Genomic DNA, 115,343 nt, shown 5'->3' with positions numbered 1-115,343 from the left:
ACGGCACCACCGGCCGTCACGAGGATCGCGAGCACGGCGAGGACCACCGTCAGGCGGCGCCCCTTCCTCGCCCGACGGCGCGAGGAGGGCTCGGCCGGGGCATCGCCTCCGGGCCGCGGAGGCAGGGGCGCCGGGGCCGGGGTCGGGGGCGGAGCCGGGGCTGGGGTCGGGGCCGCGAGAGTGGGCTGAGCGTGGACGGGCGCCGGGCGTGCCGCCCGCCCCGCCACCTCGCTGCTGATCGACTGGGGCAGCCAGCCCTCGGCGAACTCCGGGCGGGGTCCGACCAGGGGATGGGCGTGGACGGCGGCGATCAGGTCCGCCGTCGTGGGGCGGTCCTCCGGTCGTTTGGCCAGACACCAGGCCAGCAGATCGCGCAGGTCGTGCGGCACACGGGCGAGGTCGGGCTGCTCGTGGACCACCCGGTACAGGGCGGCCGACTCCGGCCCCGCCCCGAAGGGAGCCTCGCCGCTCGCCACGTACGCGATGAGCGCGCCGAGCGCGAACACGTCGGTGGCCGCGGACACCGGTCGCCCCAGCGCCTGCTCGGGGGCCATGAACGCCGCCGTGCCGATGCTCAGGCCGGTCCCGGTCAACGCGACGGCGTCGGCCGCGCGCGCGATGCCGAAGTCGATGACGCGAGGCCCGTCCTCCGCGATCAGTACGTTGGCGGGCTTGAGGTCGCGATGGACGACGCCGGCACGGTGGATCGCCTGAAGGGCCTCGGCGACGCCCGCCATGAGCATCAGCACCGTTCGCACCGGGAGCGGGCCGTGGCGCTGGACCACCTGATGCAGGGACGGGCCGGGAATGTAGGCGGTGGCGAGCCACGGGGTCGGGGCGTCCACGCCCGAGGCGACCACCTGCGCGGTGAACAGCCCGTGGATGCGCTCGGCGCTGGCCACCTCCTGGGCGAAGCGCAGGCGGAACTCGGGATCCCCCGCGAACTCCTCCCTCACCGCCTTCAACGCGATCGGACGGCCGCCGGGGGTGTGCGCCAGGTACACCACGCCCATGCCGCCCGCTCCCAGCCGGGCCTGGAGGCGGTAGCCGCCGATCTCTCGCGGGTCGTCGGCCGTCAGCGCCGCGTGAGCAGGCTGTGCACCAGGAAGCTGAGCGGACATGCGGTGGCTCTTTCGACGATGTGGAACGAACGACGTGTCGGCTGATGCGACTGACGCATACTGGCTCTAACTAAAGATTCAGTCAATATGCGACACTGCTGGTTCAGACCACCGAGGAGGAGATCACGTGGCGACGGATCGCCGAGGGGCCATCTTGGAAGGTGCCGCCCGAGTCATAGCGCGGCGGGGAGTGCGCGGGCTGCGCATGGAGGAACTGGCGACCGAGGCCGGGGTATCCACCGCGCTGATCTACTACCACTTCAAGGACCGGGCCGGCGTCCTCCGCCACACCCTGGAGTTCATCAGCGACCGGGCCGACCGGTACACGTCCGACGAGGACGGCGCCACCGGACCGTACGACGCCCGGCAGGAACTGGAGCAGTCCCTGCTGCTGGAGTTCCAGAACCTCCCGGAGGTCCGCGAGAACAGCACGGCCTGGGGGGAGCTGCGCGCTAGCGCGATCTTCGAGCACGAGTTGCGCGGAGATCTCGCCAGGGCCACGCTGACCTGGATCCACGATGTCGCGGATCTGCTGGGCCGCATCCGGCCGTCGGCTCCCGCGCCGGCCCTCACGGCGGCCGCGGAGAGGCTCACCGGCCTCCTGGAGGGTCTCAGCACCCGCTGGCTCAGCGGCGCACTTCCTCTGGACCACGCTCGCGAACTGGTGAAGGAGGCGGTCTCCATCGAGGTCGAACGGCTGGACCGCTGACAGCGGACGCACGGGGAGGGTCCCACAGAGGGGCGGCCCGCCACGCGGGACACCCATCCAAGCTTGACTGAATTTTCAGTCAATGCCAGAGTGGGGGCACACTGTATCCGGCCAGGCGTCACCGACCGCCCAGAGGGCCGCGCTCGCCACCTGCGGACGGGTGGCGGGTCCGCTGTCCACGCCCTCGCCTCCCATGGCGCCCGCCGTCGACCCCCGGCCCCGCGTGCCTTTCACGATCGGAGACCCCGATGTCAGACCTCCGCCCCTCCCGCCGCTCCGCTCTGCGCCTGCTCGCCGGAATCGGCGCGCTCACCCTCGGCGCCTCGGCCTGCGGCCCCGGCGACCCGGGCCCGTCGGGAGCCACGGGCACGACCGGCCCGGGCGTGGGGGCCGACGGGGAGCGGCGCCTGGGCGCCGAGTGGGAGAGCCACGCCCGCACCTTCATGGCATGGCCCGCGCTGGAGTCCGTCTGGGAGGACGACCTCCCTTACGTGCGTCAGGACATCGCACGCATCGCCCGCGCCGTCTCGGAGTACGAGTACGTCGTGATGATGGCCCGACCGGACCAGCTGGCCGCCGCTCAGAAGGCCTGCGGCAAGGGGGTCGAGGTCATCCCCCTCGCCGTCGACGACCTGTGGGCCCGTGACACCGTGCCCGTCTTCGTCGAGGAGGGCGGCGAGGTCGCCGGCGTCGACTTCAACTTCAGCGGCTGGGGCAACAAGCAGGTCCACGACAACGACGCCCAGGTCGGACGGAAGCTGCTGTCGAAGTACGGGATTCCCCGCATCCAGACGTCGATCGTCGCCGAGGGAGGCTCCTTCGAGACGGACGGCGAGGGCACGCTCCTGATCACCGAGAGCTCGATCGTCAACGACAACCGCAACCCGGGCAAGTCCCGTGCCCAGATCGAGGCCGAACTCAAGGAACTCCTCGGCATGGAGAAGGTGATCTGGCTGAAGGGCGTACGCGGCGAGGACATCACCGACGCCCACGTCGACAGCCTCGTCCGCTTCACCGCACCCGGGGTGATCCTCCTGGACCGCGCCTTCCCGGGCATGCCGGCCGACTCCTGGTCACGCTCCTCCGACCAGGCCAAGTCCGTGCTCGGCGAGGCGACCGACGCGCAGGGCCGGAGCTTCGAGGTCATCGACCTCCCGCAGCCGGACCCCGACCGGATCTCGGGCTACAGCGACGACTTCCTGTCGACCTACGCCAACTTCTACATCGGCAACGACGCGGTGTACATGCCGAAGTTCGGCGACAGGAAGGCCGACGACCGCGCCCGGGGCATCCTCCAGGAGCACTTCCCCAAGCGCGACATCGTGCAGGTGAACATCGACACCATCGCCACCGGAGGCGGCGGGATCCACTGCTCCACCCACGACCAGCCCGGCAAGCCGGTCGAGTGACCACGGTTCACGGGAGCGTCCATGTCCACCACCCGACGTCACGAGCCGAGCCGCGGCGGACTCTTCCCCGCCGTGGCGGCCTGCCTCCTGATCGCGGCGGCCGTCGCCCTGGGCGCATGGCTCCAGTTCGGCGAACGACAGGCCCTGGACCGGGTGTACGACGCGGGCGGTTCGGCCCCTGACCGCGTGGACGTCGAGGCCTCGATCCAACGCGTCGACGCCGCCGGACGGGAACTGACCCTGCGGGTGAACGTCACCCCGCGCGGAGAACTGGCCGAGGCCGGCGGCGTCTCGCCCACCGAGGACCTGACGCTCCAGACGTCGGCCTCCACCCGGGGCGATCTGTCCTTCAAGGCGCACGGCCGCATCGCGACCACGGACCTGCCCGTCACCCTGACGGGCGGTTCGATCACGGACTACCCCTTCGACGCCTACGACGCCTCGATCGAGTTCACCGCCGTCCAAGGCGGCCAGAAGGTCCCCGTCCACATGACGCTGTCCAACGGCGACGCACTCTTCTCGGCGACGGTGGACGACGCTTCGGACGACGGGACCGCGGCCTTCGACGTCGGCCTGGGACGCTCCAACAGCGTGCTCGTCTTCACCGCCTTCATGATGGCCGCCATGTGGGGCCTCGCCCTCTCGGTGCTCACCGGGGCGTGGTTCCTCGTCACCCGGCGAAAGGGCCTCACCTGGCCCGCTCTCGGCTGGATGGCCGCCACGCTCTTCGCCCTGGCGGCCTTCCGCAACACTGCCCCGGGCACGCCGCCGATCGGCTGCCTCATGGACTACATCGCCTTCCTCTGGGCCGAGACCGTCATCGCCTTCTGTCTCGTCACCGTGGTCGTCACGGGTTTCGGCGCCGAACGCCGGACGTCGGACGTCGAGTAGTCCCCGGCAGGCCCACCGTCCGACCGGACCTGCCGGCCGTGCCGATGGTCGGGGTGCGGTGGAGCGGGTGGCGACGCCCCTGCCCGACACCGGCCTCGCCGTCGCCCATGGCGTCCGATCGGTTCATGATCGACGGCCTGGCACATCGGACCGTACGCCCCTTCCCGCGGACCGACCCGCCGGGCCCCGACTGCGGCAGCGTTCCGACCTTCATACGCCAACCACCTTATTTAGCCCAAGAGTTGACTCTACGAGATTGAGGACGTGCCGATCTCGTCAGAGACGACCGAGCACGCACCCCGATGATCGGGAACCGTTCGCCCCTCCCCTGCCCGGCGATTCGACTCCTGCGCCGAACCGGCGGAACAAGACACACAAGAGCACCTCGGACAGTCTTGACTGAATTTTCAGTCGGGGCCAGGATGGGCGCCACAACCTCGCCCCCCCTCACCAAAGGACCCCCATGGCCACGCCCCTCACCTCCCGACGCCGGCTCCTCCAACTCGGCGCGACCGCCGTGCCCCTCGCCGCCCTCGGGTCCGCACTGCCCACGACCGCCGTCGCGGCCACCGCCGGATCGGGTGCCACGCTGCGGATGCCCGCGGAGACCGACCCCCACGTCCGTACCTTCATGGCCTGGCCGGCGCTTTCGTCGGTCTGGTCCACGCAGCTCGACGGCGTCCGCAACGACATCGCCCGCGTGGCCTACGCCATCTCCCGGTTCGAGCCAGTCGTCGTCCTGGCGCGTCCCTCGCAGGCCGCCGATGCCCGTTACATCTGCGGTCCCGGTGCGTACCACGGCATCGAGGTCGTCGAGATAGCCAACGACGACCTGTGGATCCGGGACTTCGGCCCCACCTTCGTGGTCGCGCCCGGTGCCATCGCCGGTGTGGACACCAACTTCAACGGCTGGGGCAAGACCGGCACGAGCTACTACCAGCCCTATGCCAACGACGCCGCCGCGGCCACGACATTGCTGGGCCGGTACGGGGTCAACAGGATCCAGGCTCCGTTCGTCGGCGAGGGCGGTTCTCTGGAGACCGACGGCCAGGGCACCCTGATGGCGACGGTCAGCTCCCTGGTGAACAGCAACCGGAACCCGGGCATGACCCAGGATCAGGTGGAGCAGTCGATGAAGTGGGCCCTCGGTGCCGACAAGGTGATCTGGGTCCCCGGTCTGGCCGGGCAGGACATCACGGACTGCCACATCGACTGCCTCGCGCGCTTCGTCGCGCCCGGCAAGGTGATCCTCGACCAGCCCGGCCCCGGCACCAGCAGCAAGTGGGTCGCCGTCTACAACGAGACCAAGAAAGTCCTGCAGAGCGCCACCGACGCCCAGGGACGCCGACTGGACATCACCGAACTCCCCGGACCCGACCGGCGGTACATCCGGGGAAGGGGAACGGACTTCCTGTCCAGCTACACCAACTACTACACCGCCAACGGCGCCGTTCTCGTCCCCCAGTTCGGCGACAGCTACGCCGACGGTGTGGCCTACGACATCCTGCGGGCCTCGTACCCCGGCCGGACCGTCGTCCAGGTCAAGATCGACAACATCGCCGGCGGCGGTGGCGGCATCCACTGCGCCACCCAGTCCCAGCCCGTCGTACCGGCAACGGCCTGACCCACGGCCACGGGGCGCTGACCGGCCCGGCATCGCGCTGTTCGGGCCAGCACTCCGCCGTCCTTCTCCTCGCCGACGCGGCCGCGTCACCGGCGAGAGCGCAGAGACAGGTCACGGCGGGACCGCACCCGAGGCCGAACAGCCCCGAACGCGTCGCCCCCGACGTGACGGCGCCCAAGCCGGGACCGTTTGCGGGCCGTCGCATTTCGAGAAGACTCAAAGCCCACCTGTTCCACTGGTGAAGTGCAGTGCGAAGTAGTGCCGGAAGCCGTACATCCCCACCCCCTCCTCCGGCGGCAGGTCCGCGAAGAGCTTCCTCACCCGGCGCCGCTCCATGCCCTCGGTGAAGTCGGGGCGTCGGGGACGGCGTCCAGGCGGCGGGACTTGCCGTACAAGACGACGGCCTTCGTGCGCTCGGCGAGCGCGCTGCCGTTCTCAGACGGGGTTGGACGGTTCGGCCTTCTCGGCAGCCCGGCGGTACTGCTCGTTGAGGCGCTGTGCTTCTTCGAGCTGGTCCTCGAGGACGATGATGCGACAGGCGGCCTCGAGGGCGGTGCCCTGGTCGACGAGTTCGCGGGCGCGGGCGGCGATGCGCAGCTGGTAGCGGGAGTAGCGGCGGTGGCCGCCTTCGGAGCGCAGCGGGGTGATCAGGCGGTGTTCGCCCAGGGCACGCAGGAAGGCGGGGGTGGTGCCGATCATTTCGGCGGCCCGGCCCATCGTGTAGGCGGGGTAGTCGTCGTCGTCGAGTCGGTCGTAGGAGTCGTCTGCTGTCATCGGCACCTCTCTCTGGGACATGTCGAGGGGCCCTGGTGCCGTACGGCACCAGGGCCCCGAAGGAACTACTACACCATCTGCCGGCCCTGATACTGCGCCGGCCTTCTGTGTCCGCCGCCCCGACACGGCTGCTGTCGGGGGTGCGGGGATCGCGGTTGCCTGACCGGAGACCACCTCACTATCGATGTCCTGCGGTACCCGGACTGAGAATTTCCGTCCGGGCGATCCTGATGGCGCTTCGCTCCTCCGTTCTTTCCTCGGTGATCATTTACTTACCACTGGGGGTACTGCCACTGACTTCACTGCTGGGTACTGCACTCGCGGGTGCCGCATCCGCCATGACCGCGGTCCCGCCGCGGCGGCCCCTGATCACTGCGGGCCGCCCGGTCCGGCCGTCAGTTCCGTCGCCGTCCTGCAATCACCCTGGCTTCGAAACTCCACCGCCGTACCGTCCTGCAACTACGTGTACTGCTTGCCGGCAGTTCCTCTCTGCCAGGCCCAACCGTCTCTCTGTGCTACGAGAGAAAATATAGCTACGACATCCAGCGATGTCTACAGCAGCGAGTACAGATTTCCATGTTCCCACCCATGAGGTAATTGACCTCGAGCAGAGCAGAGCGGAGACGCATGCAGGGAGCACGGCAGCCGTGCCAGGGTCAGGCCGTGTGAGAAACCGCCGGAGGCACGCACCGAAGAGGACGGCTGGCCGCCGGCGAGTGTCGAGGGCCTGTGGGCTGTCGACCTCGGGCAGGCAACCGGATGATGGTGGTGTTCTTGGGGCCGGAGAAACGCTGCGGCCTTCGCAGAACTGCACCATCCGGCTCAACGTGCTGAAGGACCCCGGCTCAGCGGCGGTGCGGATCCTCGACCTGACGCGCATCGAGAAGGACGGAGACGCAACGTGTCCGCGACGAAGCCTTCCGCCGTCGGCAGCCAGGCGCCGTCATGGACCGCGCTGCCCAGCACAAGCGCGTCGCCCGGCAAGGGCCCCTGTCCCTCGGAGGGCGCGCGCAGCTCCCGGGTCTCCACAGGGTGCCTTCTCCGGCGCAACCGCTCACCGATCCGGTCGGCGATCTCCTGCGTGGAGCGATGCTCGGACGCGTAGAGGACCCGGACGGAGACCATGGCAACTCACCGCTCCGCGCCAGGAGGCCGGTACCGGACGCGCCCCGCTCTGCCCAGGGCATCCAGGGTGTCATCGACGGTCAGGAGAACGGTCGTCTCGAAAGAGCTGAGCGCGCCGCCCCCACTGATCGCCAACGCGACCGCGGCCATGGACACGTCGTCCGGGGCTTCCCACAGGTTGTAGCCGTCATGCGTACCGAAGGCGTACCAGAAGCCGTGGAGCCTCCCACCGACGGACTCGATGTACGACCGAGCGGCCTCCGAGCGGTCCTCGGGGTTCCCGATCAGCCTCGCCCAGGTCTCCGGCGTGTAGCTGAACCTCGACAGATAAAGCGGCATCGGGTCTCTCCTTCGTTTCTCCCACGGATGCCCTCGCGGGGATGGAGAGTCGCCGGACAGGCCGGCAGATCCCCCGAACAGCGGGCACGACGACCGGTACAGCCCACGGTTGACGGCGAGTGTGCGGCCTGCGTCGGCGCGTCCCTCCCGAGCGCCCTCGGGCCGGCCCTCGACAGCATGTGGCTGCCGGCGACCCGGGAACCCGCCGCGCCCCGGTCGGCGACGCCCTGCGGAGCCCGACGGCCGGACCCGGCACCTGAGCCCGCTCGGCAAGGGCTTGCGAAGGGGCATGGGGCCGGACCCGGCCTGCGTGAAAGGCCGGGTCCGATCTCGTGCCAAGGGTCAGCGGTCTCCGGCCATGGGGCGCCGGCCCATGCGGGAGCCGCGCCGGGTGTCGGTGCGGTCACGTGCCGCGGAGGCCGCTGCGAGAGCCAGGAGCGTGGCGATGGCTCCCGTGATGAGGTTGCTGGTGATGGAGCGGGTGTGGGCGACATCGCCCGCGACGACCCACGGGGCGACGCAGGTCCAGATGCCGATGACGGCCGCGGCCCAGGCCATGGAGTGGGTGCGTTCGTACGAGGTGCCGAGGCCGCCGAGGAGCAGCATGTAGGCGAGCCCGGCGATGAGGTTGGTGACGGCCAGCGTGGTGAAGCCGTTGAAGCCCACGATCCAGGGGGACGCGGCCAGGAAGAGGCCGGTGATCAGGGCGAGGGCCTCGATCATCTGCGCTCGTGGGGTGGCGGCGGCCCTGTCGTGCCGGGCGCGCAGTTCCATCAGGTCGGGGTGTTCTTCGATCGGTGCGCGATGAGTTGACGCCATGATGACCTCCGAAAGACGTTCCCCCACCCCTTACCCATAAATTCCACATAAATGGACCATACGGGTGAATATTGCATTGCGATGCGCGGTCGCCTCGTGGTGGTCCGGGGGTGACGGTCGAGCCTCCCGCCGGCCGCCTGCCAGCAGCCGGCACGACCCACCGGACTCGACGCCTCCTCAAGGGGCGCGGCGGACGCGGGCGAGGACCAGGACCGCGTCGTCGGCCGGCTGGGCGGGCAGCAGGCTCGCGAGGATGCGGTCCGCCATCGCTTCCAGCGGGCCCGTCGCCCTGCCCAGTTCGGCGCGCAAGGCCTTCAGGCCGGCCTCGAGGTCCGCGCCACGTGTCTCGATGAGGCCGTCGGTGTACAGGGCGAGACTCGCGTTCCCGGGGAGTTCGATCTCGATCGTCCGGAAAGGACAGCCGCCGACGCCGAGAGGGACTCCCAGGACGTCGTCGATGGTCTCCACCGTGCCGTCCGGCCGGAGTACCAGGGGCGGGGGGTGGCCGGCGCTGGCGATGCGGGCGCCTCCGCTCCTCGGGTCGTAGACGATGTACAGGCACGTCGCCAGCTCGATGCCGGCCTCCTGGGCGCATGCGTCGAGCTCGGTGAGGAGGTCGTCAGGCTCACTGTCGTGCCTGGCCAGGGCCTTGGCGGTGATACGAAGGCGGCCCATGGCGGCGGCGGCCGACACACCGTGCCCCATCACGTCGCCCACCACCAGCGCGACCCGGCCGTCGGGCAGGCTGATCACGTCGTACCAGTCGCCGCCGACCTCGGTGATCCGACTGCCGGGTACGTACCGGTGGGCCACGTCCACGTACGGGCTGGTCGCCAACGCGCTGGGCAACAACGCCCGCTGCAGGGTGAGGGCGATGTCCTGGACGCGGCTGTACAGACGGGCGTTGTCCAGGCAGATCGCAGCCCGTGAGGCGAGCTCGCCGGCCAGGCTGACATCGTCCCGGGTGAAGGCCGGCCGGCCCGTGGACCGGCCGAACATGGCGATTCCCTGGACCGTACCCCTGGCGATGAGCGGGGCGACGAGGACACAGGCCAACCCGCTCTCGGCGAAGAGCCGTGCGCGTGACTCGATGTGGACGGTCCGTGCCAGGAACTCCTCGTTCACCACGGCGGAGATGGCGCGACCGGACCTCAGCATGTCGTGGATGACGGAGCCGGGCGGATACCGCACCTTCTCCACCCCGCTCACGAGCTCGGTGGCCGGAGGGGGCAGGATCGTGCCGGAGGCGATTCTGCGGGTGAACAGCGGTCGCGCCGGGTCGAAGTCCTCCGCCTCGTCCATCCACTCCACGACTTCGACCACGGCGCCGTCGCAGAAGTCCGGCATCGAGGCGTCGACCAGCTCCTGGGCGGTGACGTTCACGTCCAGGGTGGTCCCGATGCGGGTGGAGGCCCCGTCCAGCAGGGCCAGCCGTCGACGGCTGGCGGTGGCTTCCAGGATGGCCTGTTCCCGGTCGGTCACGTCCAGCATCAGCCCGCCCACTCCCGGGCGCGAGCCGACCGCCTGGCTCAGGGGGAAGAAACTCACCGACCGCACCTGATCACGGTCCGGATGCCCCCGGGGACGCATGCCGACCAGGGTGCCCACGACCGGCGCTCCGCCCAGGGCGACGCCGCGGAGCATGCGCTGGTACTCGCCACCGTCGGACATGAGCATGATTTCGTCCACGCGCCGCCCGAGGTGGGCCTCGATCGGCAGACCGTCCATGTCGGCGAGCGCCTGGTTGAGGTGGACGTACCGGAGGTCCTGGTCGAGCATGACCAGACCGATGGGGCACGTCTCGAAGAGGGCGTCGAGGAAGGCGAGATTGGTCTTGACCCGATCGAGCTCGTCACTGCGGCTCGCCAGGACCATCACCACCGAAGGACCGCCGGATCCGGTCACGGAGAAGGCACGGAAACCGCAGTCGAAGACGGTGCGGTCACGGTGCCGGGCCGGCAGCCGCCCCCTCCAGTAACCCTGGGTCCGGCCTCGCTCGGTCAGCCGGGAGCACGGATCGGGGGCGCCCGGGGGTCCGTCGGCGAAGAGAACGGCGCCGGGCTTCGACAGGACGGCGGTGGCGTCATATCCGAAGAGGTCCCGCGCGCCGGGCCCCCAGTAACAGACGCGGTCCCCGTCATCGAGGCCGAAGACGGCCACGGGCACGTGCTCGAGCAGCGTCCCCGGCTCGGACCAGAACGGGCCGTGGGTCTCCTCGCCCCCCGGCCGAGCCGATGGCACGAGATGTCCCCTTCCACTCGCCGTTCCATCCATTATCCGGACACCACGGGCATTCCGCGGCGCGAAGTGCGCCGTGGCGAGGACCGAGCCGAGAGAAACGCCCCCGGCCGCCGGTGACCGGCTCGGCGCGGCAGGACGCGCCCCCGCGCGCCGCGCCTCACCACATCCTCGCTCTGCGGAGGGGGGCCGATCGCCGGTCGGCGACCGGTCGCTCCCCGCTGCCGACGGCTCCCAGAGGTTAGAAAATGGAGTATGAGCGTCCTGCTTGGACACGTCCGACGTCGGCTGCTCGGCTGGACCGCGAGCTCTTCCCCTCCCCCTCGGCGTCCCCGCTCAGGAAGCCACCAGGAGCGTCAGGAGCACGCCCGGTCCCCCAAGGAAGGGGCGCGGCGGCCGCAGCGTCTGTCCTCCCTTCTGAGCGTGCGCAGCGTGGCCGGCGAGGTGTTCCTCCTGCAGCTGGCCGTGGTGGTGCTGCTCGTCGCCGCCGCGGTGGTGGCGCTCGTGGTGCAAGCCGGGAGCGCCGGCATGGCGGACGCCCGGCACCGTACGCTCGCCGCCGCCGGAACGTTCGCGAAATCTCCGGGAATCGTCGCGGCCCTGCGCAGCCCCCATCCGAGCGCGGTGCTCCAGCCGAGCGCCGAGGCGGCCCGGAAGATCGCCGGGGTCGACGGCATCAACGTGTACACGCTCTCCGGGGTCACCCTCGCCCACAGCGACCCGCGGCAGATCGGGAAGCACGTCGTCGGCCCCTTCTCCGAGGCGGCGGCCGGCAAGTCGTTCACCGAGACGTTCGAAGGGTCCCTGGGGCAGTCCGTGGTCTCGGTGGTCCCCGTCAAGGACCGCGACGGCCGCGTCATCGCCGTCGTCTCCTCCCCGGTCACGGTCCAGAACGTCCGGAGCATGGTGAACCGGCAGCTGCCGGTCGTCCTCGGCAGTGCGGCCGCGGTGCTCGCCCTGTCCGCGGGCGGAACCGCTCTGGTGAGCCGTCGGCTGCTGCGCCGGACCCATGGCCTGGGACCGGCCGAGATGACGAGGATGTACGAGCACCACGACGCGGTGCTGCACGCGGTGCGGGAGGGCGTGCTGATCGTCGGCGGCGGCGGACGGCTGCTGCTGGCCAATGACGAGGCGCGGCGGCTGCTGCGGCTGCCCGTGGACGCGGAAGGCCTCCCCGTCACGGACCTGGGTCTGGAGGAGGGGATCGCCGAGCCGATCGCCTCGGGCCGTGCCGCGACCGACGAGCTGCACATGGCAGCCGATCGGCTGCTGTCGGTGAACATCCGTCCCACCGCCCCCTACGGGCAGGCCGGGACCGTCGTCACGCTGCGGGACACCACCGAGCTGCGGGCACTCTCCGGCAGGGCCGAGGTGGCCCGCGAGCGGCTGAAGCTGCTCTACGACGCCGGGGTGCGGGTGGGAACGACGCTGAACGTGGAGCGCACCGCGGAGGAACTGGCGGAGGTGGCGGCCCCACGGTTCGCCGACGTGGTCACGGTCGACCTCCTGGACCCGGTGCTGCGCGGCGAGGAGCCGGCCGAAGCGAGCACCGAGATGCGCCGCACCGCCGCCGTCGGCCTCCAGGGCGACCACCCGCTCTACCCCGTCGGCAAGCTCATCCGGTTCGTTCCCACCAGCCCCATGGCGGCCGGGCTGGCCCAAGGCCGGGCGGTCCTGGAGGCGGACCTGCGCACCACCCACGGCTGGCGGACCCAGGACCCGGCCAACGCCCTGCGGATCCTGGACCGCGGCATCCACTCCTTGATCACCGTGCCCCTGCGGGCCCGGGGCGTGGTGCTGGGAATGGCCGGCTACTGGCGGGGGCAGGACTCCCCGCCGTTCGACGAGGAGGACGTGTCCTTCGCCGAGGAACTGACCGCCCGGGCGGCACTGGCGGTCGACAATGCCCGCCGCTACACGCGCGAGCACACCATGGCCGTCACCCTGCAACGCAGCCTGCTGCCCCGGGGCGTACCGGAGCAGTCCGCCGTCGAGGTCGCGCACCGCTATCTGGCTGCCCAGGCCGGTGTGGGGGGTGACTGGTTCGACGTGATCCCGCTGCCCGGCGCCCGGGTGGCCCTGGTGGTCGGCGACGTGGTCGGCCACGGTCTCCACGCAGCCGCCACCATGGGCCGCCTGCGCACCGCCGTGTACAACTTCTCCACCCTCGACCTGCCCCCGGACGAACTCCTGAGCCACCTCGACGAGCTGGTCGCCCACATCGACACCGACGAGCAGGAGTGGCAGGGGATCACCGGAGCCACCTGCCTGTGCGCCGTCTACGATCCCGTCTCGGGGCAGGTGACGGCCGCCACCGCCGGGCATCCGGGCCCCGCCCTGGTCCGCCCCGACGGAACCGTGTCCTTCCCCGAGGTGCCGATCTCCCCGCCGCTGGGCCTGGGCGAGGGCCTGCCCATGGAGACCATGACGGTCACCCTGCCCGAGGGCTCCCGGCTGGCACTCTTCACCGACGGGCTGATCGAGAGCCGCGACCGCGATACGGACGCGGGCCTGGCAGCGCTGAGCGCCGCCCTGGCCGGGCCCGCCCGCACCCCGGAGAAGACCTGCACCGCGGTGATCGACGCGATGCTGCCCACCCGGCCCAGCGACGACGTCGCGCTGCTGGTGGCCCGCACCCGCCGGCTGGACCCCGCGCGGATCGCCGAGTGGGACGTGCGGCCCGACCCCGCGGCGGTGTCCCCGGTGCGCAACGCCTGCGCCCGCCGACTGGCGGACTGGGGCCTGGAGGAGATCGCCTTCACCACGGAGCTCATCCTCAGCGAGCTGCTGACCAACGCCATCCGCTACGGCACCGAGCCCATCCGGGTGAGGCTGCTGTACGACCGCAGACTGATCTGCGAGGTCTCCGACGGCTCCAGCACCTCCCCGCACCTGCGCCGGGCCGAGGCCACCGACGAGGGCGGCCGCGGCCTGTTCCTCGTCGCGCAGTTCGCCGAACGCTGGGGCACCCGCTACACCGCCCGCGGCAAGATCATCTGGAGCGAGCAGGCCCTCCACGACGGGGCCGCACCGCACGCCATGGGTCTCGGGGAGGCGCTCCTGGCCGGGTGGGACGACGAGGGGTTCTGAGAACGCGCCGGTACGGCAGCCGCAGGGAAGACAGCGGACACCACCGTCTGGGACTGCGCTGCCGAGGCCGCCGAACGTACGCTGGCCTCGATCAGTACGCGACCGCCCGTTATGGAGCCTTTGTGCCCACACGTCGTCTCCCGACAGCCTTCGTCGCCGCCTGCCTGGTCCTCGCGGCGCCCCTCGGCGCCTGCGGAGACAAGCCCGCCACCGCGCCCAGGGCACCCGCGGTGGCCACCTCCGCCGCGGACGCCGGCGGCATGGCGGCACTGACCACAGCGGCGAGGAAAGAGGGCTCGCTCCACACGATCGCGCTTCCGAGCGACTGGGCCAACTACGGCGCGCTGATCGACGGCTTCGAGAAGAAGTACGGGATCAGGGTCACGGTGGAGACCCCGGAAGGCACCAGCCAGGACGAGATCAACGCCCTCAAGGAGCACAGGGGCAAAGGCCGCGCCCCCGATGTGATCGACGTGGGGGACTCGTTCGCGCAGTCCGCGGCACGTCAGGGCCTGCTCGCCCCGTACAAGGTCGCCGCGTACGACGAGATCCCCAAGGAACAGAAGGACGACGGGGCCCGCTGGAGCAACAACTACGGCGGTTACATCTCGATCGGCTGTGACGCCAAACGCGTCACGACCTGCCCAGCGACCTTCGCCGACCTGCGCAAGCCCGAGTACAAAGGCAAGGTCGCGCTCAACGGCGACCCCACCAGGTCCGGCTCCGCCTTCGCCGGGGTCTACGCGGCGGCCCTGGCGAACGGGGGTTCCTTCGACGACGTCCAGCCCGGCATCGACTTCTTCGCCGAGCTCAGCAGGAACGGCAACTTCATCCCGGTCGAATCCACCCCGGCCACGATCGCGAAGGGCCAGACCCCGATCAGCATCGACTGGGACTTCCTCAACCTCGGATACGCCGACGCATTCCGCGAGAAGGGCACGGACGTCGACTGGCAGACCGCCATCCCCTTCGACGGCAGCTTCGCCCAGTACTACGCGAACGGGGTGAACAAAGACGCTCCGCACCCCGCCGCGGCACGTCTGTGGCAGGAGTACGTCTTCAGCCCGGAGGGCCAGAACCTCCGGCTCGGCGCCTACGCACGCCCCGTCCTCATGGACGCCATGGAGAAGGACGGCACCCTCGACAAGGCCGCCGCCGAGAAACTGCCGACGGTCGAGGGCACGCCGACGTTTCCGACGGAGGCGCAGAGGGAGAAGGCGAGAGAGACCGTCAACCGGGGCTGGGCCGAGGCCGTCTCGAGCTGAGGACCAAGGGCACTCCTGACCGGGCGTGCACCCGCCGCCCTTACCGGACCCCGGTACGCCGCGACGCTGCGTCGACGCCATGTTCGGTGAGCTGTCCGCAGGTGTTGCAGCACTCACGCCGACCGGCTGCTGCCTTTTCCTGGGAGCCATCGGGGCCGTCGGGGGCCGACCTGAGAAGCGGCTTCCCGACGGCTCCCCCTGCCTCCACGATCTGCCGCAAGTAACTGACCCGGGGCGGACCCGCGCATAGGCTCGGGACGGTCGGCGTGGGAGCGCGGATCATGGATTGGTCAGGGGGACAACGTGGATCATCTCTTCACCGTCGACGAGGGCTCCGCTACGCCCGTCTCACCGACCGCGCTGGCGGCGGAAGGCCTCCTCGAGCGACAGCACCTCCAAGAGTGGGTGATCGCCAACCCTCAGGTCCTCGGCGAGTCGGTGCTCGTGATCACCTCGGAATTCGACCGGTGGGCCGACACGGACGGGGTGCCGGCGCGGGACCGGCTGGACGTCCTGGGGCTGGACGCCACCGGGCGGCTCGTGGTCGTCGAACTGAAGCGCGGATCTGCCGACCGAGACGTGCACCTCCAGGCGATCACCTACGCTGCCTTGGTGTCCAGGTTCGACCTGGACACGCTGGCGCAGGCCCACCGCGACTTCCGGAAGGGCAGGGGCGAGGTTCTCGAACTCGACGAGTGCCGGAAGCGCCTCCTGGACCACGTGGATGGCGAATGGAGCCCCGAACTCCTCCAGCGTCCCAGGCAGGTGATCATCGCCGCCGACTTCCCCAAGCAGGTCACCCACACCGTGGTCTGGCTGTCGGAGATGAACCTCGACATCGACCTCATCCAGGTAGGGCTGTGGAAGGTGAAGGAGCAGCTCGTCGCCGGCTTCACCAAGGTCTATCCCACCCCGGAGGTGGAGGCGTTCACTCTCGCGCCGGCCCGGATCGAGGCCAAGGCAGCAGCCCAGAAGCTGGAGGAACGCTCGCGGGCCCGGAACGCCGTGCACGTCGTCGTCGGGGCTGGACTGCTCCCGGACGGCGCCTTCCTCACCCTGACACCAAGACACGGCGTGACCGATGGCATCCGCGAGAACATTCTCGCCTGGGTGCGTGAGGACGACAGCCGAGCAAGTGTCACGTGGAGCAACAACACCGCCAAGCCACTGACATGGCAGGCCGACGGCAGGCCCTACACCCCGACCGGACTGGCCAACCACATCTTCACGAGCGTGACCGGCCGCAAGGCCGACGGCATACAGGGAACCACCTGGTGGGACGTCGACACCGCACACGTCCCGGACACCGTCGACCCGGACGAGTGGCGAACCCTGGCCGGCACCAGCCTCGCCAGCCTGGCCAAGCAGCTCAGCGGTACCGGCAAGGACTGGACGAACCTGCACGCGCTCCTGGCGGCCGTTCCTCCGGGCCGGTGGACGACATACGGAGACGTGGCCACCGTGATCGGCAGCCACGCCGTCCCGGTCGGCACCCACCTGGCCACGTGTCGCCAGTGCCCCAACGCCTGGCGGGTCCTCAACACGGCGGGCCGTGTCAGCCCTGGCTTCCGCTGGACCGACCCCACCCGCACGGACTCTCCCGCCGACGTCCTGTCGGCCGAGGGCATCCGCTTCGACGGAGGCGTCGCCACCCGGGAGGCGCGTCTCACCTTGGACGAACTTCGAGGCACGGTGGGCAACTGAGCATGATGCGCGCCCCGGTGTCCACCTGGCGCCATGCCCGAACACACGAAGTCGCCCGTTCCTCGACGGCTGGCACCCGCATCGTCCCGACCGCAGACGGTTCCTCCCCGCGGCCGCGCCGACCGCAGGAGCCGCCGCCCTGCCCGGCGGCCTGCGGAGCGTCCACACCGCACTCGACGGTCTGCCCAGCACCTGATCTTCACCACGCGCGCCCCCGTCACAGGCGGTTCGCCTGCCTCAAGCTGCGCGGCACCTACCCCGCGGGGCAGGGCGCCTTCGGCTATGAGGGCGGACGCCGGCTCACTCATGGCACGGGGCGGTCAGGACGTCGGGCGGGCGGAGAGGAGGTGTGACGCAGGCCACAAGGAAAGGGTGACAGGGTGTTGTCGCGAGCAGATGCGACGGTCGGCGCATGACGATCACAGATGAGGACTGCCTCGCCGAGACACTGGCATTCAACGCCCGGTTCGAGGCTGCTGCCGCGAGCCGTCCGCCGCGTGGGCCGGCGCCGGGCGCAGAGGTGCTGGCGCTTCTGCGGCGCAACCGGCTGGGTGGCGACGTGCCCCCGGTGAGACTGCCGCAGGGACAGGACCGCGTCGTCGGGGGTGGGGTGAGGTTCCGGGCGTTCGTGCCGGACCACGTCGACGGCGTGTACCTGCACATACACGGCGGTGGCTGGGCGTTCGGCTCTGCGGACGGGCAGGACGAGAGGCTGTGGCGGCTGGCCGTGGAAGCCCGGCTGGCCGTGATGAGCGTGGACTACCGCCTGGCACCCGAGCACCCGTTCCCCGCCGGCCCCGACGACTGCGAAGCGGCAGCGCGGTGGCTGGTGGACCACGCCGAGGCCGAGTTCGGCACTCGGCGACTGCTGATCGGTGGCGAGTCGGCCGGTGCCCACCTGAGCGTCCTGACCCTGCTGCGGCTTCGCGACCGGCAGGGCGTCACCGGCAGGTTCCGCGCGGCCCACCTGGCCTTCGGCCCGTACGACCTGTCGATGACACCGAGCCAGCGGCTGTTCGGCTCTCGGCCGTTGCTGAGCAACTCCGACTCGCTCCGCGCAAGTTACGAGCTCTTCACGCCGGACATGGGTGCGGAGGAGCGCCGCGATCCCGAGATCTCGCCGCTGTACGCCGATCTGACCGGCATGCCGTCCGCCCGGATCGTCGTCGGCGCTCAGGATCCGCTGCTGGACGACTCGCTCTTCCTGGCCCAGCGATGGCAGGCGGCCGGGTCGCCCGTACAACTCGGCGTCGTCGCGGGAGCGATGCACGGCTTCACTCTGTTCCCGACCACCGTCACCGCTCGCGAGCAGCAGCGGGAACGGGACTTTCTGGCCGGCGCGTGACGGTAGCGTCGGCCCCATGAACCGCACTCCTCGGCTCTACGCGCTGGTGGAAGAGTTGCGCGCGGCGACGCCGCGACCGTTGACGGTCGCCGCACTCGCCGCGCGGTTCGAGGTGAGCACCCGCACGGTGCAGCGCGATCTCCAGGCGCTGATGGAAGCGGGCGTCCCGGTCCGCACCACAACCGGGCGGGGCGGCGGTTGGTCGATCGACCCGGCGATGACCCTCCCCCCGATCGGCTTCACCGCCGAAGAGGCCGCGGCGCTGGTCGCCGCGCTCGCCGCCGCCGACGCCTCCGCTCCCTACGCCGGCGCGGTCCGTACGGCGTCCCAGAAGATCGCGGCCTCGATGACCGGCCCCGCCTCGGTGGCGGCCCGACGACTCGCCGCCCGGATCGTCGCGCTGCCGACGCGTACCGTGCAGTCGGTCCGGACCGCAGTGGAGCAGGCTCTCACCGACGGCACCGTGCTGCGACTGTCCTACGTCGACGCGGCCGGGCAGGAGAGCGACCGCACCGTCGAACCGGCCGGACTGCTCACCGCCGACGGCAAGTGGTACCTCATCGCCTGGTGCCGCATGAGACAGGCCGGCCGAGGCTTCCGGCTCGACCGCATCACGGCGGCGGTTCCGACCGGCGAGCAGGCCCGAACCCATCATCTGACCGACCTCCTGCTCGGCTCCGCCGCCGCCGACGCCGGACAGCCCGCCGCCCTGGCTTCACTCGTCTCCCCGCCGTGACCGTCGGAACTACTCGTCCGGGCGCGCGACATCTGGCTGCGACGCGACCGGGTCGGCCCCCGGCACGAGTCCGATCACCTTTCAGGCGCCGGAGCCCGCGCCGGAGCCCGCGCCGGACATGACCGCGGTCAGCGGCCGGCCCGTCGTCGTGCTGTCGGGTCCTGCAGGCCCGGCGGCACGTACCCCGCATCCCGCGCCGAGAGGGTGGTACCCGGCGGGACGATCTTGTCGATTTCGTCCAGCACGTCCGACGGCAGCGGAACGGCCGCCGCCCCGAGCTGTTCCTCCAGCTGGGACAGCGTGCGCGGACCGATGATCGGCGCGGTGACCGCCGGGTGGGAGAGCACGAAGCCGAGGGCGAGCTCGATCAGGGTGATCCCGGCCTGCTCGGCCAGGACAGCGAGCGCCTCGACGGCCTCCAACTTGGCCGCGTTCTCCGTGCTGTCGACGTCGAAGCGCCCCGGCTGGCGGGCCGCTCGGCTGGACTCCGGCTGCGGCCCGCCGGCTCGGTAGCGCCCCGTCAGCCAGCCGCCGGCGAGCGGGCTCCACGGGATCACCGCCAGTCCGTACCGCTGCGCCACCGGGAGTACCTCGGCCTCCACGCCGCGGGCCAGGATCGAGTAGGGCGGCTGCTCGGACACCACCCGCTCGCGGCCCCGCTTCTCCGCGGTCCACTGCCCCTCGACGATCCGGGACGGCGGGAACGTGGAGGTGCCGAGGTAGCGGACCTTGCCCTGGTGGACGAGGTCGGAGAGCGCACCCAGGGTCTCGTCGAAATCGGTGTCCTCCTCCGGACGGTGCACCTGGTAGAGGTCGATGTGGTCGGTCCGCAGCCGTCGAAGGCTGTCCTCGACCGCGCGCGCGATCCACCGTCGCGAGTTGCCGAACCGGTTGACGTCCTCCCCCATGCGGCCGTGGAACTTGGTGGCCAGGAAGACGTCGTCCCGGCGGCCCGCGAGCGCCTCGCCGACGATCTCCTCCGACTCGCCCTGCGAGTAGACGTCCGCCGTGTCGATGATGTTGATCCCGGCGTCGAGGGCGCGGTGGATGATGCGCACCCCGTCCTCGTGGCTCGGGTTGCCCCGGGCGCCGAAGTTCATCGCGCCGAGTGCGAGCGCGCTCACCTGCACGCCTGTGCGGCCGAAGGGCCGGTACGGGATGGTCATGACGTTCCTTCCGTGGGAGTGGACAGCCGTCCGGGCGCTGCCCCGGATTCGGCGAGTCGGTCGACGCTCGCTGCGGTGCCGGCGGCGCGGAACGCGTCCCAGAGCCGGCGGTACGGGCCGTGTGCCGCGAGGAGTTGCTGATGGGTGCCGACCTCGGCGACCTCGCCGTCCCGCAGGACGATCACCTGGTCCGCGCGGGCGGCGGTGGTGAGCCGGTGGGCCACGACGAGGGTGGTGCGCCGCCGGGTGAGCGCGGCCGTCGCGGCGGCCACCCGGCGTTCACCGGCCAGGTCGAGAGACGCGGTGGCCTCGTCCAGCAGCAGGATGTCCGGGTCGACGAGCTCGGCCCGTGCCAGCGCGAGCAGTTGCCGCTGGCCGGCGGAGAGGCCCCGGCCGCGTTCTCCGACCTCGGTCAGATAGCCGGACGGCAGCCCGGCCACCATCTCGTGCGCGCCGACCGCCCGCGCCGCGGCCTCCACCTCCGCGTCGGTGGCGTCCGGGCGGCCGTACGCGATCACGTCCCGCACCGTCCCGCCCAGCAGGTGGGTCTCCTGCGGGACGACTCCCAGCCGACGCCGGTACCCGTCCGGATCCAGTGCGCGCAGGTCGGTGCCGTCGATCCGTACGGTCCCGGTCGTCGGGTCGTGGAAACGGGCGACGAGTTTGACGATCGTCGACTTGCCCGCGCCGGTCGTACCGACGAGGGCCACCGTCTGCCCGGCGGCGACGCGCAGGGTCACCTCGTGGAGCACCTCGCGTTCGCCGTCCCGGTAGGCGAAGGACACCCGGTCGAACTCGATCTCACCGCGCAGCTCACGCACGGGCACGGGGCGCGCGGCGGCGGGCGTGCCGACCGGTTCGCGCATCAGGGTGCGCAGCCTGCCGAGTCCCACGACCGCCTGCTGGTAGCCGTCGAACGCCTGGGACAACTGCTGGATCGGCGAGAAGAACAGCTCGACGTAGAGCAGGAACGCGATCAGGGTTCCGGCGGTGAGCCGGCCGTCGCGCACCTGCCCGGCGCCGATCACCAGCACGGCCGCGGTCGCGGCCGTGCTCAGGAACTCGACGAACGGGAAGAACGTCGCCATGAGCCGCTGGGCCCGCAGCCGGGCGTCGCGGAACGCCCGGGCCAGCTCGGCGAAGTCCCGTGCGTTGTGCGCCTGACGGTCGAACGCCTGGGTGACCCGGATCAGGGTCACGTTCTCCTGGAGGTACGCGTTGACCGCGCTGACCCGCTCCCGCGCTTCGAGGTACGCGGGCAACGACCGTGAGCGGAACAGTGCCGTGGCGGCGGCCAGGACCGGCAGGACGAGGAGCAGGGTGACGGCGAGTCCGGCGTCGATCACGAGGAGGGCGACGAGCACACCGAGGATCGTCAGCGCGGAGACCACGAAGGTCACCAGACCGGTCTGCAGGAACGCCGACAGCGCGTCCACGTCCGTGGTCATCCGGGTCATGATCCGGCCGGCCTGCTCACGCTCGTAGTAGTCGAGGCCGAGCCGCTGCAACTGGGCGTAGGTACGTACCCGCAGGGTGTGGAGCAGGCGCTCGCCCGTGCGGCCGGTCACCCGTACCTGGGCGACGTTGACCAGCCAGCCGAGCAGCACCACCACCGTCGCGACGGCGGCGATCAGCAGCAGCGCCGCGGGCGCGGACCGGGTGACGCCGCTGTCGACCCCGTGCCGGACGAGCACCGGGACGGCGATCTGCGCGAGCGCGTCCGCGCCGACGAGCGCGAGACCGGCGAGCAGGGGCAGCCGGAACGGGCGTACCAGCGGCCGCAGCCCGAAGTCCGGGTCCCAGGCGCGTGCCTGCTCGGGCGTGACCTTCGGGTCGGTGTCCACGAGCGGCAAGGCGGCCAGCCGGTCCCGGAGTTCCCGGCTCGGCGGGGCGCCGCCAAGCAGACCCGCCCCGTGCCCCGTCCGGCCCGGCCCGGACGTCGCGGCGGCCTGCGCGTAGGCGGCGGCGACCCGCGCGCCGACGTCCCGGCCGTTCGTGGGCGTGTCCGGGCCGCCGCGCCAGAGCTCTTCGGTCACGCCGCGCGGGCGCGGAGCCTCCGCTGCGGACGCCTCGTCCACGCCGAGTTCGCCGGGTTGCTCGTCGGGGGACAGCAGCGACCGGTAGAGCGGACTGCGCGCCTGGAGCTCCGCGGCCGTTCCGATGTCGACGACCCGGCCGCGGTCGAGTACGGCGACCCGGTCGGCCAGCTCGAGCGTCGACGCCCGGTGGGCGATGACCAAGGTCGTGCGCTGCCGGACCAGTTGCCGCAGTCCGGTGTGGATGGCCGCCTCGACCTGGGCGTCGATCGCGGAGGTGGCGTCGTCGAGCACCAGTACGGCGGGGTCGTGCAGGATCGCCCGGGCCAGCGCGATCCGCTGGCGCTGCCCGCCGGAGAGCGTGAGGCCCTGCTCGCCGATCACGGTGTCGTAGCCGTCCGGCAGCGCGGTGATGAATCCGTCCGCCTGGGCGAGCCGTGCCGCGTGACGGATCTCCGCGTGCGGGGCCTCCGGGCGACCGTAGGCGATGTTCGCCCCCACGGTGTCGGACAACAGGTGCGGCTCCTCGAAGACGAAGCCGATCCGGGCCCGCAGATCGGCCGCGCGCAGCTCGCGTACGTCGACGTCGCCGACCCGGACCGTCCCGGCGGCCGGGTCGTAGAACCGCGGCAGCAACGATGCCGCGGTGGACTTGCCCGACCCGGCCGCACCGACAAGGGCCAGTGTCTCCCCCGGTTCGACCCGCAGGGTGAACCCGTCCAGGAGCGGGCCGGCCGTCCGGTCGCGGCCGAACACCACACCGTCCCACTCGAGGGCCGGCGGCCCGTCCGGCACGTCGACGGCGTCCGGTGCGTCGGTGGTGTCGGAGGATGCGTCGACGATGTCGAGCACCCGTTCCACTCCGGCGCGCGCCTGCTGCCACACGGTGAGCAGCATGGCCACCTGGCGCACGGGCGTCACGAACGAACCGAGGTACGCGGTGAACGCCACGAATGTGCCGAGGGAGATCCTGCCGTGCAGCGCCAGCCAGCCGCCCAGTGCGAGCACGGCGACCTGCCCGAGTGCCGGGACGGCCTGCAGCGCCGGGTTGTACTTGCTGGTCAGCCGGGCGATGCGGACCCGGGAGGAGAACAGGCTGCGCGACCGCCGCTCCAGCGCGTCCAGTTCGCGCCGCTCCTGGCCGAACCCCTTGACCACGCGGACGCCCGCGACCGCCGCCTCCACGGTCGACGCGACCTCTGCCGCCTCCTGCTGCGCATGCCAGTTGGCGGGGAACAGGTCGTTGCGGCTGCGGAACGCGATCAGCCAGAGCACCGGCCCCACGACGAGGGCGACGAGGGTCAGCAGGGGCGACAGCGACGCCATCACCGCCACCGCCATGGCGAACATCAGTGCGTTGCCGAACATGTTCGGCAGGAACTGCAACAGCATCTGTATGAGCGTCACGTCGGAGATGGCGCGGCTGACGACCTGGCCCGTGTGCAGATCGTCCTGCTGGTGGCCGCCGAGGCGCAGCAGCGCGGCGAAGGCGTCGTTGCGCAGGTCGTACTGCACGCCGAGGGACACCCGTCCGGAGCAGTACCGGCGCAGGAAGCTCGCGCCGAACCGCAGCGCGCCGATGCCGAGCAGCAGCCCGACCCACGGGGCCAGATGTGCCGCGTCCGAGGCCTCCGCCCCGTCCACGACGTGGCGCAGGACGAGCGGCAGCACGGCCGTGGCGACCGCGGCGGTCAGCGCGGCGCCGTACGCCCAGGCCAGGTCGGCGCGGTATGCCAGGCAGTACCGGATCAGCCGACGTACCCATCCCGAAGTGCCCGGTCCGGGGGATGCCTGGGACGTACGGTCCGCGGTCCTACAGGGGGTGACCGTCACGCGGACGCTCCGACGGCCGACGCGGTCGTGAGGGAGTCCGCCGGGCGCGGCAGCCCGTAGTGCTCGCGCAGGGTCGTACCCGTGTAGTCGGTGCGGAACCTCCCGCGTTCCTGAAGGATCGGCACGACTCTGTCCACGAACACGTCGAGTCCGGACGGCAGGACCGGCGGCATGATGTTGAACCCGTCGGCGGCGCCGTTGTCGAACCACTCCTCGATCGCGTCGGCCACCTGGACCGGCGTGCCGGCGAACGTCCGGTGCCCGCGACCGCCGCCGAGCCGGCCGATGAGCTGTCGCACCGTCAGCCTCTCTCGCCTGGCCAGGTCCACGATGAGGGTGTACCGGCTCTTGGAACCCTCGATCTCGTCCTCCGACGGCAGGTTCGCGGGCAGTGTGCCGTCCAGGTCGAGGGCGTCCGGATCGAGCTTGAGCAGCTGGGCGAGTTGCCGCTTGGCGAACTCCGGGCTGATCAGCCGGTCGAGCTCACGGTCCAGGTCCGCCGCCTCGGCCTCGGTGTCGCCGATGACCGGCACGATGCCGGGCAGGATCTTGATTCCGTGCGGATCACGTCCGTGGGCCACGGCTCGCTGCTTCAGGTCGGCGTAGAACGCCTGAGCCTCCTGGAGGGTCTGCTGCGCCGTGAACACCGCCTCCGCCCACCGCGCGGCGAAGGCCTTGCCGTCCTGGGAAGAACCGGCCTGCACCAGCAGGGGGTGGCCCTGCGGTGAGCGGGGGACGTTCAGAGGGCCGTCGACGCGGAAGAACCGCCCGACATGATCGATCCTGCGGACCTTCGCGGTGTCGGCGTGGACGCCGGCGCTCTTGTCGGCCACGATCGCGTCGTCGGCCCAGCTGTCCCAGAGCCTGGTGGAGACTTCGAGGAATTCGTCGGCGCGTTCGTACCGCTCCTTGTGCAGGGGCGTGTCGTCCAGGCCGAAGTTGCGGGCCGCGTCCGCTCCGGCGGTCGTGACGATGTTCCACCCGGCCCGTCCACCGGACACGTGGTCGAGGGAAGCGAACCGGCGGGCCAGGTTGTACGGCTCGTTGTAGGACGTCGAGGCGGTCGCGATCAGGCCGATGCGCTCGGTCACCCCGGCGAGCGCCGTCAGGAGCACCGTCGGCTCGAGCTGTCCGGCCGGCCTGCGCGCCGGGTCGCCGTGCTGGCCCGGACTGTCGGCCAGGAACAGCGAGTCGAGCTTGCCCCGCTCGGCGATGCGGGCGAGGTTCTGGTAGTGCGCGACGTCCCAGCCGGCGTACGGGTCCGACTCCGGCAGCCGCCAGGCGGCCTCGTGGTGGCCGACACCCATCAGGAAGGCGTTGAGGTGGAGTTGTCCGGCTCGCTTGCTCATGGCTGTTCCTTCGTACGGTGGGCGGGCAGGACGCCCAGGGCGCCCAGCAGGGTGGTGCGGTAGTGCTGGAATCGGGGGTCGCCGGGGTCGCGTTCGGCGGGCAGGTCGATGCGCAGGTCCTGGACGAAGTCGCCGTCCTCGAGGACGAGCACCCGGTCGGCGAGGGTCACCGCCTCGTCCACGTCGTGGGTCACGAGCAGCACGGCGGGCCGGTGCGTCTCGTACAGGCGGCGCAGCAGCCGGTGCATACGGATGCGGGTCAGCGCGTCCAGGGAGCCGAAGGGTTCGTCGGCGAGCAACAGCTCCGGTTCACCGACCAGTGACCGGGCCAGGGCCGCCCGCTGCTGCTCGCCGCCGGACAGTTCGTGCGGCCAGGCGGATTCCCGCTTGACCAGGCTGACTTCGTCCAGGGCGGCGCGGCCGCGTGCTCGGGCGTCCTTCCCGGGCAGCCCGAGGACGACGTTGTCGAGGATCTTCAACCACGGCAGCAGCCGGGAGTCCTGGAACACCAGCGAGACCCGCTCCGGCACGAGGACCTCCCCCGAGCCGACCGTGCCGTGGTCGAGACCGGCGACCGCGCGCAGCAGCGTGCTCTTGCCCGATCCACTGCGTCCCAGCAGCGCCGTGAACTCACCGCGGGCGAGCGTCAGGTCGATGCGGTCGAGCACGCGGCGGTCCCCGAAGGACCGGGTCAGGTCGGTGATGCGGACGGCGGCGGAATCCGGGGCTTCGGCCACCGGGGCGCCGTTCAGGCGGTGATCGTACGACGCCACGAGAGCACCCTCCCTTCCACCAGGCGGACGAGGGCGTCGGAGGCGAACCCGAAGGCGCCGTACAGCACCAGGCCGACGAGGATGATCCCGGACTGCGCGTACTGCTGGGCCTGGAACATCATGTAGCCGATGCCCGACGTGGCATTGATCTGCTCGACCACGATCAGGCCGAGCCAGGCCGCGGTCACGGCCAGCCGCAGGCCGGTGAAGAAGCCGGGCAGAGCGGCGGGCAGCACGACCTTGCGCAGGAACTGCCGGCGGGAGAGCCCCTGTGCCTCGGCGAGTTCCACATAGCGCGCGTCGATGGAGACCAGCGCCGCGTGCGTGTTGATGTAGACGCTCACCAGCACACCGAGCGCGATGACGACGACCTTCATCGTCTCGCCGATCCCGAGCCACAGAATCAGCAGGGGCAGCAGAGCGAGGCTGGGGATCGAGCGCTTGACCTGCAGCGTGCCGTCCACGAACGCGTCGCCGATGCGAGAGAGCCCGGACGCGAGTGCCAGCACGACGCCGGCCGCGACCCCGATGAGCAGGCCGAGGAGGGCGCGGCTCAGCGAGGTCTGCACGCTGTCCTGCAACCGCCCGCTGGTCCACAGGTCCTGGCCGGAGTACAGGACCGATGCGGGGGACGACAGCTTTCGCGGATCCAGCCAGCCGGCTGCCGAGGCCGCCCACCAGGCGGCGATGATCAGCAGCGGGCCGAGGAGCCGGCCGAACGGGATCGACCTGCCGCGCCCGAGTCGTCGCCGGCGCGCCGGGACCAGACCGCCGGCTTCCGGGGCCGGCCGGAGCGGCGGTGCGGAGGTCGGAGGGGCCTTCTGCGGCGCGCCGGTGACGGTGGCGGTGCCTCCGCCCGTACGGGCGATGTCAAGGTTCATCGGGGCTCCCGGGATCGAGGGGCGAGCGAGCGGAACGTGCTGGAATGGAAGACGAGGGGATCCACTGCCTCGTCGAGGCGCAGGTCGTGGACGCGGAGCACGGCGATGTCGTGGTCACCGGCGCGGACCTCGTTGTCGAGCGAGCACTCGAGCCAGGCGCCGGCACCGTGCAGCAGCACCGCGCCGTCCGGTGTGGCCTGCCACGCGGCTCCGGCGAACCGCTCGTCACTCGGACCGGCGAGCCGCCGGCAGAGCGCCCCGTGTTCCGCACCGAGCACGCTGATGCCCAGGCGCTCGGCGCGGCGCAGCACCGGCCAGGTGCTGGAGGTGTGCGCCATGCACACGGAGACGAGCGGCGGCGTGAGTGACACCGTCGTGAACGAGCTGGCCGCCAGCCCGACCGGCGTTCCCTCGATCAGGGCGGCGATCGCCGTGACGCCGGTGGGGAACGCGCCGTACACGGCGCGCAGGGATGTGGTGTCGTGCAGCACCGCGGTCATACGGGAGCCTCCGTCGGATGCGCGGCCGGCAGCCGCTGGGTTCTTCCGGCCGGCGGTGACGCATCGGTTCGGCCGGGCTCCTTCAGCAGGGGGAGCAGCCCGTCGCCGACCCGGGCGATCTCCTGCTTGTACGGCGTGTCCGACAGCACGAAATGGGTCACGCCCAGCGCCTGGTACCTCCGCAGCGCGTCGGCGACCTCCTGCGCGGAGCCGACCAGCCACGTCGTACCGGCGCCGCCGCCCCCGTAGCGGCCCGGCGCGGTGTAGAGGCAGCTGTCCAGGACGTCGCCCCGCGCCGCCAGGTCGAGAAGGCGCTGCTGGCCGACTGCCGTGCGGCGCCGGAACGCTTCCTGGGCGTGCGGGCCCTGCCGCGCCATGCGGGCGACCTTCTCCTCCGCCGCGCGCCACGCCTCCTCCGTGGTGTCCCGGACAAGGGTCGTGACGCGCAGCCCGAACTCCAGCGGCCGGTGTCTGCGTCCGACCGTCTCGGAGAGCGCACGCAGCCGGTCGATCCGCCCGGCGATGCCGTCCAGCGGCTCACCCCAGAACAGCTGGACGTCGGCCTCCCGCGCGGCGACCCGCTCGGCGGCCGCGCTCGCGCCGCCGAAGTACAGCCGCGGGTGGAGGCCCTGTTCGGCGCCCCAAGGACGCGGCCGCACCCTGGATTCGTCCACCCGGTAGTGCTCTCCGTGGAACGTCACCTCCTCCTCGCTCCACAGACGGCGGACCAGCTGGAGGAACTCGAGCGTGCGCTCGTAGCGGCGCGACTGGTCGAACTCGCCGTCGCCGTACGACGCGGCGTCGTCCAGTCCGCTGACGATGTTGACCAGGACCCGTCCCTGGCTGAGCCGGTCGAGCGTGGCCGAGGCCGACGCGAAGTTCGCTGGATGCCAGTAGCCGGGCCGGATCGCGATGAGCGGCTTGAACGTCGTCGTACGCGCGGCGAGGGCCGCCGCGACGGTGAAGGTGTCCGGTCGCCCCCAGCCGGTGCCCAGCAGGGCCCCCGCCCAGCCGTGGTGCTCGACCGCCCGCGCCAGCTCCGTGGAGTGGTCGAGCGTGCCCCAGCCGTCGACGGTGTCGTCGCCGCGATGACCGGGCTCGACCGTGTTCGGGATGTACCAGAGGTACTCGCCCATCTCAGGCCTGCCCGCGGTACTCGGCGGGTGCGGCCTGCGCGGCGATGTGCTCGAACCGTCGGTCGAACAGCACGCTGACGTCGAACTTCTTGACGAAGCCCGCGCCGGACATGAGATCGGCGATCGACTGCTCCCAGGCGATGGAGGAGTCCCAGTCCGCCGGGTAGAGCGGCTTCTTGCGTGTCTTGACGATCCGTTCGCCGGCGGCCCTGGTGACGCCCTGGTCCTTGACGTAGTAGGAGTCGATCCATTTCTCGGGGTTCTCCCAGGCCCAGTTGTTGCCCTTGACCCAGACGGGGATGAACGCCTGGATCGCGGCGGCCTTCCGGTCGTCGGCGAGCACCGACGTGGGCGCCCACAGCAGGCTCAGCAGGTCCTGGACGTCGGTGGGCAGTGTCCGCGCGCCGTCCTTTTCGTACTGCTCCAGATACTTCGTCAGCGACGGCTCGGTCAGCGGGGCGAGATCGACCTGCTTGCCCTGGAGAGCGGTCAGGAACTGCGAACTCGGCAAGGGAACCAGGGTCACGTCCTTGTAGGAGATCCCGTTCTCCTTCAGCCATTTCAGGATGGTGACGCCCTGCGCCTGCCCTTGGGAGAAGGCGATCTTCTTGCCGACGACGTCCTTCGCCGTCCTGATGTCGCTGCCCGGCCGGGTGGTCGGGATGTAGGTGACCGCCGTGTTGTGCGAGATGGCGACGATCTTGGCGTCGACGCCGATGTCATGCGCCTGGATCGGCGGCATTCCGGCGTTGGCGGCCAGATCGACCGCCCCCGCTCGGAATCCTTGAATGGTCTCCGGCCCGCCGTTGAGCCGGACCCATGTGGCGGAGAAGGGCAGCGGGCCGAGCGACGGTTCGGCAGCCAGCTGAGCCTGCGTCGTGCTCACCCCGACGCGGAGGGTGGTGCTCTTGTCGGGTGCCACGGTCGGGAGCGCGCCGAGCGTCGCGGAATCAGGCCCGTCGGAGGAGGCGCAGCCCGCCAGCGTCAGCAGCGCACCGCCGCCCAGGGCGAGAAATCCTCGGCGGTTCAACGGTCTTGAGGGGTATGTGGTCATGACGGTAGCGGGGCCCTTTGCGTGTTCGGCGCAACGACGGATGCGCGGTCTGGATGGGTTGCCGCCGGCGCCGGTGGCGGGGGATCCACGTGCGGCGCCGGCGGCCCGTCTTCGGCGGACTCAGGAGGCGACGGCGACCCGGTGGTCGGCGGTGAAGGGGCGTCCGGCGACGAGCTCGGACTCGTGCCCGTCCGGTCCCACGGGGATGTCGCCGATCAGCGTGACCCGGTGCAGCCGACGCTCGACGTCGAGGTGTTCCAGGTCGCGCGGGGCGAGGTGCGCGGTGGCCCGGTTGTCCCAGAACGCCACGTGTCCGGGCTCCCAGCGGAAGCGCACCGTGTACTCCGGCCGGGTGATCTCGGCGTACAGCAGATCCAGGATGCGCCTGCTCTCACCGGCGGTGACGCCGACGATGTGGCTGGTGAAACCGGGGTTGACGAACAGCGCGCGCTCCCCGGTCTCGGGGTGCACCCGCACGACGGGGTGCACGGACACGAGCAGGTTGTCGTTGACGCGGCGGGCGTACTCGGTGTCCTCGCCCACCGGCCGGCTGCCGCCGTACCGGTGTTCGGCGCGGAGTGTGTCCACGAACGCCCGGACGGGGGCGGAAAGTCCCTCGTACGCGGCGACGAGGTTGGTCCACTGCGTGTCGCCGCCGACCTCCGGAACGGTCTCGGCGCGCAGGATGGAACCGGCGGGCGGATTCACCGCTGCGGTGACGTCGGTGTGCCAGCCGTCGAAGTAGCTGTACTGACGCTTGCGGTACTCGTCCCGGAAGTTCTTCCCGTAGCGCTGCTCGAAGCGGCGCGGATCGATGGTGAAGATCTCCGGGTGGTCCTCCGGCGGGGTGTCGTCGTGCGGGTGGGCGTAGGTGAGCTCGCCGAAGTGGCGGGCGAAGGCGATCTGGGAGGAGTGGTCGAGCTGCTGCCCCCGGAAGAAGACGACCTTGTGGCGATGGAGGGCCTGCTTGATCTCTTCGACGGTCTCGGTGGCCAGCGGTCGGGCGAGGTCCACACCGTCGATGTCGGCGCCGATGTGACCGGCGACGGGGCGGACGGAGAGCTTGCTCATGGGCGGTGTCCTTTCGGGTGTTTCGGGCATGTCGAACAGGGCGCCGTGGTGACGCGACGGCGTCGGGGCGCGCGGAATCACCTGACGGGCGCGTACGCGCAGGCGTGGAGGGCACCGGATCGGAGATCGATCCGGAGCCGGGCCGGAGTCCGGGGGAGGAAGTGCGCGGCGCTCAGCGCCGCGGTGCGGACGCGTGGGGGCGCGTCGGCGGAAGGCCGGTCAGCGGGCGGGACAGCCCAGTCCGGCGAAGTGGTGCGCACGGAAGGCGTTCACGGGGTGCCGGCCTGCGGCTGCCCGGATCGTGGCCCTCTGCTGTGCGTCCATGGGAGGAGTCTGCTGCCACGGCGCCGGTACGAGCAATGTTTTGTGGCGGTACGGAAGAAACCCCGCTCGCCCGTGCGCGCTCATCGGGCGCTTCCGGCCGTGCGCAGTCCCAACGGGTCCTGGTAGACGGCCGCGAGCACCGGCGCGGTGGCGGCCACCGCGAGCGTGTCCGTGCCGAAGGAGCCGGTACGCACCTGGTCGCCGTCGCTCTCCAGCTCGCGGATCACCTCGTCCAGCAGCTGCGGGAGATGGATGGTGGCGGACTCGGTCAGCACCAGGGCGTCGGGGCTGATCAGGTCCAGCAGCGGCTGTACCGCGTGCGCGATGAGCCGCAGCCGGGTGCGGCACAGGTCCATCGCGCGGGCGTCGCCGGCCCGAGCGGCGCGTACGAGCAGTTGCAGGTCGGGGTGAGGGATGACGCCCGCCGCGACAGCGCGCTGCGCGACGGCACGGTCGGAGACGGTGGCCTGCAGGCAGCCGGTACGGCCGCACGGGCAGGGCTCCGTCGACCCGGGCACGGGCAGGTGGGCGACGCCTCCGGCGCCGTACTGGCGGCCCTGCAACAGGATGCCGCCGGTGGCGATCGCCGCGTCCACGGCGTTGCCCACGAACAGGTGCACCAGGTCGCCGCCGCGGACGGCGCCGAACAGGAGTTCCGCGTGAGCCAACGCCCGCGCATGACCTTCCACGTGGACCGGCAGTCCCACCGCCCGTTGCAGCATGCGCCGCAGCGGGATGTCACGCCAGCCGAGCGCGGAGTTCTCGACGAGGACCCCGGCGTCCGGGTCGACCCAGCCGCCGGTGACCACGCCCAGTCCGAGCACGGAGCGCCCGCCGGCGTGGCGGCGCAGAAAGCCGGGCAGCCGGCCGGCGACGTCGTGGAGGACCGCGCCGTGCTGCGGCTGCCGGGGCACCCGCTCATGCGCGATGACGCCGCCGCGCAGATCGGTGAGCGAGAAGGTGAGCCGCGGTACGGCGATGTGCACGCCCACCGCGACGTGATGCGAGGTCTCGATGTCCAGCGGGATGCGGGGGCGTCCCGGCCGAGGCCGCCGCGACGGCTCGGACGGTTCCCAGACCAGCCCCATCGCGAGCAGTTCGGCCGCGTGCCGCGACACGGCGGCCGCGCTCAGTCCGGTCTCCCTGATGATCGCGGTGCGCGACATCGGGCCACTGTGCAGTACGGCCCGGAGCACGGCGGTCGCGCCGTCAGGCCGGTCGGCGGCGGGCCTCCCGCTCGGTGTCGCGATGAGCGCTGGTCGCATCGAATTTCCTCGGTCCGGGGGTGGTCACACCGCGGCACGGCGCCCCGCAAACCGAGGGGCTACCGGTGCCGGCGACAGTTCGAGAACCTCATGCCCCGATGCTCGCAAGCGCCGTCGACACCGGTCAACGATCCGGCGTTACGAGGCAATGACGGTTCTGCGAAGCCGACGTCCGGATCCTCGATCCCCCGGACGGGGTGGCTCGTCGCCCGTCGGCACGTACGGAAGCCGGCACGTACGGAAGCCGGCACGTACGGCAGCCGGCGGGTAAGAAGATCGCCCTCCGGGCCCGGGTGGGCTCGGAGGGCGATCGGTTTCACCTCAGGGGGTCAGCGGTCACCAGGTGCCGGGTGACGACTGCCAGCTCTTGAGGGGGTTGTCGAAGCCGCCGTCGGTGCGCGCCTTGAAGGTGTTCGCCGAGGTCGCGCCGGTGGCGTCGTTGTACATGATCGCGATGTCCTCGCGGCCGTCGTGGTCGGTGTCTCCGGAGACCGGGAACGACGCCTCCTGGACGTGCCAGGTGCCCGCGGGGGCCTGCCAGCTGCGGAAGTCGTCGTTGATGCCGCCGTCCGTCCTGCCGGTCAGGGTGAACAGCGAGGAGTTGCCGTAGCCGTAGTCGTACATGATGGCCACGTCCGCGCGGCCGTCGCCGTTGTAGTCACCCGCGGTGATCTTGCTGCGCCACCACTCCCACTGGCCGGGCGTACGGGTCCACGACTTCGGTCCGGCCACGATGCCGCCGTCGGTCTTGCCGAGGAAGGTGAAGGCGGAGACCGAACCGTCGCCGTAGCCGTACACGCCGATGACGTCGTCCCGGCCGTCGCCGTTGAAGTCGCCGGCGACGTACTTGGCGCTGCCCTGGTTCCAGTTGCCGGCACCGGACCACCAGCTGCCGAAGATCGGCTTGAACGTTCCGTCCGCGTTCGACAGGAAGGTGTAGCCACCGGTCGTGCTGTTGCCGTGGTCGTAGATCATCACCACGTCGTCGCGGCCGTCGCCGTTGAAGTCGCCGACGACGAGCTTGCCCTTGGTGGCGTCCCAGTTGCCCGGAGCCGTGTACGCGCTGCGCGCCAACGGGGTGAAGGTCCCGTCGGCCTTGCCCAGGAAGGTGAACATGCCGTTGGAGCCGTCGCCGTAGCCGTACAGGGCGGCCAGGTCGTCTCGGCCGTCACCGTTGAAGTCGCCCGCGACCCACTGGGACTGGGAGACCCGCCAGGTCCAGGCGCCGTTGGTGTGGGCGGCCACGGGGGCGGCGAAGCCGCCGTCCGGCTTGGCCGCGTGCGTGAACAGGGCCATCGCGTCGCTGCCGTAGTCGTAGACGGTGGCCAGGTCGGTGCGGCCGTCGCCGTTGAAGTCGCCCGCCAGTTCCTTGCGGAGGGTGTCGGTGCGGTCGGCCCAGTGGTGCTCGTCCGTGGCGCCGGTCCAGCGGTTGTGGCGGATGTATCCGTTCTGGAAGTCGGTCCGCGGACCGCCCGCCACGTCGTACTCCTCCGACTGCGGGTAGCCGAGCCAGCCCTTGCCGGCGCCCAGCGCGAGCCACTTGTTGCGGATGCTGCCCCACACGCCCCAGGCCTGGCCCGTGGTGGTGGTCCAGTAGATGGAGCGGGAGTCGGAGGTCTCGCCGCGGCGGCGGAAGTTGTTGTACCGGCCGATGCCGTCGTCGACGTTGGTCTCGTCGGTGGTCGGGTAGCCGAAGCCGCCCGGACCGCCGAGCTCCAGGTACTTCTTGTAGATGGTGCCGTGGATGGAGCGGCCGCCGAAGTCCCACGTCCAGTAGATGGCGCCGTTGCCTCCGGAGCCGGTGAAGGTGGTGACCCAGGCGTCGCTCTCGAACGTGGTCGACTCGTCGGACGTCGGGTAGCCGAGGAAGCCCCGCTCGGCGCCCAGCGAGTTCCAGTAGTCGCGGATGCCGTTCTGGACCATCCAGGCGCCCGTGGTCGGGTGCCAGTAGACCGAGGCGTTGTCCCCGTTGGAGCCGTTGGAGCGGAAGTGCGCGTAACGGCCGGTGCCGTCCGCGGGGACCATGACGTCCGTGCTCGGGTAACCGAAGGACGTGCCGCCCTTGGCCAGGTACTTGGCGAGGATCGGGCCGCACAGCGTGTGCGTACCGGTCGCGGCCGAGGTGAAGCTCTGGCACGAGGTCCAGGGCGTGCCGCCGAGCACGAGGCGGCGGCCGGCGCCGAAGACCGTGCCGTTGCTCGGGGTCCGGCCCGGGAACTCCGTGATCTCGCCGCTCGCGTCGCGCGACCACAGGTCGGCGAAGCCGTCGTTCTCGAAGTCGCCGTTGCTCGCCAGGACCGGCTGGGTGGAACCGGGGAAGCCGGTGCCGATCGAGGTGGTGCGGACCGTCGGGTCGCCGTACACCGTGAGGTCGGCGACGGTGGTCGCGGCCGGGTCGGTGGTCTTCCGGCTGGTGTACTGGTGGATCGTGCCCGTCGTCCTGTTCCGGGCCCAGATCTCCGGCAGCGTGTCGCCGTTGAGGTCACCGGGGGCGATGAGGGTCATGTCCTGCCAGTCGGCGTTGCCGAGCAGGATCGGCGCGCGGAACTCACCGCCCGCGATGTCCAGGTAGCCGGTGGTCGTGCCGAGGTAGAGGTACAGCTCGCCGCCGGTCTTGACCAGCAGGTCGGGCTGGTCGTTCCCGTCGACCTTGCCGTCCTTGCTGTCGTCGTCGACGCTGCCGATGACCAGGGCCTGCTCGGCCTGGCCCCAGTGGTCGTTGTCGGGCATCGCCGTCGCCAGCTCGATCCGGTTGGCGTCGACCGGCTGCAGGTCGCCGTCGCCCTTGCCCGGATAGACGTACAGCATCTTGCGGCTGCCGTCGGCGGAGGGCCGCAGCGCGACGAGGTCCTCGTAGTAGTCCTCGTTCCAGCTGCCCCGGTGCGAGAGGGACACGGCGTCGGCGAAGGATCCCCGCTCCAGCTTCTTCGACAGGTCGAAGCTGCCGTCGCCCTTGCCGGGGTGCATCCACAGCTGACCGCTGCCCGGGTCGACGCTCCAGATGTCGACGGTGTCGTCGCCGTTGAGGTCGCCGGGCTTGTCGCGGGTCGGCTTGCGCTTGGCGTAGAAGAGGTACGCCTTCAGGTCGGACCGGTTGCCCGCCGCGTCGAGGCTGCGGACGAACAGGGTCTGCGGGCCGGTCGTGGAAGGGGTGTACTCCACGGTCGCCTCGCCGCCGGCCGTGGCCGCGCCGGCCTCGCGCACCTTCGGGTCGGACTCCGTCCACCACTGGTACTTGACGACGTCGGTCTCGCCGTTGGCGTTGAAGGTGAAGCTGCCCTTCGTACGGGCCTGGGAGGTGTTGTCCGGCTCGTTCTCGGGGAACTGCGCCGAGGTCACCTTCGGCGGGTGACCGGGCCGGGTCGCGTCGATGGAGAACACGCACTGGCCCGCCCAGGGGCCGGCCGCGTAGTCGTCGAGGCCGCGCACGTCCCACCGGTAGGTGCCGGTGGGCAGCTCGGCCGCGGGTATGCGGACCTGGGCGACGTTGCCGTTCGAGACCCAGACCTGGGGCCGCTTGATGGTGCCCCAGTAGTCCTTGTCGTTCCAGTAGTTGAACTCGGCGCGCAGCGCGTTGTCCTCGGCGTCCGAGACACGGGCGCGGAGCACGACCTCGTCGGTGGTGCCGATCATGCCGCCGCCGCAGGACACCGAGGGGTCGGAGCCGCGCTCGCTGATGCCGTTCGGGACGGTGTTGTACTGGGTGGAGATGCGGGCGCTGTCCGGGTTCATCTTGCGCCAGGACACGTCGACGGTGTCGGTGGCCGACTTCAGGCCCATGGTCCAGGCGGGCCAGTGCCAGCGGGCGGCGTCGGCGACCGCCGAGGTCACGTTGAGCTCGACGGTGTCGCCGTCGCCGGGGCAGTTGCGGCCGCCGAAGGACTGGCCGGAGGAGTCCACCAGGCGCTTCCAGGTGGGCTGGTTGTTCCAGGTGGTCCAGGTGCCGATGCCGTCGGTGTCCCAGATCTGGATGTCACCGGAGTTGCAGCCCCAGGAGCCCGCGTACGTCTGCTGGATGCGGAAGGTGGACGACAGGATCTGCTTGTCCCACAGGCTGCCCGTGCCGACCTGGAAGAAGGTCTTGGCGCAGACGACCGCGTAGTTGTTCTTGGCGTCCTTGGCGCAGCCGACGCGCGCTTCCTTGCTGAGCGTGCCGCCGTTCCAGTAGTTGGTGCTCGCCGAGCTGGAGAAGGCGTTGTGCTTGTACGCCAGCGTCCACGCCGACTTCCAGTCGTCGCGCCAGACCGGGTCGATGACGACGGGGTACGTCGTCCCGGGCGCGGTGAGCAGCTTGCGGTCGGGGGTGAGCGTGAGGGTGGTGCCCTTCAGCGCGACGCCCAGGTCCGCCTGGCGGCTGCCGGTGGAGATGCCGTCGACGGCGTCCACGGAGTCGGCCACGCCGGCGGCCGGCCTGGCGGCCGCGGTCTTCGGGGCAGCGGCCTTGGGGGCGGCGGTCTTGGGCGCCGTGGTCTTCGGAGCCTCGGTCTTCGGAGCCGCGGTGTCCGGAGCCGCGGTGTCCGCGGCAGCCGCCTTGGGGGCCGCCGTCTCCGGGACGGTGGCCTCGGTGGCCGCCCGGTCGGCGCCCGAGTCCCACATCTGCGGCTTGGCCGAGCTGAACAGGGCCTTGCCGGACGGGTCGAGCGCCCGCAGCTCGCCGTTGGCCTCCTTGCGCAGGGTCAGGCCCTTGCCCTGGAGGCCGAAGGTGAGGGTGGCGAGGGCCGGGTCGTCGGCGGCCTCGCGGTTCTTGACGATCAGCTGGTGCGAGAAGCCCGTGACGTCGGCGGTGACCCGCAGGTCGACGCCGCGCAGCACCTCGGGATACGTGGCGCTGTCGCCCTCGATCCGCGGGGCGGGCAGGCGCTTGGGCCAGGTCAGGGTGATGTCCCGGCCGTCCTTGCGCATGGTGACGAGCGCGCCGTCGCCGCCGCCGGAGAACGAGAGCCCGACGCGGGTGGCCTTGGGGGCGAGCCGGCCGTCGCTCTGCCGGCTGAGGCCGGTGTCCGCGGGGACGAGCTTCCCGCCGCGCAGGACACGCACCGGGGCCAGGGCGTGGTTCTGCGTGAACGTGCCGTCCGGGTTGGCCCAGACGTCGTCGGTCTCGGTGCGCTTGGAGGGGATCTCCACGGGCTTGCCGGTGCGCTTGGCCTCGGCCTTGGCCTTGGCGTGGGCGTTCTGATCGGCCCGATCCGCGGCGGAGGCCTGCGGGGCGGCAACCGCCGCGTTCGAGGCGGCCACGGCCGTGCCGGGCACGGTGCCGAGCAGCACGGCGGTCAGCGCGGTGACGGCGGCCGTGGTGAGGGCCGGCGTTCTGCGGCGCGGCGGATCGTCGACGCGGGTGCGCGTCGGGATGGGTCTCACGGAATGAGTCCTCGGGGTCGGGCGGCCCCCGCGTGCGTGCGGTGGCCGAAATCTGGGCCTCCGGCAGCTCGCCGAGGGGCGCCTTTCGGCCACCTCGACGATCGGCCGTTGGCGTTCGAATTATTTGTAGCAGCCGTGGAGGCCTTCGCGCGCAGGGCAGGGCCGCTCGGCATGGCGGAGGACGCTATTTACCGCATGTTTGACGGCCGGTCAAATTCCGCTTCGTCGCGCTCGGCAGTCGCGACGACCAGCGACTTCGCTCCTGACTGCCCCTCACCCCGCAGACCCGCGCCGCCTCGACGCCCGAGTCCTCGACTGTTAGGTTCAGCGCCGTTGTGTAGAGCGTGACCATGACACGGTTCACGCTCTTTTTCATCTCTCTTTCATGGAGTGTTCGAATCTTGAAGAGATCCAAGGCGCACGCCTGGCGTGCGCCTCTGAGGCGTGTGTGGCGGTGGCCGATACCACTGCTCGCCGTCAGCCTTCTGACGCCCGGCCTGACGGCCGTCGACGCCACGGCGGCCACCTCCGACCTGTCCCTTCCCTCCCTCCAGCGGCTGACCGAGGTCGGCGGCGCCCCCGTCACGGGCAAGCCGGCGCCCGGCCAGGCCGAGTCGCAGAAGAAGAAGTGGAAGAGCTCTCCGGCGATCACCTGGCCCAAGGCCGGCTCCGCCGAGATCACCCTGCCCGAGCCGACGCTCACCCCCACCGCCCGGCTGGGCGCGGCCGCCGGCGAGTCCGCGGCCGGAGGCCCCGGCCTGCGCTCCGGCAACGGGGCCCGGGCGGGGGCGGCGGTACGGGCCGGCGTCCTTCCGGTGAAGGTGGCGGCGCTCGCCGCCCGCGCCAAGGCGGGCCCGCTGTCCAAGTCGGCCGCGTCGGCGCCCGCCGACCAGTCCGCCGGGCCGGTCAAGGTCCGGGTCGGGCTGCTCGACCGGGCCGCCGCCGACCGGGCCGGCCTGGCCAACAGCCTCCTCCTGACGGTCCGGCGCACCGACGCCGGCACGTCCTCGGCACCGGTCTCGGTCGAACTCGACTACAACGCCTTCAAGAACGCCTTCGGCGGAAGCTGGGGATCCCGGCTCCGCTTCACGGCGATCCCGTCGTGCGCCCTGACCACGCCGCTGAAGCCGGGCTGCCGGGGCGGCATCCCGGTCACCACCACGAACGACCCGACGACCGGCCGCCTGGTCGCCACCTTCGACGCCCCCGCGGCCGCTCCCGGCGGCATGAACACGATGTCCGTCGCCGCCACCGCCGGCTCGGACACCGTGACGCTGGCCGCCACCGCGGGCGCCGACGGCGCCAACGGCACCTTCAAGGCCACCTCGCTGAGTCCCTCGGGCTCCTGGCAGGCCGGCGGCTCCTCGGGCGACTTCTCCTGGTCGTACCCGCTGGAGATCCCCGCCTCCCTCGGCGGCCCCAGCCCCTCGCTGACGCTCGGCTACTCGACGTCGACGATCGACGGCCGGACCTCCGCCTCCGCCCAGCAGACCTCGTGGGTCGGCGACGGCTGGGACCTGGCCTCGAACTACATCGAGCGGTCCTACGTCCCCTGCAGCCAGGACAAGCGGAAGGACTCCGGGTACAACAACCCGAAGGACGACACCGGCGACCTGTGCCACGGCGCCCCGATGGTGACGCTGTCGCTCAACGGCGGCTCCACCCAGCTCGTCCTGGACGACACCACCAAGAAGTGGCGTCCGGCCAAGGACGACGGGTCCCGGGTCGAGCTGCTCCAGGGCGCCCAGAACGGGGACAAGGAGGGTGACCACTGGCGGTTCACCAACCCCCAGGGCATCCAGTTCTACTTCGGCCTCAACCGGGTCCCCGGCTGGACGACGGGCAAGCCCGTCACCAACTCCGCGTGGACGGTGCCGGTCTACGGCAACCATCCCGGTGAGCCCTGCTACACCACGACCTTCGCCAACTCGGCCTGCGACCAGGCGTACCGCTGGAACCTCGACTACGTCGTGGACCCGCGCGGCAACGCCATGACGTACTGGTACCAGAAGGAGGTCAACCACTACGGCTCCAACTACCAGATCGCCGGCGGCTCCACCGCCCGGCCGTACGACCGCTCGGGCTGGCTGGACCACATCTCCTACGGTCTGCGCAGCGACAACCTGTTCGCCGAGGCGCCCGCGCAGGTCGCGTTCTCCGTCGCCGAGCGCTGCCTGGTCTCGGCCACCTTCGACTGCGACCCGGCCAAGCTGAAGTCCGAGGCCGACTGGTCCATCGCCAAGGAGTGGCCGGACACCCCCGGCGACCAGCTGTGCGCGGCCGGCGAGGAGTGCAAGGGCCGGTTCACCCCGACCTTCTTCACCCGCAAGCGGCTGACCCAGGTGACCACCTCGGTCTGGAACGGCACCGAGCGCAAGCCGGTCGACACCTGGAAGCTCACCCAGGACTTCCCGATGACCGGTGACGGCACGGACTACCCGCTGTGGCTGTCCGAGATCCGGCACACCGGCCAGAACGGCGGCTCGATCGAGCTGCCGCCGGTGAAGTTCCGCGGCAAGCAGCTCCCCAACCGCGTGGACGGCGCACAGGACGGCAAGCCGCCGTACCTGCGCTACCGCATCGAGGCGATCGACACCGAGACCGGCTCGACGATCCTCGTGCACTACATGGACACCCAGTGCTCCTCCGCCGCGCTGCCCGCGTCGCCGGAGACGAACACGATGCGGTGCTTCCCCGTGATCTCGGAGATCCCGGACCCGAACGACCCGACGCGTGAGCGCAAGCTGTACGTCACGGACTGGTTCCACAAGCACGTCGTGGACTGGGTCCAGGAGGAGGACCGCAACGGCAACTCGCCGACGCGGCGCACCGAGTACCAGTTCCTGGGCAACCCGGCGTGGGCCTTCGACGACGAGACCGAGATGATGCGGCCCAAGACCCGCACCTGGTCGCAGTGGCGGGGCTACGAGCGGGTCCGCACCCTCATCGGTGTGGCTCCGGACCGGCGCTCGCAGACGGAGACTCTGTTCTTCCGGGGTCTCGACGGCGACCGCGCGGCGCCTTCCGGCGGCACGCGCTCGGTCAAGGTCAGGGACTCCGAGGGCAACGAGATCCCGGACCACCGGCTCTACGCCGGCCAGACCCGTGAGGTCCTGGCGTACGACGGCGAGGGCGGCCCGCTGGAGGCGGCGACCACGTACACCCCGTGGCTGCGCGGCCCGACCGCGACCCGCGTGCGCAAGGGCGCGGTCCCCGAGGAGGACATCGAACCGCAGCAGGCGTTCGTCCAGCAGACCTCGGACGTGGCCTCGCGCATCCTCCTCTCGGACGGCCGCGGCTGGCGCCGCACCGCGATGCACACGGAGTACGACGACCGCGGCTTCGCCCAGTCGGTGTCGAACCTCGGCGACGTCGCCGACCCGTCGGACGACAGCTGCACCCGCTACGAGTACGACGCGGACGAGACGCGCTGGATCATCGCCCGCCAGAAGCGGGTGGAGTCGGTCGCCAAGTCCTGCACCGCGACCGACGTGGCGCGCCCGGCGGACGTGACGTCGGACGTGCGGATGCACTACGACGCGGCGGGCAACGTGCAGTCCACGGAGTCCCTGTCGGACTACGTGAACGGTGCCCCGGTCTACCAGACGGACGGCAGCGCGGAGTACGACGCGTACGGCCGGCCGACGGCGACGACGGACGTCTTCGGCAAGGTGACGAGGACGGCGTATACGCCGTCCTCGGGGCAGATCGTGACCAAGGTGGTCGCCACCAACACTCTGGGGCACACGAGGACGACGGAAACGGACGCCGGTCGCGGCTCGGTCCTCGCCGAGACGGACGTCAACGGTCGCCGTCAGGTCATGCGCTACGACGCGCTCGGCCGCCTCACCAAGGTCTGGTCTCCGGACCGTGATCCGCTGAGCAAGTCGCCCGACGGTGAGTTCTCCTACGACGTCCGCACCGACGGTCCGGTCGTCATCACCAACAAGGCGCTGCTGGACGACGGCACGTACCGCACCAGCTACGACATCTACGACAGCAGCCTGCGGATCCGCCAGACCCAGATGGAGGCGCTCGGCGGCGGCCGGCTGGTCACCGACACCTTCTACAACAGCCTCGGCCAGGTCTGGAAGAGCAACGGCGCCTACTACACCGCCGGCACCGCGTCGGGCGTGCAGTGGGACCCGAAGGACAACGAGGTCCCGTCCTCGACGGTGACCCTGTACGACGGTTCCGGCCGTTCGACGGCGCAAGTCTCCCGCAAGTTCGGCGTGGAGACCTCGCGCACCACCACCTCCTACGGCGGCGACAACATCACCGTCGACCCGCCGAAGGGCGAGACCCCGACCCAGGCCTTCCTGGACGCTCTCGGCCGCAAGACGGAACTGCGCTTCTTCCGCGCGGACTCTCCGACCGGCGCGTACGACAAGACGCGGTACACCTACAACCGGCGCGGGATGCTGGAGTCGGTCGTCAGCCAGGCGGGCGACCGGTGGGCCTTCGAGTACGACATCCGTGGGCGTCAGGTCAAGCAGACGGACCCTGACAAGGGCACGTCGGTGATCACGTACGGTGAAGGTGACCGTGTCGCCACCCTCACCGATGCCCGCGGGAAGACCACCGCGCCCGAGTACGACGTGCTGGGCCGTGTCGTCGCGACGCACGAGGGCTCGTTGGCGGGTCCCAAGCTGACGTCCACCACCTACGACACGCTGCCCGGGGCGATCGGCCTGCCGGTCTCCTCGACCCGGTACGTGAACGGCAACGCCTACAAGCAAGAGGTCACCGGTTACGACACCGAGTACCGCCCGACCGGGACGAAGCTGACCATCCCGGCCTCGGAGGGTGCTCTCGCCGGCACGTACAGCTTCTCCACCGGCTATCGGCCGAACACCGGTCTGATGGCGTGGACGATGCAGCCGGCGGTGGGCGGTCTGCCCAGCGAGATCAGCACGATGACGTACAACCACTTCGAGCTGCCCACGATCATGGGCGTCGGAGGGAAGACGTTCGTCGGCAAGGTCGACTACTCGCCCATGGGCGACGTGCTGCGAACGGAGGCGGGGCCGGCCGGCTCCCAGGTCTACACGACGAACTACTACGACGAGCAGACCCGCGAGCTCCAGCGGACGGTGAACGACCGCGAGGTGTCGCCGAGCCGGATCAACGACACGACGTTCGAGCGTGACGACGTCGGCAACATCCTGAAGATCACGGACAAGGAGGGCCCGCAGGGCATCGCCGACGTCCAGTGCTTCACGTACGACTATCTGCGCCGTATGAACGAGGCGTGGACGGCCACGGACGACTGCGCCGCCAAGCCCGGCTCCTCGGGCCCGGGTTCGACCCCGTCGGTGGGCGGCCCGAACCCGTACTGGTCCTCGTACAGCTTCGACGCGGCGGGCAACCGCACCAAGGAGGTCCAGCACTCCCCCGCGGGTGACACCGCCCAGGACGTCACCCGCCTCTTCACCTACGGCACCCCGGGCCAGGCCCGCGCCAACCAGCTCCAGAAGGTCGACACGTCGGGGCCGGGCGGTTCGCGCACCGAGTCGTACACGTACGACGAGGCGGGCAACACCCGCACACGGACCATCCAGGGCGACACCCAGACCCTGGACTGGGACGTCGCGGGCAAGCTCGCGAAGGTGACCAAGGGCAGCGAGTCGACGGAGTACGTCTACGACGTCGGCGGCAATCGCCTGATCAAGCGCGACAAGACCGGCACCACGCTCTACCTGCCGAGCACCGAGATCAAGCTGACCCCCGCGGGCAAGCTGGAAGGCACGCGGTATTACGCGCACCCGGCCGGCCCGACGATGGTCAAGACGGCGAAGGACGGCGTCATCACCACGTCGTACCTGATGGCCGATCAGAACGGCACGGCGACGACGGCGGTGGACGCGTCCACCTCGGCCATCACGCGCCGCAAGTTCACCCCGTACGGCGAGGTGCGCGGCACGGCGCCGTCGGTGTGGCCGGGCAAGAAGGGCTTCGTCGGCGGAGACATCGACGAGACCACGGGTCTGGTCCACCTGGGCGCGCGGGAGTACGACCCGGCGACGGGCCGATTCCTGTCCGTCGACCCGGTGGTCGACTACAACGAGCCCAAGCAGATGAACCCGTACGCCTACGCGAACAACTCGCCGGTGACGTACAGCGACCCGAGCGGTCTGTCCATCGCACCGCCCGTGATGCCCGTCCAGGACTTCACGGCGGCGGAGCAGGCTTGGGCCGAGATGATCCAGGGCAAGAGCGCGCTGGACGTCGCCCTTGAGGTCGCCATGGGCATCCTCAAGGATGTCTCGGGCTACAACGACATCAAGGCGTGCCTCGGTGGAGACGGCTGGGCCTGTGCGGGCCTCGCCCTCGACGCGGCGCTCCCGTTCGCGGGCCGTGCCAAGCGCATCCTCAAGGCCCTCGACCGCGCCTGGGAGGCCTTCAACAGCTGGGCGTCGAAGCTCGCCCTGGCTCGCGACATCATGCGGAAGGTCGAACGCTTCCAGCAGGCCATGGCCAAGTACGCCGAGGACCTGGCCGAGTGGAAACGCCAGATGGAGGAAGCCGCCGAACGGGCACGAAAACTGGAGGAAGAGGCCGCGGCGGCGCGTCGAGCCGCCCAGGAGGCCGCAGCTGCGGCCGCCAAGAAGGCCGACGAGGCCGCGGCGACCGCGGCGAAGCAAGGCAAGTCCTCGGCCCAGAAGGCGAAGAAGGCGGACGGCGACGGAAAGGCGTCGAAGTCCTCGGAACAGAAGAAGGGAGACGAACCCAAGAAGGCGTCCGGAAAGGAGACCGACACCGGCGGGTCCAGCGGTTGCAACAGCTTCGTGCCGGGCACCAAGGTCCTGATGGGCGACGGCACGTCGAAGGCCATCGAAGAGGTCAAGCCCGGTGACCGGGTCATGGCCACCGACGAGAGGACGGGCACGACAAAGTCAAAGCCCGTCGTCGCACGGATCATCGGAGAGGGTCAGAAGAACCTCGTCGAGATCACGATCGACACCGACGGCGCCAAGGGCGACGCCAAGGAGAAGATCACCGCGACCGACGGTCACCCCTTCTGGGTCGCGTCGCTCCACAAGTGGCTGAAGGCCACGGACCTCAAGGCCGGTGAGTGGCTCCGCACCTCGTCCGGCACCTGGGTCCAGGTCACAGAGGTCAGGAAGTGGACTCAGCACAAGCGGGTCCACAACCTCACGGTCGGCGATCTCCACACGTACTACGTGCTGGCGGGCACGACCCCGGCCCTCGTCCACAACGACTCGTGCCCGTCGGATCTGGACCCGTACTCGCCCTCGGAGACGGGGAAGCGGCAGACCCAGAACGCGGCCAACTGGGCGGAGATCCCCCGCGAGGTCCACGAGACGGTGAACCGCGTCGAGAGCGGCCAGCTCTCCCAGCGGGTCAACAACAACGGCCTCGACTGGTACGACGCCCGTCGGACGAACGCCAACGGCCAGATCACCGGCTACAACACGAGCAACCCGTGGTACGACGCAACCGTCTACACGGGCGTGAACAACGGCCTGACACGCATCCTCGTGCGCTCCGACGGCGTGGTCGGGTACATCCTCGGCCACAACTACAATCGGGTGTACGAGTACGGGTTCGCCGGACGCCTTCCAGGTAGATGGAACCAACCACCGTCCGCCTGGTACGCGAGCCATGGAGGTGGGTCACCCCGATGAGGTCCCCAGCCGCAGCGGGTCTGCGCATCGTGGAGGAATGGACGGCGCCCGACGGGCTCGTTCCGCCCACCGTCACCGGTCAGGCACCGAGCGTCCCGTTCGAGGACGGGCGCGTCGAGGTCATGCTGGACTTCCGTGATCCGCACCTGCAGGAGAAGGCGAACGCCGACTGGTACCGGCTGTCGGTCGAAGGAGGGCTCTTCTCCGAGACCGACCGCAGGTTCCTGATCGCCCTCCACCCCGGCCGGGACCGCCTCGCGCGGTGGCACTGCGTCGAGCTGCAGAGCGAGTGGGACATCATGGGCAGGGGTGCTGACGGGCTGCTCGGCAGCGCCCCCTACCGCCCCGAGTTCCGCATGCTGTCGCTCGACGGGAACGTGCTGTGCTTCGCCACGACGTGGGAGCACGCCATCAGCACCTCCGTGCTGAAGGCGCCGCACCGCTCGCAAGTCCTCCGCCGCTGGGCCGAGGGCCTGACGGACGGCTCCATGGACGACATGGGCGACCCGGACGACCTGCCGCTGAGCGTGGCGGCACGCCGCTGGCTCGACAGCCACTAGCTCATTGCTACAGCCCCGACCGGCACGCCGGTCGGGGCTGTAGTGCGTTCAGGAGCAGACGACAGGCCACCCCTCCGATCAACGGCCTGGCGTGGGCTGCCGGCTCGCCACGGGCCTCGTGCTACGTTCGACGACTTCGTCCGGCGACCGGGAAGGTGGGGTGACACCGCGGTGACGGACACAGGGAAGCCGGGGCCGGAGTCACGGCCTCGCGTGCCGCGGGCGCCCCGGCAGGCGCGCAGCCGGGCGCGGGTCGAAGCCATTCTCGGGGCCGCCGACCGGATTCTGGCCCGGGACGGATACGAGGCGCTGACCATGCGCCGGGTCGCCGAGGCGGCGGGCGTGCCGGTCGGGAGTATCTATCAGTTCTACGCCGACAAGAGCGCCGTTGTGGACGCGCTCGGGCAGCGGTATCTCCAGGCCTTCGAGACCGCCATCGACGCGCTCGTCGAGCGGGCTCTCGCGGGCGAAATCGCCGACCTGGTCGGCACCGTCGTGGACGTCTACGCCGAGCTCTTCCGGTCCCAGCGGGGCGGCATGGCGTTGTGGGCCGGCCGGCATCTCAGTCCCGAGCTCGCGCGGGCCGACGAGGCGACCAACGCGCTCGTCGCCGAGGGGCTGCAGCGGATCGTGGAGCACCTGACCGGCGTGACTGGTGGCGAGCGGGCGCGGCGGGCGACGCGGATGGTGGTGTGGGCCGCCAACGCCGTCCTGCACGAGGCGTTCAAGGGCGGGGGCGAGCCGGATGCCGGAGTTCTGGAGGAGCTCACGTTCATGCTGGACGCGTACTGGCGCGACCTGCGAGGGCGGCTGACGGCCGCCGCGGGAGGGTAGGGCCGGGAGGGCTGAGCGGCCCCGGGGCGCCGCGCGTCTCACCCCTAGAACGTGAACATGTGTTCATGTTACGGTGCGGCCCACCTTGGACGGCAAGCCCCAGCCAAAGGCAGGTGCCCGTGTCACCCAGCTCCGTCGGTCCCACCCAAGTCCCCCGCCTCCCGGCCGAGTTCGTGTGGGGCGCCTCGACCGCCGCGTACCAGATCGAGGGCGCGGCCGACGAGGACGGCAAGGGCGCCTCCATCTGGGACACCTTCGTGCGCCGCCCCGGCGCCGTCCGCGACGGGCACACCGGCGACGTCGCCTGCGACCACTACCACCGGTTCGACGAGGACGTCGCGCTGATGCGCCGGCTCGGACTCGACGCGTACCGCTTCTCGATCTCCTGGCCGCGCATCCTGCCGACGGGCGCGGGCAAGGTCGAGCCGCGGGGGCTGGACTTCTACGACCGGCTGGTCGACGCCCTGCTCGCCGCCGGGATCGAGCCCACCCCGACCCTCTTCCACTGGGACCTGCCGCAGGCCCTGGAGGACGAGGGCGGCTGGATGGAACGCGATACCGCGTACCGCTTCGCCGAGTACGCCGCCGTGGTCGCCGAGCGGCTCGGCGACCGGGTCAAGCGGTGGATCACGCTCAACGAGCCCTTCGTCCACATGTCCTTCGGCTACGGCTTCGGCGTCCACGCCCCGGGCCGCGCCCTGCTCCTGGACGCCCTGCCGGTGGCCCACCACCAGCTGCTCGCCCACGGCCTGGCGACCAGCGCGCTGCGTGCAGTTGTTCCCGACGCCCAGGTGCTCGTCGCCAACAACTGCACGCCCGTCCGTCTGCGCTCCGACGCCCGGTCGGACGGGGACACGGCGGCCGCGTCCGCGTACGACGTTCTTCACAATCGGCTGTTCAACGACCCCGTGATGCTGGGTGGTTACCCCGATCTCTCCGCTTACGGCATGGCCGACGCGAGCTGGGGCGGGCTGGTGCGCGACGGGGATCTCCGCACCATCGGCCAGCCGCTGGACGGGCTCGGCGTCAACTACTACAACCCCACCTGGGTCACCGCCCCGGCCGACCCGGCGGCCGGCCTGCCCTTCGACCTGGCGGAGCCCGAAGAGCCGTACGAGCGCACCGCGTTCGGCTGGCCCGTCGTCCCCGACGGGCTCACGGAGCTGCTCACCGGCCTCAAGGCCCGCTACGGAGACGCCCTTCCGCCGGTCTGGATCACCGAGAACGGCTGCTCGCAGCCGGCCGGGCTGCGGGACCAGGCGCGTATCGACTACCTCGCCGGACACATCGCCGCGGTCGCGGAGGCGGGCGCGCGCGGAGTGGACGTGCGCGGCTACTTCACCTGGTCGCTGCTCGACAACTTCGAGTGGGCCGAGGGCTACCACCAGCGCTTCGGCCTGGTCGAGGTCGACTTCGCCACCGGCCGGCGCACCCCGCGCGCGAGCTTCGAGTGGTACCGCGCCCTCATCGCCTCCCAGAGACCCTGAGCGGGGACACCATGGCCCCTGCTTCGGCCCCCGCCGGGGACGCGAGAGGCGCGGCGAACGGGCTCGACGCCGCCGACGACGTCCTCGCCGAGCCCACCGAGCCCGTCCTGCCCGGCTGGACGGCGCGCCTGTCGCTGGCCACGCTCGCCGTCTTCATGGCCTTCATGACGCCCATTCAGATCCTGCTGCCGCTCCAGCTGGAGCGGATCGCGCCGGACGACAAGAACGCCGCGCTCTCCCTCGTCACCGGCCTCGGCGCGCTCGTCGCCGTGCTGGCCAACCCGCTGGCGGGCGCGTGGTCGGACCGGACCACGAGCCGGTTCGGGCGGCGCCGGCCGTGGATCCTCGGGGGTGCGCTCGCCGGAGCGGCGGGGCTGGCGTTCACCGCGTCCCGGCACACCGTCGCCGGGGTCGCGGTCGGCTGGTGCCTGGCGCAGGCGGGCCTGAACGCGATGCTGGCCGGGGTCGCCACCCCGATCGCGGACCGGGTGCCGATCGGCCAGCGCGCGCAGGTCTCGGGGTGGACGGGCCTCATGCAGTCCCTCGGCCTCGTCCTCGGCGCGCTGATCACCACGGCGCTGGTGAGCGGCGTCCGATCCGGCTACGGCGTCCTCGCCCTGCTCACCGTCACGCTCGCCCTGCCCTTCGTCCTGCGCCACGGCGAGCCGGCGCTGCCCCGCGCGCTGCGGCCCGCTTTCGACCTCCGCGCCTTCGCCCGCTCGTTCTGGGTGAGCCCCCGCAAGCACCCCGACTTCGGCTGGGCCTGGCTGACGCGCTTCCTCGTCAACCTGGGCAACGCGCTCGGCACCCTCTACCTGTTCTACTTCCTGGCGGACGCGGTCCACCACGCCGACCCGGGCACCGGCGTGCTCGTCCTCACGGTCGTCTACACCCTCTGCGCCGCGCTCACGGCCGTTCCCGTGGGCGTCCTGTCCGACCGTGCCGGCCGCCGCAAGCCCTTCGTCGTCGTCTGCTCGCTCGTCATGGCCGCCGCCGCACTGCTGCTCGCCCTGGTCCACACCTGGCCGGCGGCCCTCGCCGCCGCGGCGGTCCTCGGCGCCGGTTACGGGATCTACCTCGCCGTCGACCAGGCGCTGGTCACCCAGGTCCTGCCGGAGGCCACCGACCGCGCCAAGGACCTCGGCGTCATCAACATCGCCAACTCCGGCCCCCAGGTCCTCGCCCCCGCCCTCGCCTCCCCCGTCATCGCCCACGCCGGCGGCTACACCGGCCTCTACGTCACCGCGGCCCTGGCCACCCTCCTCGGCGGCCTCCTCGTCGTCCGCGTCCGCGGCGTGTCCTGACGACGGCGCGGGCAGCCCGCCCACGAACAGGAGGCCGAGGAGCAGATATCCGATTGCCGCCGGCCGAGCCGGTCGGATAGGAAGCTGACATGCTGAGAGGTACGAAGGTCGGGCTCAGGGCCCGGCACGAGGACGACATCCCGATCCTGCGCACCGAGCTCTACGACGACGTGGTCAACGCCTCTCGGGCCGAAGCGGGACCGTGGCGTCCGATCTCGCCCGGCTCGCAGGATCCGCGGCTCGTGGTGGACGACACCAAGGAGGGAAGCGTCCAGTTCTCCGTGGTGGAGCTGGAGGGCGGCTCCCTGGTCGGCACCGCGACGCTGTGGGGCATCGACCACCACAACCGGGGCGCGCACATCGGGCTCGGGCTGCTGCCGTCCGCGCGGGGCAAGGGCTACGGCACGGACGTGGTCGCGGTGCTGTGCCACTACGGGTTCGTCGTCCGCAGCCTGCACCGGCTCCAGATCGAGACGCTGGCGGACAACACCGCGATGCTGCGCTCCGCGGAGCGCAACGGCTTCGTCCGCGAGGGCGTGCTGCGTTCCTCGGCCTGGGTGATGGGCGAGTTCCTGGACGAGGTGCTGCTCGGCCTCCTCGTCGAGGACTGGAAGCCGGACGCGGCGGCCTAGGCCCTACCGTCCTCGGGGGCCGGCCCACGCGCCGCCCCCGGGGGCCGGGAGAATTCCTCCCCGTTTCCGTGCCCGTCTCCGGTCACACTCTCGCTCGCCGGTCCGTCAGTGCTGTGCAGACGCCGAAGAGGCCCGCGACACGCGGCCACCGCGAAGGAGAGACCCCATGACGACGCCCTCGACCCCCTCGACCTCCACGACCCCCTCGACCCCCTCGATCTCCCGGATGCCCGATCCCGGCAGGTTCGTGCCCGAGCTGGCCGACGTCAGCGCCGCCCTCTTCCGAGCCACCGGGAACCAGTCCGTGCCGCGGACCACCATCAACCTGATCCACCTGCGGGCCGGACAGATCGTCAACAACACCTACCTGACGATCCTGAACACCAGCTTCCTGCGCAAGGCGGGCGAGTCCGACGAGCGCATCACCGCGGTCGCGTCCTGGCAGGACGCCCCGTACTTCACGGAGGCCGAGCGCGCGGCCCTCGCCCTGGTCGAGGCGACCCTGCAGCCCACTCCGCACGGCCGGGAGCGGGTCAGCGACGAGCTGTACGCCGAGGCCGCGAAGCACTACGACGAGAAGGCGATGGCCACGCTGACCATCGCGATCGGCCAGATCAACTTCTTCATCGCCCTGGCCGTCATCGGCAAGCCGCAGCCGGTCGCCTCCCTCACCGCCCAGCAGTGGGACTGACCGGCTCCGCGGCACGGCGGCGTGCCGGGCACGCCGCCGGGTGAAGCGCCGCCGGGTCGAGAGACGCCGGTCAAAGGCTCAGTGCGTCCTCGGCGTTGGTCATCCACGCGGTCACGGAGTTGGCGGTGGGCGAGACGTTGAAGCCGGGCGTGGAGGCCTTGAGGGGCTTCTGCTCCAGGTCGGACTCGGTGTTCATGGTCATGGCGATCGAGTTGACCGTCTTGCCCGTGCCGTCCTTGGGGCCGCCCATGAGCCCGGCGTAGGCCGACTCGCCGGGCGCGAGCCGGATCGCCTTCTCGATGGCCGGCGCCGTGCCGCGCTCCGTGGCGTGGCCGTCGAGGTCGCCGAAGGTCACGACGGGGTGCCCGAGCGCCTCGCACGGCTTGCCGCTCTTGTTGGTGATCTTCAGCAGATAGCTGCTGGTCGTGGGCTCGGCCAGGCTCGCGGTGAACGTCACGTCGAAGGTGCTGCACGGGAACACGCCGTAGTCGGGGTCGGTCGCCCCGCCACTGCCCCCGGTGGAACCGCCCGTCGAGCCGCCGGTGGAGCCGCCCGTGGAGCCGCCCGACGAGCCGCCGGTGGAACCGGCCGTCGAACCGCCACCGCTTCCGCCCGTGGAGCCTCCGGTGGAGCCGCCCGTCGTGCCCTTGCTCGGCGTCGGCGACGGCTTCGCCGGCGTCGCGGACTTCGTCGGGGTGGCCGGTGCCGTCGGCGCTCCGGCGGCGCCGTCCTCGGAGGGGCCGCAGGCGGTGAGGGCCAGGCCGGAGACGGCCGCGGCGACGGCGAGGGCGGCGGCTCTGCGAACGGTGCTCATGGTGGTGTTCCCCCGAGTCTGAGAAGTGCGTCGTGCTGGGCTGACCAGTATCTTTCCCGGCAAGTTTCACGACTTGATGACGGATTCACGCCGGAATCACCACAGACAGGGGGAGTCGGCCGCGGGCCGCCTGGCCGACTCCCCCGCGGCTCGCTTCAGCGGGTGTCGCCCGCCGGGTCGGTCGCCCGCACCAGCTCGTCGATCCGGGCGAGGGCGTCGTGCGCGGCGTACTCCTTGGCCAGGTCCGCGGCGCGCTCGGTGAAGGACGGGATGCCGAGGACGGTGTCCACGGCGGTGCGCAGGGCGTCGTCGGAGGGGTCGGCGGTGCGCAGATTGACGCCCGTGCCGGTCCATTCGACGCGGGCGGCGACCTCGGGCTTGTCCTCGGTGTCCCCGGCCACGATCAGCGGGACGCCATGGGCGAGCGCGGCCTGGGTGCCGCCGTAGCCGCCGTTGGTGACGAGGAGGTCGGCGAGCGGGAAGAGCTCGTCGAAGGGCACGTAGCCGGCGACGACGGCGTTGCCGGGGATCTCGGGCAGTGCGGCGGCGAACTGGCCGGCGGCGTCGGGACGGCCGGTGGCGGCCACGACGAGGACGTCGTCCCGGTCGGCGAGGGCACGCACGGTGGGGATGACGAGGCGGCCGAGGCCGGTGTTGGCGAGGGTGCCCTGCGTGGCCACGACGATCCGCCGGCCCTCGGCCCGGGCGCGCGTGAGCTCGGGCCACCAAGCGGGCGGCTCCTGGCCGGCGGCGGCCGGGATCGGGACGACACCGATGAAGCGCACGTTCGCCGGGAGGTCGCCACGGGGGTACTCGAAGCCGGGGACCGTCAGCTGCAGGAAGGCGTCGGCGGCCTCGACGAGGTCGCGTCCGAGCCGCCGTTCGGGCAGGGTGACACCCGCCTCGGCGAAGCAGGCCCGCAGGTGTGCGTCGAGCGGGGCACGCTGCTCGGCCATCCGGGCGGCGATCGCCGCGTACTGCTCGCGCTGGGCGTCGTCGGTGGGCGGGAGCAGGCCGAGCATGTGGGGCGCGGTGTCCCGGCTCTCGACGCCGAGGGGCGAGATGCCCACGCTGAACACGGTCGGCCGGGCGCCCGGCGCGGCGCTCAGGGAGAGGGCGACGCCGCCGAAGAAGAGGTTGTCGTGGAGGACCGCGGTCGCGGGGAACTCGGCCAGGACGTCCTTCAGGGCCCGGAACTGGGCGGGCGTCGGATCGCCGAAGACGTGCTTGACGTCCCACATGATCTGGGCGGGGCCGGCGGGGATGCCGTCGCGCTCGGGGAAGCGGGCGGAGAAGTCCCGGTCGTCGTAGTCCGCTTCGGCGGGCAGGGCCCGGAACTCGGGCCCGGCCGCCCGGACCTGGTCGGCGAAGCGTGCCCCGCCGAGGAAGACGACCTCGTGGCCGAGGCGCGCCAGATGGCTCGCGATCTGGAGCAGCGGCCCGTGGTGGCCGGACACGGGTGTGGCGGCGACGAGAATCCTGGGCATGGTGAAGTTCCCCCCTGAGTGCGGCCGTCGAGAGCCGCGGTCGTTGTCGCTCGGGCGCCGGCACGGCGCGCGTGGCGAGCGTACGACCTGCGGGAACGCCCCTTCAAAGCGCTCGCCGGCCACGGCGCGTCGCGACGGCGTATCAGCGGTGGAGCCGGCGGCGCTTCGTCTTGGCCTCGACCCGGGCACGGAACAGACGCTGGTAGTCCGCGTACTTGTCCCCGCCGAGCCCGAGGGCGGCGCAGATGTCGGCCACCGTCTCGGCCTCGTACGCCTTCCCGCTGAGACCGATGTGGGCGAGGATCCAGAACCCCTCGCGCGCGGCCGCGACACAGCCGTCCTCGAGCCAGGCCTCCTCGACCGTGAGCCCCTCGCGGACGTGGCCGGCGCCGATGGCGATGTACGAGAGGGCTTCCAGCAGTTCCTCGCGGGCCGGCGGCGAGACGTCTCCGGCGAGCGCGGCGAGGATCACGCCCACGGCGGGAGGGGTGCACTCGTAGATGTACGTGTCCACCACGACGTGGTCCTGCAGCGTGTAGCCCCGCATGTCCTGTGCGGTCTCCGCGGCGAGGATCGTCTCGAACAGCAGCGGCACGTGGTCCGCGCCGTCCCCGCACCCGCACCGCAGTGCCGCCCAGTCGTGCCGGGCGAGTTCCGCCCGTACGAGCTCGCTCACGTCCATGCCGCCCCCTTCCGCGCCCCCGCGCTCCGCTCACCCTTTCATCTCCCGTGACGGCGCCCTCATGAGGGCCGTTCTTCCGGACATGACGAGCGCGGTGGAGGACAAGGAGCCGGGCGGCGGACGGCCGTCGGCGTCGGAGGAGCTGCTCTTCGGCGGGGAGCTCGCGTACGACATGGGGTGGAGCCGGCACCACGGTGTCTGGCTGAAGCTGGGCCTGGGGGCGATGGCGGCGGCGCTGCCGCGCCAGGTGGCGATCGCGGTGCGGCTGGCCCGGGAGGCGGACCGGCGGGCGCTGTACACGGTCGCGGCGAGCGAGGCCGGACGCGGGGTGACCCAGGCGGTGTCGCTGGTCGCGGTGAACGCGCTGCTGGGCGAGCTGCTCGCCGGGGGCAGCACGGCCGAGCGGCTGCGGGCCGCCCTGCCGTCGCTGGTGGTCGTCGCGGTGGTCTCCGTGATCGGCGCGGCGCTGACGTCGGCCTCGGCGGTGGCGACGGGGGTGCTCGAACCGAAGGTGCAACGGTGCGCCACCGAGCGCTACCTGGGGCTGGTGGCGCGGGTGGAGCTGGCGGCGATCGAGGACGACGGCTTCCACAAGCTGATGGACTCGGCGCAGTGGGGCGCCGACTCGGCGCGGCGGATGGTCGGTTACTGCACGGCGGTGGTGACCTCGGCGATCTCGCTGGTGGCGGCGGCGGGGGTGCTGACGGTGCTGCACCCGGTGCTGCTGCCGCTGCTCGTCGCCATGGCGCTGCCCTCGGCGTGGGGTGCGCTGACCATGGCCCGGCACCGGTATGTGAGCTGGCACCGTTTCGTGCAGCACGCGCGGGCGGCCAAGCTGCTCGGGCAGCTGCTCATCGACCAGCAGGCGGCCGGTGAGGTGCGGGTGCACGACGTGGGGCCGTTCCTGCTGGAGCACTTCCGGGGGATGGCCGAGACCAGCGAGCGCGAGCAGACCCGGCTCGCGTGGACGGGGGCCCGGGTCGGTCTGACGGCGGACGGCGCGCGCGGCCTGGCGACCGTGGCCGCGTACGGGGTGCTGGGGCTGTTGCTGTGGAGCGGGCGGATGGACCTGGCGGTCGGCGGTACGGCGGTTCTCGCGATCCGTACGGGTTCGGCGTCGATCACCGATCTGGTGCTGCGGCTGACGGACGTACAGGAGGAGAGCCTGTTCGTGGCCGACCTGGAGACGCTGTGCGAGGAGGCGGAACGGCGGGCGATCCCCGCGGTGGGCCGGGACCTGCCGCCGCGGACGGAGGAGATCCGCTTCGAGCGGGTCACCTTCACCTATCCGGGTGCGGAGGAGCCGTCGCTGCGGGAGGTGGACCTGGTGATCCCGCGGGGCCGGACGGTCGCGCTGGTCGGCCGGAACGGTTCGGGCAAGACGACGGTGACGAAGCTGCTGTGCGGGCTGTACGTGCCGGACGCCGGCCGGGTGCTGTGGGACGGCGTCGACACGACGGAGGCCGACCGCCCGCAGCTCTTCGCGCGGATCGCGATGGTGGCGCAGAACTTCCACCGCTGGCCGTTCACCGCCCGGGTGAACATCGGCATCGGGCGTCCGGGCCGGCCGATGGACGACGGGGCGATCGCGGAGGCCGCCGTGTACGCGGGCGCCGACGAGGTCGTGAGGGGGCTGCCGCGCGGGCTCGACACGCTGCTCGCGCGGGGGTTCCGGGGCGGGCAGGAGCTGTCGGGCGGCCAGTGGCAGAAGGTCGGCCTGGCCCGGGCCCGCTACCGGGACGGCCGGATCCTGATCGTCGACGAGCCGACGAGCGCTCTGGACCCGGTGGCCGAGCAGCGGGTCTTCGACCAGATCCACCGGCTGGCCGGCACCGGGCAGACGACGGTCCTCATCACGCACCGGCTGCACAGCGTCCGGCACGCGGACCTCATCTACGTCCTCGACGAGGGCCGGGTCGTCGAGCACGGCAGCTTCGCGGAGCTGATGGATCCGGCCACCGGAAAGGGCTTCTTCCGGGAGGCGTACGAGGTGCAGGCGAGCCAGTTCCGTACGCCCGCGGGCCCGGCGGCCCCGGTCGTCCCCGGGGTCCCCGCGCAGCCGGGGCCGGTGGACGCCACCGGGGGCTGACGGGCGAGAATGCCCGGCATGAGGATCACCGCGCGCGAGCTCAACCGGGCCACTCTCGGCCGTCAACTGCTCCTGGAGCGCGCGCCGCTGGGGGTCGCGGACGGGGTCCGGCGGGTGGTCGCGCTGCAGGCGCAGCATCCGGGTTCGGCGTACCTGGCGCTGTGGAACCGGCTCGCGGGCTTCGACCCGGCGGAGGCGGACGCCGTCCTCGGCCGCCGCGAGGTGGTGAAGGCGACCCTGATGCGGATCACGCTGCACGCGGTGCACGCCGAGGACTACCGGGCGTTCCGGGAGGCGATGCAGCAGACGCTGTACGCCTCCCGGCTCGGCTTCCGGTTCGCGGCGAGCGGCCTCACGCCCTCCGACGCGGCGGAGCTGCTGCCCGGTCTCCTCGCGTTCGCCGAAGTGCCGCGGAGCAGCGCCGAGATGAGGGGCTGGCTGGAGGAGCGGGTCGGGCCGGAGCGGCGTGAGGACGCCTGGTGGGGACTGCGCGGTTACGCCCCGCTGCACCATCAACCGACCGGTGGCCCCTGGGCGTTCGGCGAGCGCCCGTCCTACGTGGCCGTCGGCGGTGGCACCGTACCGGCCGGCCGCGAGGTCGTGCCGGAGGCGCTGCGGCATCTCGTCCTGCGGTATCTGGCGGGCTTCGGGCCGGCGTCGGTGGCGGACATGGCGCAGTTCGCGATGGTGCGACGGGCGCCCCTGCGGCGGGTGCTGGGCGAGCTCGACGGCGTCGTGGAGCGGCTCGAAGGGCCGGACGGCACCGAGCTGTTCGATCTGCCCGGGGCTCCGCGACCGGTCGCGGAGACACCCGCCCCGCCGCGGCTGCTCGGGATGTGGGACAGCGTGCTCCTCGCGTACGCGGACCGGAGCCGGCTGATTCCGTCCGCGTACCGGCGGGTGGTGATCCGCGTGAACGGCGACGTGCTTCCGACGCTGCTCGTGGACGGGGAGGTGGCCGGGGTGTGGCGGCCGGCCGAGGGCGGGATCGAGGCGACGGCCTTCCACGAGCTGCCGGAGCCGGTGTGGGAGGGACTCGCCGAGGAGGCGCGGGGCCTGCACGCCCTGCTCGCCGGGCGCGATCCCGCGCTCTACCGGCGGTACGCGCACTGGTGGGCGAAGCTGCCGGCCGGGCAGGTGCGGTTGCTGCCAGGTGAGGAGAGGTGAGCCCGGAATGATCGGCGAGGCAGGCCCTGGGCGTGTGCCCGGCGAGAGTCGCCCCAGGCCACGTCTTGGCGGAGGCCGCGGCCTCCGTGCGTACGGGCGTGCGCGCGGAGGCCGCGGTTCACGGCGCGTCGCCCACCCCCCGGGCGGGCATCGCGGTGCTCAGGATCAGTGCCAGTACTTCATGTCCGTACCTCCTCCCCCGGTGAAGGGCGCGGGCAACATGACTGGGGCTCAGTGCCAGTACTTCATGTCCTGACCTCCTCCCCCGTGGCGGGGCGCAGCGTCACCTCGAAGCGGTCGAGGCCGCGGAGGGTGAGGTTGCGCCGGTGGTGTGGTTCCGCGACCGCCCGTGCCCGGGGGTGGTCCGTGGCAAGGGTCCCGAGGACCGATCCGGCGAGCCGGATCGCCATGGACGCGCCCAGGCAGGCATGGGCCCCGCGGCCGAACCCGAGGTGGGGGTTCGGGGCGCGGTCGAGTCGCAGCTCGGTGGGGTGGGGAAAGCGCAGCGGATCGTGATTGGCCGCGCCGAGGAGCAGGGTCACCGGGTCGCCCGCCTTGATCGTGACGCCGCCGAGTTCGGTGTCGGCGACACAGACGCGGGCGTCGGCCTGGACGGGCGCGTCGTGGCGGACGAGTTCGTCGACGGCGGTGCCCGGGCCGGCCGTACGGAAGGCGGCGAGGGCGCCCGGGGTGGTGAGCAGGGCCCTGGCGGCGTTGCCGAGCAGGCGGGAGGCCGATTCGTAGCCGGCGTGGAGGACGGCGCGGAGGCTGTTGCGCAGGACGGCCGGGTCGACGCCGCTGTCGTCGGCGTGGGCGGCGACGTACGCGATCAGGCCGGTCTCGGGCGGGTCGGCGAGCCAGCCGCCGGCGTACGCGGCGAGTTCGGCGCGGGCGGCGACGGCGGGTTCGTGCTTCTCCGGCCAGAGTCCGGCGTCCATGCCGTCGACGACGGTGCGGGACATCGGGACGAACCAGTCCGGGTCGGGGGCGGGCACGCCGAGGAAGGCGGTGACGAAGCGCAGCGCGAGCGGTTCGGCGAGTTCTCCGACGAGGTCGAAGGAGGGGCGGGCGGCCAGCTCGCCGAGGAGTTCCTTGACGTCGTGGTCGAGGCGCTCGTGGAGGGCGTGCCGGTCCTGGGCGCGGAAGCCGTCGAGCAGCAGGTGCCGGATGGCGGTGTGCTCGGGCGGGTCGAGGGTCTGGACGCTGAGCAGCGGACCCGGGATGTCCTCGCCGGCGCGGCGCCAGTCGGAGGCGAAGCGGGCACTGTCGGTGAGGACCGCGAGGCAGTCGGCGTGCCGGGTGAGCACCCAGGAACCGAGCGGTTCGTGCCAGAAGACGGGGGTGTTTTCACGCAACGCGGCATATGCCGGATAGGGGTCGGGGAGGACGTCGGGATGGGCCAGGCTCTTGATCGGATCGGCCGGCGCCGCCTGGTCGAGCTGTGCCACGACTCGTCTCCCCCCGCGCAGTAGGGCCTGGTTGAGGCCGTAAATGCTTCCGGTTGAGCAGTGCTGAGCAAACGTTTCGCCGGTGGGCCACGCCGCTCCGCGGGCAATTCTGCGTGCTGATCGCCGGTGACGCTACCACGCAACTTTCGTGGCTGGTATGACTACCTGCCACAGATCTTTCGAACGCTCACGGGGAGTAGCGGATGTCGGATCAAGGTCAGACCATCGTCCATGACGTGCCGCTGAACGTCGCTCAACAGCCTGATCCCTACCCGCTGTTCGAGCGGATTCGGGAACACGGGGTGGTGCAGCGGGTTCGGCTGAATCCCACCCTTGAAGTCTGGATGGTCACGGGTTACGACGAGGCGGTGGCGGCACTCACCGATCCACGGCTCAGCAGCAGCCCGGCCGGGGTCAACGGCCTCGCCGAGGAGATGGCGCACCAGGAGCGCACGAACGTGCTCATGGCGAGCATGCTGGTGGCCGACGGCTCGGACCACACGCGGCTGCGCAACCTGGTCTCCAAGGCCTTCACCGCCCGCCGGATCGAGGCTCTCACCCCGCGGATCCAGGCGCACACGGACGCCTTCGTCGACGCCTTCGCGGGGCGCGGAACGGCGGATCTGGTCGCCGAGTTCGCCCTGCCGCTGCCCATGGCGGTGCTGAGCGACCTCATCGGGATCCCGGCCGAGGGCCAACCGGACTTCGCCAAGCTGGCCGTCGGGCTCATCATGCCGCCGAACGCCCCGGAGCGGCTCGCCAAGGGCGCCCGGGCCCGGGCCGAACTCACCGAGTTCTACGAGCCGTTGATCGCCCAACGGAAGAAGGAGCCGCGGGACGACCTGCTGAGCGCGCTGTGCGCGGCGCAGGCCGAGGAGCGGATCAGCGACCGCGAACTCACCGCGATGGCCATTCTGTTGACGCTCGCCGGGCACGAGACGACGGCGAGCCTCATCGCCAACGGGATGCACGCCCTGCTGCGCCACCCCGACCAGTTCGCGACGCTGCGCGACGACCCGGAGCTGCTGCCCGGGGCGATCGAGGAACTCCTGCGCTACGAGGGCCCGGTGAGCCGCGGGGTGGCCCGGTTCACCGTGGACACGTACGAGATCGGCGGCGTCACCATCCCGCCCGGGGAGATGATCATCATCGGGCTCGCCGCGGCCAACCGCGACCCGGGCCGCTTCGACCGGCCCGACATCCTCGACGTGGCCCGGCGCGAGATGCCGCAGCAGTTGGCTTTCGGCCATGGGATGCACTTCTGTCTGGGCGCTCCGCTCGCCCGCGCGGAGGCGCGGATCGCCCTCGGTACCCTGCTGCGCCGCTTCCCCGACCTGCGGCTCACGGACCCCGACGAGGACCTGAGCCGACGCGAGGGCATCCTGCGCGGGATGGCGACGCTGCCGGTCAGCTTCACGCCGGTGCCGGCGAGCGGAACCGCGTGAGCGGGGCGCGGGCCGCGTTCGACGCGATCGCCCCCACCTATGACGCCTCCCGGGGCGGGACCGCCCGGGCGGCCGTCTTCGCCGAACAGCTCGCGCCGCTGCTCGACCCGGCCGAGCCGGTGCTCGACATCGGCGTCGGCACCGGGATCGTGGCGGCCGAACTGACCGCGCGGGGCCACCGGGTGTGCGGGGTCGACCTGTCCCCCGGGATGCTGGCGCACGCCCGCGAGCGGCTCGGCGCCCGGGTCGCCGTCGGCGACGCGGGCCGGCTGCCGGTCCGCACGGCGTCGGTGGCACAGGCCGTGTCCACCTGGCTGCTGCACGCGGGGCCGGACCCGCGGGCGGTCTTCGCCGAAGTGGCGCGGGTGCTGCGGCCGGGCGGCCGCTATCTGGTGATCCCGGCTCGGGGCATGCGCCCCACCGACGACATCGGCCGCGTCGTCAACGACCTGGAGGACCGGCTCGACCCCGGGCACACCCGCCAGGACGGCCCCGACCTCCTCGCTCCCCTGGCCGCCGCGCGCGGACTGGTCTACGAGGGCCCGGCGAGCGAACGCCCCACCGTGTTCCGGGTCTCCCCGGCCCGGATGGCCGACACCATCGCCGAGGGCCGCCTCTTCACGGGCGCCTGGCAGGTCCGCGACGAGGACCTGCCCCTGGTGGCGGAGGCCTGCGCCCGCCTCCGGGCCCTGCCGGACCCCGAGGTGCCCCGGGTACGGGAGATGGCCGACTTCGTCATGGTCTTCCGACGCGAGGGCTGAGCGGGGCGGAACCGGGACCGCGGCCGGAACCGGGACCGCCGGGCCCGGGACCGCCGGGCCCGGGGCGGGCGCGCCCCGGGCCGTTCCGGTGGCCGGAGGCCGTACGCGCGCCGGGCCGTTCCGGGAGCCGGAGGCCGCACGCGCCCCGGGCCGTTCCGGGAGCCGGAGGCCGCACGCGCCCAAGGAGGCCGTACGCGCGCACGCGCGTCCGCCGTGTCCGCCGCGTCCTGAGCCCTACCCCGTGCGTCCGGCGTCCGCCGTGCGCCCGGGGCTCGCTCCCGTACGCCCGGGATCGCCCGCTACTGCCCGTACCGGAGCGCCGCCGCGTACGCCTCGTCCGGGTCCAGGCGGCGGAGTTCCTCGGCGATGAGCTCGGCCGTGGTGCGGACCTTGAGGGCCATCACGCGGCTCGGCTGGCCCGGGATGGCCAGGTGGGCCACCGGGCCCTCCGGGCGGTCGATGCGGATCTCGCCGTCGGGGGTGCCCAGGCGGACGGCCGTGACGACGGGTCCGTCGGTGACGACCCGTTCGACGGGGACGTCGAGGCGGTCGCCGAACCAGCGGGCGAGGAGTTCCGCGCTGGGGTTCTCCGCCTCGCTCTCGACGGCGGCCGAGGTCACCGTCGTCCGCGCCTGGTCGAGGGCGGCGGCGAGCAGGGAGCGCCAGGGGGTGAGCCGGGTCCAGGCGAGGTCGGTGTCGCCGGGGGCGTAGGAGGCGGCGCGGACTCGGAGCGCGCCGATCGGGTCCTCGACGGCGTACGCGTCGGTGATGCGGCGCTGGGCGAGGGAGCCGAGGGGGTCCTTGGAGGGCACCTCGGGGGCGTCGACCGGCCACCAGACGACGACGGGCGCGTCGGGCAGGAGCAGCGGGAGGACGACGGAGTCGGCGCGGCGGGCGACTTCGCCGTGCAGGCGCAGGAGCACGGTCTCGCCGGCGCCCGCGTCGGTGCCGACCCGGACCTCGGCGTCGAGCCGGGTCCCGAGTCGGCCGCGCGGGGAGCGGGTGCGCCGCTTGATGACGACCAGGGTGCGGGAGGGGTGCTCGCGGGAGGCCTCGTTGGCGGCCTTGACGGAGTCGTAGGCGTTCTCCTCGTCGGTGACGACGACGAGGGTGAGGACCATGCCGACGGCGGGGGTGCCGACGGCGCGGCGGGCCTGCAGGATCGTCTTGTTGATCTTGCTGGAGTTGGTGTCCGTGAGATCGATCTTCATGACCGGCACCGGTTCCTTCCGTCATGTGCGCGCATCCGCGGCTCTCCCCCTGCTCTCCCCGTAGCACCGGATCGGCTCCGGATCTTCCCGTTCAGTATCGCGCCGTCCGGCGCGCGGCACACCGGCGCACGGCACACCGGCGCAGGGCTCGCCGACTCAGGGCACGCCGACGCAGGGCACACCGGCTCAGGGCTCGCCGACGGCCAGGACGAGCTTTCCGCGGGTGTGGCCGCCGCTGTTGAGGCGCCAGGCCTCGGCGGCCTCCCGCAGCGGCAGGACCTTCTCGACGAAGACAGTGAGCCGGCCCTCGTCGGCCAGCGCGGCCAGCGTCGACAGGCCGGCGCCGTCGGGCCGTACCCAGACGTAGTGCCCGCCGAGGGCGGCCGCCCGGTGGTCGGCGACGGAGGCGAGCCGTTCCGGGGAGCGCAGCAGGTCGACGGAGACGTCCACGGCCTCGCCGCCGACGAAGTCGAGGGCGGCGTCGACCCCGTCGGGGGCGAGCTCCCGGACGCGCTCGGCGAGCCCGGTCCCGTACGCGACGGGGTCGGCGCCCAGGCCGCGCAGGAAGTCGTGGTTGGCGGGACTCGCGGTGCCGATGACGCGGGCGCCGCGCGCGACGAGGAGCTGGGTGGCCAGCGAGCCGACGCCGCCGGCGGCGGCGTGCACGAGCACGGTGTCGCCGGCGCCCGCGCCGACCCGGTCGGCGGCCTGCAGGGCGGTGAGGCCGGCGAGCGGCAGGCCCGCGGCCTGCGCCCAGCTCAGCGCGCGGGGCTTGCGGGCGAGCGTACGGACCGGGGCGGCGACCTCCTCCGCGTAGGCACCGTGTTCGGCGCTGTCCTTGCGGATGTAGCCGAACACCTCGTCGCCGGGGGCGAATTCGGTGGAGTCGAGGCCGTTGCGGGCCACGACCCCGGCGACGTCCCAGCCGGGGATCATCGGGAAGTGGGCGACCATGATCGGGTCGAGCCCGCCCGCCGCCAGCTTCCAGTCGACGGGGTTGACCCCGGCGGCCTCGACCCGCACCAGGACCTCGCCGGGCGCCACCTTGGGCTCGGGAAGGTCCATGAGCGTGAGGTCCTCGGGGCCGCCGTAGTCGGGCAGGGCCATCGCCTTCACGGCGTCACCCTTCCGTTCCGCGGGCGCTGCCGTGCTCGGGCTCGGGCTCCTCGGCCGCGGCCGGGCCCGGTTCGGGGGCGGCGATGGCGTCGGCGCGGCGGCCGACGACGGCCGCGGCGGCGAGCGCGGTGCCGAGGAAGGCGGTGACGACCACCCAGGGCTGGTCGAGGACGTGCCCGGTGGCGTGGTCGAGGGAGTAGCGGCCGGCTCCGGCGACACCGATGGCGGCGGCGGTGAAGCCGAGGAAGGCGGGGTACTCGTAGCCGCCGCTCATGGCGAAGAAGCCCGACGGGAAGTGCACGGCGACGGCGCCGGCCATGGCGCCCGCGGCGGCGGCGCCGGCCGCCGGGGTGGCGAGGCCGAGGGCGAGCAGGGCGCCGCCGCCGGCCTCGCCGAGCCCGGCGGCGACGGCGCTCTGCCGGCCCGGCGAGAAGCCCATGGCCTCCATCGCCTTGGTGGTGCCCTCGATGCCGCCCCCGCCGAACCAGCCGAAGAGCTTCTGGGCGCCGTGCGCGGCGAGGACGGCGCCGGTGCCGACCCGCAGGGCGAGCAGACCGAGGTCGCGGCGGTTGAGAGCGGTCATGGGGGTCTCCCGGTACGGACGCGGGCGCGGCGGATGTGCGCGCCCTCCACAGGCGTTCTCCGTCCCACTCTGCTCCGCCGGGGCGCGCGACCCGCTGTGTTGCTCGTCCATACAGGTCATCTCGTGCCGCGCGGGTCATCTTTTGCGGCGTCCGCCGGCTGTTGCTTTAGTGAGAGCGCCGAGCCGCCGTTCCCGGGCACCGATGCCGCGCCCGCTCCGAGCCGGCGCGGAGAGAAGGGGAAGCCCCATGGCACACACGCATCCACACCCCTCGTACGAACGCCCGACGCCGGAGGACGTGCCGCCCGGGCCGCTCGGCCTGCTGGCCGGCATGGCCTGGCAGGCCCTCCTGCTGTCCGGTCTCGTCGCCCTCGTCATGGGCGTGCTGGTCCTGGTGTGGCCGGGGCAGTCGCTGGTCGTCGCCGGTGTGCTGTTCGGCCTGTACCTGCTGATCAGCGGTGTGATGCACCTGGTCGCGGCCTTCGGCACGCATATGCGGACCTCGCTACGGGTCATGGCCTTCCTCAGCGGCGCCCTGTCGATCCTGCTCGGTCTGTTCTGCTTCCGGGGCGCCATGCAGTCGGTCCTGCTGCTCGCGCTGTGGATCGGGATCGGCTGGCTGTTCCAGGGCATCACCCAGACCCTGGCGGCCGCTTCCGACCCTTCGATGCCGGCCCGGGGCTGGCATGTCTTCCTGGGCGTCGTCAGCGCGCTCGCCGGTGTGGTGCTCATCGTGTCGCCGCTGGAGTCGGCGGAGGTGCTCATCCTGCTCGGCGGGATCTGGCTGGTCGCGGTGGGCGTGGCCGAGATCGTGACCGCGTTCATGGTGCGCTCGCGGGCCCGGCACCTGCCGCCCGGCACCTGACCGAACCGCCCCCGCGCGCAAGGCCCGCCCGATCCGACCGGGCGGGCCTTGCGCTACATTTTGCCGGTCCTTGACCGCGATCCTTCACGATCACTTCCCTCCGGAGCCGGCATTCCATGAGCGACATCGTCAACGGCCTCGGCCGGACCGCCGCGTACGGCGCCCTCGGCGTCGTCCTGCTGATCCTCGGCATCGTCCTGGTCGACCTCCTGACGCCCGGCAAGCTCGGCCGCCAGATCTGGGAGGACCGCAACCGCAACGCCGCGATCCTGCTGAGCTCCGCACTCCTCGGCATAGGCGGCATCGTCTTCACCTCGATCTGGACGACGTACGAGGACTTCGGCAAGGGCCTCGTCTCCACGGGCGCGTTCGGGCTGCTCGGGCTCGCGATGATGGCGGTGGCGTTCTGGGTGGTCGACCTCGTCACGCCCGGCAAGCTGGGCAAGACACTGGTCGACCCGGAGCCGCACCCGGCGGTGTGGGTGACGGCTTCCTGCAACATCGCGGTGGCGGCGGTCATGTCCGCCTCGATCGCCTGACCCGAGGGTCCGGCCGCGCGGCACAGGCGACGGGGGGCGCCTGACGGGGTGGTCGCCCGACGGCCCGACGGCTCGGTCGCCCGACGGCTCGGTCGCCCGACGGCTCGGTCGCCTGACGGCCCGGCGGCTCGGCCAGCCGATCGCCCGAGGGCGCGGTGGCCCGAGGACCCGACCGCCCGACGGCGCGGTGCCGGCGGCGCGGTCGCCCGACGGACCGATCGCGCGGTCGCCGCGAAGATCGATCACCGCAGTATCGATCAGCGCAATATCGAAGAAGCGCCGCGCCCGTCCGGCTTCCTAGCGTGGGACCCGTGAACGCACTCCCCACGAAGGAAGAGAGCACCATGGACGCGCACCAGGCTGACCAGGCCCACCAGGTCGACGGCACGGCCCTGCGGGTCGCCCTGTGGCGGGCCCTGCACCTCCAGGCCGACCCGGCGCCGCACGTCCTCGACGACGCCCTCGGCCTGCGCCTGGTGGCGCCGGACGAGGGGTGGCGCGAGCGCCCGGACATGCACCCGGACGCCACCCGCCGGATGCGGGCGTCGATCGTGGCCCGCGCCCGGTTCGTCGAGGACCTGGTGACGGAGCGGGCCGAGGAGGGCCTCGGCCAGTACGTGCTGCTCGGCGCCGGGCTCGACACCTTCGCCCAGCGCCGGCCCGATCTCGCCGCCGGTCTGCGGGTGTTCGAGGTCGACCAGCCGGGCACCCAGGCCTGGAAGCGCCGGCGGCTGGCCGAGCTCGGCCTGGACCTGCCCGACGGGCCGCGCTTCGTGCCGGTCGACTTCGAGGCGGGCGACTCCTGGTGGGACGGCCTGGTGGCGGCCGGCTTCGACCCCGCCCGTCCGGCGGTCGTGGCCTCGCTGGGCGTCAGCATGTACCTCACGCGGGAGGCCACCGCGGCGACCCTGCGTCAGATCGCCGCACTCGCACCCGGCTCCACGCTCGCGATGACCTTCATGCTGCCGCTCGACCTCGTCGGCGCCGACGAACGCCCGGGGCTCCAGGCGACCCAGCACGCCGCCCGCGCGGCCGGCACCCCCTTCGTCAGCCTCTACGCCCCGTCGGACCTGCTCGCCCTGACCCACGAGACCGGCTTCCGGGACGCCGAGCACATCTCGTCCGCCGAACTCGCCGACCGCTACTTCGCCGGCCGCGCCGACGGGCTGCTCCCGTCCAGCGCGGAGGAGCTGGTCGTCGCCACGGTCTAGACACCCCTTCGGCACCCCGGCGGTCATCCGGTGGGGCGACGCGGCACCGGGCTCTGCCACACTCGCCGCGCGGCGGCTTAGGTCGCGGTGGCGAGGGGCAGGGTCACGAGCGGCACCACGGTGGCCTTCCGGGCGACCGCATCCTCGATGGTCCCGCTGATCCGCAACCGCCGGCGGGTGGTCGTCGCCCCGCAGTGGCGGCGAGAAGCGGCAACACCCGCCGCAGGAGTGCACGAGCGTCGTGGCCGGCGCAACCGGACGGCCAGGACGCCGGCGGTGTCACCTCAGTCAGCGGTTGTCGGGTTTCAGCAGCGTGGCAGCCGCGGCGATGAAGGCGACGGATGCTTCCTTGGCCGCATGCCGCAGGGCATCCAGCTCGCTCCGATCGACGGCCTTGCGGAGCGCGTACGTGGCGTCCGCGGCCTGCTGGGCAGGGCCGGACAGCTCCGGGACCAGGACCTGAAGGCGGATGTGCGGCGCGGTGATGGCCGCCCGGGTGTCGTGGGTCCTCGTCTGGGCCTCCAGCTGGTGCTGGGTGCCCGCGTCGGTCAGGGCCAGACCCTCCCGGTGGAACATCGCCGAGCGGTGCGCGTCCAGGGCGGCCGCGAAGTCGGTGACGGCGCCGAGCTGGTCTCGGCGGTGGCTGTCGGCGCGCTCCTCGGCGCGCGCGGAGCGTGCCGAGCGGTGCTGGAGGAGTCCGGCGGTCAGGGCTCCGGCGAGGGTGCCGAGTACGGCAACGATCGAAGGCCATATGGACATCAGGTGTGGGGTCCTCTTGGTAGTCGGTTTCGGTGGTGAGGTCGGCGAACAGCCAAGCTGACGGGCCGTCTTCGGGGACAGCAGGACAGCCGCCTCGAAGCAGGTCGGGTGAAGACGTGCGCGGCCAGGGCCGCGACGACCTCTTCCTGGTGCATGTCCAGGTGACCGACTCGTCAGGACGGCTGTCCCGCCGGCTCTGGCCAGAACCCGAACTCGTAAAAGCTCGCAGTCGGGGGGTGAGGCTGCCGGGTTTCAGACCACTGCACGATCTCCCCGAACCGCTGGACGACGACGGTCAGGAAGCCGCAACAGCCACCGGTGCAGTCCGGTTCCCCCCAAGCGCAGACGGCGCGCCTCGCCAGTGGCCCGAAGAAGGCTGGGGCGGTCGGCCGGAAGCACGTCAGCCGCATAAGGCCCGCGGCCGCCCACACCCACCGGCTCGTCGACCACGTCCTCGCCGTTGACCCACAACCGCAGCACGGGGGCGAACCGGGCCCCCGCGGACAGCGCCTTGATCTCCAAACGATCGAACATCAGAGCACTATATGAGGCGCGTTGACGTCGGCGCGCGGATCGGCAGCGGCGTACCTCGACCCAGCTCGCGGGAGGTCACCCGCACCGCCGCCCAAGGCGCCGCCGACATCTGCACCGCCACCAAGCACACCCCTGGGCCCGAACCGCCGCGCACGCCCTCAGCTGACTGGAAGCAGTGCGCGCAGGTAGTAACGACGTGGTGTGCGATTGGGGCTGTCCCTGGTGTGGCGGAGGATGATGTCCATGCGCGCTCTTTTCGACCACCCCGAGCCCCGTCGCGTCTCGCCAGGCGAATACCCCATGTGGGACCGGGCTCTCGCCCTTCTCAACCGGGACCTGGCGGCGACCCTTCCCGAGCAGGACCCCATGCAGCTGTTGGCTCTTCCGCCCTGCGATGCGGATGAGCCGGAGAACGTCTACGTCGCTCTGGCCAATGGCGAGTGGCACGGCAATTGCCTCCACCAGGACTCGTCGGACGACCCTGCCTCTGCGCTGGCGATCGTTGCCGATGCCGCGCAGGAGACCGTCACCGAGCTTCTGTGGCAGGCGTGGCCCGTGTGTGCCGAGCATGGCCTGGGCATGCATCCGAGGGATGCGGACGGGGAGCTGGCCTGGTGGTGCGCGGGAGAACGGTCGCGTCGCGGCCCGGCCCATGTCCGTGCGGCCGTGGGCGCGCTCGACACCTTCGTCCGCCCGCGTCACCTCAATCGCAAGAGTCGGGCGAGTTGATGTCTGCGACGCGCCAACGACGAAGTCCTTTACCCTCTACGCGCCATCAAGTCAGGCGCTCGGCAGACCCGAGGACCCACCGAACGGACAGACGCCGATCGGCGCGGGCGGAGGCGGCCGTGGTGGCGGCCTTGCCGCCGGCGGGAGTGCGCGGCGGCGCGCCACCGCCCGGGGCGGGCCGCGGCGGGCTCGGCGGCAGGGTCGCGCCGCCCTTGCCATGGCGTTGCTCCGCGCGTCACGTCCGCGGCGCCGCGGACGCGGGCGGTCGTGACGGTCAGCCGGGGGGTTCGGCCGGCTCGACCTCCAGGTAGCGGTGGCGGCGGGGGCCCCGGTAGAGGAGGGCGTCCCAGCCCAGGGGCTCGAGGGCGGACGCGCAGGCGGTGAGGGCGGCCTCCTCCTCCTGGGCGGCGCCCGAGCCCGGTGGGCCGAGCCATTCGACGACGGCGGTGCCGAGGCGTTCGCCGGGCGCGACGCGGTAGCCGGTGGCGACCCGGGCACCGGACTCGTCGAGTGCCGACGGGGTCCGCTTGGCGGCCTCCAGGGCCAGGGCCACGGCGCGTACCGGCTGTCTGAGCTCCCATTCGGCCGGGCGGGCGGCCGGGTCGCCGCTGCCCTGGCGGTTGGTCAGGCGGCGGATCTGCAGGAGGCCTTCGAACGCGGCCCGCACCTCGCGCGAGCGCTGCTCCGCGTCGCCCTCGGGCAGCGGCGGCCCGTCCCCCGTGGCCGCCGCGAAGCCCGCGCTCACAGGAGCCGCCGGATGTCGCCGCGGACCCGGTAGAAGCCGCCGGAGGCCGGGTGCAGGGCGTCGACCACGTAGCGGGCGCCGGGCTCGCGGATGGCGCGCGGGAACTGCACGTTCCACCCGGTCCGGTAGCCCTCGGTCACGACGTGGACCCGGGTCCGGGAGCCCTCCTGGACGCACTCCACGACGATGGCGCCGGCCGGGACGTCGTGGACCGCGTCGACGGCGGCGACGGTCGTGGCCGGTGCGTACGTGGGCAGGGCGGCGGCCAGCTTGACGTCCTGGGCCACCGGGACGGTGCCCTGCTGCGCGGCGGCGACGGCCGCCTCGCTCGCGTCGACGCACAGCAGCGAGCCGTCGGTGGTGACCAGATAGAGCCGCTCGTCGTGGTACTGCATGGACAGGGCCGAACCGCCGCCGGTGCCCAGCTTCCACAGCCGCGTGCCGTCCTCGGCGAAGCAGTAGACGGACGAGGCGCCGTCGCCGGCGAAGACGAACCGGCCGCCGGGCGAGGTGGCGCACGAGTACACCACGCTGTCGCAGGCGTAGACGGCCTCGGTACGGCCGTTCTTCTTGGCCAGGCGGTGCACCTTGCGGCGGCCGGTGCCCGCGTAGACGGCGGTGTCCTCCTGCCAGCCGAAGAGCACCCCGCCCTCGATCGGGGTGTGCCAGAGCTCGCCGCCGCCGTCGGGCGCGTAGGCGGTGACGCCGTGGCTGTCGCCGTGATAGACGCCGGACCCGTCCGCGCGGACCATCCACGCGTGCTCGCCGCGGCCCCCGCGCGCCCACTGGTGCTCGTCCTCGTGGTCGATGACGGTGAGCCGGCCGGAGCGGTCGGCGACGTTCAGCACGCCCTCGTGGATGTCGAGCCAGAAGATGTCGACGTCGGCGGCGATGTCGTACGCGGCGAAGGGCAGCTTGGACGACAGGTCGTACACCCGCCCGTCGTCGCAGCCCGCGTAGATCCAGAAGTCGTCGGCGACCAGGCACTTGACGCCGTCGGGCAGACCGAAGCGGGCCAGGACCTCGCCGGTGTGGCTCAGCGTGAAGACCTCCCCCGCCTGGTTGCCGACCCAGCAGCGCTCGTCGTCCACGTGGATGCCGAAGGCCGCGGAGCCGGTGCGGAAGCGCCACAGCACGGGGGCGACCGCGCGAGCCGTGGAGGGCGCGGACACGACGGCGCGCCGAGTGACGGAGCGCGGCGCGCGCTGTCCCCGGACGGCGGGCGCGTACCCCTTGCGGACCTTCTCCCCTATCTTCTTCGCCGCCGCGGCCCGCGCCTTCTCGGGCGTCGCGAAGGTCGAGGTCTGCGTCTGCCCCGTCGCGCCGATCCGTCCGTAACGGACCGACACCACCGTGCCGTCGACCGTCACTTCGTAGAACTTGTGCGCGCCGCCGCCGTCCTGCGACAGCTCCAGATAGGTCTTCGTCGTCATGTCCTGAACGCTAGGGGGAGCCACTGACAACGCCGCTCGCCCGGGCCCCGGGCTCCGGGTGCGAGCGCGGACCGGAGTCCGTCCTTTTCGGGACCTTCTGCACGGCGTCGTCGGACACCTACCCCTGCGACGACGGCTTCCGGAGATCACCCGACGCGGCGTCACCTCGTCGGGTGACGGCCGGAAGGACCTCGTCCTCCCGGTGCCCGGTCCGCCGCGCCCCGGCCGAGGGTCCGGATGCGCGGTCCGCCTCGCCCCGGCCGAGAGGTCCGCATGCACGGGGTCAGCCGCCGTACGTCAGCGGGTCGGCGAGGATGTCGCGCAGGACGAGGGCCGCCGCGCCCCGGGCGGCGTCGGCGGTGCTGGAGGCGGCGCGCAGCCGGCCCCGGGCGGGGGTCCAGAGGCCGGAGACGACCCGGCGGCCCAGCTCCGTCTCGGCGGCCGGGGCGAGCCAGCGCATCAGGCGCGGGTAGGTGCCGCCGAGGACCACGGCCTGGGGGTCGAGCAGGTTCACGGCGCCGGAGACCGCGACGCCGAGCATCCGTCCGGCCTGGTCGAGCGCGGCGAGGGCCCGCGGCTCCCCGTCCTCCGCCCGCTGGACGAGGGTGTCGACGTCAGGTGCTCCGGCGGCGCGCAGCAGGGCCGACTGGCCCGCGTACCGTTCGAGGCAGCCGTGGGATCCGCACCGGCAGCGGGGGCCGTCCGGGACGACCGTGAGGTGCCCGATCTCACCGGCGAAGCCGTGGGCTCCGCGCAGGAGTTCGCCGTCGAGGACGAGCGCGCCGCCGACCCCGATCTCGCCGGTGACGTGCACGAAGCTGCGGATGCCGGCCAGGTCGCCGAACCACAGCTCGGCGAGGGCGGCGACGTTGGCCTCGTTGTCGGAGGCGACGGGCAGGGCCGGGTGGCCGGGCGGGCGGGCGACGTGGAGGGCGCGGGAGAACAGGGCGTCCGCGTCGACCCGGTTCCAGCCGAGGTTGGGCGCCTGCTGGACGGTGCCGCCGGAGACGAGGCCGGGCAGCGCGAGCCGTACGCCGGTGGGCCGCAGGTCCCGGTCCGCTGCCTCGGCCAGGACCTCGGCGGCGATGCCGGCCGCCCGGCGCAGCACCTCGACCGGGGCGAGGGCGCGGTTGTCGACGGGCACGGTGCGGCGGACCCGGTCGGCTCCGGTGAGGTCGGCGACGCAGACGCTCACGTAGTCGACGTTGAGCTCGACGCCGAGTCCGGCGGGGCCGGTGGTCGCGGGTTTCAGGACGGTGCCGGGCCGCCCCGCGGAGCCGCTGAAGGTCTTGCCGGACTCGACCAGCAGGCCGCGTTCGAGGAGCTGCTCGACCAGCGAGGACACGGCGGCACGGGTGAGGCCGACGCGCGCCGCGACCGCGGCGCGGGTCGTCTCGCCGGCCTCGTGCACGGTGCGCAGCACCAGGCTCAGGTTGTGCCGGCGTACGCCCGCCTTGTCGGCCTTGGGCCCCGGGGTGTCCTTGCGGGTGTTCATCGTGCGCAGAGCCTAACCGGAGGGCGGCCGAAGGGCCCGCACTAATATGCGACAAGGAACGGTTCGGTCACCGAACTCTTTGGGTTAGGGTCCGTCCATGACACTTCCGCGCGACTACAGCGGGCAGCTCTGCGCCCTCTCCCGCTCGATGGAGATCGTCGGCGAGCGCTGGACGCTGCTGATCGTGCGGGACGCGTTCCACGGGGTGCGCCGCTTCGGCGAGTTCGCCGCGCACCTCTCGGTCCCGCGCGCCGTGCTCACCGACCGGCTCGCCACGCTCACCGGGGCCGGGGTGCTCGAACGCCGCCCGGACACCGGCCGGCGCGAGGTGTACGCGCTCACCGCCAAGGGCGTCGCACTCTGGCCGGCCGTCCGCGCGCTGAGCGCGTGGGGCGACCGCTTCTACCCCGCGGAGGGCGGGCCGCGCCGCGTCTACGCGCACGTCACCGACGACGCCCCGGTCGGCGAGGACGGGTGCTGCACGGGCTGCGGCGACCCCGTCGCCGTGGCCGACCTGGTCGTCACCCCCGGTCCCGGGGCCGCGCCCGCCGGGCCCGACGCCGATCCCGTGACGGCGGCGCTGAGCCGCCCGCACCGGCTGCTCACCCCGCTGCTTCCCCCACCCGCCCACAGAGAGGTCGTAGAACGATGAGGATCCTGGTCGTCGGCGCCGGTGCCACCGGTGGCTATTTCGGTGCCATGCTCGCCCGCGCCGGGCAGGACGTCACCTTCCTCGTCCGCCCCGCCCGCGCCGAGGCGCTGCGCCGGCGCGGGCTGCGGGTCGTGGGGAGGGACGAGGAATGGCGGGTCGACCCGGTGCTGCTCACCGCGCGGGAGCTGGCCGCCGCGCCCGCCCCGTACGACCTGGTGCTGCTCTCGGTGAAGGCGGCCGCCCTCCCGGCGGCGATGGAGGACCTCGCCCCGGCCGTCGGCCCGGACACGGCGATCGTGCCGCAGCTCAACGGCTTCGCCCATCTCGACGCGCTCACCGCCCGCTTCGGGGCGGACCGGGTGCTGGGCGGGGTGTCCAAGGTGGTCACCACCCTCGACGACGAGGGCGACATCCTGCGGCTCGCGCCGCTCGCGCACCTGACCCTCGGCGAGCGGGACGGCACCGTCACCCGGCGGGTGGAGGCGATACGGAAGGTGCTCGGCGACGCCGGGATCGACGCGCGCGTGCCCGAGAACGTGCTCACCGCGATGTGGCACAAGTGGGTCTTCATCACCACCTTCGGCGCCCTCACCGGTCTGATGCGCGGCACCGTCGGCGAGGTCAACGCACAGCCGGGCGGGACGGAGCTGGCGACGGGTCTGCTCGACGAGGCCTCCGCCGTCGCGGCGGCGGCCGGTCACCCGGTGCCGGAGGCGGAGCGCCGGGCGAGCCTGGACGTGGTGACGGCCGCCGGGTCCCCCATGGTGCCGTCCCTTTACCGCGACCTCGTCGCCGGCCGGCCCACGGAGGTCGAGCACCTCTTCGGCGACCTGACGGCGCGGGCCCGAGCGCTGGGCGTGCCCACCCCCCTGCTCGACCTCGCCACCCTCCACCTGAGAGTCCACCAGGCACGGGCCGGCGCCTGATCCGCGCCCGGCCCGAGCACGCGCGCTCGAGCCGGGCGACCGTCCGGCCCACGTGTGCGTTCACACGCGTGCGGGCCCGGGGGCATGGACTCGCCGGAAACGGGTGACACGCCGGGGGTGCGCGTCCTTCGGAGCGGGATTCCTCCCGGACTCGTCGTCGTGGTGACCGGCGCCTCCAGCGGCATCGGCCGGGCCACGGCGCTCGCCTTCGCGCGGCACGGTGCCGCGCCCGCGCTCACCGCCCGCAGCGGGGAGGCGCTGAACCGGGTGGCGGAGGCGCTGAACCGGGTGGCGCAAGGAGCGCCGGGACGCCCACCCGCAGGCGGCGGCGGTCCCGGCGCCGGCCGATATACCGGAGGCCGCCTCCGGACCCCGTCCGGCGACTCCGCCGGGGTCCGGTGCGGTCACCGAGGCGGGGCGCGCACGGCCGCACGCACGGTGGCCGGTCTCGGTCCGGCGGCCGACGGCGCCGCCGGCTTCGCCCGGACCGCGGCCCGCCGACCGCCGACGGCCGACCGCCATGCCTTTCCCCGTCCGCCGCCCGCTTCACAAGGAGGCCGCGCTCATGGCTCAGTGGCACAGGTTGATCGACACCTCCCCGGCGACCCTCTGGTCGGTCTTCAGTGACGGATCGCAGTACGCCCGGTGGGTGGTGGGCACGCACGACACCTGGGAGCTCGACGACGACTGGCCCGCGGAGGGCTCGCAGCTGGGGTACTCGCTGAAACTCGGCCCGTGGACCTCCAAGGGCCGCACCGTCTCCCGGGTGTGCGAACCGCAGCGGCGGCTCGAACTGGAGGCGGTCAGCGACCTCGGCATCGCCCGCATCGCCTTCCGCCTCACCCCCTGGGGCGACGGCTGCCTCGTCGTGCTCGACGAACACCCGCTGCGAGGGACCGCCGCCTCGATGCACAACGCCGCCCTGGACGCCGGCCTGCGATGGCGGCACCGCCCGGTGCTCGCGCGACTGGCCGCGGTGGCGGAGGCGCCCGCACGCACACGAGGAGCCCCCTCTCGTGCCGGCGCCTGACGCCGTCGTCATCGGCGCCGGACCGAACGGCCTGGTCGCGGCCAACGTCCTGGCCGACGCCGGCTGGCACGTCGTGGTCCTGGAGGCCCAGGACGAACCCGGAGGGGCGGTCCGCAGCGACCGGGGCGTGCATCCGGACTACGTACATGACCTGTTCAGCGCCTTCTACCCGCTGGCGGCCGCCTCGCCGGTCCTCGGCTCCCTCGGCCTGGAGCGACACGGGCTGCGATGGAGCCACGCCCCGGACGTGGTGGCCCATCCGCTGGCCGACGGGCGCTGCCCGGTCCTCAGCCGAGACCTGCGCCGGACCGCGGACTCCCTCGACGGGTTCGCCCCCGGCGACGGGGCCGCCTGGGAGCGGCTGCACCGCCTGTGGCGCCGCACCGGCGACGACCTCCTCGCCTGCCTGTTCACCCCGTTCCCGCCGGCGCTCGCGGGCCTGCGGCTCACCGCCCGCATGGGCCCCGACCTGCTGCGCCTCGCGCGCACCATGCTGCTGCCCGCCCGCCGCTTCGGGGACGAGAACTTCGCGGGCGAGGGCGGCAGGCTGCTCATCGCGGGCAACGCCCTGCACGCCGACCTCGGCCCGGAGTCCGCGCTCGGCGGCGGTTTCGGCTGGCTCATGTGCATGCTCGGCCAGTCGCACGGCTTCCCCGTCCCCGTGGGCGGCGCCGGGCGGCTGACCGAGGCCCTGGTGGCCCGGCTGCGGGAGCGCGGCGGCGACGTGCGCTGCGGCCACGCCGTGACCAGGGTCGTCGTACGGGCCGGCCGTGCCGTCGCCGTACGCATCGACGACGGCACCGAGATCCCCGCGCGGCGGGCCGTGCTCGCCGACGTGCCCGCCCCGCTGCTCTACCGGCGGCTGGTCGGCGAGGAGCACCTCCCGCCCCGGGTCCGTGCCGACCTCGACCACTTCCAGTGGGACTTCGCCACCGTCAAGATCGACTGGGCGCTGGCCCGCCCAGTGCCCTGGGCCTGCGACGGCGCCCGGGGCGCCGGCACCGTGCACATCGCCGAGGGCGTCGACGCGCTCACCCGCTTCGCCGGGCAGCTCGCGATGGACCAGGTCCCGGACGTCCCGTTCACCGTCCTCGGGCAGATGACGAGGGCGGACCCGAGCCGGTCCCCCGCCGGCACCGAGTCCGCCTGGGCCTACACCCACGTCCCCCAGCACGTCCGCGCCGACGCCGGCCCCGACGGGCTGCGGGGTCGCTGGAACGAACGCGAGAAGGAGGTGATCGCCGACCGGGTCGAGGCGGGCGTCGAACGGCTCGCCCCCGGCTTCCGCGCCGCCGTCCTCGCCCGGCGTGTGCTGGCGCCCCCGGACCTGGAACGCCGCAACGCCGCACTGATCGGCGGCGCCGTCAACCAGGGCACCACCAACCTGCACCAGCAGCTCGTGTTCCGCCCCCTGCCCGGCAACGGGCGCCCGCGCACGCCGATCGGGGCCCTCTATCTCGCCTCCGCCACCGCCCACCCGGGCGGCGGCGTCCACGGCGGCCCCGGCGCGAACGCGGCCCGCGCCGCGCTCAGGGCACACCGGCTGACCCCGTGGCGGTGACGGTCCCGGCCTCAGCCCCGCGACGACACCCCATGGCGGTGACCGGCCCCGGCCTCAGCCCCGCGACAGCCGCAGCGTCAGAAGCTGGAACGGGCGGAGTTCGATCGCCACCTCGTCGCCCTCCAGCGGCAGCGCTCCCCCGCCGCCGTCTTCCCGCGGCCGCTCCAGGAGGTCGCAGCGCCGCGCGCCGGCGAGGGCGAAGCCGGCGGTGAGGCGGGTGCGGGCGCGGCCGCCGCGCGACTCGTAGAGGCGGACGACGACGTCTCCGCTGCCGTCGTCGGCGAGCTTGACGGCGCTGAGGACCACGGCCTCGTCGCCGACGCTCACCAGGGGCGCCACATCGGCGCCGCCGGGCAGGCGCCGCTCGGGCAGGTTGACCAGGTAGCCCTCGCGGACCGCGTCGCCGACGCTCGCGCCGGGCACGAGGGCGTGCCGGAAGCGGTGGACGCCCTGGTCGGTGTGCGGGTCGGGGAAGCGCGGGGCGCGCAGCAGGGAGGCGCGGACGGTGGTCGTGGTGCCGCCGTCCCCGGGCCGTACGGTGCGGGTGACGTCGTGGCCGTACGTCGAGGCGGTGACGAGGGAGACGCCCCAGCCGGGCTCCTCGAAGTGGACGAACCGGTGGTTGCAGGCCTCGAACTTGGCGGCCTCCCAGCTGGTGTTGGTGTGGGTGGGACGGTACAGGTGGCCGAACTGGGTCTCGGCGGCGTAGCGGTCGGTGTGCAGGTCGAGCGGGAAGGCCGCCTTGAGGAACTTCTCGGTCTCGTGCCAGTCCACCTCCGTGTCGAGGTCGAGGCGCTTGGCGCCGGCGGTGAGGGTGAGGGTCTGGGCGGCGGTCGACGCGCCGAAGGAGCGGGTGACGCGGACGGACACGGCCCGCGGGGTGTCGGCGGCGACGGTCAGTCCGTCGGTGTCGGTGAGATCGGTGACCGTGTTGCGGTAGAAGCGGTCCACGTCCCAGGCGTCCCACATGTTGGGGAAGTCGGGATGGAGCTGGAGGAGGTTGGCGGCGGCGCCGGGGGCGACGGTCTCGCGTCCGGTGTCGAGGTCGACGAGGGAGACGACGAGTCCGCGCCCGTCCACGGCGACCCGCAGCAGCCCGTTGTCGAGGACGAATCCGCCCTCGTCCCGGGTCTCGACCGTGCAGCGGCCGGGCGCGGCGGGCAGGGCGTCGGCGCGACGGGCGCCGCCGGCGGGGACGCCGGAGCGGGCGTGCGGGGCGCCGTTGAAGACGACCTCGGCGTCCCCCGGGCCGGCGAGGGCGCGCTGGGCGCGGTCGACGATCGCGGTGAGCTCCTCGGCGACGGCGGCGTAGGTGCGTTCGGCCTCACGGTGCACCCAGGCGATGGACGAGCCGGGCAGGATGTCGTGGAACTGGTGCAGCAGCACCGTCTTCCAGAGGCGGTCCAACTCCTCGTAGGGATACGGCAGTCCGCTGCGTACGGCGGCGGTCGCGGACCACAGTTCGGCCTCGCGCAGCAGGTTCTCGCTCGCCCGGTTGCCCTGCTTCGTGCGGGCCTGGCTGGTGAGGGTCGCGCGGTGCAGCTCCAGGTACAGCTCCCCCACCCAGACCGGTGGTTCGGGGTACTCGGCCTGGGCCTTGGCGAAGAACTCGGCGGGCCGCTCCCAGCGCACCCGGGCGGAGCCCTCGAGATCGCGCAGCCGGGCCGCCTTGGCGATCATCTCCCGGGTGGTGCCGCCGCCTCCGTCTCCCCAGCCGGTGGGGGCGAGGGAGTGCGAGGCGCGCCCCTTGTCCTTGAAGTTGCGCACGGCGTGCGCGATCTCCCTGCCCTGCATCGTGCAGTTGTAGGTGTCGACGGGCGGGAAGTGGGTGTAGATCCGGGTGCCGTCGACGCCCTCCCACCAGAAGGTGTGGTGCGGGAAGGAGTTGACCTGGCTCCAGGAGATCTTCTGGGTGAGGAGCCACCGGGAGCCGGCCTCCTTGATGATCTGCGGGAGCCCGCCGGCGAAGCCGAAGGTGTCGGGCAGCCAGGCCTCCTGGTTCTCGACGCCGAACTCGTCGAGGAAGAAGCGCTTCCCGTGCACGAACTGTCGGGCCATCGCCTCCGACGAGGGCATGTTGGTGTCGGACTCCACCCACATGCCGCCGGCCGGGACGAAGCGCCCCTCGGCGACCGCCTTCTTGACCCGGGCGTACACCTCGGGCCGGTGCTCCTTGATCCAGGCGTACTGCTGGGCCTGCGACATCGTGTAGACGAAGTCCGGCTCGTCCTCCAGGAGGGCGGTCATGTTGGCGGTGGTCCGCGCCACCTTCCGTACGGTCTCGCGCAGCGGCCACAGCCAGGCCGAGTCGATGTGGGCGTGGCCGACGGCGCTGATGCGGTGGGCGGAGGGCTCGGCGGGCGAGGCGAGGACACCGGCCAGTTCGGCCCGGGCCGCGGCGGCGGTGCCGTTCACGTCCTGCAGGTCGACGGCGTCGAGGGCCCGTTCGACGGCGCGCAGCAGGTCCCAGCGGCGGGCGCCCTCGACGGGCAGCTCGGCCATGAGTTCGCCGAGCACCTCCAGATCGGCGACGAGCTCCCACACGGTCTCGTCGAAGACGGCGAGGTCCATGCGGGCGAGCCGGTACCGGGGCCGGTCGCCGGCGGTCTCCTTCTCGCCGAGCTCGGTGGGCAGGAAGGGGTGGTAGTCGAGGATCACCGGGTTGGCGGCGGCCTCGACGTGCAGCAGCACCTCCTCGCCGCCGGCGGCGGGCGCGGCGATCCGGACCCACTGGTTGCGCGGGTGGAGGCCCTTCACCGGGCTGCCGTCGGGGCGGTAGACCAGGCCCTCGCACTGGAAGCCGGGCATGTTGGCGTCGAAGCCCAGGTCGATGAGCGCCTCGACGGTCCGGCCGGCCCACTCCTCGGGGACGGTGCCGGACACGGTGAGCCAGCTCGTCGTCCAGGGGGCGCCCCAGGCGTCGCCGACGGCGATCGGGGTCCGGGGCGCGGCGAGGCCCTCGGCGACCGGGACGGGTTCGCCGGGCGCCGTCCAGATGCCCGCCTCGAGCGGGACGGAGTGCGGGTGGATGGCCGGTCGGATGCGTTCGTCGAGGACCCGCTTGAGCCGTGACTCGACGAGGCTGCGGTCGTCATGCATGCGGAACTCTCCCAGGGGCGGGTGGCACGGAGGTCAGGGTCGGGCGGGCGGGGCGGCGGGTTCGTCGAGGGCGACGAGCTCGGTGATGCCGCGGGCGGCGAGGTACGCGGGGTCCTCGGCGCGGTCCGCGAGGACGACGGCCGGGCGGGCCCCGTCCGCGGCGAGCCGCATGAACGCGTCGAAGCAGGCGCCGCCGGGGCCGCACGTGGAGCGCTCGGCGGCGTCGTCGGGGAGGTCGAGGACGAGTGCCGTGCTCCTGGGCGCCGGGCCCGGGCGCGCGGTCCGATCCTCGGCGACGGCCTCCGCGAGCGCCCGGCCGGCCGGCTTGACTTGCCGGTCGTTGGTCAACAGGCCCAGGCTGTACTCGAGTTCGGGGAAGTCGGCGAGCGACCGGTCGACGTCGTGGGAGCACCACCACGTGATACCCCACAGATCGGGGCAGTCAAGGGCGGCGGCGACGGTCGTACGGGTGAAATCGGCCGCGCGCTCGGCGGGGACGTGCGGGGCGGGGGCGCCGACCTCCTGGAGCCAGACGGGGCGGCGGGGGTCCGCCGCCCAGGCCTTGGAGAGCTCGATCAGATAGGCGGCGTGCTGTCCGACCGCCGTGGAGTCGGCGCCGTAGCGCTGGGCGGTGCCGTTGAACACCCAGGAGTGGACGGCGGTGGCGGCGCCCAGGCGGGCCGCGTGGGCGGGGGTGAAGGGGTGGTCGTCGAGGTACCAGGCGGCGTCGTAGGCGGCGTGCAGGTGGAGCAGGCCGGGGGCGCCCTCCTCGCAGGCGGCGAGCATCCGGCGCAGCCAGGACTCGGCCTGGGCGGGGGTGACGCGGTCGGGGTCGGGGTGCGGGTCGCCGGAGAACTGATTGATCTCGTTGCCGAGGGTGATGCCGAGGAAGTTCGGCCGATCGGCGAGGGAGCCGGCGAGGGCGCGCAGATAGGCGCTCTGGCCGTCGAGGACCTCGGGGTCGGTGAACAGGTTGCGGCGGTGCCAGGTCTGGGTCCAGGAGGGCAGGAAGTCGAAGCTGGAGAGGTGCCCCTGGAGGCCGTCGACGGCGACGTCGAGGCCGCGTTCCCCCGCCGCGTCGACGAGGCGGCCGAGCTGGTCGAGGGCGCGCGGGCGGATCAGGGTGCGGTTGGGCTGGAAGAGCGGCCAGAGCGGGAAGACCCGGACGTGGTCGAGGCCGAGGGCGGCGACGGAGTCCAGGTCGGCGCGGACGGCGTCGAGGTCGAAGTCGAGCCAGTGGTGGAACCAGCCCCGGCTGGGGGTGTAGTTGACGCCGAAGCGGGGGCCGCGGTGCGGCTGGCGGTGTGTCATACGGGTTGCGGTTCCTTCGTGAGGCTGCCGGTGGTGTCGCCGGTCATCCCTTGACCGCACCTTCCTCGACCCCCTTGAAGAAGAAGCGCTGGAGCACCGCGAACACGGCGACGACCGGGAGGAAGGCGATCATGGTGCCGGCGGCGATGAGCCGGGGATTGGCGGAGAAGGTGCCGTCGAGGTACTGGAGTCCGACCGTGAGCGTGTAGTGCCGGGGGTCGTTGAGCACGATCAGCGGCCACAGGAAGTCGTCCCAGGCCGCGATGAAGGTGAAGATCACGACGACGCTCAGCATGCCGCGCACGTTGGGCAGGCCGACGTGCACGAGGCGCTGCCGGACGTTGGCGCCGTCGACGAGCGCGGCGTCGTCGAGCTCCGGTGGCACGGCCCGGAAGGCGGTGTACATGAGGAGCACGTTGAGCATGGCGACGGCTCCGGGCAGGGCCACGCCGAGGAGGGTGTCGGTGAGGCCGAGGCTGCGCACGGTCACGTACTGGGAGACGATCGTGACCTCCCCGGGCAGGACCAGGGTGGCGACGAAGAGCCCGAGGGCGAGGCGCGCTCCCCGGAACCGCAGCCGGGCCAGGGCGAAGCCGGCGAGGGTGGCGCCGACGGCGTTCCCGAGGACGGCGATCGCGGCCACGACCAGCGAGTTGGCGGCGTACGTCCACACCGGGACGGTGTCGGCGACCCGGGCGTAGTTGGCGAGCGTGGGGTCCTGGGGCAGGAAGCCGGGGGTGCGGGACCAGACGTCTTCGCCGGGCCCCTTGAGCGAGGTGGAGAGCTGCCACAGGAAGGGGCCGACGGTGAGGAGCAGGACGAGGACGAGGAGGAGGTAGCGGACCGCCTTCTCGGCGGCGGAGGGGGTGCGGCCGGGTGCGCTCATGCCGTCATGCCGCCTTCCGGTCGAGCCGGGCCAGGACGATCATCGGGCCGACGGTGAGGACGAAGAGCAGGATGCTGAGGGCGGAGGCGTAGCCGATGTGCCCGGTGAAGCCGCGGCTGTACATCTGGATGAGCATGACGACGGACATGTCCCGCCCGCCGGGGCCGCCGGTGCCGTGGGAGAGCACGTACAGCTCGGAGAAGATCCGCAGCGCGGACACCGAGATGAGCACGGAGATCAGGAGCATCGCGGGGCGGACGCCGGGCAGGGTGACGTGCCAGAAGCGGCGGAGCCGGGAGGCGCCGTCGACGGCGGCGGCCTCGTGGAGTTCGCGGCCGACGTTCCCGAGCGCGGACAGGTAGATGACCATGTAGTAGCCGAGGCCCTTCCACACCGTGAGGGCCATGGCGCTGAGCAGCAGCAGCCAGCGGTCGGTGAGGAAGGAGACGGGCCGGTCGGCGAGGCCGAGCTGCTGGATCATGCCGTTGAGGAGTCCGCGTTCGTCGAGCACCCAGCCCCAGACGATGCCGACGACCACGGCGGACGCGACGACCGGGGTGTAGAACGCGGTGCGGAAGAACGTGATGCCGGGGAGCTTCTTCTCCACGAGGAGGGCGAGCAGCAGCGGCAGCAGGGTGAGCAGGGGCAGGCAGACGAGGAGGTAGAGGACGCTGTTGACGAGGGCGTCCGTCAGCTGGGCGTCGTTCAACGCCCGCCGGTAGTTGGCGAGGCCGGTGAAGTGCCCTCCGCCGAGCGGCCTGGCGTTGGTGAAGGACAGGATCACCGTGTTGACCGCGGGCCACAGGTTGAAGACGGCGAGCCAGAGCAGCGCGGGACCGGCGAGCAGCCAGGGGGTGAACCAGCGCCGGTGGGTCATGGGATGCCTTCCGTGGTTCCGGTCAGTCCTCGAGGAGCTGGTTGGCGCGGGCGGCCGCCGTGGCGAGTGCCTCCTTGGAGCCGCTCTGACCGCTGACGGCGAGGGCGATCTGCTGGTTGATCACCGTCTTGACGGCGTCGTTGGCCTGGACGGGTTCGAGGACGCGGGCGGAGGCCAGCGAGCGGAAGGCGATGACCTTGGCGTCGCCGGCGTTGCTGCCGTCGCTCCGGCTGAAGAACGGGTCGGAGCCGGAGGCCGTGGTGGAGGGGAAGATGCTGGTCTCGTGGGCGAAGGCGGCCTGGTTCTCGGCGTTGGTCACCCACCGGGCGAGGGCGAGGGCGGCGGCCGGGTTCTTGGTGTTCCTGGGGATGGACAGGCCCTGGACGTACAGCGGCGGGGTGCCCATGGCGGCCGAGGGGACCACCTTGGGGGCGAGGGTCGGGTTGTCGACGGCCAGGCTGGTGATGTAGTTGGCGCCGGCGGTGGTCCAGGCGGCGGTGCCGGAGCTGAAGAGCTTGGTGTTGCCCGCGTAGGTCTCGGTGAGGACGTCCTTGGGCAGCAGGCCCTCCTTGAAGGCCGCGCGGTAGGTGTCGAGGACGGCGGCTGCCTCGGGGGTGTCGAAGGTGAAGGTCTTCCCGTCCGGGGACATGACCGGCACGCCGGCGTTGGCCAGGTCCATGAGGTTGGGCTTGCGGCTCATCAGGTACGTCTTGCCGCCGGACCTGGCCTTGACGGTGCGGGCGGCGGCCACGAGCTGGTCGAGCGAGGCCGGGGGCTTCTCGGGGTCGAGGCCGTAGGTGGTGAACAGTTCGCGGTTCCAGTAGTTGACGTCGGTGTTGAGGTACCAGGGATAGCCGTACGTGCCCTGGTGACCGGGGAAGCGGTACGCGTCGAGGGCGCCCTTGACGTAGTCGCCGGACGCGGCGGGATCGGACGCGGCGATGTCGAGCAGCAGGTTCTGCCTGACGAGCGGCAGGGCGAAGTCCGGGGGCAGGTTGACGACGTCGGGGAGGGTGCCGCCGGCGGACTGGCTGAGGACCTTCTCGGAGTAGCCCTCGCCCGGCTGGTCGAGCCACTCGACCTCGACGCCCGGGTACTTCTTCTCGAAGCCGGAGATCACGCCCTCCATGTAGGCGGTGAACTTCGGCTTGAGGGCCCAGGTCTGGAGCGAGACCTTGCCCTTGACCTCGCCGCCGGTGGCGGCCGGGCCGGGCGCGCCGGAGTCCTCGGTGCCGCCGAGGCCGCAGCCGGCGAGGGTCACGGCCGCCACGGCGGCGGCGGTCCACCGGGCCCACAGGCTTCTACGAGTGTGTCGCACGAGGGTGTCTCCTTGCTCGGACGTCGCGGGGAAGTGCGCGGACCTTGCTTGACTAAACCGCTCTAGCGATGCGGGACTATGCTCCCGGCTAAACTCCGGTGTCAAGAGAGCGTGCGGAAACGCGCAGGACGAGGGAGCGCCCGATGGCCAGACCGACCATCGCCGACATCGCGAGGGAGGCGGGCGTCTCCAAGGGCGCCGTCTCCTTCGCGCTCAACGGCCGACCGGGCGTCAGCGAGGCGACCCGGGAACGGATCCTGCGGGTGGCCGAGCGCATGAACTGGCGCCCGCACAGCGCCGCTCGGGCCCTGGGCGGGGCACGGGCCGGCGCCGTGGGCCTGGTGCTCGCCCGGCCCGCCCGCACGATCGGGCTCGAACCCTTCTTCGGCCAGCTGCTCTCCGGCCTCCAGGCCGCGCTCTCCACCCGCGGCACGGCCCTGCAGCTGCTCGTCGTCGAGGACACGACGGCCGAGATCGAGATCTACCGGCGGTGGACCTCCGAGCACCGGGTGGACGGCTTCGTCCTGGTCGACCTCCAGGTGCGCGACCCGCGCGTCCCCGTCCTGGAGGAGCTCGGCGTGCCGACGGTGGTCCTCGGGGGGCCCGGCCGGCACGGCCGGCTGCCCGCCGTCTGGGCCGACGACCGGGAGGCGATGACCTCGATCGTGGAGTACCTGGCGGCCCTCGGGCACCGCCGGATCGCCCATCTCGCCGGGCTGCCCTCCTTCCAGCACACCCGGCGCCGGATCCGGGCGGTGCGGGACGCGGCGCGCCGGCTCGGCCTCGACGAGGCCGTCTCCGTGCCGACGGACTTCAGCGACGCGGAGGGCGCCGCCGCCACCCGCGCCCTCCTGGCCCGTCCGGGGCGGCAGCGGCCGACGGCGCTCGTGTACGACAGCGACGTGATGGCCGTGGCGGGCCTCGGGGTCGCCGCCGAGATGGGGGTGGCGGTCCCCGGCGAGGTCTCGGTGGTGTCGTTCGACGACTCGGCGCTCGCCCGGATCGTGCACCCCTCGCTCACCGCGCTCTCGCGCGACACCTTCGCCCTGGGCGAGCAGGTGGCGACGGCCCTGCTCGCCGTGATCGACGACCCGGCGTCGGCGCGGGACGTCAGGAACCCGACCCCGCGCCTGACGGTCCGTGAGAGCACGGCGGGCCCGGCCGCGGGCCGGGCGGCCGGGCCGACGCCCTCTTGACCCTGTTCGCTAAATCCCTTTAGCCTCCGCACCGGACGAACTCCGCACCATCGCGCCACCGGCACCACCAGCCCCTTCCCCCTCAGCTGGACCGGAGCTCCGATGAGACGACCCCTGCACCTCCTGCTGGCCGCGGCCCTGTCCGCGGCCGCGCTCGGCCTTGCCGCCACGCCGAGCGCATCGGCGTCCGACAACGTTGTCGCCGACGCCGCGGGCAACCAGCCGTACGCCTCGTACTGGTACCCGAACACGATCCTGGACTGGGACCCCGCCACCGACCCCGACGCCCGGTTCAACCGCTCCCGCGTGCCGCTCGCGCCGCGCGTCTCCGATCCCGCGCTGAAGGCGAACGCGAACGCCCGCGCGGGCGAGGGCGGGATCGTGTCCCTGGTGTCCTTCGCACCGACCTCCAACAACCCCTCGCAGGGCTCGCTCGATCCGCGCTACTACGCCTTCGGGCACTGGCAGTACGTCGACAAGCTGGTCTTCTGGGGCGGTTCGGCCGGCGAGGGGCTGATCCTCGCGCCGAACCCCACGGTGATCGACGCCGCCCACCGCAACGGCGTGAAGGTGTACGGCACGGTGTTCTTCCCGCCCACCGCGTACGGGGGCCAGATCCAGTGGGTGCGCGACTTCGTCCAGAAGTCCGGCACGCGCTACCCGGTCGCCGACAAGCTGGCGCAGGCCGCGCGGTACTACGGCTTCGACGGCTGGTTCGTCAACCAGGAGACGGCCGGCGGCGACACCGCCCTCGCCACCGAGATGCGCGACACCCTGCGCTACGCCCGCTCGCTCGGCCCCGTCGAGTTCATGTGGTACGACGCGATGACCGAGTCCGGCTCGGTCAGCTGGCAGGACGCGCTCACCACCGCCAACGACGCCTTCCTGCAGGAGGGTTCGCAGCGGACCAGCGACTCGATGTTCCTCGACTTCGGCTGGGGCTCCGCCGCCCTGGACTCCTCGCGGAGCCTCGCCCGCTCCCTCGGCCGGAGCGAGTACGAGCTCTTCGCCGGGGTGGACACCGAGGCCAACGGCTACGACACGAGCGTCCCGTGGAGCGCCGTCTTCCCGGCCGGCAAGCCGCACACCACCTCGCTCGGCCTGTACCGACCCGAGTGGACCCACAACTCCTCGACGGGCCGGGCCGATTCGTACGCGCGGGAGGCGCGCTACTGGGACGGCGCCAACGGCGATCCCTCGGACACCACGACCACGTCCTCCTGGAAGGGCCTCGCCACCTACGTCGCGGAGTCGTCCCCGATCACCGCCAAACCCTTCGTGACCTCCTTCGACGCCGGGCAGGGCGACTTCTACCACTCCGGCGGGGTGCGGGTGTCCACCGGCGGCTGGAACAACCTCTCCCTCCAGGACGTGCCGCCGACCTACCGCTGGCTGGTGGAGTCCACCGGCACGAAGCTGAAGCCCGCGCTCGACTTCACCGACGCCTACGAGGGCGGCTCCGCGCTGCGGCTCTCCGGCGTCCTGGACGCGGTGAACACCGTACGGCTCTACCAGACGCGGCTCCCGGTGGCGGCCGACACCAAGCTGTCCGTGGTCGTGAAGACCCCGGCCGCCGGACCGACCCGGCTGAAGGCCGCGGTGTCGTTCACCGACTCCCCCACCACGTTCACCACCTTCGACCTCGGTTCCACCACGACGGCGGGCTGGGAGAACCGGACGCTCGACCTGTCCGCGTACGCCGGGCGCACCGTGGCGCAGATCGGCCTCCGGACCACCGGCACGGCCGCCTCGTACGACATCAAGGTGGGCCGGCTCGCGCTCTACGACGGGGCGGTGGACGCCCCGTCCGCGCCCTCGGCGCCCACCGTGCTCGGCACGACGGACACCGGCGCCACGACCAAGACTCTGCGGATGGCGTGGACGGCGTCGGCCGCCGGGGACGTGCGCCACTACGAGGTGTACCGCCGCAATCCCGACGGCAGCCGCACGTTCCTCGGCGCCACGCCCAACGACAGCTACTTCGTGCCGCGGCTCGACCGGGTCGGCACCGAGACGAGCACCACGCTGGACGTGGAGGCGGTCTCCACGGAGTACGGGCGTTCGCCCGCCGCGAGCACCACGGTGACGTGGTCGGCCTCCGCCGACGCCGATCTGGCCCTGAACCGGCCGGCGACGGCCTCGGGGCAGTGCAACACGACCGAGACCGCGGCCAAGGCCGTGAACGGCAGCGTGTCCGGCGGCAACGGCGACAAGTGGTGCACGCTGACGAGCACCCAGTGGCTGGAGGTGGATTTGGGCGCGTCCCGCGCGCTCCACCGCTTCGTGGTGAAGCACGCGGCGGCGGGCGGCGAGAGCGCGAGCTGGAACACCCGGGACTTCACCGTCCAGGTCCGGGACAGCGCGACCGCCCCCTGGACCACGGCCGTGACGGTCACCGGCAACACGGCGGCGACCACGACCCACCCGGTCTCGGTCACCGCCCGCTACGTGCGCCTGTCGATCACCAGGCCCACGCAGACGACGGATCCGGCCGCCCGCATCTACGAGTTCGAGGCCTGGGGCTCGTAGCCGGGCGGCCCCCGGGCGACGGGCGGGCGACGTCCGGCGGTCGCGGGGCGACGTCCGGCGGTCGTGGGCCGGGCGGGCGACGTACGGCGGTCCCGGGCCTGTTCCCGGGGCCGCCGGCCGTGGTCGGATGGTGCGCATGACTGTCCTGAGCCGTACTTACACGGACGAGTGCCGGAACGGGAACGCGGGCTTACGGGACGCGGTGGCGAGCGCCGCGTTCCCGCCGGCCTTCGACGAGGCGTGGCGGCGCCATCTGCTGCCGCGGCCCTGGTTCGTCCAGGAGGCGGAGACGGCGGCGTTCGCCCGGGACCTGGAGGGCCTGTTCGAACTGCTCGTCTCTCTCCCGGACCGCCTCTTCGGCGCCGACGTCGAGCGGTACGCGAAGGAGCTCGGCCTCGACCCGCGGCACGCCGCCCTGCTGCGGCGGTGCGCCGACGGGCGTCCGGCGAAGCTGGGCCGGGCCGACGCCTACCACGACGGCACCGGCTACCGGCTCCTGGAGTTCAACCTCGGCAGCGAGGTCGGGGGCATGGACATGGCCGTGTGCAACGCGGCTCTGCTGGAGGTCGGCGAGTTCGCCGCCTTCGCCGCCGCGCACGGCCTCGGCCATGTCGACACGGCCGCGCTGCTGGCGGAGGACCTGCGCGAGCGGGCGAGGACCGCGCTGTCGAGCGGTACCGCGGAGCCGGTGGTCGGGCTCGTCGAGGGGAACGGCGGCATCGGCCCGTACGGCACGCTGATGCGGGCCTTCCAGGAGGCGATGTCCGCGCAGGGGCTCGACCTGCGCATCGGCGAGGTCGGCGACCTCCGTACCCGGTCCGACGGCAAGCTGACCCTCGACGGCGTCCCGCTCGACCTGGTCCTGCGCAATTTCGGGGCGCGCCAGCTGCTCGACGACCCGGCCGGGCCGGAGGTCGCGGAGCACCTGTTCCGCGCGCACGAAGCCGGCCGTACCGTGCTGTACACGTCGCTGGAGAGCGGTCTGTACGCGCACAAGAACGCGCTCGCCCTGCTGTCCGACCCGCGCTGGGCCGGGGCCTTCGACGACGCCGAACGGGCTCTGGTGGACCGGGTCCTGCCGTGGAGCCGGACGCTGAGCCGCACGGCGCCGCCCGGGTTGCTCGACGTGTGCCGGGAGCGCCGGGAGCGCCTGATCCTCAAGCCCGGCGCCGGACACGGCGGCCTGGACACCTTCGTCGGCTGGGAGTGCGACGACGCCGAGTGGCGGGAGGCGCTGACCGTCGCCGCGGAGCACGGGTACCTGGCGCAGGAGCGGGTGGTGCCGCGACCCGAGCCGGTGCTCGACCCGGCGACGGGCCTGGTCGACGACCGGGTCGCGGCCGTCGGCGTGTTCCTCACCTCGCAGGGGTACGCGGGCGCGCACGCCCGGGTGAACGGGGCGGACGGCGGGGCGATCGTCGGGATGAGCGGCAATCCCGACACCCGCATGGCCTGCGTGTTCTCCCACCCCTGAGCGACGGCGGTCGGGAGGATGGACGGGGGGTTTTCCGGTTCGTCCGCTGGTCGCCGCAGGGAGCAGGTATGGCAAGGGTCGAGGTCGACGGCGTCGGGCTGTTCTGCGAGGCCGGCGGGGACGGGGACCCGCTGGTCCTGGTGCACGGTTCGTGGGGCGACCACCACGACTGGGACCAGGTCGTCCACGGGCTCGCGCTGCGCCATCGGGTGCTGGTCTACGACCGGCGCGGGCACAGCGAGAGCGACCGCCAGGAGGGACAGGGCTCGCGGCGCGAGGACGAGGAGGACCTGGCCGCACTGCTCGAGACGCTCGGTTTCGCCCCCGCGTACGTGGTGGGCAACTCCTTCGGCGCCTCGATCACGCTCGGGCTCGCCGCGCGTCGGCCGGACCTGTTCCGGGGGATCGCCGTGCACGAGCCGCCGCTGATCGACCTGGTGGCCGGGGTCCCCGCCCTGCGCGAGCAGGTCGCGGCCACCGAGGAGCGGCTCGCGCGGGTCGTCGGCCTGCTGCGGGAGGGTGACGCCCTGGCGGGGGCGCGGACGTTCGTGGAGGAGGTGGCCTTCGGGCCCGGCGCGTGGGAGGCGTTTCCGCAGGAGCTGCGGGACACGTTCGTCACCAACGCGCCCACGTTCCTCGACGAGCAGGGCGATCCGGCCTGGGCCACGCTCGACCTGGCCGCCCTGCGCGACTGCGACGTGCCGGCCCTGCTGACCCGGGGGACGGAGAGTCCCGCGTGGTTCGCCGCGGTCGCCGACCGGGTCGCCGGCGCGCTGCCCGGGGTCCGTACCCACGTCTTCGAGGGCGCGGGCCACATCCCGCACGCCACGCATCCCGCGGAGTTCACGGCCACGGTGACGTCGTTCTTCGCGGATCCCGCCGGGTTCTAGGTCCTGTCGTCAGGGCGCCGGCGCGATCCGCCGGACGCGCCCTGGGAGGCGTCCCCGTCCTCGGGTTCGGCGACCCTCCGCAGCAGTCCGTGCAGGACGGTCCGCTCCTCTGCCGAGAGGGGTGCGAGGAGGCCGTCGGTGACGCGGCGGCTGGTGCGGTCGGTGTCCTTGAGGAAGCCGCGGCCGGCGTCGGTGAGGACGACGATCCGGCTGCGCCGGTCGCCGGGCGCGGGCCGGCGTTCCACCAGGCCGAGGCGTTCGAGGTCGTCGACGAGGCCGACGATGGCGCTGGGGTCGTACCCGAGCCGGGAGCTCAGCTCACGCTGGAGCGCGCCCTCGACGGTGGCCAGGTAGCGCAGCAGCGCGTAGTGGCGCAGCCGTAGCCCGGACTCCTGGAGGGCGGTGTTGAAGAGCTGCCCGGAGCGCAGTCCCAGCCGGTAGAGCAGATAGCCGGTGTCGGCGTGCAGTGCGCGCATCCATGGTTCGTCCCTGTCGTCCATGGCGCCATCATGCCGCAGCATCAGTGAAGGAAACAACTATTGACGTCAACAATGATTGGTCCTAGCTTCCATTCAGCGGATCGTCGTCGATCGAGCTCACGCTCTCCCGACCGCTTCTCCTCCCGCCTTCCGAAGGGACCCTCATGCCGCACCCGTCCACCGTCGACCTCACCGGCAAGGTCGCCGTCGTCACCGGCTCCGGCCGGGGACTCGGCCTCGCCTACGCCTCCGCACTCGCCGCCGCGGGCGCCTCCGTCGTCGTCAACGACCTCGACGAGGAGGTCGCCCGGCAGGCCGTCGACACGATCGTGGCGGCCGGCGGCCGGGCCGTCGCCGAGGTCGTCGCGGTCGGCACCGCCGAGGCCGCCGACCGGCTCGTCGCCCGCGCCGTGGACGCCTTCGGCCGGCTCGACGTCCTCGTCACCAACGCCGGCATCCTGCGCGACCGCGTGCTCTGGAAGATGACCGACGACGACTTCGACGCCGTCGTCACCACCCACCTCAAGGGCACCTTCACCTGTGCCCGGGCCGCCGCCGTCCGGATGCGCGAGCAGGGCGAGGGCGGCCGGCTGATCCTGGTCGGCTCCCCGGCGGGCCAGCGCGGCAACTTCGGCCAGACCAACTACGCGGCCGCCAAGGCCGGTGTCGCCGCCATGGCCCGCACCTGGTCGATGGAGCTGGCCAAGGCCGACATCACCGTCAACGCCGTCGTCCCGGTGGCCGCCACCGCGATGACGGAGACGATCCCCGCCTTCGCCCCGTACGTCGAGGCGATGAAGCGCGGCGAGCCGCTCCCCGCCTTCCTGCGCCAGGGCGAGGGCTTCGGCACGCCCGAGGACTGCGCGGCGCTCGTGCCCTTCCTCGCCTCGGACGCCGCCCGCGGTATCACCGGCCAGTGCGTGGGGATCGGCGGGGACCGGCTCGCCCTGTGGTCGCACCCGCAGGAGGTGGCCACCGCGTACGCCGACGGCGGCTGGACCCCGGACGCGATCGCCGCCGCCTGGCACACCTCGGTGGGCCGCGAGCCGCAGACCGTCGGCATCCCGGCCCCGCGGCTCCCGGAGGCCCGATGAACACGATCGACGTGGGCCGGCTCGACGCGATCGACGTCCACACCCACTGCGAGGTCTCGGCCCGCGGCCACGCCTCGCTCTCCGAGGACCTGCACGCCGCCTCCGGCGCGTACTTCAAGGTCGAGGGCGAACGGAAGCCCACGCTGGAGGAGATGGCCGCCTACTACCGGCAGCGGCGGATGGCCGCGGTGGTCTTCACCGTGGACGCCGAACACGCCACCGGCACCGAGCCGATCCCCAACGAGGAGATCGCCGAGACCGCCGCCGCCCACCCCGACGTGCTCATCCCCTTCGCCTCGATCGACCCGTTCCGGGGCCGGGCGGGGGTACGGCGGGCCCGCCGGCTCGTCGAGGAGTACGGGGTCCGGGGCTTCAAGTTCCACCCCAGCATCCAGGGCTTCTTCCCCGACGACCGGATCGCGTACGGGCTGTACGAGGTGATGGAGGAGACCGGGACCATCGCCCTCTTCCACACCGGCCAGACCGGTATCGGCGCGGGCGTGCCCGGCGGGGGCGGCATCCGCCTCAAGTACTCCAACCCGCTGCACGTCGACGACGTCGCCGCCGACTTCCCCCATCTCAAGATCATCCTGGCGCATCCGTCCTTCCCCTGGCAGGACGAGGCGCTGGCGGTGGCCACCCACAAGCCGGGCGTCCACATCGACCTGTCCGGCTGGTCGCCGAAGTACTTCCCGCCGCAGCTCGTGCAGTACGCCAACACCCTGCTCAAGGACAAGGTGCTGTTCGGCTCCGATTATCCGGTGCTCAGCCCGGACCGCTGGCTGGCCGACTTCGCCAAGCTGCCGATCAAGGACGAGGTCCGGCCCAAGATCCTCAAGGAGAACGCCGCCCGGCTGCTCGGTCTGACCGACGCCCCCGCCTGAAAGGGCCCGTCATGCGCAACGAGGGACTGGGGTCGTGGCCCGCACGCCGGGCCCGCAAGACCCCGCACCGTACCGCCCTGATCCACGGCTCGAACACCGTCACCTACGGCGAGCTGCACGAGCGCACCACGCGGCTGGCCCACGCCCTGCGCGCGGCCGGCGTCCGGCGCGGTGACCGCGTCGCCTACCTCGGCCCGAACCATCCGGCCTTCCTGGAGGCCCTGTTCGCCGCCGGCATGCTCGGCGCGGTGTTCGTGCCGCTCAACACCCGGCTGGCCGCCCCGGAGATCGCGTACCAGCTGGAGGACTCGGGCAGCGGCGTGCTGCTCCACTCCCCCGGATTCGGCGCCGTGGTCGCCGAGTCGGGCGGGGCGCGGACCGTCGTCGAGGTGGGCGGCACGGCGTACGAGGAGCTGCTGGCCGGCGGCTCCACGGCACCGATCGACGAGACGGTCTCGGCCGACGACGTCGGCCTCATCATGTACACCTCGGGGACGACGGGCCGCCCCAAGGGCGCGATGCTGACCCACGGGAACATCGTCTGGAACGCGCTGAACGTGCTCGTCGACCTCGACCTGGTCGCCGACGAGACCGCGCTGGTGTCCGCACCGCTGTTCCACACCGGCGGGCTCAACATGCTGACCCTGCCCGTGCTCCTCAAGGGCGGCGCGTGCGTGCTGGTCGAGTCCTTCGACCCGGGCGGCACGCTCGACCTGATCGAACGGCACCGCGTGACGTTCATGTTCGGGGTGCCGACCATGTACGACCTGATGGCCCGCCATCCGCGCTGGGCAGCGGCCGACCTGTCGAGCCTGCGCCTGCTCAACTGCGGCGGCGCGCCCGTGCCGACCACGCTCATCACCACCTACCAGGATCGCGGCCTCACCTTCTGCCAGGGGTACGGGATGACGGAGGCCTCCCCCGGGGCGCTGTTCCTCGACGCGGAGCACGCCCTGGCGAAGGCCGGTTCCGCCGGGGTGCCGCACTTCTTCACCGACGTCCGGGTCGTGCGCCCGGACCTGACGCCGGCGGCGGTCGGCGAGCCCGGCGAGGTGCTGGTCAGCGGCCCGAACGTGATGGCCGGCTACTGGGGCCTGCCGGAGGAGACGGCGGCGGCCCTCGTGGAGGGCTGGTACCGCAGCGGGGACGCCGCCCGGGTCGACGCCGACGGCCACGTCACGATCGTGGACCGCCTCAAGGACATGATCATCTCGGGCGGCGAGAACATCTACCCGGCCGAGGTGGAGGACGCCCTGCTCGCCCACCCCGACGTCGCCGAGTGCGCGGTGATCGGCGTGCCCCACGAGAAGTGGGGCGAGACCGCCCGGGCGGTCGTCGTCCTCCGCGAGGGCAGCGCGCCGGACCCGGCCGGGATCCTCGCCTCCCTGGGCGGGCGCCTCGCGAAGTACAAGATCCCGAAGTCCGTCGTGCTGGTCGACGCACTGCCCCGCACAGCCTCCGGGAAGCTCCTCAAGCACCAGCTCCGCAGCCGCTACGGCGCCTCCGACCGACCTCGTACCAACCCTCAGGAAGGAACCACCATGGGCATCACCGTCGACGGCATCGACGCGCTGAAGAAGCTGGCCGGCAGCGAGCTGGGCACCAGCGAGTGGATCGACGTCACCCAGGAGCGCGTCGACGGCTTCGCCGACGCGACCGGCGACCACCAGTGGATCCACGTGGACGTGGAACGCGCGAAGGAGGGCCCGTTCGGCGCCCCCATCGCCCACGGCTACCTGACCCTCGCCCTCTTCATCCCCCTCTTCACCGAACTCCTCGACGTCCGGGGCGTCACCACCAAGGTCAACTACGGCCTGGACAAGGTGCGTTTCCCCGCCCCGGTGAAGGTGGGCTCCCGGCTGCGCCTCAGGGCCCGGCTCGCCTCGGTCGAGGACGTCCCCGGCGGCGTGCAGATCGCCGTCGACGGCACGATCGAGATCGAGGGCGCCCCCAAGCCGGCCTGCGTGCTGCGCAGTCTGTCGCGCTTCTACGCGTAGGGGGACCGGAACGGCCGGGCTCAGGTCATGTTGAAGTACGGCAGGGGCCCGGCCGGCTGGCCGGCGGTGACGCGGCGGACGACCGCGACGGCCAGGATCGCGGTCACCACGGAGAGGGACTGGTCCACCGGATTGCGGTAGTCGGTCTGGTGCAGGACGCCGAGGTGGACGGCGACCGAGAGCGGGCCGTCGCAGAGCCAGGCGAACCACCAGGCGTTGATCAGCCAGACGTCACGCGCCGGACCGCCGGCCCGGCGGATGTCGAGGGTGATGCGCCGGGGCAGCCACCACATCGCGAGCGGGATGATCCAGGCGCCGAGGGCGAAGCCCGGGGCGTACTTGTGGGTGCCCGGGGCCAGCACCTCGGCGTTGCAGCGGACCCGGAAGAACCAGAACAGGAACGTTCCCCAGCAGGCCAGTTGAAGCCCGCCGGGCAGCGGCGTCAGCTCGGTGAGCCAGGGGGAGTCCGCGCCCCCGCTCAGCATGATGTAGACGTCGGCGAGCGCCGAGGTGGCGATCAACGACTGGACGACGAGCGCGGGCCCGGCGGGATTGCGGAACCGGTAGCGGGGCCCGCGTACGGCCGCCGGCCCCACGGGCACGTTGTACTGGTCCACGGATGTCCCCCCGGAATGCGCGGTGCCGCCGCCGTGGTGGCCCACGGCGGCGGTGATCATCGGCATGGTAGGTCCAGGGGCGGGCAGTGACCAGCCCCCGCTGTGGTGGGGCGGGGCCCGTCGGGGCCCCGCCGGTCGGTCTCGGTGTGTTCAGCGCAGTTCGGCCGCCCCCGTCGGGGTGTCGTCCAGGAAACCGCCCGACTGGTGCTGCCACAGCTTGGCGTACGGGCCTTCCGCGGCCAGCAGTTGCCGGTGGCTGCCCTGTTCGATGACCCGGCCGCGGTCGAGGACGACCAGCCGGTCCATGCCGGCGACCGTGCTCAGGCGGTGCGCCACCACGAGGGCCGTCCGGCCCTCCATGAGCCGCCAGAGCGCGTCCTGCACGAGAAGCTCGCTCTCCGAGTCGAGGGCGCTGGTCGCCTCGTCGAGCAGCAGGATCGGCGCGTCGCGGAGGATCGCCCGGGCGAGGGCGACCCGCTGGCGCTGGCCGCCGGACAGCTTCACGCCGCGCTCGCCGACCATGGTGTCGAAGCCCTCCGGCAGCGCGTCGGCGAACTCCGTCACGTGCGCCGCCTCGGCGGCCCGGCGGATCTCCGCGTCGGTGGCGTCCGGCCGGGCGAAGGCGATGTTGTCCCGCAGGGTGCGGTGGAACATCGCCGGTTCCTGCGGCACGTACGCGATCAGGCTGCGCAGGTCGGCCTGGGACATCCGGCTGATGTCCTGGCCGCCGATCAGGATCCGGCCGGCGTCGACGTCGGTCATGCGCAGCAGCAGACGGGTGAGCGTGGTCTTGCCGCCGCCGGACCGGCCGACGAGGCCGATCTTGGTGCCGCTGGGCACGTCCAGGTCGAGCTCCTCGAAGAGCGGCTTCGCTCCCCCGTGGGAGAAGGTCACCCGCTCGAACCGCACGTCGGCGGCCCGGGACCGCAGCGGCTCCGGGGTCTCCGGGTCCACCACCGTCGGCGGGGTGAGGAGCAGTTCGGTGAACTGTGCGGCCTCCGTCATCGAGCTCTCCAGACGGCGGTAGATCTGGTTGAACTCGAACATGATCCGGGTCGCGTTGGAGTAGTACGTGAAGGCGACGATGACCGCCTCCACGCCGTGCTCGCCGGCGCCGAGGGCGAGGGCCACGGTCAGACCGAGCACGTTGGTGAGGACGGACATGGGCGCGACCAGCGTGTCGATGCGCAGGTTGCCGTAGTCCCACGAACGCAGCGTCAGTCGCCTCGACTCGGCGACGCGGGAACGGTGTTCGGCCGCCTCGCGCTCCTCGGCGGCGAACGCGCGGACGGTGTCCATGTTCATGAGGCTGTCGGCGACGTGGCCCGACACCCGGGCGATCGCCTCCTCGCGCTCGCCGACGAGGACCTGGCGGCGCCGGATGAGCGGTGTCACGCACACCGCCGTGACGAGGATCATCACGAGGAGGCCGACCACGAGCAGCGGCTCGTACAGCCAGAGGACCACCGACGCGAAGGTGAGGGGCACGAAGCTGCCCATGACGTTGAAGGTGAGCGTGTCGACGAACTCCTCGAAGCGGGAGGCGAAGCTGAGCACCCGTTTGGTCAGCGACCCCGCGAAGTTGTCGTGGAAGAACGCGGCGTCCTTGGCGAAGAGTTCGTCCATGCCGATGACGTAGAGGTGCTCGATGCCGAGGGCGTCGAGGCGGTTCAGACAGTGCAGTCCGACGCGCCAGAGCGCCTCGGAGAGCAGCAGGACGACGGCGAAGCCGAGGACGTACGGCAGCATGGCGCCGAGCCCGGTCCCGGTGCCGTTCGCGTCGTCGCCGGCGATGTGGCCGACGAGCTTCGCGACGATCAGTGGCGCGATGTAGGCGATGCCGATGTTGCCCAGCGCCGGGAGCAGCATCGCGGGAACGGTCACCCGGCGAAGCCGGGCCAACTCCCGTCCGTAGTGGCGAAGTGCGAGAAGTACCGGGCCGCGGCCCGGCGAACCTTTGTGTGATTCAGGCGAATCCATTCCAACCCTGCTTTGTCGGACCCCCAGGGACAGAACTCGCAGTGTCCCGTGACGCTCCCCACGCCGTCCAAGCGTTTTTCGGGCGGGCCCGGGGCGCGCGAGGCCCGCCGCCTGCGGGCGTCCGCGCCGGGCGCGCGCTGAGGGTCGGTGCCGGGACGGCCCGGCCGCGGGTCCGGAAGATCCGGAAGGAATCCGGACGCAGTCGCCCAGGAACGACGGCGCCGCTCTTGTCGAGGCGGGACGCCCTGTGCTGCAATCCGTGTCGAACACCTACGGACCGGGATGCTCGTCAGTCCCGGGGCGGCCCCATGGGCGCGAGGGCCGGACGGCGGGGGGTGTCGCGCAGGGACGCGGCACCGGACGCCGGGCGTACGGGATCACGGAATCCACGTACCCGCAGGAGCCGCATCATGAGCAAGTCCACCGGCAAGCACGTCCTGGCCCAGAACCAGTACGGCAAGGCCGAGAACCGCATCGTCACGATCAGCCGCAAGGGCAACGAGGGCGCCTGGCACGAGATCCGCGACCTGAACGTCTCCGTCGCCCTGCGCGGCGAGTTCCGCGAGGTGCACCTCACCGGTGACAACGGCAACTGCCTGCCGACCGACACCACCAAGAACACGGTCTACGCCTTCGCCAAGGAGCACGGCGTCACGTCTCCCGAGGCCTTCGCGATCCTGCTCGCCAAGCACTTCGTGCACTCGCAGCCGGTGATCCACGAGGCGCAGATCCGCGTCGAGGAGTTCGCCTGGGACCGGATCCCCGTACCCACCCGCCCCGAGCAGCACTCCTTCGTCCGCAAGGGCCAGGAGGTGCGCACCGCCCAGGTCACCTACAGCAAGTCGACCGGACAGCTCCAGGTCATCTCGGGCCTGCGTGAGCTGACCGTGATGAACTCGACCAACTCCGAGTTCCACGGCTACATCAAGGACAGGTACACGACCCTCAAGGAGGCGTACGACCGCATCCTGGCCACGAAGGTCACCGCCCGCTGGGCCCACTCGGTGATCGCCGCCGGGAACGCGGACTTCGACTGGGACCAGTCGTACAAGAAGGTCAAGCGCCACATGCTGGAGGCCTTCGCCGAGACCTACAGCTACTCGCTGCAGCAGACCCTCAACGCCATGGCCGAGCGCGTCCTCGACCACTGCGCGTCCGTCAACGAGGTCCGGCTCAACCTGCCGAACAAGCACCACTTCCTCGTCGACCTGGAGCCCTTCGGCCTCAAGAACGACAACGAGGTCTACTACGCCGCCGACCGGATGTACGGCCTGATCGAGGGCACCATCCACCGCGACGGCGTCCAGCCGGTCATCGCCACCAGCGACTGGATCACCGCCTGACCCGCCTGACCGGCGGTGACACCGCCTGCGGTGGCCCGGGGCCGGACGCGCCCCGGGCCGCCGCCCGGCGCGCCGCGCCGTAGGATCGTCCGACACGGCCGGCGGGGGCGACGCCGGCAGCGGCAGCGGGGGCGGGAAGGTGGTCAAGGACTCCGTCGGCAACGTGCTCGCCGACGGCGACACGGTCACCGTCGTCGGGACGTCGAAGGTCAAGGGCAGCCCGACCGGCATCAAGGCCGGCACCAAGGTGCGGAACATCAGGCTGGTGGACGGCGTCGACGGCCACGACATCGACTGCCGCGTCGACGGCTTCGGGCCCATGCGGCTGAAGTCCGGCGTGGTGAGGAAGGCCTGACGTAAAGCCTGGTGCAAGGCCTGGATCGAAGCCTTGCGCGGGCCGGTCATCTCCCCTTATAAGGATCGATGCCGGCATCGGTCGGGATGGCCGGAACGGCATCCAGGCCACCGACCAGGGGGACCCTCCACTTCTCGCCGGAAGCACCGTGCGCGCACGCGTACCGACGGAGAACGTGAGGCCCATGACCGACGACAACGCCTTCCGCGATGCCCTGACCCGCCTGGCGGTCGACCCCGAGTTCGCCGCGCGGCTGCACGACGGCGAGGCCGACGAGGCGGCCCGAAGACTCGGCCTCACGCCCGAGCAGGTGGCCGAACTGCGCCGGCTCCGCGTGGACACCGCCACGGCCGACGGACCGGCCGCCCTCGACGCCCGCCTGTCGAAGTCGTCCCTGTTCTTCGGCACCGGGGCGAGCGCCCTCGCCCACCACGACGTGCCGCTCGACACGCCGCCGCACGACGTGGCGGCGCTCGACGCGGGGGCGCCCGACGTGGCGGCGCCCCACCTGGCCGCGCACGAGGTGGGGGTGCCCGACGTGGCCGCGCACGACGCCGTGCCCGCGGCCGGCCTGGGCGACGCGCTCGCCGAGACGTCCTTCGACGACGGGGGCTCGCTCCTGGGCGAGCTCGGCGAGGAGGGCTCTCTGCTGGGCGACCTCGGCGGTGCTCACGGGAGCCTCGACGGTCCGGGCGAGCTCGGCGGCTTCGGCGACTTCGGCTCGTTCGGCGACGGCGGCGCCGACTTCGGGGAGCACGGCCCCGGCGGGTTCGGCGAGGGCGGCGACGGCCTGGGCGGCCTCGGCGGAGGCTTCGGGGGCGACTCCGGAGGCGATTTCGGTGACGGATTCGGGGGCGGATTCGGCGAGGGTGCGGGCGACGGCTTCGGCGGAGGGTTCGCCGGAGGTTTCGGCGAGGGTCCCGGCGGCGGATTCGGCGGTGACGGATTCGGCGGAGGCGGCGAGGGCGGCTTCGGCGGCGGGCTCGGCGGCCACGGTGCCGGCCCGGGTGGGCACGGGGGCGGCTTCGACGGCGGTCCTGGCGACGGCTTCGGCGGTTCGGGCGGAGGCGGCGGCGACTTCGGGCACGGCGGCATCTACGAGCGTGGCGAAGGCGAAGGCGGCGGGGACTCCGGCGGCAGCGGGGGCGGCGGCGAGAGCGGAGGGGGCGGGGACTCCGGCGGCGGGAACAGCGAGAACGGGCGCCGACCCGGCGGAGGCGGCTCCGGCGGAGGCGAAGGCGGCGGCGGAGGTGGCGGCGAAGGCGGCGGGGACTCCGGCGGCGGCAGCAGCGAGAACGGGCGCCGACCCGGGGGAGGCGGATCCGGCGGAGGCGAAGGCGGCGGCGAAGGCGGAGGCGGCGGCGGGGAGGGCGGCGACACCGGCGGCGGCAGCAGCGAAAACGGGCGCCGACCCGGGGGAGGCGGCTCCGGCGGAGGCGAAGGCGGCGGAGGCGGCGGCGGCGAAGGCGGAGGCGGGGAAGGCGGCGACACCGGCGGCGGAAGCAGCGAAAACGGGCGCCGACCCGGCGGAGGCGGCTCCGGCGGAGGCGAAGGCGGCGGCGACGGAGGCGGCGACGGTCAGGGCGGTCGTGGGGGCGGCCGTGAGGGCACGCCCTCGCCCGACTCCGACGGCAGGGGCGGCGGCCTGTTCCGTCCGGGCCTCGACCGGCTCGGCGGCGGCAACCTCCACTCGGCCGGGCCCGGCCACGCCGGACCCGGTGGTCTGTCCGGCGGTTCGTTCGTCACCGGTTCCTGAGGCGCCGGGCCGAACGGAATGCTCTGCCATGCCTGTCGCGTGCACGTGCGCCGCGACTTCCCGTACTGCCTGCGCTGCGGCACCCTCCGCCGTGGCGCGGCCCCGACGGCGTTCGCCGCGCCCCAGCTGCGCGCCGTCGACGCCCCCGGTCTCCTCGTACCGCTGACCGGCCCGATCACGACGCTCGGCCGCGGGGCCGAGAACGACGTCGTCCTGTCGGACGCCAGCGTGTCGCGCCGCCATGCCCGCGTGGTCCGCGACGGTACGGGCTTCCACGTCGAGGACCTGGACTCGTTCAACGGCACGACGGTCGGCGGCGAGACCCTGCACGGGCGGTCGGCCCGGCTCGACGACGGCGCCGAACTGTGCGTCGGCGACGTCCGGTTGGTGTTCGAGCAGCCGCGGGACGCGCGGATCGGGTCGCGGACGATGGTGGTCGGCACCCGGTTCACCGCGCTGCCGCCGGCCGGCGTGCCCGAGCAGGAGGCGCCCGAGGCGCACGGTCCGCTGACCGCGCGCCCGCGCCGCCGGAGCGGGTGGGCGCTCAAGCGGCTGCCCGCGGACGGCCGCGAGACGTCCAAACCGTGCTGGGTCCTGAACAACACGCGGACCGGCGTGTACCTGCGGCTCGACGAGCGCGAGGTGTTCCTGTGGCACGCCCTCGACGGCGAGAACACCGTGCGGGACCTGCTCTTCGCGTACGCCGACCGCTTCGGCGAGCTGGCGCTGCCGCGGATCGAGGCAGCGCTCGGGGCGTTCGAGGGCGCCGGCCTGCTGCGCGGCATGCCGGGGCGGAAGGACGACCCCGATCGGAGGGGTCTGCGGCGGCTGTGGCAGGCGGTGTACCGGGCCCTGCTCAAGCTGGAGGTGTCCGTCCCGGGTCTGGACGGCGCGGTCACCCGCCTCTACGGGGGCGGCGGCTGGCGGTTCTTCACGCGTACGGGAGTGGTGCTGGTCTGGCTGTCCCTGGTCGGCGGCCTGGCGGTGTTCCTCGGGGTGGCGCAGGGGCGGCAGCACCTGCTCGACTTCGGCGGAGCCGGTGCCTGGGGTCCGGTGGCGCTGGGCGCCGGGTACGTCACGGCGCTGGTCCTGCACGAACTCGCGCATGCCCTGGCGGTGAAGTCGTACGGCCGCACGGTCCGGCGCGGCGGCTTCCTGATCATGATGGGGATGCCGTTCGCCTTCGTGGACACGAGCGACATGTGGTTCGGCACCCGCTGGTCCCGGGTGGTGGTGGCGCTGTCCGGGCCGGTGTCGACGGCGGCCCTGGCGGGCTGGTGCGCCGTGGGCGCGGCCTACCTGCCGGCCGGGCCGGTCCCGGCGGTCCTGTTCCACCTGGCCTTCGGGCTCTATCTGAACACGCTCTACAACTTCAACCCGCTGATGCCGCTGGACGGATACCAGGCGCTCACCGACGCGCTGCGCGTGCCGCGGCTGCGGGAGGAGGCGAGCGCGTACTTCCGCGCGGGGCTCTGGCGTGACCTGCGGGCGGGCCGCCGGCCGGGACCGCGGCAGGCGGGCATGGCCGCCTACGGCCTGGCGGTGGTCGTGGGGACCTACGGCTTCCTGCTGCTCGCCCTGCTGGCCTGGCGGTCCCGGCTGGGGACGTGGCTGGACGGGCGGGTGGCCGAGCCGTGGGACACGGTGATCGTGGCGGTGGTCGTCGCGCTGGTGGCGTTCCCCGTGTGGGCGGCACCCGCGCGGTGGCTGATACGGGTGGTGAAGCGGCGCCGTGCGGCCGCCGGGCGTCCCGCGCGCCCCGCGGTGGACGGCGCGGCCCTGGAAGGGACGGCATGACAGACGTACGCGGCGAGGCGGCGGACAGCGGCTGGACGGTGCCCGGCTACGCGGCCGTGCGGACCCTGGGCCAGGGCGCCGGGGGCCGGGTCGTGCTGGCCCGGCACGAGGCGACGGGCGTGCCCGTGGCCGTCAAGTACCTGAGCCGACGGCTGCACGGCGACCGGGAGTTCCTGGCCCGCTTCCGCGCCGAGGCGCGGCTGCTCGGCGACCTGCGGCACCCGTGCGTGGTGCGGTTCTACGAGTACGTGGAGGCCCGGCGGGGCGCGGCCATCGTCATGGAGGCGATCGACGGGGTCACCCTGCGCGCCCTGCTGCGCGAGCACGGGGCGACCGGCCCGGAGGCGGCCCTGGTCCTGCTCAAGGGCTCCCTGCTCGGCCTGGGCGCGGCGCACGCGGCCGGGGTGGTGCACCGCGACTACAAGCCGGAGAACGTGCTGGTCCGCGCCGACGGTTCGAGCACGCTCGCCGACTTCGGCATCGCCGTCCGCGCGGGCCGCGAGACGGAGACCGGCGGCACTCCCGCGTACATGGCGCCCGAGCAGTGGGACGGCGAGCCGGCGGGCCCGGCGAGCGACGTGTACGCGGCGGCGGCGGTCTTCTACGAATGTCTCACCGGCCGGCGTCCGTTCCGCGAGGACGACCTGATCGCGCTGCGGCTGCAGCACCTGCGCGCGCCGGTCGAGCTCGACGACGTCCCCGACTCCGTACGGGAGTTGCTGCGCAGGGGCATGGCCAAGGATCCGGCGGACCGGCCGGGCGTCGAGGCCTTCCTCGCCGGGGTCGAACGGGCCGCCACCGACGGCTACGGCGCGGGCTGGGAGGAGCGCGGCCGCCGCAGGCTCGCCGAACTCGCCGCGCTGCTCGCCCTGTTGTTCCCCTTCGCGACGACGGGCGCGGTGTACGAGGTGACGCCGGCGCTGACCGTACTGGGCCGCCTTCGGCGCGGTCTCGGCAAGACGCTCGTCGGGGCGGCGGTCCTCGGCGTGCTCGCGACCGGCGCGGTGACGGTGGCGAGGGCAGGTACGGACGACACGACGACGACGGTGGCGAGCTCGGCCCCGTCGGGCGCGGCGCCCTCCGGCTCCCCGTCCTCGCCGACCGCGCCTCCCTCGCCGTCCACGTCCGCCACCGGGACGCCGACCACCGACCCGTCGACGGACCCGACGCCGAGCGGAACGACGACGCCCACGGCCTCGGACGGCACGCCCACCGGCACCCCGCCCCCGGGCGGCGGCCCCGGCGCCACCCCCTCGGCCGGCACGCCGACCGGGACCACGGCACCGCCGACCCCGGGCACGATCACCCTCGTCATCGACTCCTGGCGCCGCGGGCCGCGCCCGAGCACGCTGGTCGCCGACGTGACCGTCCGGACGACCGGCACCGGTCCGCTGACCCTGACGGCCGAGTTCTACGTCAACACGCCGGACCAGTCGTACGGTGCGCAGTCGCGCCGCCTCTCCGGCGCCACGGAGTACTCCGTGACCTTCGAGGCCGACTTCTCCGACCACCCCTGCCGGGGCACCTGGAACGTCGCGGTCAGCAGCGACCCGCAGTCCGCGAGCGGCCCCCGGACGTCTTCCTTCGACGCGCCGCCGTGCTGAGCGCCGCCCACCGCCCCGAGGAGAACGGAACACCATGACGACACCCCCGCCACCGGCCACGGTCGCCGGGCGTGCCCTCGCGGACTGGTCACGGCACGGGCGGTTCGGCACCTGGCACGCGCTGACCTCCGCCGCCGGCGAACCACCGCTCGGCGTGCTGCGCGTCGACCGCTCCCTGCTGAGCAGGCAGGGAGCGCGCGAGCGGCTCGCCGCCGCGGTGGTCGCCGTGACGAAGCTGCGCCTGCCGGGCGTGCCGGCCACGGTCGACCTGGTACGGGAGGCCGGGGACGTCTGGCTGATCGTGGCGCGCCCGCCGGTGCGCACGGTCGCGGACCTCCTGTCCACCGGCGCGCCCGGACTGGACGAGGGCAGCGCGGCGAGCGTCCTCAACGAGACCGCGCAGACCCTCCTCGCCCTGCACGCGGCGGGCCTCGCCCACGGCGCGCTCGGCCCCGACCGCGTCGTCCTCGCCCCGGACGGCACCGCCCTGCTCACCGAGACGGCCCTGGCCACGGCCCTCGCCGAGGGCACCTCGACCGCGGCGGCCCAGGAGGACGACATCGCCGCCTGGGCGGCGCTCGCGCGCACCCTCGGTACCGCCTGGGCGACCCCGGACACCCCGGCGGCGGACCTCTTCACGCGCTGCTCCGGCACGGCCGAGTCCACCGGCCTGGCCGCCGCCCGCACGACCCTCACCTCGGGCCGCACGGTACTCCCCCGGGACTTCCTGCGCCGGACCGCCCTGCGCACGGCGGCGGCCACGGCGCTGACGGAACTGACCACGCGGCAAGGGGAGGTGGCCACGGCTCCGGCGCATCCCGCGCAGGCGCCGGCGCCGGCGGAGGAGGTCGCGGACACGCGGGGCACGGAGGCGGCCGCACCGGGCGACCAGGCCACGGTCCTGGGAAAGCGGAACCGCGGCACGGCGGTGCCGGCGCCACGGTCCCGTGATTCCGTCGCCCCCGCCGATTCCCTTGCCCCCGCCGATGCCGCCGATCGCACCGGCAGCACTGCTTCCACCGGCTCCGGCGCTTACACGGCTTCCGCCGGCTCCGCCGATTCCGACGCCCGCGCCGAGGCCCGAACCGAGTCCGAGTCCGAGTCGGGCGAGATAGTCCTGCGCTTCGGCCCCGGAGTCCCCCGCGACGAGGAGGAGCGGCTGCGGGCCCTGTGGGCGGCACCCGCTCCGGTTCCCGTCCCCTCCGCCCCCGAGCGGGGGCGCCGCCGACGGCGGCGGGCCGGCCTGCTCGGCGCGACCGCGGTCCTGGCGGCGACGGGTGTCGCCCTGTGGCTGCTCCTGCGCCCGGCACCCGGGCCGGTGGTGACGGCTGCGGAAGTCCGGGCGCCCGCAGGCCGTTTGACCTGTGACCAGACGGCCGACCTGACCGGCATCGTGACCACCGACGGTCACGCGGGCCCCGTCACGTACCGATGGCTGCGCAGCGACGGCCAGGAGTCCGGCGTCCTGACCCGGACGGCCCGCCGCGGCGAGCACGAGGTGGCGGTCCACCTGCGGTGGACGGTCCGCGGGCCCGGCGCGTTCCGCGGCACCGCCCGCCTCCAGGTCCTGCGCCCGACCGGTGCCCCCCTGGAGGCGGCGGCCGGCTTCACGTACGCCTGCCCCTGACCGGCGCTCGCCCGCCGTCAGGCCGCGAGTCCCGCGCCGAGCAGGAGTCGCGGGGCGACGCGGCCGGACAACACACCTAGGTCCTGTCGTCGAACTCCCGCCTGCCCCGCGACGCCATGCACGCGCTCTCGCCGCACCGGGCACAAGCCCGAGTACGTCCGGTACGAGGCCTCGCGCCCGGCACACCGAGAGCGCGCACCTGACGCCGCGAGGCCGCCCTCCGGGCAACAACGGGAGTATGACGACAGGACCTAAGGCCGCGGAACACGGCTCAGTTCGCACCTCCCGTTCGCGCAGGACCGGCGCAGCCGCCCGGCCGAGACGGTCTCCATGAGGCCGATCGCCCAGCACATCGGGCAGCCACGCAGCGCGACCAGGCCCACCGGGGCGAGCAGCAGGCTCGCCGGCCCGGCGACCGGCAGCAGGGCCAGCGAGCCGACGAGCGCGCCGAAACCGAGGGCACCACGGGCCAGATGACGCGGGACGGAGGCGCTGGCGAAGCGGCCGGGCTCCGGCGCCTCGTGAGCGCCGTCGGCGTCGTGGGTGGCGGCGGCGTCGTGGGTGGCGTCGGCGTCGTGGGTGGCGTCGGCGGCGTGCGTGGCGGCGTGTGAGGGCGTGGCGACGCGCGGCGCCATGGTGACGCCCAGCGCCGTGGCGGCGCCCGGCGTCGTGGCGGCGCGGGGTTTCGTGGCGGCGCCACGCGTCGTGGTGGTCGGGTCAGGCGTCATCGTCGGCTCCTCTCGTCATGGCCGGTTCTTCGTGCAGCGCCTCGCGCACCGCCGAACGGGCCCGGTGCAGGCGTGACTTCATCGCGGCGGTGCTGAGCCCGAGCCGCTCGGCCACGGTGCGGCCGGGCAGGCCCTGGATGTCCCGCATGACGAGCACCTGCCGCTGGTCTGCGGGCAGGGCGGAGACGGCGGCCGCCACGCGTTCGGCCTCCAGGCGCAGCAGGACGTCCTCCTCGGCGGACCGCGCGGTGCCGCCGAACGCCCCGGCCGCCCCGGCCGGACCGGACGTGACGGGCTCGGCCGTCACGTCGGCCGGGCCGCGGTGGAAGACGGAACGGGCGCGGCGCAGACACTCGTTGCGGACGATGCGGAACATCCAGGAGGCCAGTGCTCCGGAGGCACGCAGCATGCCGATCTTGCGGTAGAGGATGATCAGCGCTTCCTGGGCCGCGTCCTCGGCGTCCTGGGGTGTGGCGCACAGCGTGTGCGCGAACCGGTGCACGTGCGGGTACGAGCCGTACACCAGCGCCGTGAGCGCCTCGACGTCGCCGCGCTGGGCCTCGGCGACCAGGGCCGCGCCGGGCCAGGTGTGTTCAGCCACGCTGACGCCTCCGGCGGCGCAGCAGCGTGACCGTGCACGCGCACAACAGCAGCGCGGCGGCCGCGACGGCGATGACGACGGTGGTCATGGGTCCTCCTGGTGGGTCCTGGACGGGACGGTGCGGACGGGGGTCGTCCGCGCACCCATAAGAGACGCACCGGGTACGAAAGGATTCACCCTGTCGGCCGGTCCGGCAGACGGAAGCCGTTGAACAGGTCGTCCATGCCGCGCACGGCCAGGCGGGTGGGGGTGGCACGGACCACGAGGTCGCGGGCCGCGACGGCGAGCGGGTGGCGGAGGGCTCCCAGGCGGCCGACCCGGCGGGCGCGCACGCGCACGGCGTCGGTGCGGTCGCGGCGGGCGGCGGTGTAGGCGGCGAGGGCCGCCGGGACGCCGTCCGCGCCGTCGCCCCCGTCGCCCCCGTCGCCTCCGTCACCCCCGTCGCCCCGGTCACCGCTGTCCCCGGCAGGCAGGAGGTGGGCGAGGATCACCGCGTCCTCGATGGCCTGGCAGCCGCCCTGGCCGAGGTTGGGGGCCATGGCGTGAGCGGCGTCGCCGAGCCAGGCGATCCGGCCGTGGTGCAGACACGGGAGGGGGGCGGCCAGTTCGTGGAGGTCGTGCTGGAGGACATCGGCGGGGGCGAGGCGCTCGACGCGGTCCAGCAGGGCCGGAATCGGGTCGTGCCACGAGCCGAAGCGCCGGCGGAGTTCGGCACGGGGGTCGGCCGACCGCGTACCGGCCGGCACGACCGCGGTGGCGTACAGGTAGAACCGCCCGTCGGAGAGCGGGGTCACGCCGAACCGTTCGCCCTGCCCCCAGGTCTCGCTCATGGCCTGGATCCCCAGCTCGGGGGCGTCCACGAGGGCCCGCCAGGCGGTCTCGCCGATGTAGCGCGGGCCGGGGTGGTCGGGGAAGTACGCGCGGCGCAGCGGGCTGTGGATCCCGTCGGCGGCCACGACCAGATCGGCGGGAAGGTCGGGACCGGCCTCCGTCCGCACGACCGGGCGGCCGCGGGCGGCGTCGACGGCCGTCACGGTCGTGCCGTGGCGGAGGGCCTCCGTCGGCAGGGCGGCGGACAGCGCGCCCGTGAGGGCCGGGCGCGGGACGGCGATCGGGGGCATCCCGTAGCGCGCCGCCAGGTCGGCGGTGCCGGTCCGGGTGAGCCACTGGCCGGCGGAGCGGCGTACCCCCATGGCGGCGGGTACGGCGCTGCCGGTGGCCCGAGTGACGTCGACGCCGATCGCGTGGAGCGCGCGCAGCGCGTTGGGGGCGAGGCCGATACCGGCACCGGTGACGGGGGGTTCGGGGGCGCTCTCGCAGACGGTGACGTGCCACCCCCGGCGGTGCAGTGCCACCGCGGCCGTCAGACCGCCGATCCCGGCTCCGACCACGACCGCACGACGTCTCGTCATGACGCCTCTCCCCCTTCGCTTCGGCACTCGTTGCCGCTGTGACGGTAGTCGCCGCCCACGACGCGTGGGCCCGGGCGGGGGCCACACCCTCACTGAGATTCTTCCTTCGGAGTCTTGAAGCCTGTTGGGCGGGACCGCCCCGGCGAATCGGTCCTGCGGAGATCCGGCGCCGCCACGCGAGTGACTCGGCCGCGCTCCTCCCGAACCGGCGCGGCCCCGTCCGATAGACCACCGGTGCACCGCCGCACACCGACCCCCCGAGGGAGCAGACCCATGACCACCGACCTGCTGCGCCGCAAGTTCCAGCACCGCTTCGACCTGCTCGACACCGATCGGGACGGCTACATCGCCGAGGAGGACTTCGCCGCCCTCGCCGAACAGCTCGTCGCCGCTGTCGGCGAACCCGCCGACGGGCCCAAGGTCCGCGCGCTCCGGGCCTCCAAGGCCCACTACTGGACGTCCCTCAGCCGGCTCGTCCCCACCGACGAGAGCGGCCGCATCTCCCGGGAGGCCTTCGTCGCCGGGCTGGCCCAGTCGCCCGACCCGAAGCAGGTCTCCGCCATGGTCCGTCCCTCCGTGGAGGCCGACCTCGCCCTCGCCGACACCGACGACGACGGGGTCGTCGACGTGTCCGAGTTCACCCGGCTCTACCGCTCCCTGGGCGTACCGGAGTCGGAGGCGGCGGAGATCTTCCGGATCCTCGACCGGGACGACGACGGCGAGCTCGACCTCGACGAATGGCTCACGGCCGCGATGGAGTTCTTCACGTCCACCGACCCCGAGGCGCCCGGGAACAGGATCCTCGGCCACGTCTGAGTCGGCCGAGGGTCGCCTCCCCGACCGGCGCCGGCTGTGTCACGATGGCCGGGTGCCCCGTGAACAGTGGAGACCTCTGACGGTCGGCGCCGAGGAGGAGTACCTCCTGGTCGACCCCGTGACGCGGGAATTACGGGCCGAGGCGCCGAAGGTCGTGGCCGAGGCCGCCGTCGAACTCGGGGACCGGGTGACCACCGAGATCACCGGCTACCAGGTCGAGGTGCGCACCGAACCGCACTCCGATCTCGGCCTGTTCGCCGAGCAGGTCCGAGCGATGCGGGCGAGCGTGGTACGCGCCGCCGCACGCCACGGCCTGGGCGTGATCTCCAGCGGCACACCGGTCCTGCCGCAGCCGCTGTCACCCCCGATCACCGAAGGGGCGCGGTACGCGCGGAGCGTGGCCACGTTCGGCGCCCTGGACGACGAACAGAGCATCTGCGCCTGCCATCTCCACGTCGGCGTCCCCGACCTCGGGACCGCCCTCCGGGTCGGCAATCATCTGCGGCCCCGGCTGCCCGCCCTGATCGCGCTGACCGCCAATTCACCGTTCTGGCAGGGGCGGGACACCGGCTACGCGAGCTGGCGCACCCTGGCCTGGGCCCGCTGGCCGGCCGCGGGCCCGCCTCCGTACGTCGAGTCGCCGGCCCACTTCGAGAGCCTCGTCGCCGATCTCACCGCGACCGGAGCCGTCATGGACCGCGGCGGACTGTACTGGGACATCCGGCCTTCCCACCACGCTCCCACCCTGGAGGTCCGGGTGGCCGACGCGGCGGCGACCGCGCGGGACACCGTGCTGCTGGCCGCGATCGTCAGAGCCCTGGTCGACACCGCCCTGACCGACATCGAGGCGGGAAGGCCCGCCTTCCGGCCCTCCGTGGAGATCCTGCGCGCCGCCTGCTGGCGCGCCGCCCGCGACGGCCTGACCGGCGCGGCCGTCGATCTGAGCGGTCGTCTCGTCCCGGCGACCTCCCTCGTGGACGAGCTGCTGGACGATCTCGGACCGTCCCTGCTGCGGCACGGCGACCTGGAGACGGTGACGGCGGGCTGGGCCGTGCTCCGCGCCGGGGGCGGCGGTGCCGAGCGCCAGCGGGACGCCCACCGCGACCGCGGTGGCCTCCCCGGCGTCGTCGACCACCTGATCGAGGCCATGACCGCCACGGACGGCGCTCTCTGACGGACGGCCGCCGTCTGGAGGCGGGAGCGAAGGCCGGGGCTGCGGGCCGGACGCGGGAGCGAAGGCCGGGGCTGCGGGCGGACGCGGGAGCGAAGGCCGGGCCCCCGGCCTGAGGCGGTCTTCCCGGTGGTGCGGCCGTGCTGTTCACTGGCGGCGTCAGGCTGTCCCTTCGAGCACGGGAGGCGGTCATGCCCGAGGAGCACCCGGCGGCGGAGACGGACGTGCTGGTGGTCGGCGGTGGTCCGGCCGGCGCGACGGCCGCCGCGCTGCTGGCCCGTGAGGGTTTCGGTGTCACCGTGCTGGAGAAGGCCCGCTTCCCGCGGTACCACATCGGGGAGTCCCTGCTGCCTTCCCTGCTGCCCCTGCTGGACCTGACGGGCGCGCGAGAGGCGGTCGAGGCGTGCGGGTTCGTCCGGAAGACGGGTGCCTACTACGACTGGGGCGGCCAGCGGTGGGATCTGCGCTTCGCGGGGCTCGGCCCCGACGCCGCGTACAGCTTCCAGGTCGTACGTGCCGAGTTCGACCGGGCGCTGCTGGCGCACGCGCGGGAGCAGGGCGCCCGGGTCCACGAGGGGACCGCGGTCCGGTCGGTGGAGATGCGCGGGGGGCGGGCGGGCGCCGCCGCGTGGACGACGTCGTCCGGCGACGCGGGCACGACGTCCTTCCGTCACGTGGTCGACGCCTCGGGGCGGGCGGGTCTGTTGACGGCCCGGCAGTTACGGACGCGCCGGTTCCACGACACGTTCCGCAATGTCGCCACCTGGGGCTACTGGCGGGGAGCGGCGCCGGTCGAGGGTGCCCCGGACGGCGCGATCTGTCTGTTCTCCCTGCCCGACCACGGCTGGTGGTGGGCCATCCCCCTGCACGACGGCACCCTCAGCGTGGGACTGGTCACCGACAAGCGGTCCTTCAACCGGGCCCGGCAGGCGCTCGGCGGGACGAGCGCCCTCTACGCGGACCGGCTGGCCCGGACTCCGGCGCTCGCCCGCGTCCTGAGCGGGGCGCGGCGGGTCACCGAACTCCGGGTGGAATCCGACTACTCCTACGCGGCCGACCGCTTCTGCGGCCCCGGCTGGTTCGCCGCCGGCGACGCCGCCTGCTTCCTCGACCCGCTGCTGTCCACCGGCGTCCACCTCGCCATGCACAGCGGCATGCTCGCCGCCGCCTCCCTCTGCTCGGTCCTGCGCGAGGACGTCACCGAGACCGAGGCCGGCGCCTTCTACGAGGCCGCCTACCGACACGCCTACGAGCGCCTGCTCGTCCTGGTCGCCGCCTTCTACGACATCCACGAGGGCCGCGACGCGCACTTCCGCCGCGCCCAGCGGCTGAGCCGTCGCGACCAGCGGCCGCTGCGGCTGCACGAGTCCTTCCTGAACATCGTCACCGGCGTCGAAGACCTCCACGACACCCACGGCGACACCGTGCCCCGCTTGTTCGGCGCGCTGCGCGAACCCCTGCCCGGCCACCGGCGGGTGGGCCTCGGAGGGCACGGGGCGAGCCAGATGACCCCCTGGCCCACCGGTCCCGACCAGGCGGTCGCCGGCCTGCGGCTGGCCCTGGAGCCCCGGTTCGGACTGCGCCGCGCGGACGGCTGACCGGTCGGGGGGCTCGTCGGCGGCCGCCGGACGATTGTGACGTGCGCCTTGCGATCGCATGACAGCGACCTGCGCATCCTTCCCGCGGAGTGGATCACGTCCCCAGAATGACGTGACACCGTGCCTGATTCCCTCCGATTCAGAGGGGTCAGGCCCGGCGTCGCGCCACAAGCACAGCGTCGCCCGGATCGGCCGCCGCGTCTCCCTCCCTCAGAAAGCCACGTCGAGCATGTCCAGAACCGGCACACCCCCGCCGGCCCCCCGTACGGCCTCCACCGCCGCACCTCGTACCGCGAGCGTCCCACCGGCGCACGGGAAGGCGGGGTCGTGCTCCGCCACCTGATGCGCAAGACGGCCGGCTGGCTGGCCATGATCGTGGTCGCCACCAACGTCACGTACGTCCTCGCCGCCTGGTTCCTCGACCCGAGGGCCAACTACAAGGAGACGCGCCCGGTCCGCTCCGAGGCGGAGATCGACCAGGCCCTGGCGCCCTACAACCTGGACCCCCGGGTGCCGCTGGTGGACCGGTGGTGGCACTGGATCAACGACGTGGTGCTGCACTTCGACTGGGGCAGGTCGCCGGTCGGATCCTCGGTGAACGCCGAGATCGGGTTCCGCGTGCTGGTGAGCGGACATCTGGTCACCGCCGCCACGCTGCTCTCGGTGCTCGTCGGCGTCGGTCTGAGCGTGTCCACGGCGTCCCGCCAGTACGGCTGGTGGGACCGGATCACGCAGCTGGTGTCCGTGTTCCTCTTCAACGTCCCGGCCGCCGTCGCCGCGTTGGCCGTGGTCCTCCTCGGGATCTGGCTCAACCAGGGCCTCGGGCTGCGTTTCCTGTACGTCGCCGGGGAGAAGTCCCCGACCGTCGAGGGCGGCCTGCTGCCGACGCTCGTGGACCGGCTGCAGCACCTCGCCCTGCCGACGCTGAGCCTGACCCTGCTGGGGTACGTGGGTTATCACCTGACCCAGCGCACGCTGCTGCTCGACGCCATCGGCTCGGACTTCGTGCGCACCGCGCGCGCCACCGGGCTGACGCGCGCCCAGGCGATCCGCCGTCACGCGCTGCGCGCCTCGCTGATCCCGACCGCCACCTCCGTGGCGTTCGGCATCCCCGCCGTCTTCACGGGCGCGGTCATCACCGAGACCGTCTTCGGCTGGAACGGCATGGGCCAGTACTTCATCCAGACCATCGGCAAGAACGACGTGCACGGCGCCGTCGCGGTGGCTGCCTTCGGCGCGGCCATGACCGCGATCGGCGCGATCCTCGCCGACATCGCCGTCGTCCTCCTCGACCCTCGGGTGCGGGTGAGCTGACATGGCGGCCTTCGTGACGCCCCTGCCCGAGCCGCCCGTCCCGGACGCCGTCGAGGGCGCTCCGGGGTCCCGGTGGGGCAGCGGCCCGCTGTACCTGCGGCGGTTCGCCCGCAACCGCGCGGCCCTGCTCGGCGTGGCCCTCTTCGCGCTCCTGGTGCTGTTCGGTGTCTTCGGCGGTGTGTTCACGCCCTTCGCCCACACCGACGTGGACTTCACCGCGCTCACCCAACCGCCGGGCCCGGTTCACCCCTTCGGCACCAACCAGGGCGGGAACGACGTCTACGCCCAGGCCGTGCACGGCCTGCGGCGTTCACTGGCCATCGCGGTCAGCGTGTCGGTGCTGACGATCGTGCTCGCCGCGGTGATCGGCGCGGGAGCCGCGTACCTCGGCGGCAGGGTGGAGAAGCTGACCCTGGCGGTCATCCACTTCCTGCTGGTGGTCCCGTCGTTCCTGATCCTGGCCCTGGTCTCGCACCGTCTCGCCGGCGACTGACGGGTGCTGATCCTCGTGCTCACCCTGTTCGGCTGGATGACGACCGCCCGCGTCGTCTGGGCGCTGTCCACGTCGCTGCGCGAACGCGACTACGTACGGGCCGCCGAGTTCATGGGGGTGCGGCCGTGGCGCATCGTGCTGCGGCACATCATCCCCAACCTGGGCTCGCTGCTGGTGGTCAACCTGACCCTGGGGGTCGTCGCCACCGTACTCAGTGAGACGGCCCTGTCGTTCCTCGGTTTCGGGGTCCAGACCCCCGACGTGTCGCTGGGCACCATGCTCGCCGACGGATCCGGCAGCATCACCAGCGCCCCGTGGCTGTTCGCGTTCCCCGCCGGCCTCCTGGTGCTGCTCACGGTGTCGATGACGCTCGTCGGCGACGGGCTGCGGGACGCCCTCGACCCCACCTCCGTATCGGCGGCCTCGGGAGGCGCGCGATGACGTTCACTCTCCTGCCGGCCCCCGGGTCCGCGTCGCACGACACCGGGCGGACCCCTGTCCTGTCGGTACGGGACCTGCGGATCTCCTTCCCGTCCGAGGCGGGCGCCGTCGCGGCGGTGCGCGGGATCAGCTTCGACGTGCTGCCCGGCCGGACGCTGGGCATCGTCGGCGAGTCCGGGTCGGGCAAGTCCGCGACCGCCATGGGCGTCATGGGGCTGCTGCCGCCGACCGCCCGGATGTCGGGAGAGGTGCTGCTCGGCGGCCGCGACCTGGTCGGCCTGAACGACCGCCGGCTGTCCCGGGTGCGCGGCAACGAGATCGGCATGGTCTTCCAGGACCCGCTGTCCGCGCTGACCCCGATCTTCCCGGTCGGCCGGCTGCTGTCCGACGCGCTGCGCGTGCACCGGTCCCTGACGAAGCAGGCCGCGTGGAAGCGCGCGGTGGAGCTCCTCGACCTCGTCGGCATCCCGGAACCGCAGCGCCGGGCGCGGTCGTTCCCGCACGAGTTCTCCGGTGGGATGCGCCAGCGCGTCGTCATCGCCCTGGCCATGGCGAACAGCCCTTCCGTCATCGTGGCCGACGAGCCCACCACCGCCCTCGACGTGACCGTTCAGGCCCAGATCCTGGACGTGCTCCGGACGGCGCAGACCGAGACCGGCGCAGGGGTCGTGCTGATCACCCACGACCTCGGTGTCGTCGCCGGGTACGCGGACGAGGTCGCCGTGATGTACGCCGGGCGGATCGTGGAACGGGCGGGCGCCGACGAGCTGTTCCGCCGGCCCACCATGCCGTACACGATTGGTCTGCTGGGCGCGGTGCCCCGGCCCGACGCCCCGAAGGACCGTCCGCTGGTACCGATCGCGGGCGAGCCCCCGTCGCCGGCGGCGCTTCCGGCCGGCTGCCCCTTCGCGGACCGGTGCCCCGCCGCTCTCGACCGCTGCCGGACGGAGGAGCCCGCCCTGACCGCCGTCGCCGGGCACGGGCAGGTCGCCTGCCTGCGCGCCGACGAGATCGCCGACGGCCGGCTGGCGGCGACCGCGCTGTTCCCGGGACCGGAGGACACCACCGGCGCCCGAGACGGCGCGAAGGGCACCGAATCCCCGGGCGAGCGCGAGGTCGTGCTGCGGGTGTCGGGCCTGACCAAGACGTTTCCCGTCACCAAGGGCGCCTTCCTCAAGCGCCGCGTCGGCACGCTCCACGCGGTCAGCGACGTCGGGTTCGACCTCCGGGCCGGCGAGACCCTCGGCCTGGTGGGCGAGTCCGGCAGCGGCAAGACCACCAC

At 72.6% G+C, this 115,343-nt stretch carries 86 protein-coding genes and 3 pseudogenes (2 of these 89 running past the window's edge); 49 read left to right on the top strand and 40 right to left on the bottom strand.

The genetic code is table 11. From position 1 onward, the window contains the following. Positions 1-1,121: the 5' portion of a serine/threonine-protein kinase gene (locus ACIGXE_RS15885; protein ID WP_399747564.1), read on the bottom strand. The gene continues 442 nt to the left of window position 1, outside the view; only the first 1,121 of its 1,563 coding nucleotides appear in the window; its start codon is at positions 1,119-1,121; its stop codon lies off the left edge, out of view. A 127-nt stretch (positions 1,122-1,248) separates the two neighbouring features. On the opposite strand from ACIGXE_RS15885, the gene ACIGXE_RS15880 reads away from it, so the two are divergent. The 4 genes from ACIGXE_RS15880 to ACIGXE_RS15865 all read left to right on the top strand — a co-directional run bounded on the left by ACIGXE_RS15880 (position 1,249) and on the right by ACIGXE_RS15865 (position 5,754). After that, positions 1,249-1,830 carry a TetR/AcrR family transcriptional regulator gene (locus ACIGXE_RS15880; RefSeq protein ID WP_399747562.1) on the top strand — a complete coding sequence of 194 codons (582 nt, stop codon included), beginning with the start codon at positions 1,249-1,251 and terminating at the stop codon, positions 1,828-1,830. 248 nt (positions 1,831-2,078) lie between these two features. Then, complete coding sequence (locus tag ACIGXE_RS15875; protein ID WP_399747560.1) at positions 2,079-3,239, top strand: agmatine/peptidylarginine deiminase; 1,161 nt, start codon at positions 2,079-2,081, stop codon at positions 3,237-3,239. Positions 3,240-3,260: 21 nt separating this feature from the next. Further along, positions 3,261-4,130, top strand: coding sequence for a DUF4436 family protein (locus ACIGXE_RS15870; RefSeq protein WP_399747558.1), 870 nt, complete (start codon positions 3,261-3,263; stop codon positions 4,128-4,130). A 463-nt stretch (positions 4,131-4,593) separates the two neighbouring features. Then, positions 4,594-5,754: an agmatine/peptidylarginine deiminase gene (locus tag ACIGXE_RS15865; protein ID WP_399747556.1), complete on the top strand. Its 1,161-nt coding sequence runs from the start codon at positions 4,594-4,596 to the stop codon at positions 5,752-5,754. A 435-nt stretch (positions 5,755-6,189) separates the two neighbouring features. Here ACIGXE_RS15865 and ACIGXE_RS15860 read toward each other — a convergent pair whose 3' ends face one another. The 5 genes from ACIGXE_RS15860 to ACIGXE_RS15840 form a co-directional block, all read right to left on the bottom strand. Continuing rightward, complete coding sequence (locus tag ACIGXE_RS15860; protein ID WP_399747554.1) at positions 6,190-6,528, bottom strand: MerR family transcriptional regulator; 339 nt, start codon at positions 6,526-6,528, stop codon at positions 6,190-6,192. Between the two features lie 822 nt (positions 6,529-7,350). Continuing rightward, complete coding sequence (locus ACIGXE_RS15855; protein WP_399747552.1) at positions 7,351-7,653, bottom strand: flavodoxin domain-containing protein; 303 nt, start codon at positions 7,651-7,653, stop codon at positions 7,351-7,353. A 6-nt stretch (positions 7,654-7,659) separates the two neighbouring features. Then, positions 7,660-7,992 (bottom strand): GYD domain-containing protein, encoded by a 333-nt coding sequence (locus ACIGXE_RS15850; protein ID WP_399747550.1) that lies wholly within the window; start codon positions 7,990-7,992, stop codon positions 7,660-7,662. A 342-nt stretch (positions 7,993-8,334) separates the two neighbouring features. Next, positions 8,335-8,811, bottom strand: coding sequence for an SPW repeat protein (locus ACIGXE_RS15845; RefSeq protein ID WP_399747548.1), 477 nt, complete (start codon positions 8,809-8,811; stop codon positions 8,335-8,337). Positions 8,812-8,988: 177 nt separating this feature from the next. Then, positions 8,989-11,052, bottom strand: coding sequence for a SpoIIE family protein phosphatase (locus ACIGXE_RS15840; protein ID WP_399747546.1), 2,064 nt, complete (start codon positions 11,050-11,052; stop codon positions 8,989-8,991). Positions 11,053-11,472: 420 nt separating this feature from the next. On the opposite strand from ACIGXE_RS15840, the gene ACIGXE_RS15835 reads away from it, so the two are divergent. The 5 genes from ACIGXE_RS15835 (at position 11,473) to ACIGXE_RS15815 (ending at position 19,189) form a co-directional block, all read left to right on the top strand. Then, the gene (locus tag ACIGXE_RS15835) at positions 11,473-14,139 is read left to right on the top strand and encodes a SpoIIE family protein phosphatase (RefSeq protein ID WP_399747544.1); all 2,667 of its coding nucleotides are present in this window, start codon (positions 11,473-11,475) and stop codon (positions 14,137-14,139) included. 122 nt (positions 14,140-14,261) lie between these two features. Continuing rightward, entirely contained in the window at positions 14,262-15,404 is a 1,143-nt protein-coding gene (locus tag ACIGXE_RS15830) for an ABC transporter substrate-binding protein (protein ID WP_399747542.1), read from the top strand. Between the two features lie 303 nt (positions 15,405-15,707). Beyond that, positions 15,708-17,108: a DNA-binding protein gene (locus tag ACIGXE_RS15825; protein WP_399747541.1), complete on the top strand. Its 1,401-nt coding sequence runs from the start codon at positions 15,708-15,710 to the stop codon at positions 17,106-17,108. A 412-nt stretch (positions 17,109-17,520) separates the two neighbouring features. Beyond that, positions 17,521-18,453 (top strand): alpha/beta hydrolase, encoded by a 933-nt coding sequence (locus ACIGXE_RS15820; protein ID WP_399747539.1) that lies wholly within the window; start codon positions 17,521-17,523, stop codon positions 18,451-18,453. 16 nt (positions 18,454-18,469) lie between these two features. Next, the gene (locus ACIGXE_RS15815; RefSeq protein WP_399747537.1) at positions 18,470-19,189 is read left to right on the top strand and encodes a helix-turn-helix transcriptional regulator; all 720 of its coding nucleotides are present in this window, start codon (positions 18,470-18,472) and stop codon (positions 19,187-19,189) included. Between the two features lie 128 nt (positions 19,190-19,317). Here the strand turns inward: ACIGXE_RS15815 and ACIGXE_RS15810 are convergent, their stop codons facing one another. From ACIGXE_RS15810 to ACIGXE_RS15760, 11 genes are all read right to left on the bottom strand, one after another. Beyond that, positions 19,318-20,355 carry an aldo/keto reductase gene (locus ACIGXE_RS15810; protein WP_399747535.1) on the bottom strand — a complete coding sequence of 346 codons (1,038 nt, stop codon included), beginning with the start codon at positions 20,353-20,355 and terminating at the stop codon, positions 19,318-19,320. Then, positions 20,352-24,224 (bottom strand): ABC transporter ATP-binding protein, encoded by a 3,873-nt coding sequence (locus ACIGXE_RS15805; RefSeq protein WP_399747533.1) that lies wholly within the window; start codon positions 24,222-24,224, stop codon positions 20,352-20,354. The genes ACIGXE_RS15810 and ACIGXE_RS15805 overlap by 4 nt, the downstream gene beginning before the upstream one ends. Beyond that, positions 24,221-25,573 carry an LLM class flavin-dependent oxidoreductase gene (locus ACIGXE_RS15800; RefSeq protein ID WP_399747531.1) on the bottom strand — a complete coding sequence of 451 codons (1,353 nt, stop codon included), beginning with the start codon at positions 25,571-25,573 and terminating at the stop codon, positions 24,221-24,223. Before ACIGXE_RS15800 ends, ACIGXE_RS15805 begins: the two co-directional genes overlap by 4 nt. Beyond that, positions 25,570-26,346, bottom strand: coding sequence for an ABC transporter ATP-binding protein (locus ACIGXE_RS15795; protein ID WP_399747529.1), 777 nt, complete (start codon positions 26,344-26,346; stop codon positions 25,570-25,572). Before ACIGXE_RS15795 ends, ACIGXE_RS15800 begins: the two co-directional genes overlap by 4 nt. Next, complete coding sequence (locus ACIGXE_RS15790; RefSeq protein ID WP_399747528.1) at positions 26,322-27,227, bottom strand: ABC transporter permease; 906 nt, start codon at positions 27,225-27,227, stop codon at positions 26,322-26,324. Before ACIGXE_RS15790 ends, ACIGXE_RS15795 begins: the two co-directional genes overlap by 25 nt. Then, positions 27,224-27,727, bottom strand: coding sequence for a flavin reductase family protein (locus tag ACIGXE_RS15785; RefSeq protein WP_399747526.1), 504 nt, complete (start codon positions 27,725-27,727; stop codon positions 27,224-27,226). The genes ACIGXE_RS15790 and ACIGXE_RS15785 overlap by 4 nt, the downstream gene beginning before the upstream one ends. Next, complete coding sequence (locus ACIGXE_RS15780) at positions 27,724-28,863, bottom strand: LLM class flavin-dependent oxidoreductase (RefSeq protein ID WP_399747524.1); 1,140 nt, start codon at positions 28,861-28,863, stop codon at positions 27,724-27,726. Before ACIGXE_RS15780 ends, ACIGXE_RS15785 begins: the two co-directional genes overlap by 4 nt. A gap of 1 nt (position 28,864) precedes the next feature. Next, positions 28,865-29,917 carry an ABC transporter substrate-binding protein gene (locus ACIGXE_RS15775; RefSeq protein WP_399747522.1) on the bottom strand — a complete coding sequence of 351 codons (1,053 nt, stop codon included), beginning with the start codon at positions 29,915-29,917 and terminating at the stop codon, positions 28,865-28,867. 120 nt (positions 29,918-30,037) lie between these two features. Beyond that, positions 30,038-30,988, bottom strand: coding sequence for a TauD/TfdA dioxygenase family protein (locus ACIGXE_RS15770; RefSeq protein ID WP_399747520.1), 951 nt, complete (start codon positions 30,986-30,988; stop codon positions 30,038-30,040). Positions 30,989-31,392: 404 nt separating this feature from the next. Further along, positions 31,393-32,577: an ROK family transcriptional regulator gene (locus tag ACIGXE_RS15765; protein ID WP_399747518.1), complete on the bottom strand. Its 1,185-nt coding sequence runs from the start codon at positions 32,575-32,577 to the stop codon at positions 31,393-31,395. Between the two features lie 336 nt (positions 32,578-32,913). Next, positions 32,914-37,935: an FG-GAP-like repeat-containing protein gene (locus tag ACIGXE_RS15760; RefSeq protein WP_399747517.1), complete on the bottom strand. Its 5,022-nt coding sequence runs from the start codon at positions 37,933-37,935 to the stop codon at positions 32,914-32,916. A 401-nt stretch (positions 37,936-38,336) separates the two neighbouring features. Between ACIGXE_RS15760 and ACIGXE_RS15755 the strand changes: the two genes are divergently transcribed. The 7 genes from ACIGXE_RS15755 to ACIGXE_RS15725 all read left to right on the top strand — a co-directional run bounded on the left by ACIGXE_RS15755 (position 38,337) and on the right by ACIGXE_RS15725 (position 51,092). Next, complete coding sequence (locus ACIGXE_RS15755; RefSeq protein ID WP_399747515.1) at positions 38,337-45,584, top strand: polymorphic toxin-type HINT domain-containing protein; 7,248 nt, start codon at positions 38,337-38,339, stop codon at positions 45,582-45,584. Beyond that, positions 45,581-46,144, top strand: coding sequence for a hypothetical protein (locus ACIGXE_RS15750; protein WP_399747513.1), 564 nt, complete (start codon positions 45,581-45,583; stop codon positions 46,142-46,144). Before ACIGXE_RS15755 ends, ACIGXE_RS15750 begins: the two co-directional genes overlap by 4 nt. A gap of 213 nt (positions 46,145-46,357) precedes the next feature. Then, complete coding sequence (locus ACIGXE_RS15745; protein WP_399747511.1) at positions 46,358-46,978, top strand: TetR/AcrR family transcriptional regulator; 621 nt, start codon at positions 46,358-46,360, stop codon at positions 46,976-46,978. A 113-nt stretch (positions 46,979-47,091) separates the two neighbouring features. Then, positions 47,092-48,465 carry a GH1 family beta-glucosidase gene (locus ACIGXE_RS15740; protein WP_399747509.1) on the top strand — a complete coding sequence of 458 codons (1,374 nt, stop codon included), beginning with the start codon at positions 47,092-47,094 and terminating at the stop codon, positions 48,463-48,465. Between the two features lie 11 nt (positions 48,466-48,476). After that, on the top strand, positions 48,477-49,769 hold the full coding sequence (locus ACIGXE_RS15735; RefSeq protein WP_399747507.1) for an MFS transporter: 1,293 nt from the start codon (positions 48,477-48,479) through the stop codon (positions 49,767-49,769). Positions 49,770-49,858: 89 nt separating this feature from the next. Next, a complete protein-coding gene (locus tag ACIGXE_RS15730; protein WP_399747505.1) occupies positions 49,859-50,401 on the top strand; it encodes a GNAT family N-acetyltransferase in 543 nt (180 codons plus the stop codon). Between the two features lie 166 nt (positions 50,402-50,567). After that, the gene (locus ACIGXE_RS15725; RefSeq protein ID WP_399747503.1) at positions 50,568-51,092 is read left to right on the top strand and encodes a carboxymuconolactone decarboxylase family protein; all 525 of its coding nucleotides are present in this window, start codon (positions 50,568-50,570) and stop codon (positions 51,090-51,092) included. Positions 51,093-51,162: 70 nt separating this feature from the next. Here ACIGXE_RS15725 and ACIGXE_RS15720 read toward each other — a convergent pair whose 3' ends face one another. The 3 genes from ACIGXE_RS15720 to ACIGXE_RS15710 form a co-directional block, all read right to left on the bottom strand. Then, positions 51,163-51,906, bottom strand: a complete 744-nt coding sequence (locus tag ACIGXE_RS15720; protein WP_399747501.1) for a DUF4232 domain-containing protein — start codon at positions 51,904-51,906, stop codon at positions 51,163-51,165. 155 nt (positions 51,907-52,061) lie between these two features. Next, a complete protein-coding gene (locus ACIGXE_RS15715; RefSeq protein ID WP_399747499.1) occupies positions 52,062-53,393 on the bottom strand; it encodes a nucleotide disphospho-sugar-binding domain-containing protein in 1,332 nt (443 codons plus the stop codon). A gap of 142 nt (positions 53,394-53,535) precedes the next feature. Further along, positions 53,536-54,075 carry a hypothetical protein gene (locus ACIGXE_RS15710; RefSeq protein ID WP_399747497.1) on the bottom strand — a complete coding sequence of 180 codons (540 nt, stop codon included), beginning with the start codon at positions 54,073-54,075 and terminating at the stop codon, positions 53,536-53,538. Between the two features lie 82 nt (positions 54,076-54,157). Here ACIGXE_RS15710 and ACIGXE_RS15705 point away from each other — a divergent pair, with 82 nt between their 5' ends. Together ACIGXE_RS15705 and ACIGXE_RS15700 are read left to right on the top strand one after the other, a co-directional pair. Beyond that, positions 54,158-56,164, top strand: coding sequence for an ABC transporter ATP-binding protein (locus ACIGXE_RS15705; protein WP_399747495.1), 2,007 nt, complete (start codon positions 54,158-54,160; stop codon positions 56,162-56,164). A gap of 18 nt (positions 56,165-56,182) precedes the next feature. Further along, on the top strand, positions 56,183-57,331 hold the full coding sequence (locus ACIGXE_RS15700) for a winged helix DNA-binding domain-containing protein (RefSeq protein ID WP_399747493.1): 1,149 nt from the start codon (positions 56,183-56,185) through the stop codon (positions 57,329-57,331). A gap of 245 nt (positions 57,332-57,576) precedes the next feature. Here the strand turns inward: ACIGXE_RS15700 and ACIGXE_RS15695 are convergent, their stop codons facing one another. Beyond that, positions 57,577-58,779, bottom strand: a complete 1,203-nt coding sequence (locus ACIGXE_RS15695; RefSeq protein WP_399747491.1) for a cytochrome P450 — start codon at positions 58,777-58,779, stop codon at positions 57,577-57,579. A gap of 344 nt (positions 58,780-59,123) precedes the next feature. Here ACIGXE_RS15695 and ACIGXE_RS15690 point away from each other — a divergent pair, with 344 nt between their 5' ends. After that, positions 59,124-60,224, top strand: coding sequence for a cytochrome P450 (locus ACIGXE_RS15690; protein ID WP_399747489.1), 1,101 nt, complete (start codon positions 59,124-59,126; stop codon positions 60,222-60,224). Next, on the top strand, positions 60,221-60,985 hold the full coding sequence (locus ACIGXE_RS15685; protein ID WP_399747487.1) for a class I SAM-dependent methyltransferase: 765 nt from the start codon (positions 60,221-60,223) through the stop codon (positions 60,983-60,985). The genes ACIGXE_RS15690 and ACIGXE_RS15685 overlap by 4 nt, the downstream gene beginning before the upstream one ends. A 299-nt stretch (positions 60,986-61,284) precedes the next feature. Here ACIGXE_RS15685 and opcA read toward each other — a convergent pair whose 3' ends face one another. The 3 genes from opcA to ACIGXE_RS15670 all read right to left on the bottom strand — a co-directional run bounded on the left by opcA (position 61,285) and on the right by ACIGXE_RS15670 (position 63,895). Continuing rightward, a complete protein-coding gene (opcA, locus tag ACIGXE_RS15680) occupies positions 61,285-62,196 on the bottom strand; it encodes a glucose-6-phosphate dehydrogenase assembly protein OpcA (protein WP_399747485.1) in 912 nt (303 codons plus the stop codon). A 186-nt stretch (positions 62,197-62,382) separates the two neighbouring features. Next, on the bottom strand, positions 62,383-63,303 hold the full coding sequence (locus ACIGXE_RS15675) for an NADP-dependent oxidoreductase (RefSeq protein ID WP_399747847.1): 921 nt from the start codon (positions 63,301-63,303) through the stop codon (positions 62,383-62,385). Positions 63,304-63,316: 13 nt separating this feature from the next. Next, on the bottom strand, positions 63,317-63,895 hold the full coding sequence (locus ACIGXE_RS15670) for a DoxX family membrane protein (RefSeq protein ID WP_399747483.1): 579 nt from the start codon (positions 63,893-63,895) through the stop codon (positions 63,317-63,319). A 247-nt stretch (positions 63,896-64,142) separates the two neighbouring features. Between ACIGXE_RS15670 and ACIGXE_RS15665 the strand changes: the two genes are divergently transcribed. The 3 genes from ACIGXE_RS15665 to ACIGXE_RS15655 all read left to right on the top strand — a co-directional run bounded on the left by ACIGXE_RS15665 (position 64,143) and on the right by ACIGXE_RS15655 (position 66,510). Then, positions 64,143-64,760: an HdeD family acid-resistance protein gene (locus ACIGXE_RS15665; RefSeq protein ID WP_399747481.1), complete on the top strand. Its 618-nt coding sequence runs from the start codon at positions 64,143-64,145 to the stop codon at positions 64,758-64,760. Between the two features lie 116 nt (positions 64,761-64,876). Continuing rightward, positions 64,877-65,299 carry a DUF350 domain-containing protein gene (locus tag ACIGXE_RS15660; protein ID WP_399747479.1) on the top strand — a complete coding sequence of 141 codons (423 nt, stop codon included), beginning with the start codon at positions 64,877-64,879 and terminating at the stop codon, positions 65,297-65,299. A gap of 344 nt (positions 65,300-65,643) precedes the next feature. Next, positions 65,644-66,510: a class I SAM-dependent methyltransferase gene (locus tag ACIGXE_RS15655; RefSeq protein WP_399747845.1), complete on the top strand. Its 867-nt coding sequence runs from the start codon at positions 65,644-65,646 to the stop codon at positions 66,508-66,510. Positions 66,511-66,798: 288 nt separating this feature from the next. Here the strand turns inward: ACIGXE_RS15655 and ACIGXE_RS15650 are convergent, their stop codons facing one another. Together ACIGXE_RS15650 and ACIGXE_RS15645 are read right to left on the bottom strand one after the other, a co-directional pair. Then, complete coding sequence (locus tag ACIGXE_RS15650; protein ID WP_399747477.1) at positions 66,799-67,269, bottom strand: hypothetical protein; 471 nt, start codon at positions 67,267-67,269, stop codon at positions 66,799-66,801. 252 nt (positions 67,270-67,521) lie between these two features. After that, on the bottom strand, positions 67,522-67,803 hold the full coding sequence (locus tag ACIGXE_RS15645; RefSeq protein WP_399747475.1) for a hypothetical protein: 282 nt from the start codon (positions 67,801-67,803) through the stop codon (positions 67,522-67,524). Between the two features lie 243 nt (positions 67,804-68,046). Between ACIGXE_RS15645 and ACIGXE_RS15640 the strand changes: the two genes are divergently transcribed. After that, positions 68,047-68,532 (top strand): hypothetical protein, encoded by a 486-nt coding sequence (locus ACIGXE_RS15640; RefSeq protein ID WP_399747473.1) that lies wholly within the window; start codon positions 68,047-68,049, stop codon positions 68,530-68,532. A 274-nt stretch (positions 68,533-68,806) separates the two neighbouring features. On the opposite strand, the gene ACIGXE_RS15635 is transcribed toward ACIGXE_RS15640, so the two are convergent. From ACIGXE_RS15635 to ACIGXE_RS15625, 3 genes are all read right to left on the bottom strand, one after another. Further along, positions 68,807-69,277, bottom strand: coding sequence for a hypothetical protein (locus tag ACIGXE_RS15635; RefSeq protein WP_399747471.1), 471 nt, complete (start codon positions 69,275-69,277; stop codon positions 68,807-68,809). Beyond that, positions 69,274-70,710 carry a WGR domain-containing protein gene (locus ACIGXE_RS15630; protein WP_399747469.1) on the bottom strand — a complete coding sequence of 479 codons (1,437 nt, stop codon included), beginning with the start codon at positions 70,708-70,710 and terminating at the stop codon, positions 69,274-69,276. The genes ACIGXE_RS15635 and ACIGXE_RS15630 overlap by 4 nt, the downstream gene beginning before the upstream one ends. A 283-nt stretch (positions 70,711-70,993) precedes the next feature. After that, positions 70,994-72,205, bottom strand: coding sequence for an ROK family protein (locus ACIGXE_RS15625; protein WP_399747467.1), 1,212 nt, complete (start codon positions 72,203-72,205; stop codon positions 70,994-70,996). A 97-nt stretch (positions 72,206-72,302) separates the two neighbouring features. Here ACIGXE_RS15625 and ACIGXE_RS15620 point away from each other — a divergent pair, with 97 nt between their 5' ends. From ACIGXE_RS15620 to ACIGXE_RS15600, 5 genes are all read left to right on the top strand, one after another. Then, positions 72,303-72,857, top strand: a complete 555-nt coding sequence (locus ACIGXE_RS15620) for a winged helix-turn-helix transcriptional regulator (RefSeq protein ID WP_399747465.1) — start codon at positions 72,303-72,305, stop codon at positions 72,855-72,857. Continuing rightward, positions 72,854-73,783, top strand: coding sequence for a ketopantoate reductase family protein (locus ACIGXE_RS15615; protein ID WP_399747463.1), 930 nt, complete (start codon positions 72,854-72,856; stop codon positions 73,781-73,783). The genes ACIGXE_RS15620 and ACIGXE_RS15615 overlap by 4 nt, the downstream gene beginning before the upstream one ends. Before the next feature lie 84 nt (positions 73,784-73,867). Continuing rightward, complete coding sequence (locus tag ACIGXE_RS15610) at positions 73,868-74,410, top strand: SDR family NAD(P)-dependent oxidoreductase (protein WP_399747461.1); 543 nt, start codon at positions 73,868-73,870, stop codon at positions 74,408-74,410. Then, positions 74,349-74,813, top strand: coding sequence for an SRPBCC family protein (locus ACIGXE_RS15605; protein ID WP_399747459.1), 465 nt, complete (start codon positions 74,349-74,351; stop codon positions 74,811-74,813). The genes ACIGXE_RS15610 and ACIGXE_RS15605 overlap by 62 nt, the downstream gene beginning before the upstream one ends. Further along, complete coding sequence (locus ACIGXE_RS15600) at positions 74,800-76,374, top strand: phytoene desaturase family protein (RefSeq protein WP_399747457.1); 1,575 nt, start codon at positions 74,800-74,802, stop codon at positions 76,372-76,374. The genes ACIGXE_RS15605 and ACIGXE_RS15600 overlap by 14 nt, the downstream gene beginning before the upstream one ends. A gap of 54 nt (positions 76,375-76,428) precedes the next feature. On the opposite strand, the gene ACIGXE_RS15595 is transcribed toward ACIGXE_RS15600, so the two are convergent. The 5 genes from ACIGXE_RS15595 to ACIGXE_RS15575 are packed head-to-tail and all read right to left on the bottom strand — an operon-like array spanning position 76,429 to position 83,865. After that, positions 76,429-79,473: an alpha-mannosidase gene (locus ACIGXE_RS15595; protein WP_399747455.1), complete on the bottom strand. Its 3,045-nt coding sequence runs from the start codon at positions 79,471-79,473 to the stop codon at positions 76,429-76,431. Between the two features lie 33 nt (positions 79,474-79,506). After that, positions 79,507-80,784: a glycosyl hydrolase gene (locus tag ACIGXE_RS15590; RefSeq protein WP_399747453.1), complete on the bottom strand. Its 1,278-nt coding sequence runs from the start codon at positions 80,782-80,784 to the stop codon at positions 79,507-79,509. A gap of 43 nt (positions 80,785-80,827) precedes the next feature. Next, positions 80,828-81,670, bottom strand: a complete 843-nt coding sequence (locus tag ACIGXE_RS15585) for a carbohydrate ABC transporter permease (RefSeq protein WP_399747451.1) — start codon at positions 81,668-81,670, stop codon at positions 80,828-80,830. A 4-nt stretch (positions 81,671-81,674) separates the two neighbouring features. Further along, positions 81,675-82,547, bottom strand: a complete 873-nt coding sequence (locus ACIGXE_RS15580; protein ID WP_399747449.1) for a carbohydrate ABC transporter permease — start codon at positions 82,545-82,547, stop codon at positions 81,675-81,677. A gap of 22 nt (positions 82,548-82,569) precedes the next feature. Continuing rightward, a complete protein-coding gene (locus ACIGXE_RS15575) occupies positions 82,570-83,865 on the bottom strand; it encodes an ABC transporter substrate-binding protein (RefSeq protein WP_399747447.1) in 1,296 nt (431 codons plus the stop codon). Between the two features lie 143 nt (positions 83,866-84,008). Here ACIGXE_RS15575 and ACIGXE_RS15570 point away from each other — a divergent pair, with 143 nt between their 5' ends. The 4 genes from ACIGXE_RS15570 (at position 84,009) to ACIGXE_RS15555 (ending at position 89,954) form a co-directional block, all read left to right on the top strand. Next, a complete protein-coding gene (locus ACIGXE_RS15570) occupies positions 84,009-85,061 on the top strand; it encodes a LacI family DNA-binding transcriptional regulator (RefSeq protein ID WP_399747446.1) in 1,053 nt (350 codons plus the stop codon). 102 nt (positions 85,062-85,163) lie between these two features. Beyond that, complete coding sequence (locus ACIGXE_RS15565) at positions 85,164-87,590, top strand: discoidin domain-containing protein (protein ID WP_399747444.1); 2,427 nt, start codon at positions 85,164-85,166, stop codon at positions 87,588-87,590. A 136-nt stretch (positions 87,591-87,726) separates the two neighbouring features. Continuing rightward, the gene (locus ACIGXE_RS15560; protein ID WP_399747442.1) at positions 87,727-89,064 is read left to right on the top strand and encodes a hypothetical protein; all 1,338 of its coding nucleotides are present in this window, start codon (positions 87,727-87,729) and stop codon (positions 89,062-89,064) included. Between the two features lie 68 nt (positions 89,065-89,132). After that, positions 89,133-89,954, top strand: coding sequence for an alpha/beta fold hydrolase (locus ACIGXE_RS15555; protein WP_399747441.1), 822 nt, complete (start codon positions 89,133-89,135; stop codon positions 89,952-89,954). On the opposite strand, the gene ACIGXE_RS15550 is transcribed toward ACIGXE_RS15555, so the two are convergent. Next, positions 89,951-90,454: a MarR family winged helix-turn-helix transcriptional regulator gene (locus ACIGXE_RS15550; RefSeq protein WP_399747439.1), complete on the bottom strand. Its 504-nt coding sequence runs from the start codon at positions 90,452-90,454 to the stop codon at positions 89,951-89,953. The two genes, ACIGXE_RS15555 and ACIGXE_RS15550, sit on opposite strands and share 4 nt — an antisense overlap. Before the next feature lie 143 nt (positions 90,455-90,597). Here ACIGXE_RS15550 and ACIGXE_RS15545 point away from each other — a divergent pair, with 143 nt between their 5' ends. The 4 genes and pseudogenes from ACIGXE_RS15545 (at position 90,598) to ACIGXE_RS15530 (ending at position 94,408) form a co-directional block, all read left to right on the top strand. Continuing rightward, entirely contained in the window at positions 90,598-91,527 is a 930-nt protein-coding gene (locus ACIGXE_RS15545; protein WP_399747438.1) for an SDR family oxidoreductase, read from the top strand. Then, a complete protein-coding gene (locus ACIGXE_RS15540; protein WP_399747436.1) occupies positions 91,524-92,411 on the top strand; it encodes an amidohydrolase family protein in 888 nt (295 codons plus the stop codon). The genes ACIGXE_RS15545 and ACIGXE_RS15540 overlap by 4 nt, the downstream gene beginning before the upstream one ends. An 11-nt stretch (positions 92,412-92,422) precedes the next feature. Further along, positions 92,423-93,916 (top strand): annotated as a pseudogene (locus ACIGXE_RS15535) (long-chain fatty acid--CoA ligase); the annotation flags it as partial. A gap of 36 nt (positions 93,917-93,952) precedes the next feature. Continuing rightward, on the top strand, positions 93,953-94,408 hold the full coding sequence (locus ACIGXE_RS15530; RefSeq protein WP_399747843.1) for a MaoC family dehydratase: 456 nt from the start codon (positions 93,953-93,955) through the stop codon (positions 94,406-94,408). 20 nt (positions 94,409-94,428) lie between these two features. On the opposite strand, the gene ACIGXE_RS15525 is transcribed toward ACIGXE_RS15530, so the two are convergent. Together ACIGXE_RS15525 and ACIGXE_RS15520 are read right to left on the bottom strand one after the other, a co-directional pair. After that, positions 94,429-95,091 (bottom strand): DUF4328 domain-containing protein, encoded by a 663-nt coding sequence (locus ACIGXE_RS15525; protein WP_399747435.1) that lies wholly within the window; start codon positions 95,089-95,091, stop codon positions 94,429-94,431. 84 nt (positions 95,092-95,175) lie between these two features. Then, positions 95,176-97,005 carry an ABC transporter ATP-binding protein gene (locus ACIGXE_RS15520; RefSeq protein WP_399747433.1) on the bottom strand — a complete coding sequence of 610 codons (1,830 nt, stop codon included), beginning with the start codon at positions 97,003-97,005 and terminating at the stop codon, positions 95,176-95,178. Between the two features lie 410 nt (positions 97,006-97,415). On the opposite strand from ACIGXE_RS15520, the gene pucL reads away from it, so the two are divergent. The 6 genes and pseudogenes from pucL to ACIGXE_RS15490 all read left to right on the top strand — a co-directional run bounded on the left by pucL (position 97,416) and on the right by ACIGXE_RS15490 (position 105,487). Further along, entirely contained in the window at positions 97,416-98,348 is a 933-nt protein-coding gene (pucL, locus tag ACIGXE_RS15515) for a factor-independent urate hydroxylase (protein ID WP_399747431.1), read from the top strand. Between the two features lie 127 nt (positions 98,349-98,475). Further along, positions 98,476-98,703 (top strand): annotated as a pseudogene (locus ACIGXE_RS15510) (alkylphosphonate utilization protein); the annotation flags it as partial. 184 nt (positions 98,704-98,887) lie between these two features. Continuing rightward, the gene (locus tag ACIGXE_RS15505) at positions 98,888-100,459 is read left to right on the top strand and encodes a hypothetical protein (RefSeq protein WP_399747429.1); all 1,572 of its coding nucleotides are present in this window, start codon (positions 98,888-98,890) and stop codon (positions 100,457-100,459) included. A gap of 39 nt (positions 100,460-100,498) precedes the next feature. Then, the gene (locus ACIGXE_RS15500) at positions 100,499-102,256 is read left to right on the top strand and encodes an FHA domain-containing protein (RefSeq protein ID WP_399747427.1); all 1,758 of its coding nucleotides are present in this window, start codon (positions 100,499-100,501) and stop codon (positions 102,254-102,256) included. Continuing rightward, entirely contained in the window at positions 102,253-103,860 is a 1,608-nt protein-coding gene (locus tag ACIGXE_RS15495; protein ID WP_399747425.1) for a serine/threonine-protein kinase, read from the top strand. Before ACIGXE_RS15500 ends, ACIGXE_RS15495 begins: the two co-directional genes overlap by 4 nt. Positions 103,861-103,894: 34 nt before the next feature. Continuing rightward, entirely contained in the window at positions 103,895-105,487 is a 1,593-nt protein-coding gene (locus ACIGXE_RS15490) for a hypothetical protein (protein WP_399747423.1), read from the top strand. 251 nt (positions 105,488-105,738) lie between these two features. Here the strand turns inward: ACIGXE_RS15490 and ACIGXE_RS15485 are convergent, their stop codons facing one another. The 3 genes from ACIGXE_RS15485 to ACIGXE_RS15475 form a co-directional block, all read right to left on the bottom strand. Further along, positions 105,739-106,215 carry a hypothetical protein gene (locus tag ACIGXE_RS15485; RefSeq protein ID WP_399747421.1) on the bottom strand — a complete coding sequence of 159 codons (477 nt, stop codon included), beginning with the start codon at positions 106,213-106,215 and terminating at the stop codon, positions 105,739-105,741. Next, positions 106,205-106,816 (bottom strand): RNA polymerase sigma factor, encoded by a 612-nt coding sequence (locus ACIGXE_RS15480; RefSeq protein WP_399747419.1) that lies wholly within the window; start codon positions 106,814-106,816, stop codon positions 106,205-106,207. The genes ACIGXE_RS15485 and ACIGXE_RS15480 overlap by 11 nt, the downstream gene beginning before the upstream one ends. A 173-nt stretch (positions 106,817-106,989) precedes the next feature. Beyond that, positions 106,990-108,228, bottom strand: a complete 1,239-nt coding sequence (locus tag ACIGXE_RS15475) for an FAD-dependent monooxygenase (RefSeq protein WP_399747417.1) — start codon at positions 108,226-108,228, stop codon at positions 106,990-106,992. Between the two features lie 273 nt (positions 108,229-108,501). Between ACIGXE_RS15475 and ACIGXE_RS15470 the strand changes: the two genes are divergently transcribed. The 6 genes and pseudogenes from ACIGXE_RS15470 to ACIGXE_RS15445 form a co-directional block, all read left to right on the top strand. Then, entirely contained in the window at positions 108,502-109,044 is a 543-nt protein-coding gene (locus ACIGXE_RS15470) for an EF-hand domain-containing protein (protein WP_399747415.1), read from the top strand. Positions 109,045-109,096: 52 nt separating this feature from the next. Further along, positions 109,097-110,218: a glutamate--cysteine ligase gene (locus ACIGXE_RS15465; protein WP_399747413.1), complete on the top strand. Its 1,122-nt coding sequence runs from the start codon at positions 109,097-109,099 to the stop codon at positions 110,216-110,218. A 188-nt stretch (positions 110,219-110,406) separates the two neighbouring features. Continuing rightward, positions 110,407-111,813 carry an NAD(P)/FAD-dependent oxidoreductase gene (locus tag ACIGXE_RS15460; RefSeq protein ID WP_399747411.1) on the top strand — a complete coding sequence of 469 codons (1,407 nt, stop codon included), beginning with the start codon at positions 110,407-110,409 and terminating at the stop codon, positions 111,811-111,813. Positions 111,814-112,140: 327 nt separating this feature from the next. Continuing rightward, positions 112,141-113,127 carry an ABC transporter permease gene (locus tag ACIGXE_RS15455; protein ID WP_399747409.1) on the top strand — a complete coding sequence of 329 codons (987 nt, stop codon included), beginning with the start codon at positions 112,141-112,143 and terminating at the stop codon, positions 113,125-113,127. A gap of 1 nt (position 113,128) precedes the next feature. After that, positions 113,129-114,061: pseudogene (locus tag ACIGXE_RS15450) on the top strand (ABC transporter permease). Continuing rightward, on the top strand, positions 114,058-115,343 hold the 5' portion of the coding sequence (locus ACIGXE_RS15445; RefSeq protein WP_399747407.1) for a dipeptide ABC transporter ATP-binding protein. 826 nt of this gene lie beyond the right edge of the window; 1,286 of the gene's 2,112 nt are visible here — the first part of the coding sequence; it begins with the start codon at positions 114,058-114,060; its stop codon lies beyond the right edge, outside the window. The pseudogene ACIGXE_RS15450 and the gene ACIGXE_RS15445 overlap by 4 nt, the downstream one beginning before the upstream one ends.

It is taken from the genome of Streptomyces sp. NPDC053431 (assembly GCF_044544925.1).
In the GTDB taxonomy this organism is placed as follows: Bacteria; Actinomycetota; Actinomycetes; order Streptomycetales; family Streptomycetaceae; genus Streptomyces.
This window is presented reverse-complemented; position numbering and strand designations above follow the sequence as displayed.

Excerpts from the sequence above, each read along its gene's own strand:
- ACIGXE_RS15875 (WP_399747560.1), top strand. The coding sequence starts at position 2,079 with ATGTCAGACCTCCGCCCCTCCCGCCGCTCCGCTCTGCGCCTGCTCGCC.
- ACIGXE_RS15870 (WP_399747558.1), top strand. The coding sequence starts at position 3,261 with ATGTCCACCACCCGACGTCACGAGCCGAGCCGCGGCGGACTCTTCCCC.
- ACIGXE_RS15865 (WP_399747556.1), top strand. The coding sequence starts at position 4,594 with ATGGCCACGCCCCTCACCTCCCGACGCCGGCTCCTCCAACTCGGCGCG.
- ACIGXE_RS15860 (WP_399747554.1), bottom strand. The coding sequence starts at position 6,528 with ATGACAGCAGACGACTCCTACGACCGACTCGACGACGACGACTACCCC.
- ACIGXE_RS15855 (WP_399747552.1), bottom strand. The coding sequence starts at position 7,653 with ATGGTCTCCGTCCGGGTCCTCTACGCGTCCGAGCATCGCTCCACGCAG.
- ACIGXE_RS15850 (WP_399747550.1), bottom strand. The coding sequence starts at position 7,992 with ATGCCGCTTTATCTGTCGAGGTTCAGCTACACGCCGGAGACCTGGGCG.
- ACIGXE_RS15845 (WP_399747548.1), bottom strand. The coding sequence starts at position 8,811 with ATGGCGTCAACTCATCGCGCACCGATCGAAGAACACCCCGACCTGATG.
- ACIGXE_RS15820 (WP_399747539.1), top strand. The coding sequence starts at position 17,521 with ATGACGATCACAGATGAGGACTGCCTCGCCGAGACACTGGCATTCAAC.
- ACIGXE_RS15815 (WP_399747537.1), top strand. The coding sequence starts at position 18,470 with ATGAACCGCACTCCTCGGCTCTACGCGCTGGTGGAAGAGTTGCGCGCG.
- ACIGXE_RS15810 (WP_399747535.1), bottom strand. The coding sequence starts at position 20,355 with ATGACCATCCCGTACCGGCCCTTCGGCCGCACAGGCGTGCAGGTGAGC.
- ACIGXE_RS15800 (WP_399747531.1), bottom strand. The coding sequence starts at position 25,573 with ATGAGCAAGCGAGCCGGACAACTCCACCTCAACGCCTTCCTGATGGGT.
- ACIGXE_RS15790 (WP_399747528.1), bottom strand. The coding sequence starts at position 27,227 with ATGAACCTTGACATCGCCCGTACGGGCGGAGGCACCGCCACCGTCACC.
- ACIGXE_RS15785 (WP_399747526.1), bottom strand. The coding sequence starts at position 27,727 with ATGACCGCGGTGCTGCACGACACCACATCCCTGCGCGCCGTGTACGGC.
- ACIGXE_RS15780 (WP_399747524.1), bottom strand. The coding sequence starts at position 28,863 with ATGGGCGAGTACCTCTGGTACATCCCGAACACGGTCGAGCCCGGTCAT.
- ACIGXE_RS15775 (WP_399747522.1), bottom strand. The coding sequence starts at position 29,917 with ATGACCACATACCCCTCAAGACCGTTGAACCGCCGAGGATTTCTCGCC.
- ACIGXE_RS15770 (WP_399747520.1), bottom strand. The coding sequence starts at position 30,988 with ATGAGCAAGCTCTCCGTCCGCCCCGTCGCCGGTCACATCGGCGCCGAC.
- ACIGXE_RS15765 (WP_399747518.1), bottom strand. The coding sequence starts at position 32,577 with ATGCGACCAGCGCTCATCGCGACACCGAGCGGGAGGCCCGCCGCCGAC.
- ACIGXE_RS15750 (WP_399747513.1), top strand. The coding sequence starts at position 45,581 with ATGAGGTCCCCAGCCGCAGCGGGTCTGCGCATCGTGGAGGAATGGACG.
- ACIGXE_RS15735 (WP_399747507.1), top strand. The coding sequence starts at position 48,477 with ATGGCCCCTGCTTCGGCCCCCGCCGGGGACGCGAGAGGCGCGGCGAAC.
- ACIGXE_RS15730 (WP_399747505.1), top strand. The coding sequence starts at position 49,859 with ATGCTGAGAGGTACGAAGGTCGGGCTCAGGGCCCGGCACGAGGACGAC.
- ACIGXE_RS15725 (WP_399747503.1), top strand. The coding sequence starts at position 50,568 with ATGACGACGCCCTCGACCCCCTCGACCTCCACGACCCCCTCGACCCCC.
- ACIGXE_RS15720 (WP_399747501.1), bottom strand. The coding sequence starts at position 51,906 with ATGAGCACCGTTCGCAGAGCCGCCGCCCTCGCCGTCGCCGCGGCCGTC.
- ACIGXE_RS15715 (WP_399747499.1), bottom strand. The coding sequence starts at position 53,393 with ATGCCCAGGATTCTCGTCGCCGCCACACCCGTGTCCGGCCACCACGGG.
- ACIGXE_RS15710 (WP_399747497.1), bottom strand. The coding sequence starts at position 54,075 with ATGGACGTGAGCGAGCTCGTACGGGCGGAACTCGCCCGGCACGACTGG.
- ACIGXE_RS15705 (WP_399747495.1), top strand. The coding sequence starts at position 54,158 with ATGACGAGCGCGGTGGAGGACAAGGAGCCGGGCGGCGGACGGCCGTCG.
- ACIGXE_RS15700 (WP_399747493.1), top strand. The coding sequence starts at position 56,183 with ATGAGGATCACCGCGCGCGAGCTCAACCGGGCCACTCTCGGCCGTCAA.
- ACIGXE_RS15690 (WP_399747489.1), top strand. The coding sequence starts at position 59,124 with ATGGTCACGGGTTACGACGAGGCGGTGGCGGCACTCACCGATCCACGG.
- opcA (WP_399747485.1), bottom strand. The coding sequence starts at position 62,196 with ATGAAGATCGATCTCACGGACACCAACTCCAGCAAGATCAACAAGACG.
- ACIGXE_RS15675 (WP_399747847.1), bottom strand. The coding sequence starts at position 63,303 with ATGGCCCTGCCCGACTACGGCGGCCCCGAGGACCTCACGCTCATGGAC.
- ACIGXE_RS15670 (WP_399747483.1), bottom strand. The coding sequence starts at position 63,895 with ATGACCGCTCTCAACCGCCGCGACCTCGGTCTGCTCGCCCTGCGGGTC.
- ACIGXE_RS15665 (WP_399747481.1), top strand. The coding sequence starts at position 64,143 with ATGGCACACACGCATCCACACCCCTCGTACGAACGCCCGACGCCGGAG.
- ACIGXE_RS15660 (WP_399747479.1), top strand. The coding sequence starts at position 64,877 with ATGAGCGACATCGTCAACGGCCTCGGCCGGACCGCCGCGTACGGCGCC.
- ACIGXE_RS15655 (WP_399747845.1), top strand. The coding sequence starts at position 65,644 with ATGGACGCGCACCAGGCTGACCAGGCCCACCAGGTCGACGGCACGGCC.
- ACIGXE_RS15650 (WP_399747477.1), bottom strand. The coding sequence starts at position 67,269 with ATGTCCATATGGCCTTCGATCGTTGCCGTACTCGGCACCCTCGCCGGA.
- ACIGXE_RS15645 (WP_399747475.1), bottom strand. The coding sequence starts at position 67,803 with ATGTTCGATCGTTTGGAGATCAAGGCGCTGTCCGCGGGGGCCCGGTTC.
- ACIGXE_RS15640 (WP_399747473.1), top strand. The coding sequence starts at position 68,047 with ATGCGCGCTCTTTTCGACCACCCCGAGCCCCGTCGCGTCTCGCCAGGC.
- ACIGXE_RS15630 (WP_399747469.1), bottom strand. The coding sequence starts at position 70,710 with ATGACGACGAAGACCTATCTGGAGCTGTCGCAGGACGGCGGCGGCGCG.
- ACIGXE_RS15625 (WP_399747467.1), bottom strand. The coding sequence starts at position 72,205 with ATGAACACCCGCAAGGACACCCCGGGGCCCAAGGCCGACAAGGCGGGC.
- ACIGXE_RS15620 (WP_399747465.1), top strand. The coding sequence starts at position 72,303 with ATGACACTTCCGCGCGACTACAGCGGGCAGCTCTGCGCCCTCTCCCGC.
- ACIGXE_RS15615 (WP_399747463.1), top strand. The coding sequence starts at position 72,854 with ATGAGGATCCTGGTCGTCGGCGCCGGTGCCACCGGTGGCTATTTCGGT.
- ACIGXE_RS15610 (WP_399747461.1), top strand. The coding sequence starts at position 73,868 with ATGGACTCGCCGGAAACGGGTGACACGCCGGGGGTGCGCGTCCTTCGG.
- ACIGXE_RS15605 (WP_399747459.1), top strand. The coding sequence starts at position 74,349 with ATGGCTCAGTGGCACAGGTTGATCGACACCTCCCCGGCGACCCTCTGG.
- ACIGXE_RS15595 (WP_399747455.1), bottom strand. The coding sequence starts at position 79,473 with ATGCATGACGACCGCAGCCTCGTCGAGTCACGGCTCAAGCGGGTCCTC.
- ACIGXE_RS15590 (WP_399747453.1), bottom strand. The coding sequence starts at position 80,784 with ATGACACACCGCCAGCCGCACCGCGGCCCCCGCTTCGGCGTCAACTAC.
- ACIGXE_RS15585 (WP_399747451.1), bottom strand. The coding sequence starts at position 81,670 with ATGAGCGCACCCGGCCGCACCCCCTCCGCCGCCGAGAAGGCGGTCCGC.
- ACIGXE_RS15580 (WP_399747449.1), bottom strand. The coding sequence starts at position 82,547 with ATGACCCACCGGCGCTGGTTCACCCCCTGGCTGCTCGCCGGTCCCGCG.
- ACIGXE_RS15570 (WP_399747446.1), top strand. The coding sequence starts at position 84,009 with ATGGCCAGACCGACCATCGCCGACATCGCGAGGGAGGCGGGCGTCTCC.
- ACIGXE_RS15565 (WP_399747444.1), top strand. The coding sequence starts at position 85,164 with ATGAGACGACCCCTGCACCTCCTGCTGGCCGCGGCCCTGTCCGCGGCC.
- ACIGXE_RS15560 (WP_399747442.1), top strand. The coding sequence starts at position 87,727 with ATGACTGTCCTGAGCCGTACTTACACGGACGAGTGCCGGAACGGGAAC.
- ACIGXE_RS15555 (WP_399747441.1), top strand. The coding sequence starts at position 89,133 with ATGGCAAGGGTCGAGGTCGACGGCGTCGGGCTGTTCTGCGAGGCCGGC.
- ACIGXE_RS15550 (WP_399747439.1), bottom strand. The coding sequence starts at position 90,454 with ATGGACGACAGGGACGAACCATGGATGCGCGCACTGCACGCCGACACC.
- ACIGXE_RS15545 (WP_399747438.1), top strand. The coding sequence starts at position 90,598 with ATGCCGCACCCGTCCACCGTCGACCTCACCGGCAAGGTCGCCGTCGTC.
- ACIGXE_RS15540 (WP_399747436.1), top strand. The coding sequence starts at position 91,524 with ATGAACACGATCGACGTGGGCCGGCTCGACGCGATCGACGTCCACACC.
- ACIGXE_RS15530 (WP_399747843.1), top strand. The coding sequence starts at position 93,953 with ATGGGCATCACCGTCGACGGCATCGACGCGCTGAAGAAGCTGGCCGGC.
- ACIGXE_RS15525 (WP_399747435.1), bottom strand. The coding sequence starts at position 95,091 with ATGCCGATGATCACCGCCGCCGTGGGCCACCACGGCGGCGGCACCGCG.
- ACIGXE_RS15520 (WP_399747433.1), bottom strand. The coding sequence starts at position 97,005 with ATGGATTCGCCTGAATCACACAAAGGTTCGCCGGGCCGCGGCCCGGTA.
- pucL (WP_399747431.1), top strand. The coding sequence starts at position 97,416 with ATGAGCAAGTCCACCGGCAAGCACGTCCTGGCCCAGAACCAGTACGGC.
- ACIGXE_RS15505 (WP_399747429.1), top strand. The coding sequence starts at position 98,888 with ATGACCGACGACAACGCCTTCCGCGATGCCCTGACCCGCCTGGCGGTC.
- ACIGXE_RS15495 (WP_399747425.1), top strand. The coding sequence starts at position 102,253 with ATGACAGACGTACGCGGCGAGGCGGCGGACAGCGGCTGGACGGTGCCC.
- ACIGXE_RS15490 (WP_399747423.1), top strand. The coding sequence starts at position 103,895 with ATGACGACACCCCCGCCACCGGCCACGGTCGCCGGGCGTGCCCTCGCG.
- ACIGXE_RS15485 (WP_399747421.1), bottom strand. The coding sequence starts at position 106,215 with ATGACGCCTGACCCGACCACCACGACGCGTGGCGCCGCCACGAAACCC.
- ACIGXE_RS15475 (WP_399747417.1), bottom strand. The coding sequence starts at position 108,228 with ATGACGAGACGTCGTGCGGTCGTGGTCGGAGCCGGGATCGGCGGTCTG.
- ACIGXE_RS15470 (WP_399747415.1), top strand. The coding sequence starts at position 108,502 with ATGACCACCGACCTGCTGCGCCGCAAGTTCCAGCACCGCTTCGACCTG.
- ACIGXE_RS15460 (WP_399747411.1), top strand. The coding sequence starts at position 110,407 with ATGCCCGAGGAGCACCCGGCGGCGGAGACGGACGTGCTGGTGGTCGGC.